The following is a 115,343-nucleotide window of genomic DNA, read 5'->3' on the forward strand; positions in this document are numbered from 1 at the left end:
GATAGGGTTTTTTGTTTTGTATTTATTTGTAAAATATATCTGATAAAAACACACACCTTAATTTGCTATATCCATAATAAAGGCATGGTATTTGATATTTCCTGTTAAAAAATTAAAAATCATTAACCATAAATTACTCATGAAAAAACGATTATTAGGCCTTACACTAATAACCTTGCTATGCTTAGGTATAGCTAATGCTCAGGAAACTAACGGATCAAAAGCCAGCGTGGAAGAATCAGTTACAGGAATTCAGGCCGGACCTTTTGGAGCATGGGTTAATCATGAATTTAAATTGACTAATCAATTGACTCTTAGAGCTGAAGCCGGAATTACAACGGAATATTGGTATAGTGGTAATTACAAAGGTAAGTCAAATATAGATGATGGTTGGTCATATAATCCGGTTATTACTGCAGAAACCCGTTGGTATTACAATTTAAACAGCAGAATAAGAAAGGGTAAAGGCATCAAGAAAAATAGCGGAAACTTTCTTTCACTACCTATTTCATATCACGCTGATTGGTTTTTTATTGATACTAATAAACAAACCAGTTATTCCTTAGACAGTAATATTTTATCAATTGTACCTACATGGGGCATACGCAGGACTATAGGTGAACACTTTGATTATGAAACAGCTATAGGTTTGGGTTATGGTTATGTTTTTAAAAAGAAGGAAGGTATCTATACGTGGGGGTCTGATCAAGGAACAGTACTTAATCTCCACTTTAGAATAGGATATCATTTTTAAACTTTAGGAATATTTTAATACAGCCTGTGGTTAGTTATTGTAACTTTAGACTGAATTTCAACTAAACAACTATACCATGAAAAAACTATTTTTGGCCTCAGCTTTGCTAATGGCTTCTCTTACAGCCTCTGCAGGAGTTGCTATAAAGAGTAGCACAGTTTGTATTTTAATACAGGAGCAGGACGTATATAAAAAAATTAAAGTAACCGAAATACCTAAAGAGGTTCTTGATAAAATTCATAAAAACTACGGTGATTATGAGATTAAAGAAGCTTATAAGTCTGATGAAGGTAATTATAAACTATTGCTTATGAAAGACGGTATAGGGTTAACGGCGTCGTTTACGAAAGCAGGCGACCTGATTAAAATTTATTCCTAATTTATCTATTATAAATGGAAAAGGGATTATCTGAATAAGATAGTCCCTTTTTTTATTTTGTATAATACTCTTTTGTTACTTTTTCTTTTCATTGTGATAGTATTCACAAACGTCTTTCATAACGCATTCACTGTGTTTTGGGTTACTGGGCCTACAGGTTTCACGACCCAGGTAAGATATCGCCATACCGGCATCAGCCCACATATCTTTCGGAATAACCTCCATCATCTGTTTTTCTATCTTAACAGCATCTTTCCCCTGAGCTATGCCTAAACGGGGAGCAACACGAATAACATGCAGATCGGCCATAATGCCTTCTACAGGTACACCGGCTTCACGCATTATCACATTTGCCGATTTACGCCCCAAACCTTTAAGAGCTGTAAGCTCTTTCATGGTCATAGGAATGTTCTTGTCTTCTTTAACGGTAGAAGCAATGTCCTGTAACCAGGCAATTTTGTTACCGTGAAAACGCACTTCGCTCAGTATTGCGGTAAGCTGTTCGGTATTGGCTTTTGCCAAAGCTTTCATGTTAGGGAACTCCTTAAAGAATTTAGGGGCTACCTTATTTATATGGGCATCGCTGTCCTGTGCCGAAAGTACAACCATTACCAGTAGTTGGTAAATGTTTTTATATTCTAACGGATGCTTTGCGCCTTTATATTTGGTTATAAGTGGTTTAAGCGCTTTACCCCAGTCGGTTTGTTCGTTAAATAAATCCATAGAATAAAGTTACTGTTTTATTTTAAATGATGGATTTTTAAATTTTGAATGAGTCTTACAGTTACTAGGTTAATAAATTTCTATTTTCATTTATGTTTAATATAAATTTAGCTCTTTCAAGTAATTCGTCAAATGTAATTATTTCTATATCATTTATACTTCGCCTATATAATTCGAACGAACTGAATTTCTCTTTGTTAATTCCTTTTTCAGCTGTAAACTCATTTAAATTGCCAATGAGAAGAAAGGATTTAGGACGATAAATAAATATTTCTTCTCCTGTGGGGTTGCCAGTCTCATCAGTCGGATTTATTTTGTTTAGTAAATTTTCTAATGAACTTTGAATGGTTTTATGAATTTGGGAAATACCTCCCGATAATTCATTTGATGGAGGGTAAACATTTGGTCTGTATGGATTTGTTGTTAGTAGCTTTGTTTTGTGGGTTTTGATTTCTGCAAAACATAAAGAACTTATTATTCCTTTAGACTTCATCATTGCATCAGCACGTTTACCTCTATTAATTACATCATATCCCTCAACCACCTGTTCTAGTTTTTTATTTTCAAGGGGTATATTAATTATATATTGTAATCCAAATCCAAAAATCCACGTATTCTTCTCAAAGAAAAACTGCCATAAAGCTTCATCGCTTGTAATATTTAATTTTTGTTTTTCATCATTAAAGAAATTTACATCATTCATAAGTTTATCGAAATATGAAAGTTGTTCTTTTCTATAAACTAAGTTTAAAACATCTTGTTGAGTTACATTTTCTTGTAATATTTCATTAAACAATTCAATATTATCTTTATAAATATTGTAAGCTTGATGTTTGTTTAAAATTATGCTTTTTAATTCTTCATCATTTATTTTAAAACCACTTTCGTCCTCAATCTCAAGCTCTTTTATATTTTTAATGAAATTAAAAAGTATCTTTATTTCTTCTCCGCGAAATGAAAAATATGTTTTATGAGGAGAGCCAGTTTCAGTTGTAAATTTCTGAATCTGTAAAATATAAATTCCACGATTTTCTTCTAAAAATTTAGCTGTTATTTCTTGTCTTCCTTCAGAGGTTACTCTGATTTTAATTTCTCCTTTCTCCTTTACAAATTGATATGTTTGTTCAGAATCAATAACTTTTGAAGCATATCGGATAGGGATTAATTTTTCTATAGTTTCCCCGTCAATATTATCTAATGCTTTTGAAATTATTCTTTTTGAAATGTATATTTTATTTGGTTGTTTACCTTTATAATAGTCATATTCATTATTGTCATTATTAATCATAATATCTGGTTTGAAGTATAAGTAAATTTAAATAAAATTAAATAATTGAATAATTCCCACATTAAAGTTATCTTTGCACTCAGCAATACAAACCCTATTTCATGAGTTCTGATAACAGCAAACGCTATAGCCTAAGGGGAGTTTCGGCTTCTAAAGAGGATGTTCACAATGCTATTAAAAACATAGATAAAGGCTTATTTCCAAAAGCTTTCTGTAAAATTGTACCCGACTATCTAACAAACGATGAGGAGTACTGCCTTATCATGCATGCCGATGGTGCAGGTACTAAGTCGTCACTGGCTTATATGTACTGGAAAGAAACGGGAGACATTTCTGTATGGAAAGGTATAGCTCAGGATGCCCTTATCATGAACATAGACGATCTTCTTTGTATAGGTGCTGTAGATAACATTATGCTGTCGTCTACCATAGGCCGTAATAAGAACCTTGTTCCGGGTGAGGTTATCTCGGCTATCATTAACGGTACCGAAGAACTTATTGAAGAGTTAGGGAAATTTGGTGTTACCATCCATTCTACCGGTGGTGAGACTGCCGATGTAGGTGACCTTGTTCGTACCATTATCGTAGACTCTACAGTAACTGCCCGTATGAAACGTAAGGATGTTATTGATAATGCTAATATTAAGGCCGGAGACGTTATCGTGGGGCTTGCTTCTTATGGAGAGGCTTCTTACGAAAAAGGATACAACGGTGGTATGGGAAGTAACGGACTTACTTCTGCACGTCATGATGTGTTTGATAATTACCTGGCTCAAAAATACCCTGAGAGCTATGATGCGGCTGTTCCGGCAGAACTTGTTTACTCAGGAAAAACCAAACTTACCGATGCTGTTGAAAACAGCCCTATAGATGCCGGTAAGCTTGTACTGTCGCCTACACGTACGTATGCGCCAATCATCAAAAAGATACTTGATAAATATACTCCAAATGATATTCACGGTATGGTACACTGCAGTGGTGGTGCACAAACTAAGGTGCTTCACTTTGTAGATAATGTACACGTAATAAAAGATAATCTTTTCCCTGTACCGCCATTATTTAAGCTTATACAGGAGCAGAGTGGTACCGACTGGAAAGAGATGTACCAGGTATTTAACTGCGGTCACCGTATGGAGCTTTATGTTCCGCAGGAAATTGCCGAAGACATTATTGCAATCTCAAAATCGTTTAATGTAGATGCAAAAATCGTAGGAAGGGTAGAGGCTTCTGATAAAAAAGAGCTTACCATTACCAGTGAATATGGTACATTTACTTACTAAAATATTTAATCCGCCCACTGAGGCGGATTTTTTTATTTCTTATATTGGAGTCTATTTAGATTGCTCCCCTACACTTCGTTTCGGTCGAAACGGAATTCCATTCCGAGTGAAGCGATAGCGAAATCGAGGAATCTCTATGTAATTGTGATTTAACCTTACCAAACCAATGAACAACACTTTTCTTAACGCCCAGTGGCGTAAGCTTGTAATGATGAATTATGCTGTGGATCCAAAGATTTTGGAGCCTTACGTGCCTTTTAATACCGAACTCGATTATTTTAATGATACCTGCTATATAAGTCTTGTGGGTTTTATGTTTGTTGATACTAAAGTATTGAATCTTAAAATCCCGTTTCATATTAATTTTGAAGAGATAAACCTTCGGTTTTATGTTAAGTACGGTAATACAGAAGATTATAAAAGGGGAGTAGTGTTTATTAAGGAAATAGTCCCGCGTCCCGCACTTACCTTTGTGGCTAATATGCTCTACAACGAAAACTATGAAACCTTGCCTACCCGCCATAGCTGGATAGAGCGTGACGATTCGTTAATGGTGGAATACGGCTGGAAGAAAGATGGCTGGAACAGTATTAGGGTTACGGCAGACAAAGAAGCTACGGATATAAAAGAGGGCAGCGAAGAAGAGTTTATTACCGAACATTTTTGGGGCTATACCAAAGTAAACGATAACGTAACTTCTGAATATGAAGTGGTACACCCGCGCTGGCAAGTTTACCCTGTAAAAGATTATGAGATTAATGTAGATTTTAAAAACGTCTACGGACCTCAGTTTGATTTTCTGAAAGCGTTAAAGCCAGTCTCGGTATTTTTGGCAGAAGGTTCAGATATAGTTGTGAGGAAAGGAAAGAAACTAAAAACAGCAACCGAATTGATATAAATAAAAAAGGGCAGTTTTAAACTGCCCTTTTTGCCAACCATTGAATTAAGATATATTACACCAATTACCTTCCAATAATAAGTTTGTGGGTTTCGGTAGCTGTATCGCTAACAATCTGCATTACATAAGTGCCTGAGGCAAATTGCTGCATTCCCACTTCGGCAGCCATTCCGTTTGTCTGCATTTCCATAACCAGTTTACCTGTTGCAAGGTCATATACGGCTATTTGTGCATTGCTGCCATGTTCCTGTGCCAATTCAAGATTAAACACTCCGTTAGCTGATGGATTAGGATATACAGTACTTCTGTTAGCCGATACTACAAAGTCTTCCGTGTCTAAAGAGCACGCTTCCTGCGATTCATAAGCACCAATATCCCTACGTCCGTTAAATACATCCTGACCTAACTGATCCTGAGAATTGTCGTTAGGGTCTCCCATATCTGCAGCTGCACTTGGGCATCCCAGTTTATGTGTAAAAGTACTTCCTCCGTTATCGCCAAGTGCTAAAAGCTCTATTTCTAATGGGGTGGTTATAGATCCTGATATATCGGTCTCTGCGCTAACATAAGCTTCCGCTTCGGCAATACCCACAAGATTGTATCCCATTGAGTTTACCATTTCTCCTTCGGCATATATATCGGCACCTGCTACAACCGACAGGTTTCCTGCTACAATAGTATTTGTTACAGTAGGAGCCATCATAGAGTTGTTAGATATACCACCACCACTTAGAGTAGCCGAGTTTAAGGTTATGGTATTGGCGTTTACCATCAGTTCGGCATTGTTATAAATACCACCTCCGTTTGTTAGTGAAGTATTGCCAGATATAGTGGTTTTAACCACATTAGCAGAACCTGCATTTATATGTATACCACCACCTTGTCCTAATAATCCGGTAGCACTGTTGTTTGATATTGTAGAACTATTTACATTTAACGTACCTCCGTTATTAAATATACCTCCGCCACCGTCATCGGCAGCTATACCTGCAGCCACATTACCATCTATGGTTACGTTGTTTACAGTCATTATACTTCCATTCTGATTCCAAAGTCCGCCCCCCTCACGTGCAGCAACATTCAGATTTACAGTACCTCCGTTAATTTCTACCATAGCGACACCGCTAATATGTAATGCACCACCATTACCCGGATTAGCGGCACCTGCGCTTCCGCTTACATTGTTCTCATTAAGTAATGATGCATTTATGGTAAGATCTCCGTCCACAATCTCAATACCACCCCCGGCACGGTTAGCACTGTTAAGTGTAATGGTAGTGTCGTCTATGGTTACCATACCATCTCCACTAAAAATACCGCCGCCGCTGCCGCTTGTTCCTGTAGCAAGGTTGCCCGAAATGGTACTGTCTGAAATTTGAACCATACCACTCACATTAAACACACCACCACCGCCATCGGTAGCTGCATTACCTTCTGCTTCATTGTTTTCAATCATTACATTGCTAATAATCATGGTTCCGCTACCGTTCCATAGACCACCGCCCTGTAGCGAAGCCGAGTTATTGCTAACCATACCGCCTGTAATAGTTGCACTACCAGATCCGGTAATGTGCAGGCCACCACCATTACCCGGAGGGCCTGAAACTGAATTTCCGGTAAGGTTTACATTGGTAAGTATAATTGTGCTTGTGCCTGAATTATCTTCTATACCGCCACCAGCTCTAACAGCCATATTTCCTGAAATTTCAGAATCGGTAATAGTAAGCTCCGATCCTACATCGTTAAGTATACCACCGCCACTGCCCAGTGTCCCGTCAGCAGTGTTATTACTAATGGTGGCATTAGCGATTACCAGAGTACCTGCATTAAGGTTGTAGATACCACCACCGCCCTGATCGGCTCCTGCACCGCTCGCAGTATTGTTTGTTATAAGTGTACCGTCTATGTTCATAGTTCCCGAACCATTCCATAAACCACCACCTTCGGCTCCTGCCTCGTTTCCGGAAACTTCACCACCATTTATGATAATATTGCCCATTCCCGTTACGTGAAGTCCGCCACCGTTACCCGGTGAATTGTTTGTTGTATTGTTTGAGATAGTAACATCATTTAATGTTACAGCACCTGCCATTCCTGAGTTATCTTCTATACCACCACCAGCACGGTTAGAAACATTGCCTATAATTTCTGCTTCGGTAATGGTAAGTGTACCGCCTACGTCGTTAAGTATACCACCTCCTGAACCTGAAGCACCATCGGCAGTATTATTACTTATAACAGTTTCGGCATTTATCATAAGCATACCGCTAAGGTTGTAAATACCACCACCACCTTGGTCGGCACCCGCACCGCTGGCAGTATTACCGCTTATTACAGTACCTTCTATGGTCATCATACCGCTTCCGTTCCAAAGTCCACCACCTTCGGCAGCTGCCATATTATTATTTACGGTACCGCCAGTAATTACAGTATTACCTGCTCCGGTAATATGTAGTCCGCCACCGTTACCTGGGCTTGATCCTGTCATGTTATTATCCAGAGTAACATCGGTAAGGGTAATGGTAGTACCTGCACCGGAATTACCTTCTATACCACCACCTGCTCGACCAGCAGCATTACCTGTAATTACACAATCGTTTACGGTAAGGTTACTTCCTGTACCTACTAATATTGCCCCCCCGCTTCCGGCGATACCGTCAGCTTCATTACCGGTAAAAGTTGATACATTAAGGGTAACATCACTCATTCCTGTAATGTAAATGGCACCCCCACCCATTCCGGCTGTAGCACCACTTGCCGTATTGTTAGTAAAGGAGCTGTTGTTTATAAGTACATCGGTATCTGTTATAGAAAGTGCCCCGCCATTATCTGATGCAGCACCGCCTGTAAAAGATATATTATTAATGGTTACCATCGATGCATCTGTAATAACAAAAATACTGTTACTGCTTCCGCCACTTATAATAGTGGCATCATCTCCATTACCGTTTATAATAAGTTCCTTATCAATAGTTATTGAGCTACTAAGTGTAATAGTGTTGTTATTGGTGGTTATTGCAAAGTTAATTGTACTTCCCGCCGTAGCATCCAGTACTGCCTGTCGCAGTGACCCCGCGCCACTGTTATTGGAATTTATTACAGTATATACCTGAGCATTGGCTGAAACTCCAAGGAAAAGGCATACTACTATAATAATTTTTAAAAGAGTAGATTTTTTGTCCATATCATAAAATATTTTTGGTTTGTATTATTTGTAGTTACGATATTAATTATTTAATGGTTTTATAATTAAATAGTTAAATAAAACTTAAAATGATATTTAAGGCTGTGTAAATAATTTGATATGAAGATTTTTTGAATGAAAACTATTACTACCTTTAATAAAAATTTAATTACACAGGACATGAAAGTAAACTTAAAGAGCGGAGTAGATAAGCTTTTGTTCGGGATGAAACAAAATGATGTAAAGGCTGTATATGGCGAGCCTGACAGAGAATATAAAGACGATGAGAATAATGTTATTTATGTATATAATGAAAGGAAAATGAGACTTACCTTTTATGAGGATGAGGATCTAAAACTTGGATACATTATCTCATCACATCCTGATCTGGAGCTTTTTTCGCACAAAGTAATAGGGAAGAAATGGACCGAAGTGGCATCACTAATGAAGGATAATAAGGTGAATTCTTTTGAAAAAGAACCTTATGATATTACCGACAACTATTTTAATGAAGATAACTGGATTATTTTTCAGGTAGAATTTGAAGAGGTTAATACTTTAGAGGTCGGTGCGGTATTTAACAGCAATGACGAGTTTGACTGGAAGTTTTAAACTTTAGATAAAGACAATAAAAAAAGGACATCAATATTGATGTCCTTTTTTATTATAGCTAGCGCCTGTTATTATTTCTTTTCAGGCATCTTGTCAAGCATTTTTATCTCAAACGTGATATTAGCATTTGGAGGGATAACACCGCTGGCACCTCTTTCACCATAAGCAAGGTGAGAAGGGATGTAAGCAATAAGTTTATCACCTATGTTCATTTGCTCAATAGCTTCAATAAATCCGGGAATCATACCTGTTTTTTTACCTGTTTGGAAAGGTATTGGAGTATAAGCGCCTGCAGCATCTTTTTGAGGGATGTAGTTACCAAACTTTTTAGCAGTCTCCACATCGCTAGAATCAAATAGGGTTCCGTTTTCAAGGAAACCGCTGTAATCTAAATATACTTCAGATCCCGGCAGAGGTTTTTGTCCTGAACCTTTCTCTAAAATTTTATAAACAAGCCCAGAGGCAGTTTTAGTTCCTGTAGCTTTAAGTTCGCTTATGTAAGCAGCCATATCTGTTTTGGCTTTTTCAAGTTCTTCAGCTTTCTTTTTCTGCTCTTCAGCAGCTTTTTCATAGTACTCCTTGAAAACTTTATCAGCCTTAAATCTCTTGGCTTCTTTACCAACGCGTATAATTTTTACGCTAATCATATCGTCTCCATTCTCAATTAGGTTTACCACATCCTGGCCTTCAATAACGTGACCAAAAACAGTATGTATACCATCTAAGTGAGGTGTAGCTTTATGTGTAATAAAGAACTGGCTTCCGTTTGTGTTAGCACCGGCGTTAGCCATAGACAGTATACCTTCTTTATCATGTTTAAGATCTGTAATCTCATCAGGAAATTTGTATCCCGGTCCGCCGGAACCGTTTCCGTTAGGATCTCCCGTCTGGATCATAAAGCTTTTAATAACACGGTGAAACTTTAAACCGTCATAAAAAGGTTTTCCTTTTCTGTCACCTACTACCATTTCGTTGGTTCCTTCTGTAAGAGAAACAAAGTTGGCTACTGTAAGCGGAGTTTTTTGATACTCAAGCTGTAAAAGAATTTTACCTTTATTGGTTGTGATTTCTGCATACAAACCGTCTCCCAGTTTAGGGTCTGTAGCGACAGCATCGGTATTTTTGCAAGAAAAAAATAAAGCAACAAGGCTTAAGAATAAACTTGTCATTGGTTTCATTTATAGATTTTGATTAATTTTTCTTTGTGTCGTCCGGCTTAATGTCGTTAAGGGTAACGGTACACATTAAAGGCTGGTTAGTGCCTATTTTGTCCAAGTCGCCCCTGTAGCCGTAGCCAAGGTTTGAAGGGAATAGAAAAGTTACTTTCTCACCTTTGTTCATAAGCTTTATACCATATCTAAGGCCTGCCATGATATCTTCCTTGTCTACATAGTAAACCTGAGGCTTTAATTCTTCTTCGGTATAAATAACATTACCTTTTATATCTTTTATATCATAAGTATAATAGGCAATATCACCACGTTTGGGTGTAATGGTATCTGTAGTGTTTTCTATATCATAGCGGTACCAGTAACCTTTGTCGGCTGCATGGTATTTATGCTCAGGACTCTTTTTAATAATAGAATCTATAGCCGACTCCTCATTAGCAATAAGTGCCTTGTTGCGTTCTATAGACTCCTGCATAAAAGTACCTGAACTGTGAGAAACAGGATATCTTGCCTGCTGTTGTGAACAGGCCGTTATAAGGATTGCAATAAAAGCTAAAGGCAATAAAAATGTCTTCTTCATTTTTGTCAGTCTATTTTAGTGTGTGCTAATGTAGCAATAAATTTTTGTATTGTAGCTTCCAGAGTATCGGTAGATTTACCTCCGGCAGCATTAATATGTCCGCCGCCGCTAAAATGCTCACGGGCATACTGGTTAACATCAAAACCATCTTTGGATCGGAAGGATATTTTTATTATTCCCTCATCCTTATTTTCTGTAAACATAGCTGTAAACATAATATCCTTCATGCTAAGTCCGTAATTTACAATACCCTCTGTATCACCTTTACTGTGCCCAAAACTGTTTAATTCGTCCTGAGTAAGGTAGGTATAAGATGTTTTGTAAAGTGGCAGTACTTTCATATTCTGCAAAGCCCTTGCCAAAATTTGTATACGGTTATGAGAATGATTGTCGTAGAGCAGGCTGTGAATTTCGCTGTTATTTATACCTTTATCAATAAACTCTGCTACTATACGGTGTGTAGTACCAGTAGTTGATGGATATCTGAAAGATCCTGAATCGGTAACAATACCTGTATAAAGGCAGGTTGCAAGGGTTTTATCTATAAGCTCTTTTTCATTAAGCATGTTTATAAAATGATATACCATTTCGCAGGTTGACCCATAACTGGTATCGCTAAACATATAGGCGGCATAGCTATCGGGTTTTTGATGATGGTCTATCATTATAAACGGAACGGTAAGTTCTTTTAGTGCCGCTTCCATTACATCTCCCGTACGGCTAAGTACGTTAAAGTCCAGTGTAAATACTATTTCGGCTTCCTGTAAAATACGGGTGCTTGTTTCAGTATCCTTTTCAAATACCTTTACAGTATCCGATTCCGGCAACCAAGTTAAAAAGTCAGGAAATTCATTTGGTGAAATAACCGTAGCATCATGCCCTTTTAGTTTCAGGAAGTGGCGTAATCCCAGTGTAGAACCCATAGCATCGCCATCTGGGTTACGGTGTGGTATTATGGCTATTTTTTTAGGAGAAGCCAGTAAACTCTTAATCTTTTCAATATCGTGTGAAGTCATCATGCTGCGAATTTACAGTTTTTTGCTTTATATGTGTGTTTTAGGGTAGAGGCTATTCAAAAAAAAAGCCTCATTAGGTATTGCCCTACTGAGGTTGTACTCTGGTTGAATATTTATTAGTTTTTACCGGTTTAGCTGGTACCGTTCAGTTGTATAGTGGTTATAGGTTTAATGTCGTTTTCGGCAAATCGTTTAAAATCGTTTAAATATTTAAGGGACTGTTTTTTAAAAGAGCCGGGCATTATAAAGGCTATTATTTTCATAAAGCCTTTAAATTCAAAATAGTTTTCAGAAACATATTTTGTTCTGTCTCCCGGTAAAGGTATAAATCTGTTTTTTACAACATTATAAACCCCGTTTGCCTCATAGGTTCCTGTATATTCTTCCGGGAGTTTCTTTACGGTTATGGTTTCCAGCATTTCAATATTACGGTTGCCCATCCTGAAAATCAGGCGGGATTTTGCCCCAGGTTGCCCGGATACACCGTTAAGAAGTTCAAAGCTTGCCAGCCCGTCCATCCAATACTTCATGTTGTGAGGGTTATCAAAAAGTTCGATAACCTTACTTACGGGTAGGTCGATTTCAATTTCAACTGTATAGTTCATCTTAGCTAAAATTTGAGAGAGTTAAGACATCTCGAAACTTCAAAGTATAGTCCTTCTATATTGTAAGAGTTCTCTTTTAGGGTCAAATAATCATAAAGCCCGTCAATAAGCTCTTGCTGTCCGCCATATTCAAACCCTAAAATGTTTATGAGTTCATATTCGTTTATAACATTAATTACGTAAAAACTGGACTCTTTAGATGTACCTTCGCCGGTGCTGAGTATGGCGTCAAGTATTATATTTGCCTTAACGGTTTCTTTTACAGCATCATCATATTGTCGCAACTCATTGTAAACAAATATCCTGTATTCCATCATTCGTATACTAAAGGGATATGTTTTTAATATTTTAGAAGAAAGGGTTAGTATATCCTGATAGTCTTGTTGGGTAATCTCTTCTTTCTGTAAAATTTCGTTTAGGTCCTGTTCAGCGTCCGAACGTTCGTAGGGGGCATATTCATCCTGAAAAGAATATCCAAAATAAAGATGCCTGCGTTCTTCAATAGTCATAGTGCTGTCTGCAACTATAAATCTGGCATAAAGCTTATCAAAATAATAAGGAGAGTTTTTGTCTTTTACATTTTTCTCAATAAGATCGAAGTCAGGCTTTTTTAATTCAAAATCCTGGGCAAAAAAAGACTGTGAAATAAATATTATTAGTAAGGAATATAGTAATTTCATGTTGGTAGTGGGTTGATAGTTTAAAGATACTAAAAATAGTCTAAATTTTTAACATAAAACATAGGAAATATTAATCTCCTCCACATCCTCCGCAACCACTACAGCCAGATCCGCAACCGCTGTCTCCGTGTGAACTGCATCCGCTATTACAACTATCCCCTGAACATGAGGAAGTAGTACAACCACTATCTGAGTCTCCTTTACCTCCTCTTTTTCTAAAGGCATTGATTAAAGCTATTATAATAACTATAATAATTATTACAGGTAAAGGTATGCCGTTGCCTGAAGCCTGAATACTTATAATTATTACAATGCTGACAACAGATAACTTTAAAAGCTTTTGTGCTAACAAAGATGGCTTTTTAATAAGCCAGTAATTATCTATGCTTATCCTTTGAAAATTGATTTGTGTAAAGCGGGTTTTGTTGTCCTGCCAAATATCCTGTGGCGGATTACAACCAAACATTTTGTTGTACATGGTGTGAAGTTCACAGTAGCTGTTGTTGAACTTTTTCCTTTCTGAGCTTCCTCCTTTTGTTGGGTTGTGGTGTATTTCCCTTTGCAGTGTGTTTCGGCAAAAGTCTATCCAGTAGGATTTTGTATAGGTTAGATGTAAGTGCCATGCCTGGTCTACAGGATCTGAAGGTGTTACAGAAGATTTAGATACACAACATAAAAAAGTGAACTTCCTGTACTCTTCTATAACCCTTTTAGTATATTCTGTTGTCCAGCCGTTTTCCCTTGCAAGGCGTGCCGAAAATGTAAAGGATGCATCGGGGTCATCTAACCTGAAGTTTGAGATCTTGTCCCATAGGTCTTTCTCGGATGTGGTCATTTGAAAGCTGAAATTTTGCTAAAAATATAAAAATGATATTAAATTATATGTTTTGATTTTTTTTCTTTTGTTGTTAAATTGTTATCTGCCGTTTTTCAATAGTTTTTGTTAGGTGTATGTTTGCATTTGAGACTTTTTAGATAAAACAATCCTGTAAAATAACTTTTTGTTTGATGAAAACTAAAGCCGTTTTTAGGTGTTAATGGTGCATATTTGTTGATAAACCTGCTAAAAAATAATCAAAATAAAAAACATAAAAACTCATTTTTCAGTTTCAAAATATTGGATTACTTTTGCGCATGCAACACAATGTACTTATTCTAGATTTCGGATCGCAATACACTCAGCTTATTGCGAGAAGGGTTCGCGAGTTAAATATCTTCTGCGAAATTTTCCCTTACAACAACCCTCCGGGTGATTTATCGTCTTATAAAGCTGTAATACTTTCAGGTAGCCCGTTTTCGGTAAGGGCAGAAGATGCACCGCATCCTGACCTTTCTGAGATTAGAGGAAAACTGCCTATGCTTGCAGTGTGTTACGGAGCACAATATCTTGCTCACTTCCACGGAGGTGAAGTAGCGCCAAGTAATATACGTGAGTATGGCCGTGCTAACCTTTCTTATGTTAAAGAAGATGAGCAGTTCCTTGAAGGTGTTTCTGCAGGTAGCCAGGTTTGGATGAGCCACAGTGATACAATCAAGCAATTACCTACTAATGGTGTAAGGCTTGCAAGTACTAAGGATGTGGAAAATGCAGCTTACAGAATTGAAGGTGAAACAACTTATGCAATACAGTTTCACCCAGAAGTTTACCACTCTACAGACGGTAAACAAATGCTGGAAAACTTTTTAGTGAAAATTGCAGAAGTGCCTCAAAACTTTACTCCAGATACATTTGTTGAAGATATTGTAGAGGAGCTTAAAGTTAAAATTCAAAATGATAAAGTGGTACTAGGACTTTCAGGAGGGGTAGACTCTACTGTCGCTGCGGTACTTTTAAATAAGGCAATTGGCAAAAACCTGTACTGTATTTTTGTAAACAACGGACTTCTTCGTAAAGATGAGTTTGAAAATGTATTACACCAATACAAGGATATGGGGCTTAACGTTAAAGGTGTAGATGCATCTGACAGGTTCCTTAGCGAACTGGCAGGTATTGAAGATCCTGAAACTAAAAGAAAAACTATAGGTCGTGTATTCATCGAAGTATTTGATGATGAGGCACATTTACTTACCGATGTTAAATGGTTAGCGCAGGGTACTATCTATCCGGATGTAATTGAGTCGGTTTCTGTAAAAGGACCTTCTGCTACCATTAAATCACATCACAACGTAGGTGGTTTACCGGATTTTATGAAACTTCAGGTGGTAGAGCCGCTAAGAATGCTGTTTAAAGATGAGGTAAGAAGAGTAGGTGCTACTTTAGGAATTGATCCGGAACTTTTAGGAAGACACCCATTCCCTGGGCCAGGCCTTTCTATCAGGATTTTAGGTGATATCACTCCGGAGAAAGTACGTATACTTCAGGAAGTAGACCATATATTTATCCAGGGTCTTAAAGATCACGGCCTGTATAATAAAGTATGGCAGGCAGGTGCAATATTATTACCTGTAAACAGTGTAGGTGTAATGGGAGACGAAAGAACTTATGAGAAAGTAGTTGCACTTAGGGCTGTAGAATCTACAGATGGTATGACTGCAGACTGGGTTCATCTTCCTTATGAGTTCCTGATGAAAGTTTCTAATGAAATTATCAATAAGGTTAAAGGTGTAAACAGGGTTGTTTATGATATCAGCTCTAAGCCGCCGGCCACTATTGAATGGGAATAAGAAATTAGATATTTAAGTTATATAGTAAATAAGCCTTCACTTTTAGTGAGGGCTTATTTTATTTATGGCAGGGTTTTGGTAAATAGTTAAGCAGATATTTATAAAATCGCGAAAAATCTTTTAATTTAGATTTCATAACTACTAAAAAAATATAAGCCATGAAAAAACTATTATTACTGGCTCTTTTTGCCTGTTTGCCTTATAATTCTCTTTTTGCACAGAATAATTACGGCAACGAAGAAAGTGACGACGAATATGATACCGAAGAGGTGTATACGGATGATGAAGAGGAAGAAGAAGATCCTGATGCATTTTTTATAGATCATAAAATATTGCCGGGTGAACGAATGATAATGATCTCTAAAAAATATATGGTAGACCCAAAGGATATTTATGAGTATAATGAATGGGCTGTAGGAGGATATGATTCAAAACAGGGAGGGGGAGTATTAAAGATTCCTTTGCATAAATCGCACAAGAAAGATCTTGATGCGTTTAAGGTAAAGCTGGAAAAGGAAAAAGGAGGCCCTATACAGGTACCTGCCCCGCCAAAAAAGAAAAAGAAAGACATAAAACCTGAGGATTTTAATAAAGGGTAAGTATTTGAGGTTCAGTATTTTTTGATAGGTTTAGTGTTTTAACTGAAATTTATCATATTTTAGGCCTTAACAGTTACAACAAAAGCTAAATTTGCATCCACCTAAATGTTATAAATAAACCAAACTTAGACATGAAGTACATTGTAATTTTATTTTTTTCACTAGCGTTATTTTCAGGCTCTGCTTATGCTCAGGGTAAATATAAAAAACACCAGGTAGCAAAGGGAGAGACAGTAACAGATATTGCAAAAAAATATAAAGTTACCCCATATGATATTTACAGGCTTAATCCTGATTCTCAAAACGGTATTAACGAAGGGGCAATATTGCTTGTTCCTACTGCTGGTGGAGTTCCGGTTAAGACTGATGTCACTGTAAATGAGAAATCCACTAAAATTGCAAACCCCATACATGAGGTGCAGCCTAAAGAAACACTTTATGGCCTTTCTAAACAGTACAATGTATCTGAAGAAGATATAAAAAAGGCAAATCCTGAGATTGTAACAAACGGTTTGCAGATAGGTCAAAAAATTATAATTCCAGTGAAGGGAAGCGGTGTTGAGGCACAGGCTGAGAGGGCAGAAAAGCAACAGGGAAAAAAGGATGCCCCTTCTTATATGTATCATACAGTAGAGGCTGGTGAAACAAAATATTCCATTGCAAAAGACTATGGCATGAGCCTTCAGTTACTGGAAGAGCTTAATCCTGAAGTTAAAGATGCTCCGCTGCCATTAGGCTATAAACTAAAACTGGATAAGAATTCTATAATAGCTAAAGAAATAGCTCCGGGAGCTCAGCTTAAAAAGCCGGATAACAAGTATATAGAATATACGGTTCAGCCTAAAGAAACCTTTTATAGTCTTACAAGAAGGGTAGGGATTACAGAACAGGAAATTATAGCCTTAAATCCGGATGCTAAAGAAGGCCTTAAGGAAGGTATGGTTTTAAAACTGCCTAATCCTAATCCCGATTCAGGTACTGTATTTGGGACTACCAAATCATATGCTCCGGGCATTACAAATCTTTCAACAACTTTAGACAAAGCACAAACAAAGCAACTTGCATTACTACTGCCTTTTAATATTAATAAAGGAGCTGATGAAGAAAGTGAGAAAGAAAGAGTTAGGACCAACAAATTTCTTAACATGACTCTTGATTTTTATGCAGGTGCATTAATCGCGATAGATTCTGCACAGGCTATGGGGATACCTGTAAAGGTAAAAATACTTGACTCGCAGGAATCCAGCACGAGCTCAGCTATAGATAATCTTCGTGGTGGTCTTGTAGGGGTAGATGCGGTTATAGGTCCGTTCTTCCAGAATAATGTAGAGAAAACAGCACAGGTGTTAGCCGGGATTCCTGTTATATCTCCATTATCTAAAGAGGCCGGCAAACCATTGCCAAACCTATACCAGTCGGTACCTACTCAGGATATGGTAAGAATGGCTATGCTGGATTACCTTAAGTTTAAAAACGGTAATTTTATAGCTGTTATAGATGAGAAAAAACTAAGCTCTAAGCAGTTTATAAGAAATAATTATGCGGGAGTTAAATTTGCAGACGGTACTATTACAGAGGATGTAATGAAACCACTTTTAGATCCTTCGAAAATGAATTATATAGTACTTGATACTGAAAGTGCCGGAAAGGTTTCTAACACGGTAAGAGTGCTTTCAAAACTAATGGCAGACTATCAGATTCAGCTTGCAGTAATGGAGAGGTCAGATATTCTTGATAACGAAGAAGTGCCTTTAAAGCTGCTTACCAGGTTAAGAATGCTATATCCGTCGGTAACAAACGATAGTGAAAACCCTATGGCTGCCGGATTTATAAAGAAGTTTAAAGCGAAAAATGGTGTAATGCCTAATCAGTTTGCCTCTAGAGGTTTTGATGTTACCCTTGATGTTATTTTACGTATGTATCAGCCGGAAGGTTTTGCAGAAACAATAGCGACAAAAGCATCTCAGCAAACAGAGAACAAATTTGTTTACAGGTCTTTAAACGGAGGGAATTATAATAACGGAGTTTATATCCTTAATTACGAAGAGGATTTAAGTATAAAACAGGCAAATTAATTATGACATCTAAGGTAACCTATTTGGGAGATTTAAGAACATCTTCCATTCACCTTCAGTCGGGTAGCGAGATCATATCTGATGCCCCTCTTGATAATAACGGAAAAGGCGAGGCATTTTCCCCTACAGATACTGTGGCAAATGCATTAGCTACGTGTATGTTTACCATTATGGGTATTAAAGCCCGTGATATGGAAATAAGTTTGGAAGGTTCTACAGCTGAGGTTACAAAAACCATGGAGGCCGACCCTAGACGTATTTCTAAGATTAAGGTTGTTTTTAATCTTAAATCAAATGCCGATGAAAAGTCCAGGGAGTTGCTGGAAAGAGTAGCGATGAGGTGTCCTGTACACTTTAGCCTTCACCCTGATATTGAAAGGGAAATAATATTTAACTGGTAATATTTGATTGTAATTATACTAAAATACCCATTGTTGGGTATTTTTTTTGTTTAATAATGAATCTAAATTCGACTTACGAAGTTTTTTTAGATTCTTTGGTTTATGTAAAGTGTTTCATTCGCGTGGCACTTTGGTCAGGAAAGAGCACCCTTTTTTGAGGGTGCTTTTTGTTTTTAAGTGAGTTTAGTTGTTAAATTTGCTTTTCAGTTTTATTTATGGACGAACAAAAACAATTGCTAATAAAATTAGCACACACTAAAATGCCTTTTGGTAAATATGAAGGACGGTATCTTATAGATTTACCCGAGCATTATGTGGTGTGGTACCACAATAAGGGATTTCCGGCAGGACAGTTGGGGCAGCAGCTTCAGTTGGTATACGAACTAAAGCTTAACGGGCTTGAAAACCTTATAAGGAATATTAAGAATCAATATCCGAAGCCGTAGAAAAATGAATTTTTGTTAAAGAAGTGTTTCCTAAACATGAATTTTTGATGCTTTTTTCTGCCTTTTGTGGCATGCATTTTCAAATTTTCAAATTACCTCATTTTCAAATTACTTATAATCGGATAAAATTGCTTATTTTTGCCACGTTTTTTACAACAGCAACAACACAACAACAGTACAATGAATCAAACGAAGTATATTTTTGTTACAGGAGGTGTAAGTTCTTCTTTAGGGAAAGGAATCATAGCTGCTTCCTTAGCGAAATTATTGCAGGCCAGAGGTTACAGAACCGCTATTCAGAAATTTGATCCGTATATCAATGTGGATCCGGGTACACTTAACCCATATGAGCATGGTGAATGTTATGTAACTGATGATGGTGCCGAAACAGATCTTGATCTTGGGCACTATGAGCGTTTTCTAAACGTTCCTACATCACAGGCTAATAACGTTACGACAGGAAGGGTATATCTTTCGGTTATTGAGAAAGAGAGAAGAGGAGAGTTTTTAGGGAAAACAGTACAGGTTGTTCCACACATTACCAATGAGATTAAGGAGCGCATGCAGCAGCTTGGTAAAACGGGCGATTATGATATTGTTATTACCGAAATAGGAGGTACTGTTGGTGACATCGAGTCACTACCGTATATCGAGTCTGTAAGGCAGTTAGTGTGGGAACTTGGTGAAAATAACGGTATTGTTATTCACTTAACGCTTGTACCATATCTTGCAGCTGCGGGTGAGCTTAAAACCAAGCCTACACAGCACTCTGTAAAAACATTAATGGAAAGCGGTATTAAGGCAGATATCCTTGTGTGCCGTACAGAGCATGAGCTTTCGTCTGATTTAAGACAAAAACTGGCATTATTCTGTAATGTTAAGAGAGAAGCGGTTATCCAGTCGATAGATGCTTCTACTATATATGATGTTCCTAACCTTATGCTTGAGGAAGGCCTTGACAGGGTAGCACTTAAAAAGCTTGACCTTGCCGAGAAGAACAAACCGGACTTAAAACAGTGGAATGATTTCCTTTACAAGCTTAAAAATCCTAAGCATACTGTAAACATTGGTTTAGTAGGTAAGTATGTAGAACTTCAGGATTCATACAAATCAATTCTTGAGGCGTTTATACATGCAGGTGCCGTAAACGAAACTAAAGTAAATGTAATCAGTATCCATTCAGAATATCTAGACGAAAATAATGCAGCTAAAAAGCTTGCCGGTTTAGATGGTATTCTTGTAGCTCCTGGTTTTGGAGGAAGAGGTATTGAAGGTAAAATAGAAACTGTTCGTTATGCAAGGGAAAATAAAATTCCGTTCTTTGGTATCTGTTTAGGTATGCAAATGGCAGTTATAGAATATGCCCGTAACGTAATGGGATGGGAAGGAGCTAACTCTACAGAGATGAACGAAAGCACTCCTTACCCGGTAATTAATATAATGGAAGAGCAAAAGAACATTACAGAGATGGGTGGTACTATGCGTTTAGGTGCATGGAAATGCCATATTGCAGAAGGTTCTCTTGCTAACAAGATATACGGAAGCACAGATATATTAGAGCGTCACCGTCACCGTTATGAGTTTAATGGAGCTTATCTTGACGAAATGCAGAATGCAGGCCTTATCGCTTCGGGTATTAATCCTGACACAGGTCTTGTAGAGGTGATTGAACTTAATAACCATCCGTTCTTTATAGGGGTACAATACCACCCAGAGTACAAGAGTACGGTAGCTAATCCGCATCCGTTATTTGTAAGCTTTGTTAAGGCTGCAGTTAAGAAAAAGTGCGAATAATATAAGATAACATATTCCCTTAAAAAGGAACCACACTTAGGTGTAATAACTTAAATAAATGGAAGAAAAGAAAATAGATTACAGATCGGCCATCGGCTTTGCCCTTATTGCGGTTATTCTTGGTTTTATGCTTTACAACAAAACCGAGGATACTAAACAGGAACTGGAAAAAGAGCAAGCACAGGAACAAGTTGAAAAAGAAAAACAGGGCACTGTTGCAGACGAAAAAACTGCAGTTTTAACAGAGCTGGATTCTACTTCGGCAGATTCTATTAAGACAGCAAACCTTAAGAGTTCTTTAGGGGCTTTTGCTTACGGGGCTTCTTTACCAACAGCGAAAGACGGTGAAACCGAACTTAAAAATGCTTTACTTTCACTTAAGATAGCGAATAAAGGTGGTTATATTGCAGAGGCTATTCCGCTTGGATATGAAAAGTTCCATAAGGATTCAGGACAACTGGTAGAGCTTATTAAAAATAATAATGCCGACTTTAATCTTCAATTTAAAACTAAAGACAACCGTATCCTTAACACAAGGGATATGTACTTTGAACCTGTTTTAAGCAAGAGTGGAGAAAACCAGGTGCTAACAATGCGCCTTAAGGCAGGAGCAGATGCTTACCTTGAGTATCGTTATGAGATGAAACCTAAAGATTATATGGTTGATTTCTCTATCCGTACACAGGGCTTATCTCAGGTTCTTGATACTTCTAAGCCACTGGATTTAGAATGGAGCATGAAGACCTATCGTAATGAAAAGAGTATTTCTTATGAAAACAGATATACTAAGGTTGTTTATGAATATGAAGATGGTAAGGATGATGATTTTGGTTTAAGTAAGAGCGACAGCGAAAAAGCGGCAGATGTAACTTATATCGCATTCAAGCAGCATTTGTTTACTTCTATCCTTTTAACGGATAAGGCATTTAAAACTGCCGATATGACTTCTGAGGATTTAGTTAAGGAAGAAACCATAGATACTGTATTTACTAAGCAGTTTACGGCAAAAATGCCTCTTGAATTTGAAGGAGGTGAGATTAGCTATAACATGGATTGGTATTATGGTCCTGCAGATTACCAGATTCTTAATGATTATGACAGAAACCTTGATGAGGTAATTCCTTTAGGATGGGGTATTTTCGGTTGGATTAACCGTTACATCTTTATCCCTGTATTTACCCTTTTAAGTTCGTTCTTACCTTACGGTATAGGAATTATAGTATTTACTATCCTTGTAAGGATTGTAATGTCTCCCGTAACTTATAAATCGTACCTTTCTCAGGCTAAGATGAAAGTTATTCGTCCTGAAATACAGGAAGTAAATGAGAAGTACAAAAAAGACCCGATGAAAAAGCAGCAGGAAACCATGAAGCTGTACAATAAAGCGGGCGTAAACCCAATGGCAGGATGTTTACCGGCACTAATGCAAATACCTGTATTCTATGCATTATTCCAGTTCTTCCCGTCGTTCTTTGACTTAAGGCAAAAAAGTTTCCTTTGGGCAGATGACTTATCATCATATGACTCGGTTTACCATTTACCATTCAACATCCCGTTCTATGGTGACCACGTGAGCTTGTTCCCTATACTTGCATCAATAGCTATTTTCTTCTATATGAGAATGACTACAGGTGATCAGAGTATGTCGGCACCACCACAGGAAGGTATGCCGGATATGAGCAAGATCATGAAAGTAATGATTTACATCTCTCCGGTTATGATGCTTATATTCTTTAATAACTATGCATCAGGACTGAGTTTGTACTACTTCATTTCTAACACTATTACCATAGGTATTATGTTTGTAATTAAAAATTACATCGTAAAAGAAGATAAGCTACATGCTCAAATCCAGGAAAACAAAACCAAGCCTAAAAAGCAAAGCCGTTTCCAACAGAAGATGCAGGAAATGATGGAGCAGGCGCAGGAGCAGCAAAAACAAAATAAAAGATAAACAGTAAAGCACTCTTCGGAGTGCTTTTTTTAATAAATTGGCTCACTGTTTGCACGTAATAAAAACAGCATATTTTAAGTTTAGATAAAAAAACAGATTTGTATTATGAGATACTTTGCAGTACTTATTGCATTTTTTATGACTATAGGGCTTAATGCCCAAAGTAAAACCGATATCAACAAGTTTGATGGTAAGGGTAAGCGCCACGGTGTTTGGAAAGGTACTTATGAAACCACCGGAAGGCTTCGTTATGAAGGTACTTTTGATCATGGTGTGGAAAAGGGTACATTTAAGTTTTATGATGATACCCAAAAAGGATCGCTAATCGCTACCCGCGATTTTTCTGCCGGTAATGGTGTTAGTTATACCACTTTTATAGACCAGAAGGGTAATAAGGTTAGTGAGGGTAAAGAGGTAAATAAAGTTCGTGAAGGCGAATGGAAAGTATACCACCCTGACGGGAAAACCATAATGTCTCTTGAAAACTATTCTAAAGGAAAGCTTAATGGCTTAACAAAGATATTTTTTGCTAATGGAGCTATTGCCGAAGAGAAAGGCTATAAAGATGGCGTGCAGGATGGTATCTATAAAAAGTACAATGAAAAGGGTACTGTACTGGAAGATTCTAACTATAAAAACGGTAAGCTTAACGGGCAGGCTGTTTTTTATGATAAGTTTGGTAATGTATCTTCTAAAGGAGAATTTGTAAAAGGATATAAATACGGATACTGGGAGTATTATGACAATAAGAAACTGGTAAAAAAGGAATTTATGATAATGCCGAAAGAGGTAACAAGGGACTAACAGAAATTTGTAGTACTTTTGCATAAATTTTTTCAGGAAAGGAATTAAAAATGAAACGAGTAGTAGTTGGGCTTTCGGGTGGTGTAGATTCGAGCGTTGCGGCATACCTGTTGCAGAAGCAGGGGTATGAAGTTATTGGCCTGTTTATGAAAAACTGGCATGATGACTCGGTTACCATCTCAAATGAATGTCCGTGGCTGGAAGACAGCAATGATGCTTTGCTTGTAGCCGAAAAACTGGGTATACCTTTTCAAACGGTAGATCTTAGTGAACAATACAGAGAACGTATAGTAGACTATATGTTTAACGAATATGAGCAGGGTAGGACTCCAAACCCTGACGTGCTTTGTAACCGCGAAATTAAGTTTGATGTGTTTATGAAGATTGCCCTTAGCTTGGGAGCAGACTATGTGGCAACAGGACACTATTGCCGTAAAGACACCATAGAAAAGGATGGTAAGGAAGTTTATCAGCTTTTATCAGGTGTAGACGGCAATAAGGATCAGTCTTACTTTTTATGTCAGCTTTCACAGGAGCAGTTAAGTAAGGCGCTATTCCCTATTGGAGAATTAACTAAGCCTCAGGTGCGTGAAATAGCAGCTAAGATGGATTTGGTTACCGCAGAGAAGAAAGACTCTCAGGGGCTTTGTTTTATAGGTAAAGTACGCCTGCCGGAGTTCCTGCAGCAACAGCTGCAGCCTAAGGAAGGTGTTATTTATGAAATATCGGCTGAGCAGGAAACTTATGCTCAACAAATACCTCAGTTTGCAAACGTACACGAACAGCTGGCTTTTGAGGCTAAAAATGTTGAGTATACGCCACAAATGGGTAAAGAGGTAGGAAAGCACCACGGCGCACATTATTACACCATAGGACAGCGTAAAGGACTTAATGTAGGCGGTACAAAAGAACCGTTGTTTATTATCGCTACCGATGTAAACAGTAACGCTATTTATACAGGGCAGGGACATAATCACCCGGGGCTGTTTAGAAAAGCACTGTTTATTAAAGGTAAAGAAGTACACTGGGTACGTGAAGACCTTACCCTTAAAGATGGTGAGACAATGCATGTAATGGTAAGGATACGTTACCGCCAGCCATTGCAAAAAGCAACACTGCATATGTTTGAAGACGGTATGTATATCGCATTCAGCGAACCGCAGTCGGCCATAACAGAAGGGCAGTTTGCAGCCTGGTATATAGACGACGAACTGATAGGTTCGGGAGTTATTTCAAAATAAAAATTATCAGATTTTATATATAAACCCAACGCATAATAGTGTTGGGTTTTATTTTATATTTTAGAGAGTTATAATATTATAAAAACTAATTACTATACAGATATATGATAAGAGCTTTTGTTTCTTTTTTAATACTAATAAATTTCTGTTCTGTTTTTGCTCAAAATCAAAATATAGTTTTTAATGATCTAAAGTTTAAAGAGGCTATATTAAAATCAAACAAACAGGTTGATATTAATCTTGATGGAGAAATATCTGTTAATGAGGCCATAACTGTAAAAATGCTTAATCTTTCAAAATCAGGTATTACCAATTTAGATGAAATAAACTTATTTAAAAATATAGAATTATTACACTGTCCCAATAATCAGATAAAAAAATTAAAACTGAAAGGGTTACATTCCTTAAAGAAATTAATTGTGAGTGATAATGGAATGGAAACATTGGAAATAACAGATTGTTCCAGTTTGTTTTCCATAATGTGTCAGGCTAATAATTTAGGTGCTCTTAATGTCCAAGGTTTGGTAAATCTGGAAATTTTATGGTGTCAGCAAAATAAACTATCAAGCTTGAATTTGTATGGTTGTTATTCACTTAGAAGTTTGTATTGTGATGAAAATAAATTAAAAGAAATAAATTTAACGGGGTTAATCCAATTGAAAGATTATAGATGTACAAATAATTTATTAAAAGAGATTGATATTAAGGACAGTCCTGCAATAGCGTTCCTTTATTGTGGAAATAATGAGAATTTAGAAATGTTGTTTTTACAAAATGGAAAACGAGAAGTATATCCTTTTTTTATAGATTTTTCAGATTGTCCAAATCTTAAGAAAATTTGTATTGATGATGAGAAATATGAAATTGATGAAATCAATAAAAAGATAAATTCATATAACAGGAAAGATATAAAAGTTTTTATAAATTGTAATTAATGCTATATAACCTGCACACCCATAACTACACCGCTAATGATAATATACTGGAAGTAGTAAACCGCTATCCGTATGAGGATATTGATGTACCTTATTTTTCTACAGGTATACATCCGTGGTATATTGATATTGATAAACTGGATGAGCATTTATCGGTAATTGATACCCGTTTGGCAATGGATAACTGCCTTGCCCTTGGGGAATGCGGACTGGACAAACGCATAGAAATGCCAATGGACGAACAGCAGAAAGTGTTTGAAAAGCAGTTAGTATTAGCGAAAAAACATCAAAAACCCGTAATTTTGCACTGTGTGGCGGCTTATCAGGAAGTGATAGAAACCAAAAAGAGATTAAATGTTGATGTCCCGATGGTTATTCACGGGTTTTCTAAAAATTCACAGGTAGTCAGGCAATTACTGGAGAATGGCTTTTACATTTCATTTGGCAAGTATCTGTTAAGAAATCCGGAGCTGTCTCAGGTATTTGTTAAGGTTTCTAACGATAAGTTCTTTATGGAAACAGATACCATAGAGGAAGGTTTAGAACAGGTATATGAAAAGGCAGCCGCCGCAAAAAATATTAATATAGAAGAATTAAAGAATATAGTAAGCAATAATTTTAAAACCGTTTTTAAGAATGGCTGAATGGACTGAGAGAGCAGAGCTCTTATTTAAAAAGGAAGGGCTTGATAGATTAAAGAATGCAAAAGTAATGGTTGTGGGACTTGGCGGAGTAGGATCGTTTGCTGCCGAATTTCTTGCAAGGGCAGGAGTGGGCAATATGACCATAGTAGATGGCGATGTTGTGGATATTACAAATATTAACCGTCAGCTTCCGGCACTGCACTCAACCGTTGGACAGCCAAAAGTAAAAATAGTGGGCGACAGGCTTATGGATATCAACCCTGAGCTTAACTTAACAAGGGTAGAGGAGTTTTTATCTCCGGAAAGGGCATTTGAGCTTGTAACACCTGAATTTGATTATGTACTGGACTGTATTGACAGCGTTACGCCTAAATTAAACCTTATTTTAGCAGCAAAACGTAAAAAGGTTAAGATTATAAGTAATATGGGCGCAGGAGGCAAATATCTGGCCTCTAAGGTTAAGGTAGCCGATATAAGCAAGACAGAATATTGCCCTTTGGCAAAAAATATAAGAAAGCGTCTTAAAAAAGAAGGTATTTCTAAAGGGGTTAAGGTAGTATTCTCTACCGAAGAACCGGATCAGAGCAGTCTTAAAATGACGGATGGTTCAAACTTTAAGAAATCATTCTTTGGTACTAACAGCTGGATGCCGGCCCTGTTTGGGCTTCATGCTGCTGAAACGGTAGTAAAGCACATTATAAAGCATTAAAAAATCCCCGTTAGGGGATTTTTTGTTTTTGGTGTTAGAGTTAGTATCCCTGTTGGGATATTATTGTTTTGCTAAGGTTTGGTTGTAGTGTATTCTACCGTTTTTTTCTTAGCAGTTGCTGTATCTTTTTTAGGTGTTTTTGGCAGAGTTGCTGTAGGCTGTGCTGCTGCGGGCTGTGCATTAATAGATGTAACCTCAGGCTTTTTCTTCACAGTGGCAGGTTTCCTTACAGTTGTAGTTGGTGCAACAGCAGTAACAGTAGCTGTAGAATCCTGTACTTCTATAACAACTTCTTCAGGTAGTGCCGGACCAATAGGTATGTAGATATCGGTAACCCATTGTGAAGGGTCTTTTGTATCTGTAGGGCCTGTGCTATATACTTCAAGGTAAGGCTGTTCAAAATTCTCTTCAAGCTTATTCTCTGCAATGTGTTTGAATGCTGCATCCCAAGCCTTTTTAAGATGTTTGTAGTTACCTTTTAAGGTTGTTTTAAGCGCATTAAAACGATTTATTTTACCAGCCTTAAATTCACTTCCGTCAGATATAAGCATTTCATCTTCCAGCGGTATGCATACAGTAAATGAAGTTAGACCTTTATCGGTATCAAAAGTATGGAAGTAAGTAAAAGGTTTGCCTTTTGTCGCAATATTGTTTGAAGATACGAACTCCTGTAGTTTAGGGAACATCTCCGCTATTTTTTGCGGCATTTCCGATATTTTACAGGTTGTGGAGTCGCCTATATAGTAAGCAGATTCCCTTATAACAATTTCATCAACCTTAATTTCAAAAAAGTTAATACGGTTTACCAGTATATAGTTAATTCGGTTAAGGCTATGGTTGAGTAGTTTTGAAGCTTTTTCATCGGCACCTCCTTTTAAAATGGCATTGGCCTTTTCCATAAAGGTTAGATGGCCTTTCATACGAAGGGTAACTTTGGTTGCCTCTTTTAAGGTGTCTTTAAAAAACCAGTACACTTCAGATTGTAGTCCGTTAAGCTCTGCGTTCTGGTAAATAGAATCATTTACGGCAGCATTTATGGTTTTTACGTTTCCGGTTTTATTGTCAAGTTCCCAGTTGGTATAAGTTCCTACTCCTGTGGTATTATTTGAAAAAGTATAAACGGCTGTAGTGTCTCTTGTAAGTATACCTGAGTTTTCCCAGTTTTTAAAATCGTTTACAAAGCTGTAAACTACATTTTTAGGTGCTTTAATAACAAGTTCCTGAGTAACGTCATATTTTCCGTTTTGGGTGGCTATGAATACTGCTCCCGCAACCGCAGCCAACAATAACAGGAGGAAAAGGTACTTGACAATTTTCATACAGGCGTAAAAACTTATTATTTAGTGTAAAAGTATAAATTTCCTGTAAGAAAGCAAATAACTGTTAAAATTATATACCAAAACGCAAAAAACTCCGTTGAACGGAGTTTTTATAACGTTTTTTGAAATTTATTCACACTCTATAAAGTTCTCAGGATAAGGCGTCATGCTTACTTTATCTACTAACAGGAAGATGTCTTCCTCTTTAGTGTAAATATCCATTTCATCACTTTGCTGTCTGGCGTTCAAAGCCTTGCGGTGTGTTGTGATGGTGTATTGCTGAAGCTTATCGGTAACATTATAGTTAAACGAAATAAGATTTTGGTAATCACTTTTAAACTGAATTTTCCAGTGATGCTGTTCGCCGTTATTTCCGTCATACTTTAATCGGAAAGATATTTTAGAATAGCAGCTTGTTTTTTGCCACGGCTGCCATCCGTTATCGGTTTGTGCCATTGCCAAATGTGAGGCAAAAGCAAATACAATCAGCAAAATAATTCTTTTCATACGCGTGGTTTTTTTATTGGAAGTCATCTTCATAAACTCCCTGGTTTACTAACAGTTCTGTAGTTACCATTTCAGATGTCACACCATTAGTTACAGTTATTGTTTTAAAAGGGAACATTATCCCGTTTACTTCCCTGTAATCGGTAAAGTATGATGTACTGCTTGTGTTGTCAATTTTAGCGTTACTGGCAATTATAAGGCCTGTTTTTGTGCAGTAATAATTGGTCATATCAGTACCATAGTTGGAATCTTTATAACTAACAGCATAGGCTTCCTGATTGTTGATGGAGGTAATACCTTGCAGCTTGGCATTTGGATCGCTTAACGGTACAGTATAGTTTTGATAAAAATTGCGTCCGTTTTTAACGCTGTTGTAAGTCTTTTTATCCAATTTTGTACGTGAGCCTCCCATTTCCATATACCCACCATTATCATTAACAACCATAGAGAAACTTTCTTTACCGTCGGTATAGCTTTTTACAGAGCAGTTGTTGGTTTTATCCATTTTGGTTACCATAGTAACAGTGGTAGTCTTACCTTCAAAACTGCTTACCGACGAAGTTTTCATCACCATGGTTTCAATACCTTTAATTTTATCTTCACCACCTGCAGCTTTTATGTAATTGTTTATTACAGTTGTTGTCGTTATACCATCTTTTACAGTGGTCAACGGTGTTGTTTCTGCAGGGATGCTTATAGAATTTTTTGCAGGTATATCAGCCGGTTTATCCGATTTTGCAGCTAGTAAAGATGACTTTGAATCACTTAACTGGGTATAAGTTTCTGCTACTGCCTGAGATGTTGCAGTTCCCGGTGGCGGTAATAGCTGAGTCCTGCCAAGATCAAAGTAGTTTACTATCTGTAATCCTTTTTTGTAAGGGATGTACAAAGTGTCGGTATCTATACCCTGAGGTCCCTGTTTTTTGATAAGGAACTTGTTTTCACCTTCCTGTAGGGGAACACGAATATAACTGATGGTTGCCGGAAGCGTTTGCCAGTTACGGGTATCTGCCTTTTCTGTAGCGGCCCCTGCAATATCACCACCTAATTTCATAAGATCTCCTGCGGTATCACCAAAAAGCTCTTTACCTAAAGCACCTAAGCCGGCACTGGCAGCTTTTTTAGTAGCAAACCTTGCAACAAGATCTATGGTTTCACGCAGCATCCTGTCTTTTAGGCACTGTTTTGCTATAGGATAAAAATCCTGAGCAAGCTCAAAAGTAAGATCTTCGTTACCAACCTCTACAGCTGCCCTTGTGTAATAGCTATACCTTTGGCGGTATTTAGGGATGGCAATAGCATTTACAGACCCAATATCGAAACCTACAGGAATAGGAATAATTATCTCTTCCTGAGTGGCTCCGTCATAATAGGTACCGTAAAAGAAACCATCTGTGCCGCTGGCGGTAATAACTATCTGGTCTTTAGCAGGGCCAAGTCCGTTTTCCCAAAAAACAATAGCTTCACCTGTTACAACAGGGGCTACCGGCTGTGCTACAGCTGCCGGCTCGGGAGCAGGTTTGCTTTTGCCTTTGCCTTTTTTAGTTGTTTTTGCAGGAGCAGCAGGTTTTGGATCTTCAGGGAAACCGAATTTTTTCCTGTAAGTCTCATAATCTTCCTGGAAGCCCATGGCCTTAGAGGTACGCATCAGGTCTTTTTTCAGCTGGAGTGGGGTAGGTACCCCAAAAAACTGGTCTCCGTTACGGGCATATATCTCTTCGGCATTTCTGTAAGCAATAAAAGCATTGTTTATATCGCCGGTAGATTCATATAATATACCCTGAAGAATTTGTGAAAAGGCATCTTCGCTATACTTGTTCTTATTCTCCTTATACTTTTCATTAAGCTCATACAGCTTTATGTTAATCCTTTTTGCCTCTACAAGTGCTTCGGCAGGTTGTCCTAACTGAAAATAGTTTAAGGCTTTGTAATAGTGAATGGTTACCTTTTCAAAATCTTCACCTTTATAAGGCTCGGCCATCGGGTTGGTAAACTTTGCCGATACGGCCTGGCCAACATTTGTTTTAGTCATCCTGTCTTCAATCATGATGTAAGCCTCTTCTAAAAGGGCGTTACTGTTTTCATAATTGCCGTTAAGATGTTCTACTTTTCCTTTTTCAAGCAGGTATAAAAGTCTGTTTCTGTCTTTGTTTAGAAATTTATTATTATCGATGCTCGCAATTGCGTTGCTAAAATCTCCGTTAAACAGGTCGCTTTCAATGTCTGCGGTTTTAGTGTTGTAGGTACTACAGGATTGAAAGCTAATCAATAACAGTAGCAATGCCAGTTTTGCCGGCATTAAAAGTATGTTTTTGGTTGCTTTCATGATTTGTTTGGGTTGGGATTACATTTTTTTGTTACCCAGATACTTTTTGATCTTTTTGTCACCAATCCAAACTTTATCGTTTGTTTGAATGTTAGTAAGCTCAAGGTCTATCTGGTAATAGATTGTTTTTTCTTTAGAGTACTGGTCTACAATAGAGTTGATTGTACCCTGAAGCATAAAGTCGGCACCGTTTTCAAGTCCGAATTTTTTCATGGTAGACTGCGAAGCATAGTTTTGCTGATCGGCTCTTTCTGCTCTTATCTCTTCACGCATAGAACCTGCCTGTACAAGTTTCATTCTTCCTGAATTGATAATTTCTTTTTCAATGTCTTTAGAGAACGTTTCTGTTGCAATGTGCTCGTGCGATTTGTTGGTAATCATACCTACAATAATAACAGGTTTTTTACCACTGTTTTCGGCAGCATAAGTGCTGTACCATGAGTGAGACATAAGCTCTGCAGTAATTTCTTCGGCAGTAAGGCGCGAATCTGTTTCGTTCCATCTTCCGCTAAGGTCAGTTACGCTGTCTTCGCTTACACGTTGAACATGTGGAGCACAGTTAGTTAGGGCGATTCCTAATACAAAGGCTAAAATAAATTTGTAAGAAGTTTTCATAAATTCTGCGAATTTGGTTAATAATTCAAAGTTACTAAAAAAGGTACTTGTTAATACTTGTTAAAAAGTATTAAATCCTCTTTTACAACATTGATGCCAATTTAGAAAGAAAAATACCCCAATGGGGTATTTTTCTCCCCTCAAATTAAACTAACCCAATGAACTATAAGTTTTTATATTTTTTTGAGTAGTATGTATTTTTGTAAAAATTAATCAAATACACTACAGTCATAATCTAACCAAAACTGAGTTTGCTCTGTATACAGGTAGCCATACCCGCAGTCTTCGGCAGCGCTAATAAGGTTAAGGGCGGCAGTTCTTACCGCACTACAGGTAGAAGGTGTTGCGTTGTTGCTGAATACCAGTGTTTTTTCGTAAAGAATGTCTGATAATGTTTCCAGCTGATCAAGGCAGGCATCGTTACTAACATCTGTTGTTTCTTCTTCTTCACATGATACAAAAGCTGCAGGTACACTTAACAGCATAAGTAGGAGTAAAAGTTTTCTCATTGTCTTCATAATAAATTGATTTGTAGGTTAATACTAAGATTATTTATTACAAAGTTGGGGTAATATGTAAAGCAAAAAAATACCCATTACTGGGTATTTTTACTACAAAAAAAATTAAAAAATGATGTTTTAATTCTACCAAAACTAAAAATCATACTTCCGTTCCATGGAGTATCGTAAGAGTTCGCTTTTTCCATGGAGGCTTAATTTTTTAAGTATGTTCTTTCTGTGAGTATCTACTGTGGTTTTGCCTATAAAAAGGAGGTCGGCAATTTCCTGAGAGGTTTTTCCCTGTCCTACAAGGGTAACAATCTCCTTTTCACGTTTACTAAGGGGCACGTCGCCCTCATCACTTTTGGGTTCGGCAGCTTTTATGGCATCGTCAAAAAAGGTTTCTCCGTTCATAACGGCCCTTATGGCAGCAAGCACTACCTTAAGAGAGGAGTTTTTCATTATATAGCCGTCTACACCGGCTTCGGTCATTTGAGAAACAGCCTCTTCCTGCTCAAACATGCTAAAGGCGATAACCTTACATTTTGGGAAATCCTTTTTTATTTCGCGGGTAGCCGTAATGCCGTCCATTTTAGGCATACGTATATCGGTAAGTACAATATCGGGTTTTTTGGCATGAACTATTTCCAATAGCTTTTCGCCGTCGTTAGCTTCGCCCACAACTTTAATATCATCCTCATATTCCAGGAATATCTTTATACCGTCTATAAGCGACTGATGATCTTCTGCAATAGCTAATCGTATCATATCGGCAAATCTATTATAATGGTAGTCCCTTTACCCGGAGTTGAGTCTATGGTAAAAGTACCGCCAAGCTGTTCAACTTTTTTCCTTATAGTATTTAGCCCCATACCATCGCTGGTATGTGTTTTGGCAGGGGGAAAGCCCACGCCGTTGTCTTCTATTATGATATTGATATTTTCGTCGTGGTTAGTAAGCTGTATGGAAGCCTCAGTAGCATGAGAATGCTTTATAATGTTGGTTGACAGCTCCTGAACCATCCGAAAGATAGCAATTTCTATTGTATTTTCCAACCTTTTATTAAAGCCAACTGCCATAACCTCAATGGATAACTTGCCGGGAATAGATATTTTTTCGGCCATTTTCCTAATAGTGGGTATAAGTCCTTCGTTAGCAAATACCCCTGCATTTTTGGCATGGGCAAGGCGTCGTACTTTTTGGTAGGCTTCTTCTATAAGCTCATCGGTACGGTCGTATAATTTGTTCTCTTCTTCCTGTAGTTCGTTTTTACGCAGGCGAAGGTGTTCAAAATTTATTTTGAGGGTGGCGAGCATACTGCCCAAGTTATCGTGCAGGTCATTTGCAATGCGCTGTCTTTCTTTTTCCTGGCCTTCCAGCATAAGGTCTATACTGCTAAGCTCATACTCTTTAAGTGCTTTTTCCAGCTTTTGCTGTTCAATAAGCTTTTCCTGTTTAGAGATGTGCTCACGGCGGCGTGCGTTTTTAACGATAAGGAAACCTATAATAAGGCTGGCAATAAGCAGCCCCACAACTATATATACCAAAGCTTTGTTTGTTTTTACTTTACCTTTTAATACTTCATTTTCAAGTTCTTTTTCGCGTGTTTGGTATTTGGTCTGTATATCGTTTATGGCAATGTTTTGTTCTATTACATTAGCGCTATCCGCAAATTTTTTAACCAGGAGTGCATATTTATATGCGTTTTTGTAATCTTTTAAAGAGTCGTAGTTAGTTTGAAAATTTTCATAGAGATATTGTTTTGATTTAACTACGTAATTATTGATTGGTAAGCTATCGGCTTTTTTTAAATATTCAATTGATGTTTTATATTCTTTTTTGTAATAATATGACGATGACTGATTAAGATAATTCATGTAATAATCATCAAGAGTGCCTCGATCTTTTACATATAATAAATCTTTTTTTAAGTAGTAAAGAGCAGAATCAGGTTGATGTAAATATTCATTATATAAGTTGGCAAGATTGTTATTTAATGCAGATTCAACATTTTTATTGTCTGTTTTTTTTACATAAAATAATGCTTCATGAAAGTAATCTTTACTTTCACTATATTTGCCTTCATCGATTTTTAGCATAGCTAGATTACCGTAACCTCTGGCTAATTTTAGATTGTTATTTGTATTTTTAGCATAATTTAAATACTCATTTATATATTTTGAGTAGTTATTTCCAGAGTTTTCCTGAGCATATAATAAAAAAGCAATATCAAGATTGATATCCATTGCTCTATCAATACTGTCTATGGCAATAAATTTTTTCTTGGAGAGAATAAAATTTTTGAATGCAAGATCTTCACTATTTCTAAAATCATAGCATTTTGCTTTTAAATATAGGTATAGGGCTTTGTTATATAAAGTAAATTTTGAAGTATCAAGGGTGTTGAGCCGTTTTAAAACTTCTTCATGATTACCAGATTCTATTTTAGACTCGAGAGATAATAATTGTTTTGAATATTGGCCATAAGCTGTGCTTATGCTTAAAAAAGCAATAAACACAGCTATATGTAATTTTTTAAGCATCTGAGCTTATACTTTTTTTAATCCTCCAAATCCTCTTCTTGCAGGGCTAGTATCCAGTCTTTTGTTATTCTTTTTATCAAGAGTATTGTAGTCAGAAAGATCATCATAACAATCCCTTGCATTATTTCCGTATGTAGAAGTGTTATCGTCATGATAGATATACACAAAGAAAGGTTTGTCGTAGTCAAAATCGTCTACTGAAACCCCTGATACTACTGGAACCGCAGACAGGTCTATAGTAAGAGTAACAAAATTAAGGCTTGAGTTTACTAAAGGGGTACCGGGATCTGTACCTGAAACCTTTAAGCTGATAACAAGTCCGTTTCTTCCGCCTTTAGAAATGTTGTAGTAGCTAAAGTCATAGCTGTTAGCCGGTAATGAAAGGTTAATAACTGCTGTTTTTGTTGAAGAATTAAATTCTCCGTAACCATCGTAAGTTCTCATAATTTTTTGTTTTTAGTGGTCGATTACATGCAAAATTGCGGAACATAAGTTAATAAAAAAATCCCCATTAGTGGGGATTTTCATTTTAATTTTTTAACAATTTTAATATGATTATTCCTTCACAAAATACTTTATAAAGAATAAAACACCTATAAATGCAAGAAAGGCAATTAATATCCAATAAGAGCCTTTGTAATATTTTTTATGCAGGCTAAGGTCTTTTCTGTAAACGTATATCATGGCTGCCACAAATACAACAATAAAAAATGCGGCAAAGTATAGTTGTCCTTTAGTAAACATGTTGAAATCTTTTTTGCAAAGCTACAATAAGCCTGTTTAATTTTCGATACTTTTAAAACTTAAAATACAATGAGCCATGAAAAAACAATTAGATGCCGTAAAGGAGTTTCATACTGCCTTTGGGCTTGGGGTAAGCGAAACGCCTAAAGCAAGCCTGGGAGAAGCCGTAAACATGCTTAGGTTTAACCTTATGAAAGAGGAAAATGAAGAATATCTTGATGCTGTGCAAAACAACGACCTTACCGAGATTGCCGATGCCCTTGGCGATATGCTATATATTTTGTGCGGTACTATTATAGAGCATGGACTTCAGTATAAAATAGAAGAGGTGTTTGATGAAATTCAGCGCAGTAATATGAGTAAGTTAGGGGAGGACGGAAAACCTATTTACCGTGAAGACGGTAAGGTTATGAAAGGGCCTAACTACTTTAAACCTAATTTTGAGGAGATACTTAAATAACATAAAAAAAGCCTTAGCAATCGCTAAGGCTTTTTTTATGTTTATTATTAAACTATACTTTAACTGTCCATCCAAAAGTATCTTCGGCCAGTTTGTATTGTATGTTGTTAAGCTTTTCCTTTAGCTGTAAAGCTATTGGGTTTTCGAGCTTAGGCAGTTCATAATATTTTTCTTTGTAGCTAAAGCCCACAATAGGGTTTACTACAGCGGCAGTACCTGCACCAAATATTTCTTTCAGGGAACCGTCTTCGGCAGCCTGTATAAGCTCGTCTACTAATACCGAACGAACCTCTACATTAATACCTTCACGCTTAGCCATATCTATAAGACTTTTACGGGTTACACCGTCTAATATCCTTTCGCTTGTAGGCGCTGTGTATAATGTATCGTTTATCCTGAAGAAAACATTCATTGTACCTGCTTCCTCAAGTTTGGTATGCGTGGCATCGTCTGTCCATATAATTTGCTGGTAACCCATTTCGTTAGCCAGTTTTGTCGGGTAAAACTGTGCTGAATAGTTACCGGCAGCCTTAGCAGCACCTATACCACCATTAGCGGCACGGCTGTAATGCTCGGCTATAATAACTTTTACCTCACCGGAGTAGTAGGACTTGGCAGGCGAAAGTATAATCATAAATCTATAGAAGTTTGCAGGAGCGGCAACTACGCCGGGGCCTGTAGCGATCATGAACGGGCGGATATAAAGGGAGTTTCCTTTACCTGTTTTAACCCACGCCTTTTCAATCTGTAACAGCTTTTTAAGTCCGTCCATAAACACGCTTTCAGGCACTTCAGGCATTGCAAGCCTTACTGCCGATTTATTAAAGCGTTCAAAGTTTTGATCAGGACGAAAAAGCCATACATCGTCATGTTCGTCTTTATAGGCTTTCATACCTTCAAAAATAGCCTGCCCGTAATGGAATACCTTAGCAGAAGGGTCTATTAAAAAAGGTTCATAAGGTTTAATAACAGGTTTTTCCCATACGCCTTGTTTGTAGTCACAAATTAACATATGGTCGGTAAACACAGTGCCAAAAATCAGGTTCTCAAAATCAACGGAGTCAATTTTAGAGGTAGAGGCGAGGTTTACTGTAATGTCGTTTTCGTTCATTTATATAGATTAGTTAAATAGTAGTGTTCTTGCAAATTTACTAAAAAAATGTCCAAATAGGCATTTGTGTTAAAAAATACGCAGCAAAACTACCGTAAAATATTGTAAGTAAGCAAAATAAATTAAAAGCTATAAATTGTGGCTATTACTATTTTCTGTATAAATTTGCATACACTAAACTTAATTAACTAAAAAAAATGAAGAAATCGCTTTTAGCTGCAGTAGCAATGCTTGCTTTTGTTGCCTGTAAAAACAAAGAAACTCATGTGGAATCTGAAGATACTGTTATAGAAACTCAAAACGGTGCCATGGAGGTAGATACCGACACTATTAATGAAGACGAGGATATTACTGTTGAGGTACAGGAAAACGGTAAGGTTTATGCATCTTTTGGCGATAAGATAAATACTAACAACGCCCTTACACAGGAGGAGATGTTTAAAAAATATAAGAGCCTTAAACCGGGCGATACCGTTGATGTAAAGTTTGCCGCTAAGATTAACGACGTTTGCCAAAAGAAAGGCTGCTGGATGTCGCTTAACCTGGCAGACGAAAAAGAGTCTTTTGTAAAGTTTAAGGACTATGCCTTTTTTGTTCCGTTAAATGCAGCAGGGCAGGAGGCAGTTGTAACCGGTAAGGCTTTTGTTAGCGAAATATCTGTAGAACAGTTAAAGCACTATGCTAAAGACGGTGGTAAATCGGAAACTGAAATAGCTAAGATCACTAAGCCGGAAGTTAAGTATGGCTTTATGGCCGATGGTGTTTTAATAAGCAAATAATGAAGAAGACCTTTCTAGTATTGTCTGCCGTTTTATTTCTTGCCGTTTCGTGTAAGGATAAGGAGGCCGATAAAGAAACTGTAAAAAAAGAGCAGGCTCCCGCAAAAGAGGAAAAGGAGTTTAAAATGTATGAGATGTCTCAAATGGCTGCTTTGATGGAGCAGATGTATGTTGACAATATGAGGCTAAGGCAGCGTATTATTGACGGTGACACCATAGGGGATTTCCCGAAGCATTTTTTAAAGATATATATGGCCCCAATGACGGATGAAACCGACAGGGACGACTCCTTTAAGGAGCATGCCGATAAATTTATTGAAGCACAGCAGCGCATTTATATTGATACCATTCATGCAAAAGAACGTTTTAATGAAGGGGTAACATCCTGCCTTGCCTGCCATGAGTCGAAATGCGGCGGACCTATTCCGAGGATTAAGAAACTTTATATTAAGTAATTGAAAAGAGAAATTATACAAACGCTTGACGGATCGGTAACCATACACCTTCCTGAGATGAAGGAGAGTTACCACTCTAAATTCGGAGCTATTCGTGAAGCTTATCATGTATTTATACAAAACGGGCTGGCCTTAACAAAAGGGCAGCCTGTTTCTATTTTAGAGATAGGTTTCGGTACAGGCCTCAATGCTTTTATAACCTATCTGGAATCGGTAAAGAACGGACAGGAAATAAACTATACAGGAGTAGAGGCATATCCGGTGAGTAACGATGAGGTAAAGCTCTTAAACTATGTGGAGCAGCTTAATGCCGAAAACAGGAAGCAGGTTTTTACCGCTATGCATGAGGCAGAATGGGAGATTCCCTCAAAAATTAATGATAAATTTACTTTACTAAAAAGGAAACAGTTCTTTAACGAGATAAACGACGTTGAAAAATATGATATTATTTATTTTGATGCTTTTGGGTTTCATGCACAACCTGAATTGTGGACAGCCGAAATTTTTTCAATTATGTATAAGGCATTAAAAACCAATAGCGTACTTGTAACCTATGCCTGCAGAACAACTATTAAAAAAGCTATGCAGGAAGCGGGTTTTACAACAGAAAAACTTCCCGGCCCACCCGGAAAACGCGAAATGCTAAGAGCATTCAAACATTAAAAAATTGTTAAAATGTTGAGTTAATGAGAATTTTAACGCAAACGTTTTAGTTAATTTCTATTGTAGGTTCGATTTTATTATTATCTTTACATGCGTTCTTATAAAAACACTAACATTAATAATTTTTAAACGTAATTATGCCCAGAAGTATGTTTGCTTATACAAAGACGGTTTTGGAAAGCGTAAGTTTTGACCCGAAATTGTTTTGTAAGGAAGTTGAAAAAGCAATCAAAACATTACTGCCTTACGAAGTTGAACAACTTATTGACTGGCTCTATAATTTTACGACTGAAAAGCCCGAATTAAAAGCTTGTCTAATATATGTTGAACAATAAAAAACGATAAAGGAGCCGTAAGGCTCCTTTTTTTATGCTTTATTTTTTATGAACCGGACTGGTTATCTCTACATTGTGAAAAGCAATGGCTCCTCTTATTACGCCGGAAATTGTAGTGCGTAATGCTTCTATAATATGTAATTTTAGTTCCTTTTTAGAATAGATAAGACTAACTTCCCTTGAAGGTCTCGGTTCAGGGAAATGGCGCAGCTTAGCCGTCGATTTTTCGCTCATATCTACCGTATGAAGATAAGGGAGTAGTGTCATACCAAGTCCTTCGTCCACAAGTTTTATCATGGTTTCAAAACTGCCGCTCTCTACCTGAAAATGATTTTCTGCCGGTGATGATGATGCTTTACAGATGTTAAGTACATTATTACGGAAGCAATGGCCGTCCTGTAACAGTAGAATGTTGCTAAGGTTTGCTTCCAGATCTTCTACACTAAATTCTTTCTTTTGGTAGGCAGGATTATTCTCCGGTACATAGGCTACAAAAGGTTCGTAGTAAAGTACCACTTCCTTAATGCTTTCCTCATTAAGGGGAGTAGCAGCTATGGCTGCATCCAGTTGTCCGCTTTTAAGCATTTTTATAATCTCTTCCGTTGGGCGCTCCTCTATAATAAGATTTACCTTCGGATACTTATTGGTAAAATTGGTAAGGAACATAGGTAAAAGGGTAGGCATAACCGTAGGGATGATACCAATTTTAAACTCTCCTCCTATATAGCCTTTCTGTTGGTCAACAATGTCTTTTATCCTTATCGACTCATTTACTATGTTCTTAGCCTGTGTAACTATCTGCTGGCCTACTTCAGTTAGCTGAATAGGTTTTTTGCTGCGGTCAAAAATTTGCACATCAAGCTCTTCTTCCAGTTTTTGTATCTGCATACTAAGGGTAGGCTGGGTTACAAAACTCTTTTCGGCTGCAAGGGTAAAATTTTTGTATTCGGCTACAGCGAGTACATAGTTGAGTTGTGTTATAGTCATTGTTTATAGTTATAGATGTGTTACGATAGATTTTTATGATAAAATTATAAAAATCATCGATATCGCTTATATTTTTTTAGGGTTATTTTTTTTAACTTTGAAGGAAAGCAAAATCAAAAAATAACTAAATAAACTTGATATGACAACGAAAAAGAAAAAAGCAGAAGCCACGAATATACTGGGATTACCGGTAAAAGAAACAGAAGTGATTGCAGCAGAGCTTAATATACTGCTTTCTAATTTTCAGGTATACTATCAAAACCTTAGAGGGATACACTGGAATATTCGCGGTAAGCGCTTTTTTGACCTACATGTAAAATTTGAAGAACTATATAATGATGCCCAGCTAAAAATAGATATGATAGCAGAAAGGGTACTTACACTTGGAGGAACACCTTTACATACTTTTGAGGATTATATTAAAAACAACAGGCTTGAAGTAGGTAAAAATGTTTCTAAAGATGTAGATGCTGTTCAGTTGATTATGACCTCATTAAGTGACCTGCTTAAAATAGAAAGGGTTATTCTTGATGAGACAGATAAGATAAATGATGAAGGTACTAACTCTATGATGAGTGACTTTATTACTGAGCAGGAAAAAACCATCTGGATGATGAAGGCTTGGAGTGAAGAAGAAATTTAACAACAAGCTTCTGTAATTATTTAGAACGATTAAAAATTTATCGTTACTTTAGCAGAGTGAAATTTCTTGTAAAAATAGTATTATTCTTATTTATCACTTTCCTTTCGGCTCCTACAATTATTAGCCTAATGGAAGATGATGATGCTGATATTTCTATGGTTTACAGTCTTAATGAGGAAGAAATTCACAAAGAGATAAAAGAGATAAAAGCCGGACCCCAAATGGAGTTTGAGCTTCCTCTTGTTATACTTGAAAAAAAATCTAAAGTTATAAACTCAAAAAATCTCCAAAGGCATACTAATGCCTTTGGAGATATTTTTTCACCTCCTCCCGAGAACGTATAATCCAATTATTGCTGCTATTGCCAGCCATCTCATTAAATGCTTGTGTTTACAGGTGTTTAATCATATTAATTGTATTATATCTTATCGGTCATGACAAAAAAGACAAATCTTTTTGCCAACCTTAAAGCTGATTTTCCATCAGGTCTTGTGGTTTTTTTAGTGGCTTTACCCCTATGTTTGGGTATTGCCTTAGCTTCGGGTGCTCCGCCTTTATCCGGAATTATTGCCGGTGTGGTAGGGGGTATTGTAATAGGCTCCCTTAGTAATTCTCATATAAGTGTATCGGGTCCGGCTGCCGGGCTTATAGCTATTGTATTAACTGCAATTGCTACCTTAGGTTCTTTTGAGGCCTTTTTGCTTGCAGTTTTCCTTTCGGGGGTATTGCAGGTTATTCTTGGGTTTTTAAAGGCAGGTAGTATTTCAAACTATATCCCGGCCAATGTAATTGAAGGGATGCTTGCAGGTATTGGTGTTATCATCATTATTAAGCAAATGGAACATGCTGTTGGATATGACAAGACTTACGACGGTAGCGACTCGCTTTTCAGGCTTGACGGGGGAAATCCGTTTTCTGATATTCCGGATATTCTGTTGCGTTTTGAAGGCGGAGCGGTTATCATTACAATTATATCGCTTCTTATTCTGGTTATTTGGGATAAGGTGCCGGCACTTAAAAAGCTTAAGATACTGCCGGGAGCACTTGTGGCTGTAATTGCCGGAATTGTAATTAATCAGATATTTATAAGTACCGGAAGCCATTTTGCACTAAGCAGTGAGCATCTTGTTACACTGCCTGTACCACAATCTTTTAGTGATATTGCCGGCTTTATAGTAACCCCTGATTTTTCTGCAATTACAAACAAAAATGTTTGGATTAGTGCCGGAACAATAACTGTTGTGGCTTCTGTTGAAACGCTTTTATGTATAGAGGCCTCCGACAGAATGGATGTACAGAAGCGTTATACGGATACCAACAGGGAGCTTAAGGCACAGGGTATTGGTAATATAATTAGCGGCTTCATTGGCGGATTACCTATTACATCTGTAGTAGTGCGTTCATCTGCAAATGCAAGCTCAGGAGCAAAAACAAAAATGTCTGCCGTTATTCACGGTTTCCTGTTACTTATATGTGTATTGACTATACCAATGGTTTTAAATAAAATCCCATTGGCAACATTAGCAGCAGTGCTTATCCTAATAGGTTATAAACTGGCTAACCCGGCTAAGCTTAAGCTTTTTTGGGCAAAAGGCAAATATCAGTTTATTCCTTTCTTAGCAACATTGGTTGCGGTTGTAGCTATAGATCTGCTTAAAGGTGTGGCACTGGGTATGGCAATAAGTATCATATTTATTCTTAAAGGTAACCTGCAAAGGGCTTATCATTTTAGGAAAGAGGAATATGAAGAAGGAGATATAATACATATAGACCTTGCACAGGAAGTTTCTTTCCTTAACAAGGCAGCGATAAAATCGACCCTTAACGATATACCGGAAAATTCTAAAGTAATTATAAATGCGTCTGACACGGTTTATATAGCCCATGACGTACAGGATCTTATAAAAGAATTTACCAACATTCGTGCAAAAGAGAATAATATTAGGGTTAAATTAGTAGGTTTTAAAGAGGCGTACGATTTGGATAATACCGAAGGACATGTTTTCTTTGAACACGGAAAGAAGAACAAAAAAGAAAAGGCAGAATAAAAATAGAAAACACAGAAAATAAATTACGAAGATATTATGAGCGAGTTTTATAAACAGTTATTAGAGAACAACAGGAATTGGGTACAAAGTAAAATAGATAATGATCCTGAGTATTTCTCAAGATTAGCAGACGGACAGTCTCCACCCTTATTATGGATAGGCTGTAGTGATAGCCGCGTACCTGCAAATGAAATTGTGGGAGCACAACCTGGAGAGGTTTTTGTACACCGTAATATTGCTAATATGGTTGTTCACTCGGATATGAACATGCTTAGCGTACTTGATTATGCAGTGAACGTACTTAAGGTAAAACACGTAATTGTTTGCGGTCATTACGGATGTGGTGGTGTAAAAGCGGCTATGGGTAATGCTTCTATCGGTTTGATTGATAACTGGATCAGACACATAAAAGATGTTTACCGTCACCACAAAACATACCTGGATTCTATAGTAAACGAAGATGAGCGTTTTAATACATTTGTAGAGATAAATGTAAAAGAGCAGGTGTTTGACCTTGCTAAAACATCAATCGTTCAGGGTGCATGGAAAAACGGACAGTCACTTCATCTTCACGGATGGGTATATGGTGTAGGTTCGGGTATTGTAAAAGATCTTGAAGTTAACGTGAGTGATAATCACGATTTAGATAAGGTTTATCGCTTAAGCCTATAATAACAAAAAGGGACGCTTTAAGCGTCCCTTTTTTATTTAAAAAGTTTATTTCTTATTGTTTATCAGCTAACTCGGTCTGATTTCTGAAAACCAGTTTGCCGTCAAAGCTGTCCAGTAGTATGATACTGTCTGTAGTAACTTTACCGCTAAGAATTTCCTTAGACAGTTCGTTCATAACTTCTTTTTGTATTACACGTTTTACCGGACGTGCACCAAAGTCTGGATCGTAACCTCGTTTAGACAGGTAATCAATGGCTTCCGGTGTGGCATCAAGCGTAATGTTTTGCTTAGCCAGAAGTTTGGTAACCGATTTAAGCTGAAGACTTACAATCTCTTTTATGTTATCAGCAGACAGCGGAGTAAACATTACTATATCATCTATACGGTTTATAAACTCCGGCCTTACGGTTTGCTTCAGTAATCCCAACACTTCGGTTTTGGCTGCTTCTGTAGCCGCTTCAATACTCCCTTTTAGGTTTTCAAATTTCTCCTGTATAATGCCGCTACCCATGTTAGAGGTCATTATAATGATAGTATTCTTAAAGTCGGCTAAGCGCCCTTTATTATCTGTTAAGCGCCCTTCATCAAGTACCTGTAACAGTATATTGAAGGTATCAGGATGGGCTTTCTCAATTTCGTCAAGCAATACCACACTGTACGGCTTTCTCCTTACGGCTTCGGTAAGCTGTCCGCCTTCATCATAACCCACATATCCCGGAGGCGCACCTACTAATCGGCTCACGCTGTGGCGCTCCTGATATTCGCTCATGTCAATACGTGTCATGGCATTTTCATCGTCAAACAGGTAAGAGGCAAGTGCTTTAGCAAGCTCTGTTTTACCAACACCTGTTGTACCCAGGAACAGGAACGAACCTATTGGTTTCTTTTGGTCCTGTAATCCGGCACGGCTACGCCTTACGGCATCACTCACAGCCTGTATGGCTTCTTCCTGACCTACAACACGTTTGTGAAGTTCATCTTCAAGATTAAGCAGTTTTTCACGCTCACTCTGCAGCATTTTGGTAACAGGTATACCAGTCCATTTGGCAACTACTTCGGCAATATCCTCATGGGTAACTTCCTCTTTTATAAGACTGTTTCCTTTTTGGCTTTCCTGTAGCTGTTTCTCCATTTCATCCAGCTTTTCCTGTGCCTCTTTAATTTTTCCGTAGCGAAGCTCGGCTACTTTACCGTAGTCACCTTCACGCTCGGCACGTTCGGCATCAAGCTTATAATTCTCAATGTCTGTTTTTGAAGCCTGAATGTTGTCTACAATATCTTTTTCGCTTTTCCAGCGGGCATATATCTCGTTGCGCTCTTCCTTAAGGTTAGCCAGTTCAAGTCCTAACGATTTTAGTTTAGTCTCGTCGTTTTCTCGCTTAATGGCTTCTATCTCAATTTCAAGCTGCATTATTTTACGGTCCAGTACATCCAGTTCCTCCGGTTTGGAATTGATTTCCATACGCAGCTTAGAAGCAGCCTCGTCCATAAGGTCAATAGCCTTATCCGGAAGGAAACGGTTGGTAATGTAGCGTTGTGAAAGTTCCACAGCAGCTATAATGGCGTCATCTTTAATACGTACCTGGTGGTGGGCTTCATATTTTTCCTTAATACCACGAAGTATCGAAATAGCACTTTCGGTATCCGGCTCATCTACCATTACCTTTTGGAAACGTCGTTCCAGTGCTTTGTCTTTCTCGAAGTATTTTTGATACTCGTCAAGAGTAGTTGCACCTATGGCTCTTAGCTCACCACGCGCCAGAGCAGGCTTAAGGATGTTTGCGGCATCCATAGCACCCTCACCGCCACCGGCACCTACAAGGGTGTGTATCTCGTCTATAAACAGTACGATATCACCCTCGGCAGAGGTTACTTCTTTTACAACCGATTTAAGCCTTTCCTCAAACTCACCTTTATATTTTGCACCTGCAATAAGCGCACCCATATCTAGTGAGTAAACTACCTTATTTTTTAGGTTTTCCGGTACATCACCCTGAATGATTCGGTGCGCCAAACCTTCGGCAATAGCGGTTTTACCCACACCCGGTTCACCCACAAGCATTGGGTTGTTCTTGGTACGCCTTGAAAGGATTTGAAGTACACGGCGTATTTCCTCATCACGGCCAATTACCGGATCCAGTTTACCATCATTAGCCAACTGGTTTAGGTTTTTTGCGTATTTGTTTAAGGCGTTATAGGTTTCCTCGGCACTGGCCGATGTTACCCTTTCTCCTTTACGCAGTTCCTCTATGGCTGCTTTAAGGCCTTTTTCGGTAACGCCCTGGTCTTTTAGTATTTGGGCTACTTTGCTTTTTGAATTAAAGATTGCCAATAGCAAATGTTCGATGGAAACGAACTCATCGTTCATTTTACGGGCAATGTTTGAGGCTTCTGTCAGGGCTGTTGATGCGTCACGGGATAATGACATTTCTCCACCCGATACTTTAGGGAAGCTTTGCAGCGTGCTGTCCAGTATTTGCTGAAACAACTGTACGTTTACATTAAGTTTTTTAAGTAAGAACGGAGTCACATTTTCATCTACTTCAAGAATAGCTTTTACAATGTGCTCGTTTTCAATTTGCTGATGGCCATAACTTTGGGCAATTTGCTGCGCCCTTTGTATGGCTTCCTGAGATTTTATGGTAAAATTATTAAAGTTCATATTCGAATTGTTTAAATTTGATATGCTTTATTCAATTTATATTCCAATAAGTAAAATCTGACGAAATGTCTGTTTTTTGCTGTAAAACTAATTTTAAAACAGACAAAGTGTCTGAAAACATGACGATTATGAGTTTTTTTGATAAGATATTCGGCGATTCTAACAGTAAAGTTAGCGGTTCTAATCCACAAATGTGGAATGATTTAACAGAAATAAAACAGTTAGACGAGATAGTGGAGGAGTCTAAGGAGACACCTGTTATTATTTTTAAACACAGTACCCGTTGTGCCATTAGTCGTATGGCTTTAAAGCAGTTTGAACAGGAGTATGCCATTGATACCGATAAGGCTAAACCTTACTTTTTAGACCTTTTATCTAACAGGGACATTTCTAACGAAATCGCTACACGATTTGATGTAATGCACCAGTCGCCTCAGTTAATTGTTATTAAAGAAGGTAAGGCTGTTTACGATACTTCACATGGTGCTATTGATGCAGGTGTTGTAAAGGGTATAGTGTAAAAAATGAAAAAAGTGGTTATTCAACCACTTTTTTCATTTTTTGTATAATCTCCTCTAAGCACAGGTTGTTTATACTCCCCTCATGAGTGTGTTTTGTGGCTTTAGACGAAATAAACGTGCCGTTCTCTACCTGTTCGCCCACAATTTTATAGGCATCCCTAAAAGGTATACCCTGAGCTACCAGTTCGTTAAGGGCATCTACTGTAAACAGGTAATCATATTTTTTATCGTTCAGTATATTGTTGTTAACCTTAATTTCCTTAATAGAATAATGTGCCATTTCCAGACACGATTTCAACGTTTGTAGAGCAGGGAAAAGCCCTTCTTTAAGCAACTGGAATTCCCTATGGTAACCGCTTGGTAAATTATTGGTTATAAGGGTAAGTTCATAAGGTAATGCCTGTATTTTGTTGCACTTACCACGTATAAGCTCAAAAATATCAGGGTTCTTTTTATGCGGCATAATGCTCGACCCAGTGGTTAAGTGCTGTGGCAGGCTTATAAAATTAAAATTCTGACTCAGGTACAGGCAAATGTCCATAGCCAGTTTAGATAATGTCCCTGCCACCGATGCCAGTGCAAAAGCAGTGGTCTTTTCGGTTTTACCACGGCTCATTTGTGCGGCCACCGAATTGTATTTTAATGTAGCAAAGCCCAGTTCGTTTGTGGTAAAAATCCTGTCTATAGGGAAAGAGCTGCCGTAGCCTGCCGCCGAACCTAATGGATTCTGGTCGGTTACTGTTAGGGCTGCATTCAGCATAACAACATCGTCAATAAGACTTTCGGCATAGGCAGAAAACCACATCCCGAATGATGATGGCATAGCCACCTGCAGGTGTGTATATCCCGGCAACAGTATGTTTTGGTACTGATTTGCCATAGCCATAAGCAGATCAAAAAGTTCCTTTACCTGTTGCTTTATCGTTGTAAGCTCCGCTTTTAGGTATAAGTGAACATCGGTTAAAACCTGATCGTTACGGGAACGTGCCGTGTGTATTTTTTTTCCGGCATCGCCTACCTTTTCAGTAAGCAGGTATTCCACCTTGCTGTGTACATCTTCAAAGCTGTCTTCAATAACAAAGTTTCCGGCCTTAATATCGGCAAGTATTTCCTGTAGGGCTGTAAGCAGTTCGTTTACTTCCTGGTCGTTTAATAATCCTGTTTTTCCAAGCATTTTGGCATGTGCCATAGACCCGATAACATCATATTCTGCCAGTACAAGATCCAGTTCGCGGTCATTGCCTACGGTAAATATGTCGGTTTTCTTATCTGTTGGTATGCCTTTTTCCCAAAGTTTCATTACTGTTGTTTTAATGTGGCTTCATCAGCCGTTTTGGTGGTATAATTAAGGAATTGGGAAAGTATCTTTATGTACAGTTCAATTCCTTCTTTAATTTCATTTATATAAATAAACTCATCTGCCGAGTGTGAGCGTAGCGATAGTCCCGGTCCCAGTTTTAACGACTGACAGCTTAGTACCGACTGATCTGAAAGGGTAGGGGAACCATATGTTGTTCTGCCCAATGTTACTCCTGCCTGTACAAGTGCATGCTCTTTTGCAATGGATGATGAATTTAGGTGCAGCGATCTTGGCTTTACCTTTACCTTATCCGATTCTATACCTGATTTTATGGTTTCCAAAACTTCCAGGTTGGTATAACAATCGTTTATCCTTACATCCACTACCAGATTGCACTCAGCCGGAACCACGTTATGTTGTTTTCCTGCATTGATTTGGGTAACCGTCATTTTAACCGGACCTAATACTTGCGATATGTTTTCGAACGTATATTCCCTAAACCATTCCATAACCTTAAAAGTATTGTAAATAGCCATATCGTTATTAGGATGTGCGGCATGCCCCGGAGTTCCCGTTACGGTTACATCCAGTACCAGTAATCCTTTTTCGGCTATGGCGAGCTGCATTTCGGTAGGTTCGCCCACTATAGCACAGTCCAGCTTCGGTAAATGTTTCAGTACACTGTTAAGGCCGTTTGATCCGCTGCTTTCTTCCTCTGCCGAGGCAACCATCACAATATTATAAGGAAGGTTTTCGGCTTCATAAAAGTACGTGAAGGCGGCCATTAGCGATACCAGGCAACCTCCCGCATCGTTACTGCCCAGTCCAAACAGTTTGCCTTCTTTTTCAATAGCCTCAAACGGATCTAAAGTATAAGCCTGATTTGGCTTTACGGTATCATGGTGTGAATTAAGCAGCAGGGTAGGCTTACCTTCGGCAAAATGCTTATTGAAAGCCCATATATTATTGTTTTCCCGCTTAAAAGGGATGTTATTATTGTCAAACCAGGCCTCAATCAGTTTTGCCGTATTCTCTTCTTCTGATGAAAAGGAAGGAATGGCAATAAGCGATTTTAGCAGGGAAATTGCTTCTTCGGTTAGGGTATGGATTGTTTTTAAACTCATAAATACTTTTTTTAGAGCGATACCTGTGTACAGGTTGTGTCACCCTGTTTTATCATTTCGGGACTGCCGATATATACTGTCGATACCCCTTTAGTAAGGGCATCATAACAGTTTTCCAGTTTAGGTAGCATACCCGAATGGATTACTTTTTCTTCTCGTAATTGAGTATATGTATCAAAAGTAAGTTTTTTTATAACCGAATTGTTATCATCGGCATTGCTAAGCACTCCTTTTTTCTCAAAGCAATACAGCAGGTTTACCTCAAAATCGTTACTACAGGCTACAGCCAAAGCACCGGCAATAGTATCAGCATTGGTGTTAAGCAGTTGCCCTTTGCCATCATGAGTAATAGCACAAAACACAGGAACCACATTTTGCAGTAACAATACCTTTACCAGTTCATGGTTAACCGAAACAATATCGCCTACCCAGCCAAAATCGACAGCCGCATTCTTCCTTTTTTCGGAAAGTATCATGTTACCGTCGGCTCCTGTAAAGCCCAAGGCGTTATTTTGTAATGCCTGTAACTGTGCGGTTATATCTTTATTGATAAGCCCTGCATAGGTCATCACCGCCACATCAAGCATAGGCTTATCGGTAATTCTCCTGCCTTCATGAAAAACAGGTGTAATGCCTAAGCCTTCGGCTATTTTGGTTGCTATTTTACCACCACCGTGTACCAGTATTTTGTAACCGCTTAGTGCTGCAAAATCCTTAAGGAATGCCTTAAGTTCCAGTTCACTGTCAATTACATTGCCACCTATTTTAACGATGGTAAGTTTTGGTTTATTCTCCATGATCCAAAATTTTGGTTAGTATTGCTTGTGCGGCATACGTCCTGTTATTGGCTTCGGCTATAACGATAGATGCTTCACTGTCCAATACCTCATCAGTAACAATCATATTTCTCCTTACCGGAAGACAGTGCATAAATTTTGCATCGTTGGTAAGTTTCATCTTATCGGCTGTTACGGTCCATGACGGATCTTTACAGGTTATTTGCCCATAATCCATATAGTTGCTCCAGTTTTTGGCATAAATAAAGTCGGCATCGGCAAAAGCCTCATCCTGATTGTGTATAATGGTAACCCCTTTGGTAAACTCAGGGTTAAGCTCATAACCTTCGGGATGCGTGATAACAAAATCAACATCGGCTTTTTTCATCACCTTAATGAAAGAATTAGGTACGGCATGCGGCAGTGCTTTAGGGTGAGGAGCCCATGTAAGTACCACTTTAGGCCTTTTTACGGTTTTGTATTCCTCTATGGTTAAGGCATCGGCTACAGTCTGTAAAGGGTGTTCTGTTGCGCCCTCGAGGCTTATTACCGGAACAGATGCATATTTTTTAAAGGCAGAAATTACCTGCTCTTCCTCATCTTTCTCCTTATCGGTAAGGGTAGGGAAGCTCCTTACGGCAATAATATCACAGTATTGCGATACAACCTGTGCGGCTTCTTTAATGTGTTCGGCTTTATTGCCGTCCATTACTACGCCATCTTCAAACTCCAGTGCCCAGCCTTCGGTATTAAGATTCATCACAATAGCATCCATGCCAAGATTAAGGGCTGCCTTTTGTGTACTGAGCCTGGTACGTAGGCTAGGGTTAAAAAACAATAGTCCCAGGATCTTGTTTTCCCCTATTTTTTTATTGGCAAATGGTGCCTGTTTTATGTTTTTAGCTAACGCAATCAGTTCGTTTAGATCCTGAATGTCGTCTACCGAAGTGAAGTGTTTCATTTTGTAATTAATTGAAAAATAATTTATAAATCCTTTAATGCATTTTTAAGACCGATAAAAAAGCGGTCTATATCCTCCTTATTTATAGACAGTGGCGGTAGTATGCGCAACAGATTTTTTTGAGATGCGCTACCGGTGAATATAAACTCGTTATAAATCAGTTTTTTCCGTAATTCGTTTATGTCAAAATCAAACTCAAGCCCTAGCATGAGTCCGCGTCCTTTTATGTTTTTAACCTGTGGTATAAGTGCAGACTGTTCCTTAAAATAGGAGCTCATTGCATTAACGTTATCCATAAGGTTTTCCTGCTCAATAACATCAAGTACAGCTGTTGCTGCTGCACACGCAAGATGGTTACCACCAAAAGTGGTTCCCAGTAAACCGAAGGATGCCTTAAACTTAGGGGAGATAAGGATACCGCCAATAGGGAATCCGTTGCCCATACCTTTTGCCATAGTAATAACATCCGGCTTTATGTCGTGATGTTGGTGTGCGAAGAATTTCCCCGAACGCCCATAACCACTCTGTATTTCATCCAGTATTAGTACCACAGCATTATTGTTGCAGGCTTTCTCTATAGCCTTAAAGAAAGAGGTAGTGCCCTCGTCCAGTCCGCCAACGCCTTGTATGCCTTCTATAATAACACAGCAAACATCACCCTTGGCCAGTTCTGTTTTTAAAGCTTCTTCATCATTAAGCGGAAGGAAAACCACTTCATGCCCTGCATTAATCGGAGCAACTATCGATGGGTTATCGGTAGCAGCTACTGAGGCAGAGGTACGTCCGTGAAAGGCTTTATTAAAAGCAACGATTTTCTTTTTACCATTATGAAAAGATGCCAGTTTGAGAGCATTCTCGTTAGCCTCTGCACCTGAGTTGCAAAGGAAAAGGCTATAGTTAGGATAGCCTGAAAAGTTTACCAGTTTTTTGCCCAGTTCTTCCTGTAACGGATTTTCTATTGAGTTGGAATAAAAGCCCAGTTTGGCTACCTGATCGCTCACTGCTTTTACATAAAGCGGGTGTGAATGCCCGGCAGAGATAACGCCATGCCCTCCGTAAAAATCAAGGTATTCCTGTCCTTTATCGTCCCAAACTTTTGCCCCCAGTGCTTTTACCGGAGTTATATTGTATATAGGGTATACATTGAATAAACTCATTGTATCTTACTTTTTTAGAATTAATTAAAAACCTGTTGCCTTAAGCTGTAGCCCGGTGGTTTCATCCAGCCCGAACATCAGGTTCATGTTTTGTATTGCCTGCCCCGAAGCTCCTTTTACAAGGTTGTCTATTACCGATGTGATTAAAAGGTAATCTCCTTTTTGCTCCAGGCTTATAAAGCATTTGTTGGTTTGTACTGCAAGTTTCAGGTGAATACTATCAGTAGTTACCTTAACAAAAGGTTCGTTGCTGTAATAGTATTTATACATTGCTGTAACCTCATCAAAGCTTTTGCTCACCTTGGTATAGAGTGTCGCAAATATTCCACGGGTAAAATCGCCACGGTTTGGTATGAATAATACTTCCTGATCAAAACCGTTTTGCAGCTGCCCAAGACTTTGTATTATTTCGCCCATATGCTGATGCTCAAAAGCCTTATAGTGTGACATGTTACCAATTCGCCAGGGGTGGTGTGAAGTAGCCGATGGCTGAACCCCCGCACCCGTACTACCAGTGGTAGCATTGACGTGTACCGAATTATTAAGTAAGCCGTTTGCCGCCAAAGGCAATAAAGCTAACTGTATTGCGGTTGCAAAACAACCGGGATTAGCGATATAATGTGCGGATTTAATATGCTCTTTATTCAGTTCCGGAAGGCCATAAACAAAGCTTTTATCATTAAAAACAGCATCTTTCTGCAAACGGAAATCATTCCCTAAGTCTATTATTCTTGTACTGTCTGAAAAGGTATTGGCTTCCAGAAAAGCGATAGATTTACCATGTCCTAAACAAAGGAAAACCACATCTATATTTGGGTTAACTGTATCGGTAAAATTAAGTTCAAGGTCGCCATACAGGTCCTGATGTACACTCGCTACCGAACTGCCCGCATTTGTAGTGCTGTAAACAAAATCAATATTTGCCTGCGGATGGTTTGTCAGCAGTCGTAGCAGTTCACCTGCCGTATATCCTGACCCGCCTATAATGCCAATGTTAATCATAGCTTTCTCCGTTTACCTGTGCATAAATATTTTGTGCGTTACCTAATATCTTGATAAAGCCTTTTGCATCATCCGATGTCCATGCATTGTTAACCTCCCCATACTGTCCGAATTTAGTATTCATTAAATCGTGTGCCGACTCAATTCCGTCAAGGGTAAAATGATAAGGCTTAAGGCTTACCGTTACTGTACCTGTAACCGTTTTTTGAGTGTCTTCTAAAAACACTTCTATGTTTCTCATTACAGGGTCAAGGTATTGCCCTTCATGGAAAAGCATTCCGTACCAGTTGCCCAGTTGCTCTTTCCAGTACATTTGCCATTTACCAAGAACATGTTTCTCTAAAAGGTGGTGCGCCTTGATAATGATAAGAGGTGCTGCGGCTTCAAAGCCCACACGCCCTTTAATGCCTATTATAGTATCGCCAATGTGTATATCCCTGCCTATTGCAAAGGCCGAAGCCAGTTCTTCAAGCTTTTGGATATTTACCGATGGCTTGTTAAATTCATTGTTTATACCTGTAAGTTCGCCTTTTTCAAAATGAAGCACAACTTTTTCAGGTTGTGTTTTTGTTAAAGGAGAAGGGTAGGCCCCTTCCGGTAACGGTTGCGATGAGGTTAGGGTTTCCTTACCGCCCACGCTTGTACCCCATATACCTTTGTTAATGGAGTACTGAGCTTTTTCCCAACTATATTCCACACCGTTTTGTTGCAGGTAAGCCACTTCTTCCTGACGTGTTAGTTTAAGGTCGCGAATAGGGGTAATGATGGTCATATCAGGCGCAATCGTCTGAAAAACCATATCAAAACGAATCTGGTCGTTACCGGCCCCGGTACTACCGTGAGCAATAGCTTCTGCGCCTACGTTTTTTGCATATTTAACCGTTTCCAGTGCCTGGAAAACCCTTTCTGCACTTACCGAAAGTGGGTAGGTATTGTTTTTAAGAACATTACCATACACAAGGTATTTAATGGCTTTTTCGTAAAATTTATCTATAATATCAAGGTTTACGTGGTGCGCACTGCCAAGTTCGTAAGCCCTTGTTTCGATACCGTTTAATTCTTCAGGGGTAAAACCTCCCGTATTGATAAGTATGGTATGTACTTCATACCCAAGTTCATTTTTTAGGTACTTAAGGCAGTATGAGGTATCAAGGCCGCCGCTGTATGCTAAAACTACTTTCTTCATTATACTTTTTCTTTTTTAAGGAAAAGTGCCAGCTTTATGTTTTTAAGCCTTAACAACACTTTTTTGTTAAACGTGTATTTTTCTTCTGTTTTCTTTTTTGCCGGGTCATACAGCATACCGGTACAAAGGCACATTTTATACTCTTTGCGTTCCAGTATATCAAAATTTGAGCAGCCACGGCATCCGTTCCAAAAACTAGGATCATCTGTAAGCTCGCTAAATGGTACAGGCTTATACCCTAAATCTGAGTTGATTTTCATTACGGCAAGGCCTGTGGTAATACCAAATATTTTTGCTCCCGGATATTTTTCCTGAGAGTATTTAAATACTCTTTCCTTTATCTTTTTTGCCAAGCCAAGCGCCCTGTAATCAGGATGCACAATAAGCCCTGAGTTGGCCACAAACTTTCCGTGTGACCAGCTTTCGATATAACAGAAACCTGCAAACTTACCGTCTACAGTGGCTACAACCGCATCACGGTTTTCTATTTTTTTCATAATATACTCAGGGGTTCTGCGGGCAATACCGGTACCTCTTTGTATCGCAGAAGCATTTATGGTTTCGCATATCTCTTCTGCAAACTTGTAATGCTCTTCATGAGCTATCACGATAGATATATTCATTTCAGTACTAATAGAAATAAATTAATATATAATCAATAAAATAAACCTTGGGAAAGAACCGGACGGACCGGAACATAGTAATATTGCAGACCTTACGGCCTGAAGCGTCGTCGATTCTGAAAAGAATTAAGATTGCTGATAAAAGAACGGCCCTTTGATTGAGACCTTAAAAAAACAGAGTTTGTTTTCAATTCAATTAAAAATAAAGTTAATACTAAATAAAGGGCACTCTAAGTGAGGCGGTATTATCATACCAGCCGTATTATCCGGTAATTTAGCCGGATAGGTGATTGACCCTTAGGGAGTTTAGTATTAAAAATATTTTTATTCATCGTTGCAAATGTATAATTAAATTTAAACGATGGCTGTTAATTTTTTTGTTAAACCTCTATTTTTAAGTAATAAATGATAAAAAGGTTTTTTGATTTAATATTTGAAATTTTTTTTAGGGTAAAATTTTTAAATATTAATTTTTTTGGCTTTAAAAAACAAGGGTATTTATAAAAAAGCCCCTCTATTGAGGGGCTTTAAGTATTATTTTTTACTGAAAGGAGGCAATAATTTGCTGCTTACCTCACCAAAACCTATTCTTATATTATCGTTTTGGCAGTAACCGCGCATAATTACGGTATCTCCGTCTTCAATAAATTTACGCTCTGTACCGTCGCTTAATTTAAGCGGGTTTTGTCCGCCCCATGTAAGTTCAAGCATAGACCCGAAGCTATCAGGAGTTGGGCCCGAAATTGTACCACTACCCATTAAGTCGCCCGAGTTAACACGGCAACCGTTTACTGTATGGTGAGCAAGTTGCTGTGCCATGCTCCAGTACATATATTTAAAGTTAGAGTTAGATATTACGGTTTCTTCACCATCTTCAGGAGCGATAGCTACCTGTAGTTTGATATCAAAAGCATGCTCTCCTTCCTGTTGTAAGTACTCTAACGGTTTAGGGTCGTTTTGCTCAGGACCTGAAGCACGGAAAGGCTCAAGGGCATCAAGCGTTACAATCCAAGGAGATACTGAAGAAGCAAAGTTCTTGGCAAGGAATGGTCCTAATGGTACATATTCCCATTTTTGGATATCACGTGCACTCCAGTCGTTAAACAGTACCATACCAAAAATGTGGTCTTCTGCCTCATCAACAGGAATAGGTTCTCCCATAATATTAGCATCTGTAGTGATGAAAGCCATTTCAAGCTCAAAGTCAACACGCTTAGAAGGACCAAATACCGGTTGTGTTTCTCCCGGAGGAAGTGTTTGTCCGTTTGGACGGTGAACCGGGATGCCTGAAGGTACAATAGTAGAACTTCTGCCGTGGTAGCCTACAGGAATGTGAAGCCAGTTTGGTAAAAGTGCATTATCCGGGTCACGGAACATTTTACCTACGTTAGTAGCGTGTTCGCGGCTAGAGTAGAAATCGGTATAATCTCCAATAAGTACCGGAAGCTGCATTTCCACATCTTCTATATTAAAGATAACGACTTCCTTATGTTTGTCGTTATCTCTTAGTTCAGGGTTATTGCTGTCAAAAATATCTGCAATACGATTTCTTACAAGGCGCCATGTCTTTTTTCCGTCAGAAATAAAGTCATTAAGCGTATCCTGCATAAACATGTCGTCTGTAAGTTCAATACCTTCAAAGTAGTTTAATTGCTGCAGTGCACCTAAGTCTATCGCATAATTACCTATCCTTGTTCCTATCGTTATTACATCATCTTTTGTTATGAAAACGCCAAACGGAATGTTTTGTATAGGGAAATCGCTGTCTTGTGGTACATTAAGCCACGATTTTCTGGATGGGTCGTTTGCTGTTAATGTCATATCTGTATGTTTGTGTATTATTTTGTTTTTCAAGTATCAAATATACTTTGCTATATCGTTTTGACAAACGATTTTTTGTATTTTTGACGGCAAATTAACGAAAAAATATAAAATGCAACGCGACGAACAAATTTTCGACCTGATTCTTGAAGAGCAGGACAGGCAGATAAACGGACTGGAACTTATTGCATCAGAAAACTTTGTGAGCGACCAGGTAATGGAAGCAGCAGGTTCTGTACTTACTAATAAATATGCTGAAGGGTATCCCGGAAGAAGATATTATGGCGGATGTGAAGTAGTGGATGTTATCGAGCAGATAGCTATAGACAGAGCGAAAACCTTGTTTGGTGCAGAGTATGCAAACGTGCAGCCGCACTCAGGATCTCAGGCAAATGCTTCTGTTTTCCATGCGTGCTTAAAACCCGGTGACAAAATTTTAGGTTTTGACCTTTCTCATGGTGGTCACCTAACTCACGGTTCTCCGGTAAACTTTTCAGGAAGGCTGTACAATCCTGTATTCTACGGAGTAGAGAAGGAGACAGGAAGACTTAATTATGATAAAATACAGGAAGTAGCTACTAAAGAGCAGCCTAAAATGATTATTGCAGGTGCTTCGGCTTATTCCCGTGATATGGACTTTAAACGTTTCAGGGAGATTGCAGACAGCGTAGGAGCTATACTTCTTGCTGATATTTCTCACCCTGCAGGGCTTATTGCAAAAGGACTTTTAAGCGACCCTATCCCTTATTGCCACATTGTGACTACTACAACTCACAAAACACTAAGAGGACCAAGAGGTGGTATGATACTTATGGGTAAAGATTTTGAAAATCCATGGGGTATTACAACTCCTAAAGGAGAGGTAAGAATGATGTCGTCTTTACTTGATGCTGCCGTATTTCCTGGTAACCAGGGTGGGCCGTTAGAGCACATTATCGCTGCTAAGGCTGTTGCCTTTGGTGAAGCTTTAAGCGATGAGTTCTTCCGTTACACACTACAGGTACAAAAAAATGCTAAGGCAATGGCTGAAGCTTTTGTTAAGAGAGGATATGATATTATTTCCGGAGGTACAGATAACCACATGATGCTTATCGACCTTAGAAACAAAAATATTACAGGTAAAGAAGCAGAGAACGCATTAGTGAAAGCTGAAATTACTGTAAACAAAAATATGGTTCCGTTTGATGATAAGTCTCCGTTTGTAACATCAGGTATCCGTGTGGGTACAGCTGCAATCACTACACGTGGTTTAGTTGAGGCTGATATGGAAACTGTAGTGGACCTTATCGACAGAGTAGTTATGAATCATACTAACGAAGAAGTTATTGAAGAGGTAGCTGATGAGGTAAATGCAATGATGGGCGAAAGACCAATTTTTGTATTCTAATTCAGAAACACAACAGATATTAAAAATCCCTCCCGAAACGGAGGGATTTTTTTATGTAAAAAAGTTGGGGTGTGCAGTTCGTCGGGTTTTATATTGATTTTACCATAATTAAATGATTTAGTGATATTTCACGTACTAAATATTTCTTAATTTTATTGTCAGGAAAACTGAATATCAATTAAAACCGGGGCGTTATGAGGAAGTATTACATCTTTTTAATACTATTATTTTCGCTAGCTGCCGCCAATGCACAAAGTTTCGGTAACTCGGAAATAAGGGTAGACGGCACTTACGATATTAATATGCTTATTTATGGCGTATGGCTGCGGCAGGGCACTACTGGAAATGTTACCATGCGATTTAACCAAACCCCCGAAGGTATAACCACTGCTGTAAACATGGTTAAAAAAATGCTTGCCGATAATGGTAAAAGCATGGAAAACCCTGATATTTTTAACAGCTTTGAAGGAAGTGACCTTAACCGAAGGGATTCCGGAAAAATGCATTACTCCATACAGGCAGGAAATTCACGAATAAATGAGGGATGGATTCTGGAAGACGGATCTGTTTTACAGTTGCTCTTTGGAGCCTGTAATTATGAGGTGAATATTATAAACGCCTATAAATAAAAAAGACCCGTGGGTGGAAGCCCCTGGGTCTTTAAATTGTTGGTCCATAACATGACCAGCAATGAGCGGCAAATGTATTGCTAATATTTGATTAACACTACAAAAATCTGCATTATTTTACTTTACTATTATCTCGTGTTTTGTGAGCAGTCCCTTAAGTCCTGATTGTGAAAATATTGCCCTTTTCAATTTATTCTTTTCAGGGTCTATTGTAAAGTTATAACTGCTGTAAAAATCGGTTTTATTGGCAATTGTATCCATAAAAACACTTTTATGAAGGTCACAATTGTCAAATATGGCTCCGGTTAAGTCGGCACTCATGAAATCGGCTGCTATAATACGGCAATCTGTAAACACGGTACTTTTCATTTTCAGGGTATAAAACTTGGCATAGTCAAGAATACAATCCTTAAACTCAAACTTAAACAGCAGTGAATCTACCATAGCAAAGTTTACTCCTGTAAAATTACATCCGGTAAACATCACATCCCTAAACGATACATAGTTTATCCTGGCTTCTGTAAAGTCACAGTTTACAAATTCGCAGTCAATAAAAGCCACGCCTAAGTAATTACATTCTGTAAAATTGCAATTGGTAAACGTACAGCGTTCAAAATCTTTGTACATAATGTCATCAGTGCCAAATATCTTGTCGGTAACCTGTAAGTCGAGTATGTAGTTTGAAGACATAATGTGGGTTTTAGGGAAGCAAGTTAGTGAATAGCGGTTTTTAAGAAGTCGTATTTTGTGATTTTATTAAAACAAAGACATTTTATAATGGCTAACTTAGTGATACTTAATTAGTAACTAAATAAAAAAAGAATTATGAAAAAAACAGTATTCACACTTTTATTTTTACTTAGTGTAGCATTTGTACAGGCACAATCTTTTGGAGCGTCAGGGCTTAGTGTAAGAGGGAATTTTTCTAATGCTAAAGATTACCAAAAGTGGTTTAGGATAGGCAATACAAACGATGCCACCATGAAGTTTGAACAAACCGAGAAAGGTATTGACGAAGCTGTAGCTACAATACAGCGTATGTTAGTTGAAAATAACCTTGATGTTGGCAGACCCGATGTTTATAAGAGTGTAAAGGTAGAAGGGACAGGTAGCGATACCGCAAGACTAAACAGATTAATAATGTCAGGTGATGCAAGGGTTAATCTTGCCTGGTTTGCGCCCGACGGATCTACATTACAACTTTTCTTAGATAAAAACAGTTATGAGGTTAATGTAATGAATGCCTTTAAGATGTAATAAATATGTACCTTAGGCTCTCTTAATAGGGAAGTATGGATTCATTACAAAAATTGCGTCAGGTTGTTTTTAGCCTTCATCCGTTGCCGGATAAGGAGTGGGAACAGTTTACCGAAATACTTCAATACAAATCATTCTCTAAAGGTGATTTCCTTGTAAATGAAGGGGAGCAGGAACATAATGTTTACTTTTTACTGAAAGGTACTACGCGTAATTACTTTAACAAGGACGGAAAAGAATTTACAGTTGCCTTTCATTTTGAAGGTGAGTTTGTTACTGCTTTCTATTCGTTAATAACTTCTAAGCCTAGTGTGGTTACTATTGAATTCCTTGAGGATGCAGATGTAGTAGCAATACCCTATAATAAACTACAGGAATTTTATACAAGCTCTTTTAACGGTGCTACAGTTGGTAGAAAAATGGCAGAAATGCAATATGCCAGGCGACTGGAAAAAGAAATGGAACTTTTGTCACTAACGGCAGAAGAGCGATATGCCCGATTATTGGAAAAGAATCCTAAAATAGTAGCTTCTGTTTCGGTAAAACATATTTCTTCCTATTTGGGTATACAACCGGAAAGTCTTAGCCGTATAAGGAAACAATATTTTCGAAACTAACATACATCATTTTTTATGTAGTACGGTAGCCTCAATTTTGCTTTAAAAAGTAAAATTATGGATGTTGTTATAGTACTATCAGTGTTTTTTGTTTTGAGTGCCCTGTATTTTAAGCTTGTAAAGAAAACTTATAAATGGAAGGTTAGTGGTAACATAGCCATGTGTGCCATGCTTATGTTTACGGCTATAGGCCATTTTTTGTTTACTAAAGGTATGGGTATGATGCTGCCTCCTATTATTCCGTATAAAGAGTTTGTGGTTTACCTAACGGGAGTTATGGAAATAGCATTTGGATTTCTGTTACTGTTTCCAAAGTACAGAAGGCAAACGGGACTAATGCTTATAATTTTCTTTATTCTTATTCTTCCGTCTAATATTTATGCAGCGCTGCATCATGTCAATTTAAAAGCTGCCGACTTTAGTGGTCATGGACCTATGTACTTATGGTTCAGGATTCCCCTGCAGCTGTTTTTAATAGGTTGGGTGTACCTGTTCTCGATAAAGAAATAAGAGTTTTATTGTTTTGAATAGTTAGTTTCAATTAGTATAATTTTTTGTTAAAACGATTTGGGTAGATGTTAAATATCTGATAATTAGGTGTATTTAAGTAACAATTAAATCACCCATTATGATAAGGAAATTATTACTCTTCGTTTTCTTTATCCCTTTTACTGTATTTTCTCAAAACGTTAAAGTGGATTCTGTAGCGGTGCTTGTTTTAGATAGAATGAGCGATGTTATAGGTGAATTAGGTTCATGTAGTTTTAACCTCACTACTTCGGTTGATCAGAAAGGCCTTTATGGCGTTGAAAAGAAATTCTCAAATTATGAAGTTTATTTTAAAGGGCCTTCTAAAATGCTTGTGCAGGCCCGTAGTGATGATTTTCATAAAGGATACTGGTATAATGGCGAGCACATGGTGTACTATTCCTATAAAGAGAATAATTACTCTGTAATAGATGCACCCGATTCTACACTGGTAATGATAGACAGGATTCATGAAGATTATGAGATAGAGTTCCCTGCTTCAGATTTTTTCTATCCTGCAATTACAGATGATATACTGGAAAACTTCCCTACGGTTGCTTTTTTAGGCAGTAAAAATATAAACGGAAAAAACTGTTTTCACATCCTTGCAGACAATGACAAGATGACTTTTCAGTTATGGATATCGGATGATGCCCTAACCTTGCCTTTAAAGTTTGCCATAACATATAAGGATAGGGAAGGAAGCCCGCAATATCTTGCCTCTTTTTCAGATTGGAAACTTAATCCAGATTTGCCGGATGTGTTATTTGAGTTTATCCCGCCGCCTGGCTCCCATCAAATAACCATATTATCTAAAATGAACAGTAACTAAAAGCTTTATCCCATGGAAACACTATCAAACAAAACGTTAAGGTATGTAGCAGCCATGATTATGGCTTTAGTACTATTTTTTCCATTTGAGATGGAAGCCCAGAGAATACCACACAGATCCGGAGGCGGTGGTGGAGGAATGGCTCACAGGAGCGCACCGTCGAGAAGTGCCCCTTCAAGACAGGCTCCATCCAGAAAAGCACCTACAAGGCAAGCTCCCTCAAGAACTACACAACAGGCACACTCACAGCCTAACCGAACCATTAACGGGGGCAGCAAAAAATCGCCCGACAGGAAGTCGACAGCCAATCATAATATTTCTTCAAATAACAGAGGAGGCGGTAATAAGATAATAGGTAACAATAACGACAGGAATTCCGGTAATAGAGTAAACAACTCCGGTAACAGGGGAAACAATAATAATGTGAACATTAATATTGATAATAGCAAACACTATAATCATATTAATAACAGAAATACTGTAGTTCGCTCTAACAGGGCAGCATATGTAAGGCCGCCTTATCGTTATGGTGGTTTTGGTTTTTATGCTTACAGACCATATTATTATCATCCTTTCCGTCCGTTTTATTGGGGACCTGTATGGCATCCATGGGGGTATTTTGTAGCGTCACTGGCCACAACTGCAATTATTATTTCCATAGAAAATCAAAAGTACCATTACGATCAAGGGGTGTATTATGTAGAAAGTGACGGAGGGTATACCGTAGTTCAGGCTCCTGTTGGAGCAACCATAAAAGTTCTCCCCGAGGGATCGGAAACCGTCACGGTAAACGAAACCACAAACAACTATTATTACGGTGGTACATATTATGAAAAATCAGGAGATGGTTATACTGTTGTGCCTCCCACAGCAGGTACTATTGTAGAGCACCTTCCTGAAGGCGGAGAAGAGGTAAGGATGGGCGACCAAACCTATGTTAAATATGGTGAAACTTATTATCAGCCTGTTCAGATTGATGGTAAAAATATGTATGAGGTAGTAGATGCTAAAGAGGAAAAGTAAGATGTAAGCATTGTTTCTATATATTTTTTATTGTAATTTTTTTCTTTCATTACACAGTAATTAATTTTTTGTTAAAGTAGTATTTTATTTGTTAAATAATAAATTTTAATACTTACATTTAATATGTAGATTAATATTACATACTGTTTAAAAACGGTAATGTAAAGGTGTTATAAGACTAGGAAAATAGAAGAAAGTTTTACCCCACAAAACAAGCTGATGACCCACACAAAAAATTGGCTTAACAGTATTTCCCTACATTTTCGTATAGCCCTTATAGGGATTGTATGGCTATGTAGTTATGGAACCGGTTATGCACAGAACGATACTATAATCCTTAAAAATAAGGACAGACTTATTGGTGAAATAAAGGAAATGGACAGAGGTGTCCTTATTATTGAAACTGATTATAGTGACAGTGATTTTAAATTAAAATGGATAGATATTAAAAAGCTTTCCAGCGATCAAACCTTTTTAATTACACTCAAGGAAGGTAACAGGATTAACAGTAAGCTGCAAATGGACTCTATTAATGGAGGCAGGGTAGTTTTACATGACATTATTACTAAAGACTATATCTATACAACCATAGATGATATAGTGTATGTAAAGTCTGTTAAACAGGGCTTTATATCCCGTTTAGATGCATCATTATCTATAGGGTTAAACCTTACACAAAGTAACAACTTTAAGCAGTTAAGTGTAAGGAGTACGTTAGGGTATACAGCAAATTACTGGAGCATTGCAGGAAGCTATAATGCTATAAAAACACGGCAGGACGAAAGCGAAGATATTAACCGTACAGATGCCAGTCTTGGGATTAAATATTTTTTTAACCATGATTATTTTATAAATGTTTCTTCGGAAATATTATCTAATAATGAGCAACAGTTAAAGTTAAGGGTTACTACCAAAGCAGGTGTTGGTAAATATTTTGTACATACAAACAGGGTTTACTTTGGAAGTGCAGTAGGTTTGGCATGGAACAATGAAAGGTATGAAGAGGCTTTAGGCACTAACCGAAACAGTGCAGAGGCTTTTGTGGGAATGGAACTTAATATGTTTGATTTTAAAGATTTTAGCCTGCTTACCAATGCTGTTGTTTATCCGAGTTTAACCGAGTCTCGCAGGGTGAGGAGCGATATTAAACTGGATGTGAAATATGATTTGCCTCTTGATTTTTTTATAAAAATGGGAGCAACATATAACTATGATAAAAGGCCGCCGGAAGGGGCCAATAAAGAAGATTATGTTTTCCAGGCTACTTTTGGCTGGGAATTATAATAATTTGTGTTAGTTTTTATAAGGCACCCCGATATGAAAATGTCGGGGTCTTCTTTTTTGTAATCCTTTTTAAATCAGAGTTGTAAGAATGCTTAAAAAGATTAAATATCTTATTCAGTTTTTTAGGCGGGCCTAAAATTGTATATTTGCTGATATTCAATGGTTTTAAAGAATTGCATATCGCATTCTTCAGCCCTTCAGTCCTTATCTATATTACCATAAATACATTTTCTGTTTGGTAATAGGGACTTATTGCAAAAGGGGCTATTAGCATAAAAAGCAGTAAAATAAAGGGGAGTATTTATACATCCTCAGGATTAACACATATAACACTTACATAATGGAAATTCACATTATTGATCTAGTAATATTTATAGTTTATCTGGTTGCCATGCTAGGGGTAGGATTCTACTTTATGGGGCGCAATAAGTCTAAAGACGACTACTATGTGGGGGGCAGGAACATGTCGGCCGGACATATAGGCCTTTCAGTAGTAGCTACTGATGTTGGCGGAGGTTTCTCGATAGGGTTAGGCGGACTAGGTTTTATGATGGGGCTTTCAGGAAGCTGGATGCTGTTTACCGGCCTTTTAGGGGCTTGGTTAAGTGCAGTACTGTTAATACCTAAGGTTTACCCCATAGCAAAGGAAAATAAGTTTTTAACCTTTCCGCAGTCACTGGCGCATCATTATAATACTAGGGTAGCTCTTATAGCAGGATTTATTTCTCTTATTGGGTACGTAGGTTTTACCAGTTCGCAAATACTTGCCGGAGCAAAGTTGGTAGAGGCTACTTTTCCTTCGGTATCCATAAATATGGCTGTACTTATAATGGGGGTTATTGCAGTTGTTTATACGGCTGTAGGAGGAATCAAAGCGGTTATTTATACCGATACCATCCAGTGGATAATATTAATGGGCGGACTTATATTTATAGGGATTCCAATGGGATATGTATACATAGGTGGTTGGGAAGCTATTAGTAAAACGGTACCTTCCGGTTTTATGTCGTTAACCAATGTGTCTTTTGTACAGTTGTTTAACTGGTTTATTACCATAGTACCTATATGGTTTGTGGGGATGACACTCTATCAGCGAATATTTGCTTCCAGAGATGTAAAAACAGCTAAAAAGGCATGGTTTGTGGCCGGACTGTTTGAATGGCCTATAATGGCGTTTATGGGCATCGCTTTAGGCTTGTTTGCCAGGGTAGGTTATGAACAGGGATTGTTTGAAGCTATAGGTTATGCTCCCGGAACTCACATTGATCCCGAGCTTGGACTTCCGTTATTTTTAAGGACGATATTGCCTGTAGGGTTAATGGGACTGATGCTCTCGGCTTACTTCTCGGCTATTATGTCAACTGCTGATAGTTGCTTAATGGCTGCATCGGGTAATTTTACTACCGATATACTGGAATACTTTAAGGGAACCCGAAAGTTCGGGCATATAAAATACTCGCAAATAATAACTCTTGTAATTGGTGCACTGGCTATAATTCTGGCAACCAATATGCGAAATGTACTGGAGCTGATGCTTTACTCTTATGCGTTTATGGTTTCGGGGTTATTAGTGCCCGTATTAGGTACTTTACTGCTCAAAAAACCATCGGCAAAGGCGGCAGTAGCAGCCATGATTGTGGGTGGACTAACAACGCTTACTTTAATAATAACACAGGTGAAACTGCCATTTGGCCTTGATGCTAACTTTTTTGGTATAGCTGCTTCGTTTGTTTCGTTTATGTTGGTGCAGTATACCAGCAAGCCAAAAGGTGTTATAGCTTAAAAAACGATTCTAAATTTAAACTGATTAAATCCCGCATTATAGGCGGGATTTTTTTGTAAGTAAAAAATGTTAAAATGTTTTATTGAAAAATGTTATATTGCAGTTAATAAACCAATTACAATCATTATGAGGAAAATTCACCTTACACTGCTTTTTTTATTCTTAACTTCTTTTATTTATGCTCAGGAACCTTTTATTACTACATGGGAAGTATTTGATTTTGATTTAGAAATCGAAGTCCCTATAGTTAATGAAGCAGGTACTAGTTATACCATAGATTTTGGAGACGGTACAATTCTAACTGACCAGTCTGGATTAGTGTCTCATACTTATACTACTCCCGGAGTATATACTGTTAGTATGTCGGGTGACTTTTCAAGGTTAGATTTTTCGCTATTACCTGAGGAGTTTTCGTCTGATCAATTATTGACTGTTGAGCAATGGGGAGATATTGAGTGGTCTTCAATGAATAAAGCTTTTTATAAAACTTCAAATTTAGTGATTAATGCAACTGATACGCCTGACTTAAGCCAGGTAACTGATTTAAGCTATATGTTTTATATGAGTGGTATTAACCAGTCTATAAATAACTGGGATGTTTCTACTATTACAAATATGTCACATATTTTTTTTAATGCATACTATTTTGATCAGCCTTTAAATAACTGGGATGTTTCTAATGTAACCAATATGTCATATATGTTTAGGGGGGCAATCGCTTTTAATCAGCCGCTCGATAATTGGGATACTTCTAGTGTTACTACTATGGCATATATGTTTAATCAGGCAAGCACTTTTGATCAGCCTATAGAAAGTTGGGATGTTAGTAATGTAACCGATATGTCTTATATGTTTAAAGAAATATACGCTTTTAATCAGTCACTTGATAATTGGGATACTTCCAGTGTTACTACTATGGCATATATGTTTAATCAGTCAGTTAATTTTAATCAGCCCATAGGTAATTGGGATGTATCTAATGTAACCGATATGTCTTATATGTTTTTCAATGCATCAAATTTTGATCAGCCCATCGGGAACTGGGACGTATCTAACGTGACTACGATGAGTAGAATGTTTTTAAGTGCTTTAAACTTTAATCAATTTGTAGGTAATTGGGATGTATCTAATGTGACTGATATGATAATGATGTTTCATGGCGCTAACTCTTTTAACCAACCTTTAAACGACTGGGATGTCTCTAATGTGACAGAAATGGGAATGATGTTTAGACAGAATGATGCTTTTAACCAACCACTTGATAATTGGAATATCGCTAATGTTGTTAACTTGAATGGGATGTTTGAAAGCGCCTCAAGTTTTAATCAGGATATATCAGGTTGGGAATATAATCCTGAACTTCTTTTTAATACTTTTATTCATTTGAGTGGAATGGATTCTTCTAATTTTGATGCTTTGTTATTACGATTTGCACAATTAGGTATTGAAGATAAATATTTGAATTCTTTTGGCGTTCCTTATTGTGATGCTGCTGTTAGGGACTATTTAATAAATGAGTTGGGTTGGGAAATTGAAGGAAATTGGCAGGGATCCGACTGTGAAGTTAATACAATAACAGGTAGTGTTACTTTCGATCAAAATAATAATGGTTGTGACGATACAGACAGTGTTATTAATAATGTTATGATAACTGCAGATAATGGAGAATTTGTTTATTCAACATCATCAGGTTTGAGCGGAGAATATACATTAAATCTTCTTTCAGGAAGTTATGAGGTAACATTATCGGGTTTTCCGGAATATTATAATTTTATTCCGGAAATGACCACGATTGTTTTTGAGGAAGGTGTTAATCAGGAAAATTTAAACTTTTGTATTACAGCTAACCAGTCTATTGAAGATTTAAATGTAACTATCCTGCCTGTAACTGATGCCCGTCCTGGGTTTGAGGCAGAGTATCAATTGATTGTTGAAAATGTGGGTACTCAAACTGTTGCTAATGCAATAGTAAGTTTTATTTATAACGATGCCATGCAGTCTTTTGTAAGTGCTGTTCCGGCTGCAGCATCAAATTCAGAAAATGTACTGACTTTTACATTGGCCGATTTTCAGCCTTTTGAAAGTAGGACTATTGATATTACTATGCAAACGTTTACCCCACCTACAGTAAATGGTGATGATGTTTTAAACTTTACAACTACTGTAACCCCTAACCAAAATGATTATACTCCTGAAGATAATACTTTTGAATTTGAGCAAATTGTGGTAAACTCTTATGATCCTAATGATAAGCGAGTGGTACAGGGAGGTGAGATATATCCTGAACAGACAGATGAATATCTTGACTATATTATAAGATTCCAAAATACAGGAACTGCAAGCGCCATAAATATAAGGGTTAAGGATGTACTTAGTGAAGAGGTAGACTGGAATACGTTTAGACCGATAAGTTCAAGTCATGAATATAGATTAGAAATTACTGATGGTAACCAGGTAGAGTTTATTTTTGAAAACATCAACCTTCCGTTTGAAGGTGAGGATGAAGCAGGTAGTAATGGTTTTATAGCCTATAAAATAAAACCTGTTGCCGGACTTGAGGTTGGTGATATTATTCATGGTAACGAGGTGAATATCTATTTTGATTACAACCTGCCTATTATAACAAACAGCGTTACAACAGAGATAGTTAGTTTGATGGGAGTAAACGATTATGCTTTAACCGGCAGTATTGTATTATATCCTAACCCTGCTAATGATGTTCTACATTTAAAAAGTGAGAATAACGTAGCTCCGGAAATGGTTGCTATATATAATCTACAGGGACGCGAACTAATGTCTTTTAACCAGAATATGGAGAATATGAATATTAGTGGCTTAAGTGCAGGTGTATACCTTATAACGGTAAAAACCAGTCAGGCGTCGGCACAATACAAACTGATAAAAGAATAATCAGAGATATTTAAAAAAAGCCTCTGATAATACGGGGGCTTTTTTATTTATAAGACATAAGTTTTTTGTAAATCAGAACAACAAAAAAACGAGCAATCCGTTTAACTTAGCATAAAATGAAGATTTAAAACCAACAATCACACCATGCTAAAAAACCTATTTACCTGCCTGACTATTCTGTTAGGTATTCAAATCGCATTATCTCAAAACATTACCGCTAAAATTATTGATTCAGAGACAGGGGAGAGCCTTTCTTATGCCAATATTCAAATTGACGGTGAAGATAGTGTAGTAAGTAACTCTGAAGGATACTTTAGCATACCTCCAAAAAATAATGATGAGAAGACTATACTAACAGTTTCTTTTTTAGGGTATTATACCGAGAACTTAACTGTAGGGGAATTAAAGAATATCAATTTCCTTATAAAAATGCGTCCCGGAACTTTTGAGTTAGAAACAGTATATATATCCAATACAGAAATTGATGCCGATAGTATAATGGCTTCTGTAAGGAAGAATCTTAAAGCTAATTATACAGATTCAGGCAAACCAACAAAAAATACTGTTTTTTTTCGTGAGTCAACAGTAATAAGGCCTAAACAGGTTAAGCTTGAAATGACACAGGCTACGGGATACAGCAAGCAGCAAATTAAGGATGCTAATAAGGAACTGGATGAGTTTGCCTCACAGATGATAAACTATCCTCCTAAGCAGTTTACAGATAGGTTATATAACTATTATACTTCTACAAAAATACATAAGGAAAAACCGGTGCCGGTTCAAAAACTTGAGGTTGTAAAAGCAGTAAAATTTAAGGATGCTAACCGATCGGTAACTTTGGATGATATGGAAAAGTTAGGTGCACAGGTTTTATTTAAGCACTTAGATGCCACAAAACATTACAGGATTAAAAGCGGACTTATAGGGGTGAGGGATACCATTGTTTCGCATAATAGTTTTGTTAGCGATAGTGAGTATGAAGCTGAGATGAAAAAAAGTAACCAGAAAGCAGCAAGATCATATAACTGGACTTTTCTATATCGCACAAATATTTTAATTAATGGCAGGTTTGATTTTATTAATAGTAGTGAGTTAAGCGAACTGTATGAATACAGCTATGCGGGAGTTGCAGAGAGTGATGATAAGAACAACCGTATTTTTATAATTAAATTCAGGCCTAACAAGAGAAGGGCTAAGTATACAGGGACATTGTATGTTTCCGAGAAAGATTATGCTATTGTAAGGGCAGATTATACTTTAGTGGAAGGGAAGAAACTTAGCGGCATAAACCTAAAACTTATTTTAGGTATTAAGCAGCTCGAGAATTTTGATAAGGGTACGCTGGTGTATAAAAAAAGGGAATCGGGTGAATATTACCTGCAATATGCCTCACAGGAAAACGGACAGTACATATATGTAAATAGGCCGCTGAAGTTTATAGAGATAACAGAGGGCGATAAAGACAAGGTGGGTTTTGAGTTTAAAGCCGAAATGGACGAGTTTGAGAAAGAAGAGTATTTTGTTATGTCGGAATCAGCTATAACAGAAGGCGATTTTGAAGCTGCTCAGGAACCCGAATTTGATTATATGCAGTTAGGAAGTTATGATCCTTCGGTATGGAAGGAGTATACCACGATAGAGCCTTTAAAAGAAATGAAGCAGTTTAAATCGGTTGAATAAAAAAACAAAAGCCCATACAATGTATGGGCTTTTTATTTATCGAGCGTTATATGTGATTATTACTTCAACATGTATGTAACAGCACCACCATCAACAGTAATGTCTGCACCACTTATAAAGCTTGCTTGACTGGAAGATAAAAAGACTACTGTATTTGCAATTTCATCAGCAGTACCAAGGCGTTGTAGTGCGGTTGATGCTGCTAAATTTTCTTTGGCTTCAACATTTGCTACACTGTCCAGTCCCGGTGTTTGTATTGGACCCGGGCTAATAAGGTTTACACGTATTTTTCTTTCAGCCAGTTCGTTTGCTGCAATCTGGGCAATCTTGTTTATGGCTCCTTTTGTAGCAGAATATACACTTGTTCCTATACCGGCAGCTGTTGCCACTATAGATGAGGTAAATATAACAGATGAACCATTTGCCAGGTGAGGCATTAATTTTTGTAATGTAAAATAATGACCTTTCACATTGGTATTAAACTGAGCATCAAAATCGGCTTCGGTTGTTTGCGCTATTGGCCCGAATGTGGCGATTGCGGCATTAAGGAAAAGCACATCCAGTTTCCAGTTGTTTTCTGTAACAAATTTTTCCAAAACTGCAATACCATCAAGGTTTGAGGTATCAGACACTAAAGTCTTTAAATTCGGATTATTGATTTCATTCGAAGCCTTTTGCAGGTTTTCGGCACTTCTGCTTGTAATTACTACGTTTGCCCCTGCCTTAATAAATGCTTTTGCAGTTGCTAGACCTATTCCGGTACTTCCGCCCGTTATTACTACGTTCTTGTTTACTAAACTCATTTTTTGATTTTTAATTATTAACAGTACAAAAGTAAATTACATTAATTTATTATTGTAACTTTGTAACTAAAAGTAACAGTAACTTTAGAGTAACCAGGTAACTTATGACAGAAAACATTTGCCACAAGAAAGAAATCATGGCTATCCACGACACAATGGACGTATTGGGGGGAAAATGGAAAATATCCATTATATCTACCATGTGCTATTATAATAAAAGACGCTTTTCTGATATACTAAATGATCTTAATGGTATATCTAACAAACAATTAAGTAAGGAGTTGAAGGAGTTGGAACTTAATAAGCTTATTAAGCGTACCGTTTTAGATACCCAGCCGATATCGGTACAATACAACCTTACGGATTATGGACAGTCCCTGCAAAACCTCATTCATGATCTTGCAGCATGGGGCATAAAACACAGACAGGTAATAATAGGAGAAAGTAATGTTGTTTAATTAAACTCACTAAATGAATCTAAACAATATTAATATGAATAGTTGCGGAAACGCATAATAAATTATGGAAACAACAAAGAAGAAAATAGCCTACTCGATACTTGAGCTTGCCATTGTATCGCGTGGAGTTACTATAGAACAAACATTTAAAAACAGTGTTGCTTTAGCACAAAAGGCTGAAGAAATGGGGTACAAGAGGCTATGGCTTGCAGAACACCATAATATGGTGCATGTAGCCAGTGTTGCCACTTCTATACTTATAGGGCACATAGCAGGAAATACAAAAACCATCCGTGTGGGATCGGGCGGTATTATGCTGCCAAATCATTCACCGCTAATAGTGGCTGAGCAGTTTGGTACGCTTGGCAGGCTGTATCCTGATCGAATTGATTTAGGATTAGGAAGGGCTCCGGGAACCGACCAGTTAACTGCGCACGCTATTAGAAGTGACAGAATGCAGTCGGTAAACAGTTTTCCTGCTGAGATTGAGAAAATACAACAGTATTTCTCAACAGAAAGCGAGTGGGAGCAGGTACGTGCTGTTGTAGCCGAGGGGGTTGATGTACCGTTATATATTTTAGGATCGAGTTTAGACAGTGCTCACCTTGCGGCAAAAATGGGGCTCCCGTATGCTTTTGCCAGTCATTTTGCGACCGGACTGCTGGAAGAAGCCCTACATATTTACAGAAAAGAATTCCAGCCTTCTGAGTACCTTGATAAACCATATACCATTGCAGGGATTAATGTAATTGCAGCCGACACAGATGACGAAGCCGAGAGAAATTATACATCACTGATAAGGATGTTCCTGGGAATACTTACTGGGAAAAGAGAACCTTTACAGCCACCAATGGAAATGACGGATGAACTGATGATGATTCAGCATAACCCTGCAGTGCGTGAAATGCTTAAGTACTCTTTTGTAGGAAGGAAAGAAGCTGTTGCGAAGCAAGTGGATAAATTTTTAAATGAAACTGGTGTGGATGAATTGATGGTAGTGTCAAACTTTTATGATTATAATGACAGGGTTAAATCCTATCAGATTTTATCGGAGATAGTAGACGAACGAAATAAAGTAATAGTATAAAATAAAAAAGCCCATACAATGTATGGGCTTTTTTATTTAAGTGAATTTATAGGATTAAAATCATTTTAACAGGAGCAGTTTATATCATATAAATATTTCGATTTCCTAAATTGGAAAATTGCAGAATCTGAAATAAAGGAAATCAATGTGATAAAAATTCGTCAATTTAATTGACCTTATGCAGCTATTTAGGAAAAATATACTAAACCTATAAAAATTTATAAGAAGAGAAGAATAAATGTCTAATTTTAAGCCCATTATTTTTATAATGCATCTAATTTATGAGAAAAACAATACTTTTTTTATTTCTTATTTTAAGCCTTGTCCAAATCTACGGACAGGAACGAAGCCAGCAAAACGACTCCAGGGTATATTTGCCTCTTATTGAAAAGCAATATGTTGAAGATAAAATTGCAACAGATGCCAAAACCCCCTTATATGAGTTTGCTATCCTGACCGATGTTGATTATACCACAACTAATAGTGGTACCTGGACAGAACTGCCTAACGGCGACCGTGTTTGGAAATTAAGATTTACATCTGATAATGCTAAAAATATTCATTTTTGGATTAGGAATTTTTTTATTCCTAAAGGGGCACTTTTATATGCTTACCCAGAAGGGCATAGGCAAGAGGCTGATATATATGATTCACTTCAAAACAATAATCCGTCTTATTTCGGTATTTGGCCTATAAGCGGGGGTGATGTATGGCTGGAATATTATGAGCCGGGAAATATAAAGGGACTCGGTCGTTTTGAATTATTTAAAGCAGGACTTGGCTATCAAAATGTAGCTACCAAAAGTACTAATGATATATTATCGCTATCCTGTAATTTTGATGTAGAGTGTTTTATGGATGGTATAGAAAATATAAAAAATCATTGTAAAAAATCAGTTACAATGATATTAGGAGGTACAGATGAAGGTGCTTTTTTAGCTAGCGGAGCGCTTATAAATAATACCCTTAATGACGGTACACCTTATATATTATCGGCAAATCATGCCTGGGTAGATACAGCTATGTACACCTTTAGGTTTAACTGGATAAACCCAAACCCCGACTGTCCGTCATCAGGTTGGGGAGATCAGTCCATCAACGAAAACCAAACTGTAAGCGGGGCAACATTACGGGCACGACGTGCACAAACAGACTTTTTGCTAATGGAGATAAATACAGACCTTCCGGAAGAATGGAACCTGGTATGGTCTGGATGGGACAGGAGCGGAATTCCTTCCTTATTTACTTTCGGAATTCATCATCCTGCAGGGGATATTATGAAAATATGCAGGGATTTTGATAGCCCTGAAATATTAGATGAGGATAATGGAGATATAAAGTGGCTTATCAATAATTGGGAAATTGGCACAACCGAAGGGGGTTCATCCGGTTCTCCGCTTTACACTGATCAGGGTGAAATTATAGGGCAATTATGGGCTGGCGCTTCAGCCTGTAACGGAAGTAATCCTAATGGGGCATTAGATGTTTATGGAAGGTTTGATGTATCCTGGAATGCCGGGATTACACCTGACACCAGACTTAAAGAGTGGCTTGATCCTGCTGATACAGGACAGTTGAGTGTTGGTTTTTACCCTCCTTTACCAACCTATTCGCTTGATGGCGAGATTAGATTTATTGATCAGGGAACTTCAATATGCGGAGATGGAATAGAATCGGTAATAAGGATAGTCAATAATGGAAGCTCTGTAATCTCTCAAGCTGTAATTCAGTACAGTATAAATGATAATACACCGCAAAATATATATTGGGAAGGTAATCTAAGTGAGAATGAAGCAGAAGTTCTTTATTTGCCTAATATTCTTGGAGATAATGGCAATAATAGTTTTGTTGTAAACCTTTTAAGTATTAATGGTGTAAGTGATGAAAATCAGGAAAATGATATACTTGAGGCTAACTTTGTTAAAAGGATTGTACCAGACAATCAAATAGTTTTGGAAATACTTACAGATAATTTTGGAGAAGATATAAGTTGGCAGCTTACCAATGAAAATGGCGCCGTACTCTATAGTGGAGACTCTTATGATGATAATCAGTTGTATACACAGGATATGACTCTCCCTAACGGTTGTTATTTGTTTTCAATTAGTGATAGTTATGGAGACGGACTATGTTGTACCCAGGGCAATGGTTATTATAGCCTCACTTATAATGGCATTCTGCTGCAAGGCGGAGGCGATATGGGAAGTGGAGAATCAATAAATTTTAAAGTAGAAGGTGAGCTGAGTATAGATAAAAATAGTATAGAAAACGTAAAGATATATCCCAACCCTTCAAAAGGTATTTATAATATACAACTTATAGATGAGGGTAAGGAATATATTCTGTATAATCAGTTGGGCCAGACATTGAAAGTCGGTAGCTTAAATTCAAAAGAGAATATATTAGATATTAGTTTTTTACCCACAGGTATTTATAAATTATGGGTTGGAGACATCTCAGGAGATTATACCAAATTTACTTTACTTAAAGAATAATTACTCATATAGGTTTGGTACCATGTGCCATTCGATTAGGATAATAAAACAAAAAATCCCGAAATATAATATGATTTCGGGATTTTTATTTGTGACCTTGACAGATTGAAGGAATTTTATTACTGTAATCTTATAATCTATAGACACAGCGTTGGGTGTATATAAGTTTACTCAGGAATTGCAGCGTTAAACTGAATGTTATATAACCTGCCAATTTCAAATTTTAAAACGTTCTATCCTGCTAAAAAAATCATTTCTGTAAGTATCTCCCAAAGGCAGGCACTTACCGCTAATCCACACTTCGTTATTATCGGTTTTTTCTATTTTGCCAATAGCTGCAATAAATGACCTGTGTATTTTTATAAATAGATTGTCAGGCAAATTTTCTTCAAAGTATTTTAGGGTATTATAGGTTACCACCTGCTCGCTTGAGGTATGTAGCACTACGTAGTTTTTTATGCTTTCTATATAGTTAATGTCTTTTATTTGCATACGCTGGTAGCGGTTTTTGCCATCGGTTTTTACAAAAAAATATTCATCGGCAGTTGTATCGGCAGGTAGTCTTATTGCTGTAGGTTCTGTATTTTGTTTACGTATTTTTTCTACTGCCGCTATAAAACGGTTAAATGGTATGGGTTTTAGCAGGTAATCTATCGCATTCATTTCAAAGCCTTCTATGGCAAATTGCGGATAGGCCGTAGTAAACACAACTTTTACCTTGTCTTTAATAATTGCCGAAAGCTGAATGCCGGTTAGTTCGGGCATTTGTATATCCAAAAATACAACATCGGGCTTATGCTGCTCAATAAGGGCAAGGGCTTCTACGGCCCGTGTGCAGGTGGCTAAACACTCTATACCCTGCAATTGCTCAGTATATTTTTGTAGCAGGCGTATTGCAGGTGGTTCGTCATCTACTATTATACAAGTTATATTGTTGCTCATTAGCTTAGCGGTATGTTAAGTGTTACGTTATAATATTGAGCATCCTGCTCTAGAACAAGACTATGGTTTTCGGGGTACATAATGCTTAACCTCTGGCTTATATTTTTATTGCCTATGCCGTGCTCATCATAACTTTGGGTAACACGGTATTTGTTGGTTGTGGTAAAGATAAGCCTTCCGGCCTCTGTTTTGATACTTATAGTAACAGGACTGTCAAAATCATCGGTAATACCGTGCTTAAAGGCATTTTCTAGAAAATGGATTAATAGTAAAGACGGTATTTTGTACATGCCTGTATCATGAGGGTGTGTAAAGGTTACGGCCACACCGCCGTCAAAACGCCTTTTAAACAGGTCGATATAATTTTGCAGGAATACCACCTCGTCTTTCAACAGTACCATATCGTTCTCACTTTCGTAGGTAACATATCGCAGCATTTCAGAAAGTTTCATGATATCGTCAGCTACTTTGGGGTTTGTATCATACAAATCAGAGTAAAAACCATTGAGCGAATTAAACAAAAAGTGTGGGCTCAGCTGGTTTTTAAGAGCCAGTAATTCGGCCTGTTTTTTTTCTAAGGTCAGCTGGTTAACCTGTGCGCTGGTATTCCACAGGTATTTCATAAAATACCCTACAAGGCTAAACAGCATGATCCTTATGGAATAATAGGAGTTATCATATATATAATATACGGAGGTGAGATCGCGCATATCATAATTATGATAGCCGATTATTTTAAAAAGTATTATCTCCTCATAGAAAAAGCGTATGGCGGGAAATAGTATTAGAAGTCCAAATTGTGCTACTATTAATAAGCGCCATTTTTTATTGGGAATTGTCTTTGGGCAGATAAACAGGTAGTTAATGTAAAAAATAAGTAGCTCAAGAGACACAAAACCTAAATTCTGTAAAATACTCCATGTTGTATTCAGATTCTTATCAATCGTTATACTCCTTAAAAGCTGTTCAAGCCCTACAAAAAGGAGCCAGAATATAACGTGATACAGTATTTCTTTTTTCTTGCTCATAGGGCTAAAGTACTGCTTGTGTTAAATATATACAGTGATATTTGTTTAAACAGGTAAAAATACAGGACAAATACCGTTTTTAGGACAACGAACCCAAAAATAACATGTCTTAACTGTTTTGTTTTACAGACAAGCGGATTGATACCAAATGGGATTTGCCTTTAAACGGGCAATGTAATATTGCTGTATAAAATTAATACAACAATGAAAAAATTACTACTTATTACGATTATCCTTTTTACTTCATTACCGGCACTGGCACAGTATACCATTAAAGGTGTGGTAAAAGAACAGAATGGTGACGTTGTTTCTTTTGCTTCGGTATATATTATTATAACAGATACCATTATAGCCTACACTGAAACCGACGACAACGGCAGCTATACACTAAGTATACCAGCCAATTTTACAAGCGGAACCTTTACAGTTAACTACTTTGGCTATGCTACCTATACACAGGAAATCAGTAATACTAACCTGCCAGGAGAAATAAATGTTACCCTGGAATCCCAGCAGAAACAGCTTGATGAGGTAGTAATAAATGTACGCCAAAAGGCCATGACCATGAAGGGCGATAAAACCATACTTAACGTTGAGGCAGCCGGTATAGGTAACGGCAATAATGGCCTTGAAACCATACGCCTGGTGCCGGATATGCGCCTTGATAAAGACGAAAACCTGGTGTACAGAGGCAGTACGGACCTACAAATAATGATTAACGGTAAAAAAAGCCTGCTAACCGGCGATGCCCTGCGTGAATACATAAGGTCTTTAAAAGGGAGTGATATTGAGTCGATTGAAATTATAGCGCAGCCTTCTGCACGATATGAAGCTGCGGGAACGGCAGGAATAATAAACATTGTGTTAAAGAAAAGTCGTAAGGCAGGGCTTTCGGGCAGTATAAACACAGCGACATATTATGGCGAATATTTTAAAAGCCAACAGGGGGGAAGGCTGTTTTATAACGATTCGCTGTGGACGGTTACGGCAAATGGCTCTTATTACAATGGAGAATCCGTTAATCACAGGCACATAAAGCAAACCATAGCGGATGAGGCGAGTGAAAGGATAATTGACCAGTACAACACCTGGCTGCCGGTTACAAAATCGGGCGGTTTTAATGTGGCTGTAGAACGAAAGCTTGATCAGAACCAGGTTATCAGTACCGAATGGCAATATTATAATGAAAATAATATAGAAACCACTAACGGCTATACTGATGAATTCCTGAATGACATACTTCAAGACAGGGTAAACCTAAGCCAACGCTTTAACGCGCCCAAGAGCCGTGTTGCCGGTAACCTTTTTTACAATTTTACATCAGACAGCCTTACTACCAGACTAGATCTTCAGGCTAATTTTGCACGATACAGTTCAGAGCGAAATGGTTTTCAGCGCAATGATTATGATGGTGGAGACTATCTGAATCTTGATGGCGAGAATAAAACGGCATATACAATTGCTAATGTCCAGACTGATTTTAACCACAAGCTTACCAGCAACATAAATCTTGAGGCCGGTGCCAAGTATGCCTATGTAAAAATGGACTATTACAACCGATATGAAGCTAACGATACAGCACTGTTGTTTATACCTGATAGCCTATTAGTTAATGATTTTAAGTATGATGAAAAACTTGCCTCGGCTTATGCTCAGGCTTCGGCAGCATTTGGACGTTGGAATGTGCAGGCAGGGCTCAGGGCAGAATATTACAGGTTTACGGCAGCTTCAACGCTAAATGCACAGGTAAATAAAGGCGAATACACCAACCTGTTCCCGTCATTTTCATTAGGTTACAAACATGAAAACAACCAATACCAGTTTAGTTATAGCAGGCGCATAGGCAGGCCTGATTATTTATCGCTAAATCCTTACTATCAGTATATAGATGCTTACACACTGCAAACCGGTAACCCAGCCCTTAGACCACAGTATTACCACAGCTTTCAGTTGAATTACATCTACAAAAGTATGCTTAACCTGGGCCTTTACGGTTATTTGTACAAAGATGGCTTTACGCAGGTTATAGATTATCAGCGTGACCAAAACTACAACATTACCTATAGTGCTAATGCAGCAAACGGCAGCAGGTTTGGTTTTTCGGCTTCTATACCTTACCAGCCTGTTAAGTGGTGGACGGTGCAGCTGAGTTTAGATGCATTTTTAAGCAGCGAAAAATCAGAAATTGAAAACTTTGTCTACAATGGCACCGGCTTTGGCTATGATATTAACGTATATCAGGGAGTTGAGTTAAAAGGCGAATGGAAAATAACCGTGAACGGTTTTTACAACGGGTGCTCTACCACACCAAATGGTTTCTCAAAGGCTACCTATGATGTAAGCCTTTCGGGTAAAAAAAGCCTACTGGATAAAAAACTTGTAATTGCTGCGGGATGCTCTAACATATTAAGGAAAAGCCTGTACAACCATACCACACAAGTAAATAATGTATCTACAGACTGGACGAACCGTTGGGAAACCCGCCGCTTTTTTGTTCAGGTTACCTATTATTTTGGTTCTGGTAAGAACAAGGAAGTTAAATCTACATCTTTGGATGAAGAAACTAGTAGGATGTAAAGGATTAAATATAAAACAACGCCCCTGTCCTGTTTTCCAGGGACGTTGTTTTTCTTGTCAGGGATATAGATTGGTGTCATTATATCTTGCCGACATAGGTTTTTCTTCAAGCGTTTTTGCATGGATAGGGCAGTCATTTGAATGGCTTTGCAATAACTCATGATTTAAGCTATTAATACAAGAGAGTTTCTGGTTTTCAGGAACTCTCTTTGTTTTTTATTATTCTGTTACTTTTAAATATCGGATTAGTCCGTCAACAATTTTAAAATGAAATTTTAATGCAATAGGGCTTCCGGGAAATATGCCTGAACACTCTGCTGATAAGATACTTGCCGTACCATTTTCGGTATATTCAAGGGGTTTCATCACGGTCATGTATTTTTTGTTCGCCTTGTCAATCCACTGCTGGATTTCCGGTTTCCCATTGTGGGTCTTACCTTCATCAAATACCACGGCGGTTTCAGAAAAACAATCCGCGTAGGCAATGCTGTCAAAACTGTTTTGCGCATTAATCAGGTTTGTTATTACTTTCGGTAAAGTCATGTTATTATTTTTAAAGATTATTAAATTGTTGGGACTGTACCGCCATCAATTAAATATTCAGTCCCTGTAAGATAGCTAGCTCTTGGTGACACAAGGAAACCTACTAATTCGGCTACTTCTTCCGGTTGTGCAGGCCTGCCATAAGGTATACCACCCAATGCATCCATTACACTTTGTTGAGCTTCTTCTACGGTACTGTTTGCATTTCGCGCAATCTCGCCCAGCCAGGCTACCGATGCGGATGTGTTTATCCATCCCGGCGAAACTGCCAGTACGCGGACACCTTTTGGTGTAACTTCATTGGATAGGCTTTTGCTGTAATTTCTTAATGCTGCTTTTGCTGCGGCATAAGGCAGGGTAGAATCATACAGAGGCAATATTCCCTGAATAGAGGCTATATGGATAATAACACCACTTTTCTTATCTATCATTTGTGGCAAAAATGCCCTGTCAAGTCTAACTGGTGCTAACAAATTAGCTTGCAGGGTTGATACCCAATCTTCATCTGTTAGTGCGCTAAAGCCGCCGGCAGGTGTTGTTGAAGAACCCAGATTGTTCACCAGAATATCCAGTCGCCCATATGTGGAGAGTACTTCGTTGACCAGCTTTTGTGCATCTTCCGCTTTGCTTAGATCGGAAGGGATGAAATGCAGCTTGCTGTTTTCGTCTTCCGGAAAGTTTCGGGCGGTAATAATTACCGTAGCACCAGCCTGAAGCAGCCTTTCTGCAATTGCTTTTCCGGTTCCTTTTGTGCCTCCTGTCACTAAAGCAATCTTGCCTGATAATTCGTTTTGATAATCCATTTTTTTATATTTAAATTTCTTTGTACAAATCTCGGGAGTACGTTAGTTCCTCACAAGTACGGAGTTACGAATCATATAGGGATAAATTATTCCCCTATTGCACAAATTGGTATATACAGTTAATTTTGTAATATGTATGAGAGAAAAACAATACCAAATCTGAATTGTGGCCTTGATCTGATAGGTGAAGTACTTTATGGCAAATGGAAAATACGTTTGCTTTGGTTTATCGAGCAGGGACATAAGCGCCCAAGCGAACTGCAGCGAAAAATACCTGATGCTTCGCGCAGGGTTTTAAATATTCAGCTGAAGGAATTAGAAGAACATGAACTTGTGACAAAAGTTATTTACCCTGTCGTGCCTCCGAAAGTAGAGTACAGCCTGACCGATTTTGGAAAAACGCTGATTCCGGTAATTTCAGCTATCGGGAATTGGGGAGATGAACATGAAGAACGTTTACGATCGCTCATTTTAAAACGTTTTGATTAAAATCTAAAACTCTCAGCACTGCTGATTTTCTTGTTTTTATATAAATCAACTATTGGATTAATCCCAAAAGGTTTAATCCTGTTAGGGTAATTTACTCAAGACAGTCAAACCAGCAGTACATACCTACAGGATTTATTATCGCTACAATAATTTGTAAGATTATACGAATAAAAAAATCCCGAAATCACTATGATTTCGGGATTTGTATCTGTGGCCCAAATAGGACAAATTTTAAACCATTTTATACAGGATTTAAAGAAATTAGCCTACTTTATGGAGGATAAGTTTTCGCTTTAGTGGTTTTGATGTCCTGTTGGAGATCTGATCCTGTTTATACTTATAATTCTAGCAATTTATTACAGTTTATTTAGTAATATTTAATTATAGGAATTATCAACTGCTTTATTGGTTCTGACTATCTTCCCCGTCACTTTATTTTTGCGCTGGTCTTTTAAACAAAGCAAATTAAGCCTTTTAAACAAAGTTGTCGGGAAGAAGTGCATCTACCTTTGCATCAATAACATTAAAACTTATTAAGATGCATCGGAATAATTATCAGGGGGCATTACAGCAACCAATCGGCTCGGGGTTTAATGCTTCTTCCACAGCAGCAGACGTAATTGAAGGTATTGATCTAACGGGAAAAATTGCAATTGTAACCGGAGGTAACACAGGTATTGGGCTGGAGACTACCAGAACCCTTGCAAAGGCAGGGGCAACCGTTATTGTTCCCGCAAGAGATGTAGAAAAAGCTAAACGTAACTTAGAAGAAGTTCCGCGTATCGAAATAGAACCAATGGATTTGATGAATCAAAAATCTATTGATTCTTTTGCAGAAAAATTCCTTGCATCGGGCAGGCCACTTCATTTGCTTGTCAACAATGCGGGTATTATGTGGGTTCCGCTTCGCCGGGACAGTCGCGGTATCGAATCACAGCTGTCAACCAATTATCTGGCACTGTTTCAACTGACGGCAAGGCTTTGGAATGCTCTTAAAAAGGCACAAGGGGCAAGAGTGGTAAATGTATCTTCGGGAGGGCACCAGTTTTCTGATTTTAATTTTGACGACTATAATTTTGAAAACAGGGATTATGACACATTAGTGGGCTATGGACAATCAAAGACAGCTGTGAATCTATTTTCACTTGAGTTAGATAACAGGGCACAGTCCTTTGGCATCCGTGCTTACTCGTTGTGTCCCGGTGCTGTAGGGGAAACCGAACTAGGTAGGGAAGCGCCAATAGACTTGCTACAAAAACTAGGTTACACCGATGCCGAGGGCAATATATTGCCCGAAGTAGCGGCATCACTCAAAACAATACCACAAGGTGCAGCAACAACCGTATGGTGCGCAACGAACCCCATGCTGAAACATACCGGGGGGGTGTACTGTGAAAATGTTGATGTAGCAGCGATGGTTACAGATGTTGCAATTATTGGAGGTATTAAGCCTTATTCTCTTGATGAAACCAATGCAAAACGTTTGTGGAAGTTAACTGAAGAATTAACAGGAATAGAATTTAAAACGAATTGATATTCGTAATTTTGAAAATTTACAAGTCCAATGGATTACGAGGTAAATTATATCAATTCTGAGATTAAGCTTTCCTGTTATTCAGGAAAGCTGTTTAAGACAGAAGCAGCCTTTAATGACCATCTCCTTGTATGGTTGATTTCAGGAGAAACAAAAATGATTTTAGCGGATAGTGCAATGGTTTTCGGGGCAGGATGTGTTTTTCTAATCCCAAGAAATCAAGTAGCCACTATTATAAATACACCAAAAGATGGATTGCCTCACAAAGCTGTAGCCATGCACCTGTCCACGGCAAGGCTCAGGAAATTTTATCTTGATAAAGAGGTGCAGAAAAAGACAGTGGTTGATAAGATCATTAGCTTTGATCAGCATCCTTTTCTGCAAAGTTACCTGGCATCTCTGATTCCGTATTTTGATCTGCAGGATCAATTTCCTGAAGATATTGCATGGTTAAAGATTACTGAAGCCATTAGCATACTCAGGACGATTGACAAAAGAACAGACAGTATTCTGGACAATTTTGAAGAGCCACATAAGCTAGAACTTGTATCATTTATGGAAAAGAACTTTATGTTTAACCTGCCTTTGGCAAAGTTCAGTTACCTTACTGGTAGAAGCCTCACCACTTTTAAACGTGATTTCAGCAAAGCTTTTAATACAACGCCACAGCGATGGTTGACCAGGAAAAGGCTCGAACTGGCATATTATCAGCTCACGGAAAAGCAAAAGCGCCCAGTTGAAATCTGCTACGAAACCGGTTTTGAGAACCTCTCCCATTTTTCTTATGCTTTTAAAAAGCAATATGGCTGTGCACCTACAGAATTGATTAGCCGTAATAATACAATTGGGTAATAAAAAGTTTGGTCATGGCATTTTGCCTTAAAGGTCACCGCAGGCATCTTTATCGGCACCGGTACTGTCGCCATGTAGCAGGGCCGGCCGACACCCTTGCTCGGACTATGGGAACGCATCTGCATCTTCGCCTTTGTTTTGGGTAGGCGTTTTTTTGTAGTGCTTTTGCAAAGAAGGGAGACGGAGTATAGCTAATATTAATATTCTTAAAATAAAAAACCCGAAATCGATATGATTTCGGGTTTTTTATTTGTGACCCCAACAGGACAAATTTCAAACCATTTCATGCAGGATTTGAAGAAATTAGCCTACTTTATGTAAGGTAAGTTTTCGTTTTAGCGGTTTAGATGTCCTGTTGGGGTTATCTAAAAATATGTAATGTAATTATAAACTCACTCCCTTCCCCCAATTCACTTTGTACATCAATTCTGCCTCCCATAGCTTCTATAAATTCTTTGCTTATAGCGAGACCCAATCCCGTACCTTCTTTCTCAGTTCCGGGAACCCTAAAATACTTGTCAAAAATTTTGGGAAGGTATTTCGGATCGATTCCTATACCGCTGTCTTTTACCTTTATGATTACTTTATTATCTGTTTCAAATGCTTTTATATCAATTGTAGTATTATCATAAGAATAACGGATAGCATTTGAAACCAGGTTGGAAACTATCCAGGTTGCCTTTTCCTTATCTGCTGAAACCAGGGGTAAATTTTCTAAAGGTTCAAAGTTGATAATAATGGATTTTTGTTCCGCGAGTTTACGATTGTTTTCAACAGCATCATTAATAACATTATTTATATCGACAGCTTCTATTTTAAGCTTAGTATTCCCTGTTTCAACCTGCGATATATTAAGCAGTTCTCCTGTAGTCCTTAATAGCCTGTCAGTATCTTCTTTAATGCTTTCAACTAGGCTTTTCTGCTCATTATTAAGTTTTCCTGTATGCTGATTATCCTGGAACACAGATTTCGAATACAGCATTGGCAGCAGATATATCCTGACAAAATACTGGTCACTGTCAGCCCATTATGATAGAGATATGGGATTAGGAGGAGGAATAGCGCTTACATACTAATTTATATCCTACTCTGTCACTCACCCTTGTTCTCAAAGATCATTGTTTGTGATAACAGTAAAAGCGACAAGTAAGATCAGAATCAGAACGATTTTTCTCATGTCATCAAATTTAAGTTAGTTAAAGAATTATAATAAAAAAAGCCTTTCATAGTTGAAAGGCTTATATCGCTAGAATCATATTGATTTATCTTTAGCCACTTCATATAATAAGTGTATTGCAGCACATCATGCAGCAAACGATTCTCATTATATTATCGTATTCATTATTCAAATTTAGAATATATTTTAAAGAACAATGTTAATCTTTCTTTACTAATGGGGGTTGTTTCCATGAACCATTCAATGCTTTTTCTTTTGGCCAATACAATCTCATAATCATAGAAAATGGCCCTTTTGGAGCTGGTAACCAATTAGACTCTTTCTCTTTTCCCGGTGATTGATTTTGGATAATCAAAGTTAGTCCACCATCCGGATCTTTTTTAAATTGAGACATCATGGTTGAATTAAGCAGGTAACGGTTTAAGGAATTTTCTACTAATAAACTAGAAGGCTGTTCATACATCGTAAGTGACCAAAAAGAATTTACAGGAGGCAGCTCATGTGGACTAAACCTAATTGTATATCTGTATTTACCGTCAAGTTTATCGCCTTTACTGTCAATATAATAAGCCGGATACATAGCCTCTTCTTTTGTATTTCCATAAATTCCTAGCGCAGCAGCCATCATTCTAAATAAATAATTGTTCTTTAAGAATGCTCGCGTTCCATAACCATCACTTGGGGATACTTCTCCCTTTTCCAGTTTTATCTGTAGTTGTTTGAAATCTGCCCAAGCATCCCTTATGCCGTCATGCATCGCTTTTTTTATTTCAGGGCTGAGAGATAATGTGTCTATTGTGTTTCCGGCGGCGACACCGATTTTTGCAAAACGCTTCATAAGATTTATTTCGCTTGGGTGAGTGGGGCAAAATTGTAGTGCAAAATTTAAGTTATTAAAGACCTGCAGCGATTTATTCTCCTGATCACGAGTTAATGGTTTTATATAAGTTATATCTTTTATTTTAGAATGTTCTGGCTTTCCTAAAAAAGCAGAAAGAGGTTTTGCAATGTACTGATTTTGTATTTTAATTACATTTTTAAGATCGGCTACGTTGTATAATTGGGTTCGGAATTGAGCCGAAGCAATTTCTGTTTCACAATAGATTACTTTGGTAATGTTTTTAGGGGTTTTGCCTTTCCATCTTGGTCCTGCAATCATGAAATTACCGCCACCATTTCCAGTTGTGCGACTGCCAAGGTAGTCAAAATTATGAGTGTATAAATCAATTAACTGAAGACTCCAATATCTATTTTTCTCAATTACTGGTATTGTAAAAACGATGGGTTCTGCTCTTAAATCCAACCCTATCCATGAGTATGGCGTATCCGAGTTAGGTGTTTGAATAGTTTTGTCCTTTGGCGTAAATACCCTTGGAATATTGCAAATAGTATTCCATGGTGCCTTATAATCTGAATCCAGTTTGTTAACAAAAAAAGCATATTGCACTCTGGAATTGTCTACAATAGGAAAGCCATAAATATATGCTTCTTTGGCTATGGCACGTACTTCTTCAAGGCTTAATCCCTGTGCTTTTCCTGTTGCCGCAGAATCAATAGTTTCTTTTTTCTTTGAGTTGTCTTTGGTACAGCTTAACAGAGTTAGCAGAAATAAGGGAAATACCCATAATGATAGTTTTTTACTTGCCATAATTTAAAATTTATTGTTTAATTGTGAACTTAACATCAAATTTGTGGCTATTTTATCCTCTCTACACTCGGAGGTATCCATGTATTATTCATGGCTATTTCTTTGGGCCCATATATGCGAATCATTAAGTAAAAATCTTCTGCCGGCGCGGGTAGCCAATTTGATATTTTTGTATTGTCGGGTTTTTGATTCTGAATGTAAATTGTTAATCCACCGTTTTTGTCATATTGTAATCCTTCAGTTGTTGAATTGATAAGAAATCTATCAATTGGGTTTTTGACTAAATAACCTCCTACGCCATCTGCACTCTTATCATACATTGTTAGAGACCAGAAATACTTAGCTGGGGGAATCTGTTCTTTTGAAAAATGAATTCGATATTTATTAGCTTTTCCATTCAAAATATTGTTGTCTGCGTCGACATAAGTAATTGGATAAAAAGCTTCTGCCTTATCATTTCCGTAAATTCCTACCATAACTGCAGCTGCCCGTAGTAATCTGTTCCCTTTATAAAAGGCTCTATTTCCAAAAGGGTCCATCATGTTCCACCCATTTTTTTGATCGCCAATTTTTCCAGCTTTTTCTTTTATAGCGGCAATACCTTCAGCAATACCTTCATTGATAGCGGTAATAATGGTATCACTATATTGTTTTGAATCAAACTTAGCACCTGGCATAATGCCAATTTGTTCAAATTTTTTAAGTGATTTTAAATCCTCCTTGTTAAAGGGTTGTACTAAATTTAAATACAGATTAAAATATTTAATAAAATTGGCGTTATTAAAATCATTTTGGTCTGCAATAGGCAGCCAAGACAATGGGGCCGCTGTTTTAGGTTTAGTGGTTCCTATGAACTCGCTCATTGGAGTAAGCTTGTATTTATTCTGTATCATTATAACATTTTCCAAATCATTTGATCCGAATAATTGTGTTCTTCCAATTCCAGTGGCGAGTTGGCTTTCTACATGAAAAATTTTCTTAAACCTATCTTTTGGAATATCACCTTTCCAACCAGGACCGACAAATAAATAATCTCCAGCTTCATTACCTGTCACTCTTGTTCCTATATACGCAAAATTATGTGTAAAGAGATCTATGAACTGGAATACATAGTATCTATCGTTAATCTCAGGTACGGAAAAAACCATGGGTTCAGTTCTCAAATCCATTGCAAATACTGAGTAAGGGGTATCTGCATTCATAGAAACTACGTCTTTACGTGTATCATCAGCCGGTTTACTGTCGTTACTTATAATATTTAATTCGCTTCGGTATCCGGGGCTATTTTTATCTATAGAAGTGTAGTATAAAGACTTGTACCCCATCAACATTGGATAGGCATATATATAAGCTTCCTTAGCGATAGTTTTTGCCTCACTTGGAGTTAATGGCTGCTTAGCTTGATTTTTTTTACAATTATTGAATAGTAAAATGCATAGAAAGAGTAAAATAATCTTTTTCATAAGAATTTATATTATTGGGTTATTCCTATAACCTTTGTAAACATATGAGTAGTATAAAAACATTGTGTTTAACTAATTTTTAGTCCTTACTATCTTTTAAATTGATGTAAAATTGAGAGCCTTTTGATGGATTTAAATTTTTTTGAACCCTAAAGTGATCTTGAATTGCATTCATCAAAAATATTTACGTTTAATGGTCACTTTTTTTCAATATTGTTAAACTTATAGAGATCAATAATATGGCAATTGGTATAATAAGGGAATTGTAACTCAAGGGGATTTGTTTAAACTTATGTTCTGCAAGTCTCGCGAGATAGGATATGACAAGAGTCGTTAGCACTGCCTCCCAAAGTATTATTTTTAATTCCATAAAGTTTTTTACGTTTAGCCACTTTGGTAGAATTGATTGTTTAGTAGCTAGATCGTTTTCATTATTATTAAATAGAACAAGAAGACCTAAAGAAAATATAAAAGAGACAATTGCTATTAAAAACATATCAATTGTCTGTAGAAACTGTACTGCGGTAGCTTCCGCAAAATGTATTTTATTAATGGAGAATGTGTGGCAGAATTCGTAAATTCCCAGAAATACAAAGGAGATTCCCGTCAAAAACACAAGTCCCGCAATAATTTTTATCAAATAATAAATTGCTAAATACTGATATTTCATGACTACTCTTTTGAATTATCATAAATTTATGATAAGTATTTTTTTTTAATGTTAAAAAAACACTAAATAGTTGTAATTTTAAATGAAATTCGATTCAAAATATTTTTATATTAACTGAAATTAGATATACAAGTTAAATTAAAAGACGGCCTTATTTAAGGCAACTGTCTTTTTAAGCATATGAATCACAAACTAGCAATGTTCTATTATTGTCAAATTATTTAAATAACTATGCCTTCCTTGGGTATTGTAATAATCTATATAATCACTGATTGATAATTCTGCATTTTTTAAGTTTTGATATCTTTTATGCGGATTAACTCTGCTTTCAAAGTTTTAAAGAAGCTCTCTGAAACAGCATTATCCCAACAATTTCCCTTCCTGGACATACTTTTGATAACTGATTCATGCTTACTTAATTCATAGATAAATTCCTTACATGCGTATTGGATCCCCCTATCGGAGTGAAAAATCAATCGGGAATTGTTTAATATCTGCCTATCAAAAGTTGCTTTCTCCGATGCCTTAACACTCGTACTTCTTGCAGTTAGGCTGGTAGATAGCGACCAATCAATACTTTTCTATCAAAAAGATCTATGATCACTGTTAGGCAGAGCCATCGGAAATGAAGCTTTAATATAGGTGATATCCGATACCCAAACCTCATTTGTGTTGCTTACGTTAAATTCCCTGTCGAGTATGTTTTCTGCAACAGGATATGTGTGGGAGGAATTGGTAGTGATCTTATACTTTCGTTTGAAAACACTTTCTAATGACGCACTCTTCATCAGTTTTCGGATTAACTTTTCAGAAGCATGAAAACCTGATGCCTCAAGTTCTTTTGCAATTCTTGGACTGCCATATCTTTTTTTGTTTCTATAGTGTATTTTCTTTATTTCCTCAAGTAATACAAGATTATGTTGGTCTCTTTTGGATAGCGTCTTGTTTCTTCATTTATAATAGCCGCTGGTACTTACATTAAGAATCCTGCACATATCTTTTACCGGAAAACAGGATAAATGCTGGTCGATGAATTCAAATTTTACCTGTGTGAGAGCCTGAAGGCAGCCGGCGCATTTTTCTAATATGTTCCTTTCAAGTTTGGCATTGGCTAATTCTTTTTTCAAGCTCTTTAGCTCTGACTGTATTTTATTTTTCTTATTGACTTTTACTTTCGGCTTTTGCATTCTAAATTTTTAACGCACCAAAGCTCTGTCATTTTGTGTCCACTTTTTGGTATGAAGACCAGAAATAAGTTTGTTAATTTAGTGGTTGTTTAAATCGGAGATTGATTTCCGTATGCAGTAAATACTACGAATGTGTTATTACATGAATGAGCTCAGGAAACATATAGAGGAATTAATTTCATTGTCCGATGCGGAGTTTGTATCGGTTTCGTCTTATTTTACGATGAAACAGTACAAAAAAGATGAGTTTCTAATTCGACAGCAGGAAAAGGTACCTTACACCTATTTTGTGGTTTCCGGACTGTTGAAGCTAACCTATACCGATGCATCCGGGAAAGAACATATTTTATCTTTTGCAATGGAAGACTGGTGGGAAACCGATTATCTGGCATTTAATAGCGGAACGATGGCAACAATGTCGCTTATATGCCTCGAAAATACCAAAGTCCTGTGCTTAACCTTAAAGGATTACAAGGCACTATGTGCCGCATTTCCTAAAATGGAACATTTTTTTCTTCAGAAAGCGGTTAATGGGCATATCGCATCACAGCAGCGCATCCTCTCCCTGTTAAGTTCCAACGCTGCGGACAGGTATGCAAAGCTGCTGAAGCGCTACCCATCCTTGCTGCAACGGGTTTCCAAAAGCCAGCTCGCCGCCTACCTTGGGGTATCCCGGGAAACTTTAAGCCGTTTATATCAATAGGACATATCTCGTTATTAGATCGCTATACGATAGTTGTGATATACCTCACAGGTAAGACCTCTCATCTATCGGTAATTTTGTACTTGTAAGTAAAACCACATAGTGCAAATGAAAAAGATAGCAGTAGTAACAATTTTTTTAATTTATTCGGTAACGGCGATGTATTCGCAAGACAAAAATCAGGAAAAAATGGAGAAACGTGTAATTAACCCCTGGACATGGCAGGATGCCCGTAGCTATGTTCAGGCAGTAGAGGTAAGAAACAGTGCGGGTACACTTTATGTTTCGGGTCAGACGGCTATTGATGATGAGGGGCGATCCAGCACAGCCGATATGAAAACACAACTGGAGCAGGCCATCAAAAATCTGGAAAAAGTGATTAATCAGGCAGACTATGATTGTAAAAATATTGTTCGCCTAACGATTTACACCACTTCTACCGAAGAGCTATGGCCCCATTTTAAGATCCTTCAGGACTGGGTGGAAAAGCACGGGATGCAGCAGGCCCTGACCATGTTGGAGGTGACAGGCTTGTTTGAAACCCTTAAAGTGGAGCTTGAAGCCACGGTAGTGAAATAACCGTGAAATGTAAATAATAGCAAAAAGGGAAGTCTTCAAACAAGACTTCCCTTTTTTCTTATCCGTTTAATAATTTATTGGGATATTGGCTGCTCATTACTGCCTTGACCTATTATATTCGTAGTTTTGAATCATCCCGTTATAGTTGGTTATGGTGGTAGTTACCGTGGCTTTTTCCGATTATAGGACATAAGCCAAACCTTCATCGTTATAGTTTTATAATAATAAATAGATGTTTAGAACCTGAGTTGTGCCGTAAAAGCACCGTAATAATAATCTTTACCTGTTCCGGCTTCTTTAATAAAAGGCCCTGAATTAAACCAGGCACCTTCTACTGTTAGGGATAAAAAAGCATTTACATCAAAGTTGATATCAGCCGCAAGCTGAGTACCGATGAATTTTTCACTTAATCCCTGACCATCATATAGCAATTGTACATTAGGAGCATATATACCATCGTTAGTACTCCATCGCCAAAACAGATCATAATCCATACCCGCAGTTATTCTTTCACTGACGGTTATTTTTACTGATGGATGAACATCAAATAAATTAGAAGGGCCTATCAATGCCACCAAACCAAAGTAGGCCCCTCTGGGGTATAGCGGGTTAAACGTTTCAAGTTTATTGTCATCGGCATGCCTGTCGCCGGATATTATTTCTGTTTTCAGCCCTGCCACCGGACTGAATTTTATATTTGAAAACCGATAGCTGGTATTGGAAGACAAAGTCCAGGCACTAATGGTTTTGTCTTCCATTTTACCAAACTGAGCCACTGCTTCGAAGTCATATTGCCATGAACCTTTGTTTTTCCAGATGCGGATGCCTGTGGAATGGCGTACTTCTTTACCTGAAGCATCGTTAAAAGCGGCCTGTTTTTTATATAGTCCCAAATAATACAAATCGATGTTTTGTAAAAAGGAAACATTCTTTAAAACCAAATAGTTACCCCACAGCTTTGCATCAGTGTTAAAACGATCATCAAAAACCTCGGGTCTGTTAGCAACGGGATGAACATAAAGCAGCTGATTATTGCTGTTTTCAGCATTATAAATCATCAATCCGCCATCAAAAGCGATCCTGCTGTTAGGTCCTTCCCGCACACTTACAAGCCTTTGGGAACCAAACAATATTTCCTGCCGTCCAAACCTAAAAAACAGCTCGGAGTCCTGTTGTTTCATAAATACCACATCAGCAAATAACTGATGAATGTCCAATGGATTTTCATCAACAGGGCTCACATCGATCTTACTGTATGCAAAGCTGCTTTGTAACTGAAAAAATAATCTTATATATTTAGTACGTAAATGAAGGTGTGCCAGGTATCTAGCCATAACGTAACCATCGCTTCCGTTTGAATCGTCGCCCCACTTTTCATTAATGGTATTGATGTACTGATACCGTATTTCACCACCTGTTGACAGATAGTTTTCCCTGTTTTGAGTTACCGGAATGTATTTCATCTTATAGTAGAAACTTTCATGCTTTTCGGTTGCCAGATAACTAAAGTCATCATTATACCTCAGCAAACTGAAACGGGGTAGGGTTTGCGAGTGCATATCGGTCAGTATTGCCAGTAATAATATGATTAGATAGTTTCTCATTGATGAAAAGCTTAGACTTAATTTTTTTTGAATAGTATTGAGTCTACCGAGTATTTTCCCGCACCGGCAATCAGTAACAACAGGAATGATATACTGTACATAAACGGGATATCCCTTTGGGGCAGCGGATCGCTGCCATGTACTACAAAGTAGCCTGTAAGGGTAACAGCAAGTATAGGCAGTACTGCCAGCCTTGTTGCTATTCCGAAAATGACAAATAGCGGAAGAATAACATTTGCTGTAGTAGCAAATATCTGATTAAGGGCTTCGGGCAGGTGTAGCGGGTTCGGCACTACCTCGGCAGTACTGACCCCAACTCCCATTTTTTTAAGCCCGTGAACCAGGATAAGTTCGACAGACACTGCTACCCTGAAAAACAATAGTCCGAGGCTTATTGTATCCCAATTATGATTATTATTTTGCCAAGAGGTTCTCATGATTACTGGTTTTGATACCCTCCGTAATAATTAACAGGACTCCACTGTGGGATAGCTTTTAATTTTTCTGGTGCATACTGCTCAAATTCATTATTGCCATATACTACCTTACCATTAACCACCGTTAAAACCGATTGTATGTTAAGTATCCTGTCTTCGGGTACAGTAAAGTAATCGTCTGAAAGCAGTATGAAATCTGCCAGATAATTTTCTTTAAGCATGCCTCTGTCTGCATCCAGTCGTAGAAGGGCGGCACTTCCCTGAGTGAATAGTTTTATTGCAGCCGTTCTGTCCTGTATGTTTTCTTCAGCCATATATTTAAGCCCGCCAAGGGTTTTTCCTGTAGTAAGCCAGTACAGTCCAACCCAGGGATTAAAGCTGGCCACACGTGTACCGTCTGTGCCCATACCGACTTTAATCCCCATATCCTTCATTTTTTTGAGAGGTACTGTTTTTGCCGCTGCAGCCTTGCCATACCTTTTTATGAAATTCTCTCCCTGATAGGCCATCCTGTGCTGTATGGCAATGCCGCCTCCCAATGCTTTTACCCTTTGCAGGTTTTCATCGGATATGGTTTCGGCATGATCAAAGAACCAAAGCAGACCGTCTAAAGGTGTTTCTTTGTCTATCTCTTCAATAACGTTTAAAAAACGGGTAATACTTTCGTTGTAGGTAGCATGCAGCCTGAAAGGCCATCTGTTTTTTATAAGTAGGGAAAGTACAGCTTTAAGCTGCTGTTCCATAGCAGGGTTTAAATCAGGCCTTGGCTTATCAAAGTTTTCAAAATCTCCTGCGCTCATTACCAGGTTTTCTCCACCTCCCTGAACATGATATTCCATCTTGGGCATCTTACCAAATCGTTTAACCCCATCATCAGACACATCGCAACCCTGTCCTATTTCCACCGAACTGATCCAGCGGGTATAATCAGAAAGTTCGCTACCTGCCTTTTGCGCAAACAGGTAGTAGGGCATCCTTATGGTTAGCTCATTACTTTCACAGAGTTTTGTGGTAATGGCATAATCATCAGGATAGTTTTGAAACCCTCCTCCGGCATCCATAATGGCTGTAACCCCCAAACGATTCATTTCTGTCATAAAGAGCTTGGTAGAGTTTGTTTTTTCTTCTTCGGTAAGCTCAGGTAATTTAGAAAGTGTGGAATAAAGAATAAAAGCATTCGGTTCTGCCACCAGTAGTCCCGTAGGGTTTCCGTGAATATCTCTCTCTATCAGTCCTCCGGACGGATTTGGGGTGTCCGGGTTAATATTCAGGGCTTTTAGTCCGGCCTTGTTGAGATAGGCATGTCCGTAAAGGTGTAATACAAAGGTGGGTACATCGTCTGTAGCCTCGTTGATTTCCTGCAGGGTAGGAAGCCTTCTTTCCTCAAACTGCCAGGCATTCCATCCGCCCACTACACGAACCCACTGGCCTTTAGGGGTACGTTGTGCCTGTTCCTTCAGCATGGTGAGTGCTGTTTGAAGAGAACGAACACCATCCCAACGCAGTTCGGTATTAAAGAAACGTCCGCCCCTGATTATGTGCATGTGGGAGTCAAAAAGTCCCGGTACCATGGTTTTACCATATGCATTTATGACAGTTGTACTTTTACCTTTAAGTTTAAGTATCTGTTTATCATTTCCGGTTTTTATGATTTTTCCGTTAGCAACGGCTATGGCCTGGCTAATGGTATTATTGTTATCCAGCGTATGTATTTTGGCATTATACACTATCAGTTCGGGCGACTGCGCCATAACCGATACTGCAAAAAACAATAATGCAAAAAGGGTAATACGTTGTTTCATTTTTAGTTTTTTTAGATGAATTGATTGTTGAAAGGAGAAAAAGGCTGTGTATTAAATAGTGGAAGTTGAATAAGGGTATACACAGCCTTTTTGCAGAAATAAAAAGCAGCTATTAATGTTTTAGCATATCATGAGCATACTGAACGCCAATACCATAAGCGCCACCGTATTTTTTAACCAAATCGGTAACGTCCTTATAGGTTTCCTGACGGGCCCAGTCACGTTGCAGTTCTAATAAGTACTGTAAAGAGGTCATTGGTTTGGCACCGGCCTGTACCATTCTTGTAACAGCCATATCATGCGCTTCTTTAGATACATCTCCACAGGCATCGGTAATTACATATACCTCATATCCGTCGTTAATTGCAGAAAGAGCCGGTCCTACAATGCATACGCTTGTCCATAGTCCGGCAAGCACAAGTCTTTTCTTACCTTTTCCGGTAATGGCTTTGTAGGCATTTGTATCTTCCCATGTGTTCATGGTAGTACGATCGATATAGTTTGAGGTAGCCTGTGGATAGAATTCTTCAATTTCGGCAAAAACAGGTCCGCTAAACGATTTTTCGGCCACTGTCGTAACCACTGTGGGTACACTGAAAATTTTTGAGGCTCCTGCTACTAAGCCTGTATTGTTGCGTAGCTGGTCTATAGCGATACTCTGCGTTGCAAAAGCCATTTGGCTCTCGTGGTCTATCAGTACTAAGGTGTGGTTGGTTGGGTTTAACAGCGCCGGGCTTGGTTTTTGGGCAAAAGCTGTCAGTGATGCAAACAGTACAACTGCGGTTACAACTAGGTTTTTCATAATTACTGTGTTTTAAATTTTAATGATTTAATTTATGATCCACATGCAAAGTCTGGTCCTTGTTTGTAGTTGTTTGATTTTCAGTCAGTTGTTTTTTTTGTAAGATTGAGTTATTACGATATATAGTAATTTATGGAAGAGGTTTTACGAGAGTAAGTAAATGCGAAGCTAAAAAAGGGTTCTTTTGAACACCTTAGCCGGAAGAGGAATAAAGTTTTTACTTTTCTGATATGCTTAAATATGTGAGGAATACCGGAATTATAAAAATAGTCATTTGCAGTAGAACGCTATTTCATCCGTGGTTTCCGGGAACTATCCCTACCGACACCCCGGGTGAATCCCTGTGAAGAACAAAGTCATATAAACCGACTTCAGACTGCTGTAGGGGGTATATAGGAGTGGTGATCGCTTTTAAAAAAGATATATGCAGTTAAGACAGGTAATGCCTTTTTTTGATGCCCAGCCTGTCCATTCTTGATTTTAAGGTAGTGGAAGGAAGGTCCAGAAGGGCAGCAGCACCGTTATCGCCTGATATACGCCCCTTACAAAACTTAAGCACGCTCAGGAGATAGTCTCTTTCAAACTCACGCCATGATTTTATGACTGTATTATTGTCAGTCGTATGTACTGCATCAGTATAGGAGGATACTTCTATTTCCGTAATTGTTTTTTCGGGGGACAACAGTACGGCACGCTCTATGGCATGCTCCAGTTCGCGAACATTACCCGGCCAGTTATGCATTTCAAGTCTTCTCATTGCCTTTGCCGAAATTGTTTTTACATTCTGTTTGTTTTTGGTACAGAAACGTTGTACAAAAAACTGTGCCAGGCTTTTCAGGTCTTCTTTCCGTTCTTTCAGTGGGGGGATATAAATTGGGAAAACGTTAAGCCTGTAGTAAAGGTCCTTTCTGAAATTTCCTTTGGCGATCTCCTGTTGTAAATCCCTGTTAGTGGCGGCTACTATACGAACGTTTACGGCTATGGTCTTATGTCCTCCTATCCGTTCAATTTCCTTTTCCTGTAATGCCCTTAATAGTTTTACCTGGAGATCCATTGGCAATTCTCCAATCTCGTCAAGGAAAAGTGTACCGTTATGGGCTATTTCAAACTTTCCTTTCTTTTGGGAAACGGCACCTGTAAAACTGCCTTTTTCATGGCCGAACAACTCACTTTCCAATAAGTTTTCGGGTATGGCAGCACAGTTTATTTTCACAAGGTTTTTGTTTTTCCTGTCTGAGTTTTCGTGTATGGCCCTTGCTACAAGCTCTTTACCGGTGCCGCTTTCACCGAGTATGAGGACTCCGGTGTCACTAGGGCTAACCAAACTGATCAGGGTACGTACCTTTTGCATAGGGGCACTGTTCCCTTCAATAGCCATGTGCTGGCCTTTAAAGGGCGTTTTTTCATCTTGTGCCAATTGATTTTTAGGATCATTGACGGAGATATGCCTCTCCAGTAAAAGTATATTGGTCAGGGTTATGGTAAGCTGGCTGCAGAGTTGTGTTATAAGTCGCAGGTCTTCCCGTTCGGGCTTTCCGTCTTTACTGTAACCAAGGCACAAAACAAGCTTGAATTTTTTTGAGGGAATAGTGTAAAACAAAGCTTTTCTGATGGTGTTTTTATAACCTTCGCCCACAATAGGCTGTAGACCCGTTTTGATTATTTCCGGTGTTGGGAGTAGCACAGGATCGGGAGAATCAGAAACCCTGTCAAAAAAATCGGTTTTAATCACCTGGTCTTTAAACCGAAGGAATTTAGGGTTCTCACTGCTGTAAAAAAGAGCATGGCCTTCTTTAGACTGGTGTTGGAGAAAAAGGGAGAAATGTTCAAACCCCAGTTTTGATTTCAGTTCCTGGGTTACCACCTGATTCAGATCAGCCCTATTCTCGGCCATGGCAAGGCTTTCGCATAGCGAGAGCAGTAGCAGCTGCTCCTGCTCTCGCTGCATGATTCTTTTTAGTATCTCGTTATTTTCCGCACTGTGGGTCATGTGGTACAATTTGTACAGTAAAAATAATAATTACCGGATTAGCTTGCTTTACTTATTTTCCTTAAACCAGATATCTTGGTAGGTGTCCGGGTGCCTTTTGAACTGCGCGTGTACGTAAGGGCACAGTGGGATGACCGTAAGGTTGTTTTCCCTAACATATTTTACCATCTCTGCCAGGAGTAATCCGGCGAACCCCTTACCGGCAGCTGCCAGGTCCACCTCGGTATGGTATACCGTTAATTTGTTATCACGTATGCTTACCACCATTTCGCCCATTTTTTTACCCTCTTCATGAAGGTAAAAGGCCCCGTGTTTTTTATCGTCCAGCTCCAGTTTAATATCGGTCATGATCCGTTTCTTTTGAAATTAGTAATGTTCCTGCTGTATGCCAAGTTTTTTCATTTTTGAATACAGGGTAGTAGCGGGGATCTTCAGCATTTCGGCAGCACCTCCCGGCCCGAATACCTTTCCGCCACAGGCCTGTAAGGCCTGCATGATATGTTTACGTTCCATATCCTCCAGGGAGGATAGTTCACCCGAAGTAGTTTCCCCCGGGCTTTCGGAGTCCGTGGGCAGTTCAATACTATCGATCTCATGGCCTGTGGATAAAAGCCAACTACGCTCAATAAGGTGTTCCAGTTCACGTATATTGCCGGGCCAGCTGTATTGTAAGAGCTGTTGTTGTGCTTTATCGCTAAACCCTGTAATGCCCTTACCGTTTGCCTTGTTGAATTTTGAAAGGAAATGATTGGCCAGTAACAGGATGTCGTCTTTCCGGTTTTTCAGTGGAGGAAGCTCGATAGGAAAAACATTAAGCCTGTAATATAAATCGAGCCTGAACCGACCTTCTGCAACCTCTTTTTCCAGATTACGGTTTGTCGCGGCTATAATACGCACGTCCACTTTAAAGGTATGGTTTCCGCCAATGCGTTGAATCTCCTTTTCCTGAAGCACACGCAATAGTTTTACCTGCGCATCAAGGGGAAGCTCGCCAATTTCATCCAGGAACACCGTTCCGCCATGGGCCTGTTCAAACTTACCCGTACGTAGGCTGTTGGCTCCTGTGAAAGCCCCTTTTTCGTGCCCGAACAGTTCTGATTCTGCCAGCGACAGTGGTAAGGCGGCGCAATTGACCACAACTAACGGTTTGTTTTTTCTGGCTGAGTTCTTATGTATGGCGTGGGCAATGCGTTCTTTTCCCGTGCCGCTTTCCCCGGTAATCAGTACAGAAGTATCCGTGGAGGCAACGAGACTTACTTTATGGAGTACCTTTTTAATGTTCGGGCTTTGTCCGATAATCTCACCAAAGTCAGGGACTGCCTGCTCTTTCTCTCCCGTTTTTAATTCCTGCTGGTTTTCGATCTTGTGTCTGTAACGGGCTATATCGAGCATCACCAACAGGTCTTTTTCCCTAAAGGGTTTTACCATAAAGCCGTAAGGTCCTGTTTTTTTTACAGCCTCCAGTATACTTTGATTAGTATTGGCCGATATGAATAGGAACGGTATTTTTACCGTAGCCAGTTCCCTGGCGAGGTCTATTCCCGTCTCGTTTCCTTTAAGTATGATATCCAGCAGGACCCAGTCGGGCCTTTTGGCCGCAATCATGGTTCTTGCCTGCGTTGCAGAAGAGGCTATCCCCACCACATTGTAGTTGCCTTTTTTCAGTATCATTTTCAGGTCGTTGGCAACTATAAACTCATCTTCAACAATCAGTATTTTTTCATTCATATTCATCTGTCATTTTGCTTAAATATCAGTACCTCTTTTCGTAAATGGTATCGTTATGGTTACACCGTTGCCGGTGGTAATGTCAAATGCTCCGTCAAGCTGTTCGGCCAGCCCTCTCATAAGGTTCATACCCAGGGAATCCAGTTCCGTGAGTTCAAACCCTTCGGGGAGGCCGACACCGTTATCGGTAATCTGTAACAGGAATGTGTTTTCCTGGGTCTCCTTAAAGGTTATGGTGATAATGCCTTTCTGGTTTGGGAAGGCATATTTTATAGCGTTGCTTATGGCTTCATTAAGGATCAGCCCGAGCGGTACGGCCTGAGCCACGTCCAATTCTGCCGACTGTGTGTGGAGTTCAAACCGTATTTTGTTGTCATTATCAAAACTGTCTTTTAGATAGTTTGTCAATTCCTGTATGTACCAGGAAATATTGATACTGGCAAGATTATCGGTCTGATACAGCTTCTGATGGATCAGCGACATGGCATGCATCCTGTGCTGGCTGTTTTGAATGGCCTGCAGGGCATCCTCATTGTCAAGATAGGCCGACTGCGTGTTTAAAAGGCTGATCACGATTTGCAGGTTGTTTTTAACCCTGTGGTGAATCTCTTTCAGGAGCCACTCTTTTTCCTCAACAAGATTTTGAAGTTTTTTGTTTTTGCGGTTTATTTCTTCCTGTTTGGCCTCCAAGACAGCATTCGTTTTTCTTTTGATGCAATACCTGCTGTAGACCAGTGCAAGGATTATGAAGGAAATAACCAAACTCCCGATAAAAATATAGCGTATTACTATTTCCTTTTCCAGTTTTGTTTGCTGCAGCTCGCTTTGCTGTGTCAGGAGCTTGATGTTCTTGTCTTTTTTCTCGGTCTCGTATTGTAACTGTAGGTCTGAAAACTGTTTGGAGCTGTTGATATTAAAAAGAGAATCATTAAAAGTTTTATAATTCTTCAGATGCTGTATGGCACCTAAATAATTTCCTGTAGCCGAATCGGACTGAAATTGTGTATGTTCCAGCTGCGACAGGTTATATAGGTCGTTATGTACTTTAGCCAGTTCTTTTAATTTGCCGATGTAAGGGTAGGTTTTGTCGGCCTGTCCGGTCTGTGTCAGGTAGCTTATTATGGCATAATAGATTTTTTCCTGCTCTATATGGGTCCTTCCATCAAGATTGCTGCTGCATTGCAGCAGTTGCTCATAGTAGCGTCCGGCTTTACGGTACTGCTTGAGTTTACAGTGTATCAGCATGTATAATGACTGGTATTCCACATCACATCCATCGCTGTGGTAAAACTGAAAACCGCTATCGAGCACTTCCAGTGCTTCTGTAATCTTTCCCCTATGATACAGGCTTCGGGCGGTGTTTATGGTTATTGCGGTCACTCCCTCAGTATCATTGTTCTCTTTTGATACCGCTATGGCTTTCTTATAGTATTCAACGGATTTGTCAAAGAAGTTCAGTTCAGAGTATATGGTTCCCAAAAGATCGTACAAAAGACTTACCCATAAGCCGCCAACCCTGACGCTGTCCATCGTCTTTTCGGCTTTAAGGGCATAGGATAGCGCTAGCTCATAATCCCCCTGAACCCTGTAATCCATAGCAAGTATTGTGTATTCCTGGAAAAGGTTCTGATCCTCCAGCTTTTTCTTGATTTCAACAGCCTGTAAGGCATATTTTATGGATGTGGCAGGCTTATCCATACTATTAAACATAATGGATAGTTTAGAATACATTAGGGCTTCTTTGTCAACCTCACCCGCCTGTTTGTACAATGATGCCGCATTGATGAAATATTTAATAGTGTCCGGGTCACCGTTGTTTGAGGCAAAATAACCCAGAGAGGCGTAAATATTGGCAGCTTCTTTATTGAGATTGTATTTTTTTGCATAAGTAAGTGCCTTGTGTTTTAATCGGTTTCCTGTAGTGGTATCACCATTGGTAATTGCTATTTCGGCATCAAGCAACATGCTATGGGCAATATTATTTTTAAGGTCGAGTTTTCTGCTGATCTGCATTGCCTTGCGGTTCAGTACAACAACGCGGTCCATATCTTCTTTGGAATGTTTTTCCTTCTCCAGATAATAATGTACCGCTTCCAGCAGCTTCTCTGCCTTCTCCTGGTTATTTTCACCGTGCTGCAGTTTCTCGACCAGGGCATGCATTTTCTCATCATCGGTTTGCTGACCGATGGATTTGATCGGAAACAATAAAGCAAGTATAAGTACTATTCGATACACCATTTTTTTAAGTTAAAATTATTCAATATTCCTTCTTTCGCCGAGGTAACACAGCAGCATTGGCAGGGCAGCTGCAAGTATCGCTTTCAGCCCGAATTCCGCTGCGCACAGCGCACCCGATACGCACCCTGTGAGAAACCCCGTTATTGTAATGGCCTGTTTTTTAATACTGATAAGGGCAACCGGGGCAACAGTTCTGTTTATCAGTAGCTCGCGTATGTCCAGTGACGCCTGAGCGACATTGCCTGTCATAACCGTTGTGGGGCCATAGGTGTCTTTGGGGAACAGTTTGCCAAATGCATTTTGCAGCCCCAGGGCAAAAACAACAATCATTACGTAAAGGTACTTTAATCCTTTGTTATTACTTTCGGGATAAACATAAGCCAGGACACCAGCCAAAAGTAAAAGCAACGCTTCGGCTAACAGGAGCCGGCGTTTTTCATCAGATTTCTCAGATAGCCGGCCCCCGCACATTACCGCTATAATAAAAACAGGAAAGGTAATTAATTTTATCCATGCCTGTATATCCCCGCCTTTGATGATCTGATAGGCAAAAACAATAAAGTTACCGGTTACATGGGCTGAGAAAATAGTGTCACCGGCGACAAAGGTTACCGTGTCGCAATAACCCGCAACAGCCGACAGTAGGAGAGTCGTGTAATGTATACCGTGAAACCTCATTGGTTTTATTTCAGATGAGCTCTTAGCATCCAGGCCATTTTTTCATGGCTTTCCATCAGTGATGTAATGAAATCACTGGTGCCATAATCCTTTAGTTCAGCAGCAAAAAGGTCAATTCTTCCACGAAGGAACATGATAATGCTCTCATGGTCCATTAAGAGGTCCTTGATAAATCCGGGACTGTTGTTCTCCGACCTTGATACTTCGGTCAACTGCGTTAACTCTAAAAAGTCTTTTAAGGTAGCAGGGGCATAGTGTCCCAAAGTTCGTATTCTTTCGGCTACACTGTCCATAATTTCATCGAGTTGGTTGTACTGGGATTCAAAGAAGAGATGTTTGTTGTAAAAGTCGTTTCCCTCTACATTCCAATGGGCGTTACGGGTTTTGGTGTACAGCACAAACTCATCTGCAAGCAGTTTGCTGAGCGAGTCGGTGATCTGTAGGATGTTTTCTTTTCTGATGCCAATAAATGATTCCATAATTTTTTATTTGATGTTAACAGCCTTGCCAAGCTAAGCCGAGTGAAATGTTTAAACCCTTACCCTATAAGCGAATTTGTTGCCATTTATTTCAATGATCTGTATTTCAGTTGTTTGGTTTTTTGCAGGTATTATTATTTTACGATATATCGTTAAATTATGAATAGTGTGTTAAGGGAGTGTTATTTCGATTCATAACTACACATAAAGAAATGTTCTTTCAGCTGCAAGAATCGGTATTTTGAGAAACAGGGATAACCTTGTGGACCGGCACCTGTCGGGACGCATTGGTGGGGGCAGAAAAGGTAGGTTAATAATAAGACAGCTTGCGGAGCGCCGGTTCCACGAAATATTTTGTATCTGCCCCGGGATTAGGGTCGTATAGGCTAGGGTGTTCTGCAGGTGGCAGGGAAAGGTTCCCACCAGGAGAGCAGGGGAAGATATATTTTTGTAAGGAAATAAGAGGCCACACTGCAGCTAGGGACAGCTGTTTGTCATGTAACGTTTTTATAGTGGCAATTGGTGGCCATCATGCAAGGCTGCTGCAGGAAGTCCCCGCATCGTCGTAATATTTCCTGATCACTTTGGTCATGTGGCTGGCATCGGTGAACCCGAGTTCATAGGCTATCTCCTTGAGGCTCTGTCCTGAGTATTCAATCCGGCTCTGCGCCACATTTACCCTGGCCTTTAGGATGTATTCCTTAAGGCTTTCCCCGGTCTTCTTTTTAAAATATTCACCGACATAATTGGGTGATAGCTTAAACGCATCAGCGATCGCATCGGTTTTCAGCTTACTGTTATCAAAGAGGTTGTACTGGATGTACTGTAGCAGATCACGCGTCTGAAGGTCTTTGTCCTGATGCTTTTCAAGAAAGCTGTTCTCAAAATTACGCAACAGTAGGTTAAGCAGGGCCACCATATTGGTCCGCAGTACGGACTCCGACGCGCTGTTTTGCTCTTTTTCACTTTGGATGCTTCGAATAAGGCTGATCATCACGGCCCTGTCGGAATCGGAATGGATGATATCACCGGGTATTCGATTGTAGCTGCTTAAGATATAATGCAGGTTAGCGAACCATTGGCTGTAATCCATCATAGCACGTTTGTCCTGTTTAAAGAAAAGGGCATTAAAACGGATAAATACAAATGTAGTTTCCGATTCAATTTCAAAGGAATGGCAATCGTAGGGCGGCAAAAGGAAAATACTTTCACCCTGATAGGGCACAAGCGTATCGTTTATGCATTGTTTGCCTGTTCCCTGCTCAATGAAGACAAGCTCAAAGAAATTGTGCCTGTGGGGCCTGCGGCTCCATCGGGTCAGTGTTTCTTTCTCAATGTCAAAGGGCATTAAAGAGTTTTCGATGTGCATAACCTGTTTTTTGTAAGGCATTGGGTAAAAGCAAATATAATAGTTTTTACCCATTTAGGAACCGGCGTGTTGCCTCTTTTCCTCGGATGCAGGATGATGCCGGAGGATGGGGGGTAGGATTGCATCAGGCGCCGTCCACTGTTTTTTATAGTTGAGGTAAGGTCCGGCGCCTGCCGCAATTATTAAAGGGTTACAACGATTTTGCCGACTGTCCTGCCAGTCTCAATATGTTGGTGTGCCTTGGCCATTTCGCTAAAACCGAACTCTTCGGAAACATGCGACCTGATATGTCCTTTGGCCAGCCACTGCGCAATAACCCTCATGTCCTCCCCGCTGGATGAGACCAGAAAGAAATACCCGTTTACGCCTTTGGCCGCCGCTTTTTCCGTTACGGCCTCACTAAGTCCGGTCGGGATGCTTATCACGGTACCCCCGGCCTTGGCAGCAGTGATGGAATTGTCAATATTGTCCCCGCCTACGGTATCGAAAACAAAATCAAATGCTGAAGGGTGGTTTTTCCAGTCATAGCCGTGATAATCGATATGTTCCTGAGCACCAAGCCCCAGTACAAATTCCCGGTTCGCTGCCGAGGAGGTTCCGGTTACCACAGCGCCAAGATGTCGCGCCATCTGGACCGCAAAGTGCCCTACGCCTCCCGAGGCGGCATGGATCAGGACTTTATCTCCAGGCTTTACCTGTGCCTTGTGTACCAGTGCCTGGTAAGCGGTCAGTGCCGCAAGGGTAGCGGCAGCCGCTTCGCTATGGGAAATGGCATCAGGCTTAAGTGCCAGCTGGCTCCCCGGTGCTGTAACGTACTCGGCATAGGCTCTGCCGTGTCCCGGGAAGTTTACCATACCGAATACCTCATCGCCTTTTTTGAAGCCGGAATCAGTTCCCGCCTCCACTACAGTACCGCTGATATCCCAGCCTAAGATAAGGGGCAGCTCATCCTTAAGCCTGCCGTATACGCCTTTACCGGCACGGCTTTTTACATCGACCGGGTTAATGCTGATTGCTTTCACCTGGACCAGTACCTTATCAGCGTTTATTTCCGGAACCGGTATTTCGCCGTATGTGAGTTTATCGGTGGTTCCTACTTCGTTTATAAGTATTGCTTTCATGTTTTGATCTGTTTTGATTACTATTTTTATTATATGCCGGTTTCTCCGGGATCGGCGAAACGGTTTCTTTAATATTAATTATGGCCTGTAATCCGGTATTGTATCAGATTTTTAGACGCACGATCCTATAGGGTTTTTCTTTTTTGTCGACATTATTGTTGAACCATGGCATGAGCTGTATCTGTGACAGTGAAATGTAGAGGTATCCGTCTTGCGAAATACTGTAGCTGTCAGGCCATATCAGGTTTTCAGGATCGGTTATCAGTGTGTGCATTTCCAGATCGGGTGCGATCCTCACAATACTGCTTCGCTCCAGGTCCCCGAAATAGAGGTTACCGGCCTTATCGAATACCATTCCGTCGGTTGTCACGAAATGTCCCAGATCCTGGACCTTATCGGCAATGGTTCTCAGGGGTGTGGCAAAATCCCTGAGAAGTTTCGTCTCCACCCTGTAGAGTTTGTCATCGGTCAGCGGCTTGTAATACAACCAGGCCTTATCCGGTGAAAGGGCAATACCGTCAGAGTGGATCTTAGGGATACTTCCGTCGGCCATGGAGAATTCCTTACCCTTAAAGGTAAAATGGTAGGAGGGATCGGATTTTACGCTGGAATCGTCTTGAAGCACCAGGCGGGATTCCCCTGAAACAATATTGAGTACCACTATTCCGCCGTTGGAAGAGCTGGTCATATAGGCATAACCGTTACTGTTGTCAACCCTGATGTCATTAAGATAGCTGTCTGCCCCGGCTACCTGTTCAGGAAACCTGTAGATACGCTCGATGCTGTTATCGGAAAGTCTGACCTTCACGACCTTATTGGCATTTTTGTATACGGGTCCGAGTCCGATACCGGCCGCATCGACGATCCAGAGGTATCCTTTTTCATCGGCCACTACAGCCTGTACGCAAACAAATGTGGTGGAGCCCGGGTCACCTTTCTTAAAACTGTTCCACTTGGTATCCGGATAGGGCAGGGGCTTTCCGTCCCTGATCTCGACTACGGAGTTGGCATGACGCTCCAGCCAATACGGATAATTGGTAAACACACGGCCCTCCGGTGATACGGCTACCCCTGTCAGTTGGTAGGTGCTGTCACTGAAAACCTCTTCCAGAACCGGAGATTTTGTAGTGTCACCTGAAGCATCGGCCGTTGTGAGGGAAGGGGCTGCTCCCTGATCAGGTCTTTTATTGCATCCTGCCACCAGTAGCGACAGTAGGACTGTTAGTAGCAATAGTTTGTATTTCATGAGCTTACGATTTAGGTTTAATCAAAATTAGTAAAGATGAAGGAATGCGTATAGGTACATATTTAGGTTTTACCGGTATAAAATGAGGTGGCCGTATCTTTCATTACCTGTTCACAGTGTTTTCAGGGGTTTAGAGCGATTTTTTCATAAATACCCTGATCTTCTCCATAATTTCCGCTGCATTTTCCTCCAGTGCGAAATGCCCCGTATCGTAGATGTTGTAATCTATGTTGCTGACATCTTTTTTAAATGCGGCGGCACCGCTTTCGGGAAAGTATTCATCATTTTTTCCCCATACCACCAGAACGGGAGGCTGATGAGTCCTGAGATACTCCTGCCATTTCGGGTAAAGTTTCAGGTTGTTCTGATAGTCGTACCACAGGTCAAGATTGACCCGGTGTGCATTGGGGCGGGACATTCTCAGGTAGTCAAGATGCCAGGTGTCAGGATTCACGTTTTCAGGATTTCTTGTGCCATGGGTGTATTGCCACTTCAGGCCTTCCATAGTAAAGGCCGGCAGCAGGGCGTTCTCGGTTTGCTCATTTCTGTCAGCCCAAAAATCCCTGATGCCTTTCCATGCCTGCCCCAGACCTTCCTCATAGGCGTTTCCGTTTTGAGTGATGATGGCTGTAACGCTTTCCGGATTTGCAGTAGCTATCCTGAAACCTATCGGAGCACCGTAATCCTGCATCATGATAGCATAGGAGGTAAGTTTTTTCTTTTCCAGGAACGCATTGATGGTTTTTGCCATATTGTCAAAGGTATACTCGTATTGGTCAGGGGAGGGAAAGTCACTGTTTCCGAATCCGGGATAGTCGGGTGCGATCAGATGGAAATCATCTGATAATCCCTCGAGTACCTTCCTGTACTGATGTGAGGATGCAGGATAGCCGTGCAGCAGGACAATTGTTGGATTGTCCGGATTTCCGGCCTCACGGTAGGCTATGTTGACCCCGTCGATTTCAAGTGTCCTGAACTTTGTGGTTTGCCCGTCTGATTCATTTTGTGTTGTTACACTTTCATTTTGCGGTGTGTTTTCCGATTGCCCGCAGCTAAGCAGGATCAGGATCAGGCTTATTGAAATTAGTTTTCTCATCGTTTTTTACTGTTAAGATTAAAATTAATTACCGAACGTTTGGTAAAATAGGTGAATAAATTTTTTTATTGTTTTAAGTACTTTATGTAGATGTCCTTCAGAGTGTTCTCGAAAATAACCGTATCGCTTAGTCCCTTACTCAGTATAAGGCTGCCCTGAATAGCTATAAGTGAGCTTAATGCCATATCCTTTGCTTTGGCAGGAGGGAAACCGGCCGATTGACCAAATGCCGTGAAACCATCCAGCCAGTCTTTCAGGCCGCTGTTAATGAGGGTCTGAAACAGGTCTGACCCTTCCTGCATCGAGAAAGCTTTAAAGATACAGTTGTCCTGCCCGTTGTTGTAGAGTGTCCTGATGTATGAGAGTGCTTCGGTCAGACGGATTTCAGCGGGGGTGTCCGGTTGCTGCAGTGCCTGCAATACGTGTTGTGCTACCCAGGCTTCCAAGTGTTTTAAAACGGATTCGGCCATTTCCTGTTTCCCTTTCGGGAACCTATGGTACAGGCTCGCTTTCTTTAGTCCCGTAGCTTCGGAAAGATCCTTCAGACTTGCCCCCTCATAGCCCTTTAGGCGGAATGTGTGGGTTAAAGCCTTTAGTAATTCCTGATCGTCTATCTTTTGTGGTCTCATAGGGCAAAGATACTAAATAAATTTTAATTACCGAACGATTGGTATAATTTAAAGGTAAGCCTAAGATACGCTTTACTAAAAGATAGCTAAAAAGCTGTACCGCATGCCGGTTACTGTTGCTTCAGGGCCGAAAGGCAGACCGTTACAATGTCGTCAAACATTTTTTTATCCGCATCAAATTTTACGGTAACGCGCAGTCCGTTCAGCGAGTTAAAAACAAACCGGGCTAGGGAACGGGCGGGCGATTTTGAGGTGAAGACACCGGTATCCTGTCCTTTTTTTATGGCTTTGTATAAAGCCTCTTCGGTATCGTGCATAATGGCATTGGCAATGGCTGCGATTTCGGAATCAACAGGGGCCAGTTCCACTACCGAATTGATCACAAAACATCCCTTGGAGGCCGTACTGTCCAATGCTTCAGCCTGAACGGCTTCAAAAAAGAACCTGATGTAGGACTCCACATCCTCGGGGGTATCGGTAGTGACCACGGGATCGATCTTTTCTTTGCGGTATTGCTTTAAGGCTTTCACAAATAGGGAATGCTTATCCCCGAAGGTATCATAGAGGCTCGAGCGGCTTATGCCGAGGTAGTCTACCAGGTCCTGGGCAGAGGTGGCGTTATAGCCTTTCTGCCAGAACAGGTTCATAGCCCTGTCCAATACGTCGTGTTCGTTAAATACTTTTGTCCTTGCCATAAGAAATCTTTGCAGTGTAGTAGGATTACACTGCAAAGATAATAAATTCAGGAACGAATGTTCCGTTTTTAGGCAAAAAAATTACAGGCGTACGGCGTTGACCGAGGCCCCGCTGTCGATGGTAAATTCAGATCCGGAAATAAAGGAAGCCGCATCAGAGGCTAAATAGGTAATAAGACCGGCGATTTCTTCGGGTCTGGCAAAGCGCTTGAACGGCATCAGTTTCTCTTTAAGGAAGTTATGCACTTCTTCGGTTCCAAACTCTCCCCTGTAGATCATGTCTGTTTCGGTCATGGAAGGGGCTACGGTATTCACCCTTATCTTTCTCCCGGCCAGTTCCACGGCTGCCGACTTGCTGTAGGCGGTCAGGGCTGCTTTGCTTGCAGAATAGATACTGGTCCCGGTAGCAAAGGTATAGGCAGAAACAGAGGTAATGTGTACCACTGAGGCCCCATCGTTAAGAATGGGTATAAACTTTTCGGTTGTAAATACGGCGCCCTTAAAATTGATATCGGTAAGGGTGTCGAAAGTGGCCTCGGTAAGCTGTCCTACCGGTTGCTGAAAGGATACCCCGGCATTGACCACCAGAATATCTACAGTACCGTAACGGGCCTGTACCGCTGCCGCTAAATGTTCCGTATCGGAAAGGTTGGCGGCATCGGCGCGGATTCCCAGGGCATTGGAGCCCAGCGTCGCTACAGCCTGATCCAGAGCCTGCTGATTGCGGCCCGTGATCACCACTTTGGCCCCTTGGGCAATAAATTCCTTGGCGGTAGCAAAACCTATACCTGCGCTTGCGCCGGTTATTACGGCAATCTTGTCTTTTAATGTACTCATTCTTTTAACTGTTTAAAATTAATAACGGAATAATCGTTCCGCAAAAGTAAATTAAACGGAACAAACATTCCAAATATTTTTTTAAAAACATTTTACAATGTGCGGATCCGATCCCGTAAGTGAATCAGCAGTGGGGAAGTTTTTACCTATACCCATTGCCTTGCGCGGGAATTTAGCGCTTTCGGGGCAAGTAAGGAGGCCGGTATTTCAGCCCTAAGAAAAGCAGGTATTTACCCCAAAAAAAAGGCATCGTGGAATGAAAACTCAAAAAATCATTAAATTTGCAGTTATAAAATACTATTTTTATGAAGTCCCTGCACGCATACCTTAACCGATATGTTTCCGCTCTTATCTCAGAGAAAGACTTTGAAATGATAGCCGGTCATTTTACTCCGATGGAACTGAAAAAGAAACAGTATCTGCTCAAAGAGGGACAGGTAATTGATTTCTTTGCCTTTATCGTGAAGGGTGCCATGCGTAAATATTATATTGATGATAAGGGAAAAGAACATGTAATAAACCTCTATATTGAGAACTGGTGGGCAGGTGACCGTGAAAGTTTTGCCTTGCTGACACCGAGCCGATATTACATAGAGACCTGTGAGCCTTGCGAGATACTGGTGATTACAAGAGAAAATAAGGAGAAGCTATGTAGGGAATGCCCTGTTTTTAATGAGTTTATACTTAAACTTGATGAAAAATACAGTGTCGCCTCCCAGAAAAGGATAGCCTCCTCGATCAGTTCATCCGCCAGGGAACGTTATGATGATTTTGCGGCCCGTTACCCTGAATTTTTACAACGTTTCCCCCAGCATCTTATCGCTTCCTATCTTGGGATTACCAAGGATACCTTAAGCCGTGTACTCAAACAATAGCTGTCAGTCTATGATGACCGGGGCCTTATTTTTTGATGCTGTAGTCCTTTAGCAATCCCTCATTATCGTCATTTGTCTACGTTTTTTCTTTCCGTATGGCCTAGCTTTGCTTTAATCACAATAAGTTCTGTATTACGATTGCTGTAACCCTGCTACCCTTCCCTGTCCAAGGTAGGTTATATGGGCTACAGCGGTACGTGCTGCCTGCAGCACTAAAATGGACTACAGGGTGGGACTTATCTGAAAAAGTTAATCATGGATATTTATAGTGACGAACTGCATATTGCCGGAATGTTGATGGATAATCTGCCCTATGAGGTGGTATGGCTGGATGCCGAGGGTTTTATTGTCTTCGCCAATACGAAATTCTGTACCGAGTCGGGTTACAGCAGAAAGGAGATCAGCCGGCTTTGGATTGCAGATATTAATATTACCGTAACCCCCGAAAGCTGGAAGGAGCATTGGCAGGAGGTACGACAAAAGGGGAGCGTTAACTTTATTGCGACCCATAAGACAAAGGATGGCCGGTTTTATACCGGAGAGGTGTTTGTGCAGCAGTTCTCCTTTAAGGAAAAGCAATTCATATGTGCGATTTTCAGGGAGATAACTGAGACCAGTTTTTATAAGAATCTGATAGAGAATACCCGGGCGATCGGAAGCGTGGGGGGCTGGGAACTCAATCTTCAGGACGGCTCCCTTAGGACTACCGCCTGCGCCCTGAATATCTTTAATACTGAAGACCCTGAAGACCTGCTGCCTTCACGGATTATTCATCAGTTTGCCGACAGCGGCCGCTTCAGGACTCTGCTGGGGCAGGTGATGCGGAAAGGGACCGCGTTTGATGAGGTCCTTGAGCTCAAGGGTACGCCCCCCAGGTATATCAGGGCGATCGCCAAGCCTATACTGAAAGCCGATAAGATTTATAAGGTATCGGGTGTGTATCAGGATGTCACCGAGATCAAGCAGAAGGAAAACGACCTCACACTCTATAAGACCATTATCGATAATGCGCAGGATCTTATCTATGTCTATAATGATAAGGCGGAGTTACTGCACTACAGTGAATCACTGATCGAGAAACTGGGATTCAGCAAGAAGCAGTTGGACGGGCTAACGATGTTTGACCTTGACCCTTCCGTTACGCCGGAATTCTGGGAATCGCATTTCCGGGAACTCAGGGAAAAGGGATCGCACCGATTCGAATGGCTGGTTTCCAGAAAGGACGGTACGAAGTTCCCGGTGGACATTACCGCAAGCCAGCTGAAGTATTACGGTGATGATTACAGCTGTGCCGTGGTACGCGATATTACCACAAAGAAGCTACGGGATCTCGAGCTTTATGAGGCACTGCAGGAGATCAAGTCCTTGAAGGAGCGCCTTGAGAATGAGAATGAGTACCTGCAGGAGGAGATCAGCAGCAAGATCAACTTCAAAAACATTATCTGTGACAGTGAGCCCTACAAAAAGGTACTGATGCAGGTTGATCAGGTGGCCCCCACCGAAACTACGGTACTGATTACCGGTGAATCGGGTACGGGTAAGGAATTACTGGCCAGTGCCATCCACAGCAACAGCCGAAGAAAAAACCGTCCCCTTATCAAGGTCAACTGTGCCACCCTGCCCAAAGAGCTTATCGAGAGTGAACTGTTCGGCCATAAAAAGGGCGCCTTTACCGGTGCGGTAGCCAATAAGATGGGGAAGTTTACCCTTGCCGACGGAGGCACCATCTTTCTGGATGAGATCGGAGAGTTGCCCCTGGAGCTTCAGCCCAAGCTTTTAAGGGTATTGCAGGAAGGGGAATTCGATGAGCTGGGCGGAACCAAGACCATTAAGGTGGATGTCCGTATCATAGCGGCCACCAACAGGGACCTGAAGGAAATGCTTCGCGAAGGGCTTTTCCGAGAGGACCTGTACTACCGCCTGCATGTCTTTCCCATTTACAATCTGCCCTTACGTGACCGCAGGGACGATATTCCTGTTTTGGCGCAGTTTTTCCTGGAGAAATATGCTGCAAAGGCAGGCAAGGCTTTCCGTCGTTTATCGGCCCAAACCATCGACTGTCTGATGAATTATGACTTCCCCGGTAATATCAGGGAATTAGAAAACCTGATTGAACGTGCCGTAATAGTGGAAAACGGTACAACGCTAAGACCGGGCAGTTGGATACCCGAAAAGGATGTTTTGGTCCGTCCCTGTGGTTTTGTTTCCTTTGAGACCAAACAGCGGGATTATATCATTGAGGTGCTTGACCATACCAACTGGCGCATCAGCGGGCCTAACGGTGCCGCGGCAATCCTAAAGATGAAAGACAAGACCTTATTTGCCAAAATGAAGCGGCTGGGCATTGAAAAGCAGGTCGGGCTCAAGGTAAAGGCATAACCGAAAAAATTCCCGAATCCGGTTGCACAGTAACCACCATATACTATCCACCCCTTCATTACGGGCTATGGGGTGTAACCTGCTATCCGATTATTTCGGTTTTCCCGCATTATATTGATCCGCCCGGGCAACTGCCGCTTGGGAGTCAACTCAACTTCCCGCTGCGATAAGTTATGCTGTCCCGTGCCCAATACCTGTATTATCGTGGTTTTTATATCCGCCTGGCGGTAAATAAAAGATCAATAATTTCTTAAATATGAGAAATTTACGAGAAATCAGAAAAAGAGTAATCGCCTGTTTGTTTGTAATGTATTGTTAATGAGTATTTTATCTGTATGGCACGGAATTAGGTTCTATTTATACAGGTAGCGGTTCCAATGGGAATTCCTACCGGATCTATTAGAAAACTTAAAAACAGTGCCATGAAAACATCTCCAATCCGAATCGGCTATAGCCTCTCCCTTACAGGACCGGTATCTGAAAATGCAAAAGCTGCCAGGCTGACCCATCAGATATGGGAACGGGATATCAACAGCAGGGGCGGCCTTTTGGGCCGCAGTGTAATACTAACCTGTATCGATGACAGGGGTGATGCAGCACGCGCCGCCGCCATTTACAGGGATCTGCTGGATAATGACCGGGTAGATCTTGTTTTGGGTGGCTACGGAACCAATACGCTTGCCGCCTCGATGCCTGTTGTCATGGAATATAAAAAATTCCTGATCGGCCTGATGGGGTTGGGAGTAAATAGCGCATTAGGGTATCCGAACTATTTTGCGATGATACCCACCGGGATGCGTCCGAATACGGCCCTTACCGAGGGTTTTTTTGAGCTTGCGGCCTCGCAAAGCCCCACCCCCAAAACTGTGGCATTGCTTTCCGCCGAAGCAGAATTTTCAATAAACCCTGTGGTCGGCGCCAGGGCTAATGCGGCAAACTACGGACTGGAAGTGATTAAGGAGCTCCGTTATCCCCTGTCAACGGTTGATTTTACCCCGGTTATCGAAGAATTGGGCAGGGTTAATGCCGATATCTTATTTATCTGTTCCTACCTGAGTGATTCGGTAGGGCTTATCAAGGCGATCCGCAGCGGTTC

At 39.1% G+C, this 115,343-nt stretch carries 108 protein-coding genes and 2 pseudogenes (1 of these 110 running past the window's edge); 51 read left to right on the forward strand and 59 right to left on the reverse strand.

Translation table 11 applies throughout. The annotated features are described in order from the left end of the window. Positions 1-139: 139 nt before the first annotated feature. Together NU09_RS08910 and NU09_RS08915 are read left to right on the forward strand one after the other, a co-directional pair. Positions 140-754: a hypothetical protein gene (locus NU09_RS08910; RefSeq protein ID WP_129750938.1), complete on the forward strand. Its 615-nt coding sequence runs from the start codon at positions 140-142 to the stop codon at positions 752-754. A gap of 76 nt (positions 755-830) precedes the next feature. Then, complete coding sequence (locus NU09_RS08915; RefSeq protein ID WP_129750939.1) at positions 831-1,133, forward strand: hypothetical protein; 303 nt, start codon at positions 831-833, stop codon at positions 1,131-1,133. Positions 1,134-1,208: 75 nt separating this feature from the next. Here NU09_RS08915 and NU09_RS08920 read toward each other — a convergent pair whose 3' ends face one another. Then, on the reverse strand, positions 1,209-1,856 hold the full coding sequence (locus tag NU09_RS08920; protein WP_129750940.1) for an endonuclease III domain-containing protein: 648 nt from the start codon (positions 1,854-1,856) through the stop codon (positions 1,209-1,211). A gap of 64 nt (positions 1,857-1,920) precedes the next feature. Then, positions 1,921-3,144: a Shedu immune nuclease family protein gene (locus tag NU09_RS08925; RefSeq protein ID WP_129750941.1), complete on the reverse strand. Its 1,224-nt coding sequence runs from the start codon at positions 3,142-3,144 to the stop codon at positions 1,921-1,923. A gap of 101 nt (positions 3,145-3,245) precedes the next feature. Here NU09_RS08925 and NU09_RS08930 point away from each other — a divergent pair, with 101 nt between their 5' ends. Then, positions 3,246-4,424: an AIR synthase related protein gene (locus NU09_RS08930; protein ID WP_129750942.1), complete on the forward strand. Its 1,179-nt coding sequence runs from the start codon at positions 3,246-3,248 to the stop codon at positions 4,422-4,424. A gap of 166 nt (positions 4,425-4,590) precedes the next feature. Continuing rightward, positions 4,591-5,322 carry a YqjF family protein gene (locus NU09_RS08935; protein ID WP_129750943.1) on the forward strand — a complete coding sequence of 244 codons (732 nt, stop codon included), beginning with the start codon at positions 4,591-4,593 and terminating at the stop codon, positions 5,320-5,322. A 64-nt stretch (positions 5,323-5,386) separates the two neighbouring features. Here NU09_RS08935 and NU09_RS08940 read toward each other — a convergent pair whose 3' ends face one another. Further along, positions 5,387-8,506: a right-handed parallel beta-helix repeat-containing protein gene (locus NU09_RS08940; protein ID WP_129750944.1), complete on the reverse strand. Its 3,120-nt coding sequence runs from the start codon at positions 8,504-8,506 to the stop codon at positions 5,387-5,389. Positions 8,507-8,686: 180 nt separating this feature from the next. Here NU09_RS08940 and NU09_RS08945 point away from each other — a divergent pair, with 180 nt between their 5' ends. Further along, complete coding sequence (locus NU09_RS08945) at positions 8,687-9,118, forward strand: hypothetical protein (protein WP_129750945.1); 432 nt, start codon at positions 8,687-8,689, stop codon at positions 9,116-9,118. Positions 9,119-9,189: 71 nt separating this feature from the next. Here the strand turns inward: NU09_RS08945 and NU09_RS08950 are convergent, their stop codons facing one another. The 6 genes from NU09_RS08950 to NU09_RS17155 form a co-directional block, all read right to left on the reverse strand. Beyond that, positions 9,190-10,296: a peptidylprolyl isomerase gene (locus tag NU09_RS08950; protein WP_165357680.1), complete on the reverse strand. Its 1,107-nt coding sequence runs from the start codon at positions 10,294-10,296 to the stop codon at positions 9,190-9,192. 13 nt (positions 10,297-10,309) lie between these two features. Next, on the reverse strand, positions 10,310-10,867 hold the full coding sequence (gene gldI / locus NU09_RS08955) for a gliding motility-associated peptidyl-prolyl isomerase GldI (protein ID WP_129750946.1): 558 nt from the start codon (positions 10,865-10,867) through the stop codon (positions 10,310-10,312). 5 nt (positions 10,868-10,872) lie between these two features. Continuing rightward, entirely contained in the window at positions 10,873-11,886 is a 1,014-nt protein-coding gene (locus NU09_RS08960) for a DHH family phosphoesterase (RefSeq protein WP_129750947.1), read from the reverse strand. A gap of 128 nt (positions 11,887-12,014) precedes the next feature. After that, complete coding sequence (locus NU09_RS08965; protein ID WP_129750948.1) at positions 12,015-12,488, reverse strand: SRPBCC family protein; 474 nt, start codon at positions 12,486-12,488, stop codon at positions 12,015-12,017. Between the two features lie 5 nt (positions 12,489-12,493). Continuing rightward, a complete protein-coding gene (locus tag NU09_RS08970) occupies positions 12,494-13,168 on the reverse strand; it encodes a DUF4919 domain-containing protein (protein ID WP_129750949.1) in 675 nt (224 codons plus the stop codon). Between the two features lie 70 nt (positions 13,169-13,238). After that, positions 13,239-14,003 (reverse strand): glycine-rich domain-containing protein, encoded by a 765-nt coding sequence (locus tag NU09_RS17155; protein ID WP_207209768.1) that lies wholly within the window; start codon positions 14,001-14,003, stop codon positions 13,239-13,241. A gap of 299 nt (positions 14,004-14,302) precedes the next feature. On the opposite strand from NU09_RS17155, the gene guaA reads away from it, so the two are divergent. The 12 genes from guaA (at position 14,303) to NU09_RS09035 (ending at position 27,434) form a co-directional block, all read left to right on the forward strand. After that, the gene (guaA, locus tag NU09_RS08980) at positions 14,303-15,832 is read left to right on the forward strand and encodes a glutamine-hydrolyzing GMP synthase (RefSeq protein ID WP_129750950.1); all 1,530 of its coding nucleotides are present in this window, start codon (positions 14,303-14,305) and stop codon (positions 15,830-15,832) included. A gap of 158 nt (positions 15,833-15,990) precedes the next feature. Beyond that, the gene (locus NU09_RS08985; protein WP_129750951.1) at positions 15,991-16,431 is read left to right on the forward strand and encodes a hypothetical protein; all 441 of its coding nucleotides are present in this window, start codon (positions 15,991-15,993) and stop codon (positions 16,429-16,431) included. A 131-nt stretch (positions 16,432-16,562) separates the two neighbouring features. Then, complete coding sequence (locus tag NU09_RS08990; RefSeq protein ID WP_129750952.1) at positions 16,563-18,506, forward strand: LysM peptidoglycan-binding domain-containing protein; 1,944 nt, start codon at positions 16,563-16,565, stop codon at positions 18,504-18,506. 2 nt (positions 18,507-18,508) lie between these two features. Next, positions 18,509-18,907, forward strand: coding sequence for an OsmC family protein (locus tag NU09_RS08995; protein WP_129750953.1), 399 nt, complete (start codon positions 18,509-18,511; stop codon positions 18,905-18,907). A gap of 215 nt (positions 18,908-19,122) precedes the next feature. Then, positions 19,123-19,353: a DUF3820 family protein gene (locus NU09_RS09000; protein ID WP_129750954.1), complete on the forward strand. Its 231-nt coding sequence runs from the start codon at positions 19,123-19,125 to the stop codon at positions 19,351-19,353. Between the two features lie 180 nt (positions 19,354-19,533). Then, positions 19,534-21,147, forward strand: a complete 1,614-nt coding sequence (locus tag NU09_RS09005) for a CTP synthase (RefSeq protein ID WP_129750955.1) — start codon at positions 19,534-19,536, stop codon at positions 21,145-21,147. Positions 21,148-21,205: 58 nt separating this feature from the next. Continuing rightward, positions 21,206-23,101: a membrane protein insertase YidC gene (gene yidC / locus NU09_RS09010; protein ID WP_129750956.1), complete on the forward strand. Its 1,896-nt coding sequence runs from the start codon at positions 21,206-21,208 to the stop codon at positions 23,099-23,101. A 105-nt stretch (positions 23,102-23,206) separates the two neighbouring features. Further along, positions 23,207-23,905 (forward strand): toxin-antitoxin system YwqK family antitoxin, encoded by a 699-nt coding sequence (locus tag NU09_RS09015; RefSeq protein ID WP_129750957.1) that lies wholly within the window; start codon positions 23,207-23,209, stop codon positions 23,903-23,905. A gap of 50 nt (positions 23,906-23,955) precedes the next feature. Next, positions 23,956-25,146 carry a tRNA 2-thiouridine(34) synthase MnmA gene (mnmA, locus tag NU09_RS09020; RefSeq protein WP_129750958.1) on the forward strand — a complete coding sequence of 397 codons (1,191 nt, stop codon included), beginning with the start codon at positions 23,956-23,958 and terminating at the stop codon, positions 25,144-25,146. A gap of 104 nt (positions 25,147-25,250) precedes the next feature. Beyond that, positions 25,251-26,081, forward strand: coding sequence for a leucine-rich repeat domain-containing protein (locus NU09_RS09025; protein ID WP_129750959.1), 831 nt, complete (start codon positions 25,251-25,253; stop codon positions 26,079-26,081). Continuing rightward, positions 26,081-26,725, forward strand: a complete 645-nt coding sequence (locus NU09_RS09030) for a TatD family hydrolase (RefSeq protein WP_129750960.1) — start codon at positions 26,081-26,083, stop codon at positions 26,723-26,725. The genes NU09_RS09025 and NU09_RS09030 overlap by 1 nt, the downstream gene beginning before the upstream one ends. Further along, positions 26,718-27,434 carry a ThiF family adenylyltransferase gene (locus tag NU09_RS09035; RefSeq protein WP_129750961.1) on the forward strand — a complete coding sequence of 239 codons (717 nt, stop codon included), beginning with the start codon at positions 26,718-26,720 and terminating at the stop codon, positions 27,432-27,434. Before NU09_RS09030 ends, NU09_RS09035 begins: the two co-directional genes overlap by 8 nt. Before the next feature lie 71 nt (positions 27,435-27,505). Here the strand turns inward: NU09_RS09035 and NU09_RS09040 are convergent, their stop codons facing one another. The 9 genes from NU09_RS09040 to NU09_RS09080 all read right to left on the reverse strand — a co-directional run bounded on the left by NU09_RS09040 (position 27,506) and on the right by NU09_RS09080 (position 35,988). Further along, a complete protein-coding gene (locus NU09_RS09040; protein ID WP_129750962.1) occupies positions 27,506-28,753 on the reverse strand; it encodes a GyrI-like domain-containing protein in 1,248 nt (415 codons plus the stop codon). 129 nt (positions 28,754-28,882) lie between these two features. Next, a complete protein-coding gene (locus NU09_RS09045; RefSeq protein WP_129750963.1) occupies positions 28,883-29,260 on the reverse strand; it encodes a hypothetical protein in 378 nt (125 codons plus the stop codon). A gap of 13 nt (positions 29,261-29,273) precedes the next feature. Continuing rightward, the gene (locus tag NU09_RS09050; protein ID WP_129750964.1) at positions 29,274-31,586 is read right to left on the reverse strand and encodes a COG3014 family protein; all 2,313 of its coding nucleotides are present in this window, start codon (positions 31,584-31,586) and stop codon (positions 29,274-29,276) included. 18 nt (positions 31,587-31,604) lie between these two features. Continuing rightward, positions 31,605-32,201: a penicillin-binding protein activator LpoB gene (locus NU09_RS09055; RefSeq protein ID WP_129750965.1), complete on the reverse strand. Its 597-nt coding sequence runs from the start codon at positions 32,199-32,201 to the stop codon at positions 31,605-31,607. 209 nt (positions 32,202-32,410) lie between these two features. After that, entirely contained in the window at positions 32,411-32,719 is a 309-nt protein-coding gene (locus NU09_RS09060; protein WP_129750966.1) for a hypothetical protein, read from the reverse strand. Between the two features lie 135 nt (positions 32,720-32,854). Then, entirely contained in the window at positions 32,855-33,469 is a 615-nt protein-coding gene (locus tag NU09_RS09065; RefSeq protein WP_129750967.1) for a response regulator, read from the reverse strand. Next, positions 33,466-35,244, reverse strand: coding sequence for a sensor histidine kinase (locus tag NU09_RS09070; RefSeq protein WP_129750968.1), 1,779 nt, complete (start codon positions 35,242-35,244; stop codon positions 33,466-33,468). Before NU09_RS09070 ends, NU09_RS09065 begins: the two co-directional genes overlap by 4 nt. Positions 35,245-35,250: 6 nt before the next feature. Beyond that, a complete protein-coding gene (locus NU09_RS09075; RefSeq protein WP_129750969.1) occupies positions 35,251-35,688 on the reverse strand; it encodes a hypothetical protein in 438 nt (145 codons plus the stop codon). A gap of 111 nt (positions 35,689-35,799) precedes the next feature. After that, the gene (locus tag NU09_RS09080; RefSeq protein WP_129750970.1) at positions 35,800-35,988 is read right to left on the reverse strand and encodes a hypothetical protein; all 189 of its coding nucleotides are present in this window, start codon (positions 35,986-35,988) and stop codon (positions 35,800-35,802) included. A 76-nt stretch (positions 35,989-36,064) separates the two neighbouring features. On the opposite strand from NU09_RS09080, the gene NU09_RS09085 reads away from it, so the two are divergent. Further along, positions 36,065-36,448 carry a MazG nucleotide pyrophosphohydrolase domain-containing protein gene (locus tag NU09_RS09085; protein WP_129750971.1) on the forward strand — a complete coding sequence of 128 codons (384 nt, stop codon included), beginning with the start codon at positions 36,065-36,067 and terminating at the stop codon, positions 36,446-36,448. Between the two features lie 52 nt (positions 36,449-36,500). Here the strand turns inward: NU09_RS09085 and NU09_RS09090 are convergent, their stop codons facing one another. Beyond that, positions 36,501-37,559 (reverse strand): branched-chain amino acid aminotransferase, encoded by a 1,059-nt coding sequence (locus NU09_RS09090; RefSeq protein WP_129750972.1) that lies wholly within the window; start codon positions 37,557-37,559, stop codon positions 36,501-36,503. A 197-nt stretch (positions 37,560-37,756) separates the two neighbouring features. On the opposite strand from NU09_RS09090, the gene NU09_RS09095 reads away from it, so the two are divergent. The 4 genes from NU09_RS09095 to NU09_RS17190 all read left to right on the forward strand — a co-directional run bounded on the left by NU09_RS09095 (position 37,757) and on the right by NU09_RS17190 (position 39,791). Further along, positions 37,757-38,338: a DUF4920 domain-containing protein gene (locus NU09_RS09095; RefSeq protein ID WP_242501846.1), complete on the forward strand. Its 582-nt coding sequence runs from the start codon at positions 37,757-37,759 to the stop codon at positions 38,336-38,338. Then, positions 38,338-38,793, forward strand: a complete 456-nt coding sequence (locus NU09_RS09100) for a hypothetical protein (RefSeq protein WP_129750973.1) — start codon at positions 38,338-38,340, stop codon at positions 38,791-38,793. The genes NU09_RS09095 and NU09_RS09100 overlap by 1 nt, the downstream gene beginning before the upstream one ends. Further along, positions 38,794-39,456, forward strand: a complete 663-nt coding sequence (gene mnmD, locus NU09_RS09105; RefSeq protein WP_129750974.1) for a tRNA (5-methylaminomethyl-2-thiouridine)(34)-methyltransferase MnmD — start codon at positions 38,794-38,796, stop codon at positions 39,454-39,456. Positions 39,457-39,593: 137 nt separating this feature from the next. Further along, on the forward strand, positions 39,594-39,791 hold the full coding sequence (locus NU09_RS17190; protein ID WP_129750975.1) for a hypothetical protein: 198 nt from the start codon (positions 39,594-39,596) through the stop codon (positions 39,789-39,791). Between the two features lie 39 nt (positions 39,792-39,830). Here NU09_RS17190 and NU09_RS09115 read toward each other — a convergent pair whose 3' ends face one another. Continuing rightward, on the reverse strand, positions 39,831-40,778 hold the full coding sequence (locus NU09_RS09115) for a LysR substrate-binding domain-containing protein (protein ID WP_129750976.1): 948 nt from the start codon (positions 40,776-40,778) through the stop codon (positions 39,831-39,833). Between the two features lie 139 nt (positions 40,779-40,917). Here NU09_RS09115 and NU09_RS09120 point away from each other — a divergent pair, with 139 nt between their 5' ends. From NU09_RS09120 to can, 4 genes are all read left to right on the forward strand, one after another. Beyond that, positions 40,918-41,421 (forward strand): Dps family protein, encoded by a 504-nt coding sequence (locus NU09_RS09120; RefSeq protein ID WP_129750977.1) that lies wholly within the window; start codon positions 40,918-40,920, stop codon positions 41,419-41,421. A 56-nt stretch (positions 41,422-41,477) separates the two neighbouring features. Then, on the forward strand, positions 41,478-41,765 hold the full coding sequence (locus NU09_RS09125; protein ID WP_129750978.1) for a hypothetical protein: 288 nt from the start codon (positions 41,478-41,480) through the stop codon (positions 41,763-41,765). Positions 41,766-41,855: 90 nt separating this feature from the next. Then, positions 41,856-43,469, forward strand: a complete 1,614-nt coding sequence (locus NU09_RS09130; RefSeq protein WP_129750979.1) for a SulP family inorganic anion transporter — start codon at positions 41,856-41,858, stop codon at positions 43,467-43,469. A gap of 36 nt (positions 43,470-43,505) precedes the next feature. Further along, positions 43,506-44,141 (forward strand): carbonate dehydratase, encoded by a 636-nt coding sequence (gene can, locus NU09_RS09135; RefSeq protein WP_129750980.1) that lies wholly within the window; start codon positions 43,506-43,508, stop codon positions 44,139-44,141. Positions 44,142-44,193: 52 nt separating this feature from the next. On the opposite strand, the gene clpB is transcribed toward can, so the two are convergent. Further along, positions 44,194-46,803, reverse strand: a complete 2,610-nt coding sequence (gene clpB / locus NU09_RS09140; protein ID WP_129750981.1) for an ATP-dependent chaperone ClpB — start codon at positions 46,801-46,803, stop codon at positions 44,194-44,196. 128 nt (positions 46,804-46,931) lie between these two features. On the opposite strand from clpB, the gene ytxJ reads away from it, so the two are divergent. Then, positions 46,932-47,324, forward strand: coding sequence for a bacillithiol system redox-active protein YtxJ (ytxJ, locus tag NU09_RS09145; protein WP_129750982.1), 393 nt, complete (start codon positions 46,932-46,934; stop codon positions 47,322-47,324). Between the two features lie 16 nt (positions 47,325-47,340). On the opposite strand, the gene argH is transcribed toward ytxJ, so the two are convergent. From argH to fahA, 9 genes are all read right to left on the reverse strand, one after another. Beyond that, positions 47,341-48,624 (reverse strand): argininosuccinate lyase, encoded by a 1,284-nt coding sequence (argH, locus tag NU09_RS09150; RefSeq protein ID WP_129750983.1) that lies wholly within the window; start codon positions 48,622-48,624, stop codon positions 47,341-47,343. Next, entirely contained in the window at positions 48,624-49,748 is a 1,125-nt protein-coding gene (locus tag NU09_RS09155; RefSeq protein WP_129750984.1) for a M20 family metallo-hydrolase, read from the reverse strand. The genes argH and NU09_RS09155 overlap by 1 nt, the downstream gene beginning before the upstream one ends. A gap of 11 nt (positions 49,749-49,759) precedes the next feature. After that, a complete protein-coding gene (gene argB, locus NU09_RS09160) occupies positions 49,760-50,545 on the reverse strand; it encodes an acetylglutamate kinase (protein WP_129750985.1) in 786 nt (261 codons plus the stop codon). Continuing rightward, positions 50,535-51,485, reverse strand: a complete 951-nt coding sequence (locus NU09_RS09165; RefSeq protein WP_129750986.1) for an N-acetylornithine carbamoyltransferase — start codon at positions 51,483-51,485, stop codon at positions 50,535-50,537. Before NU09_RS09165 ends, argB begins: the two co-directional genes overlap by 11 nt. Positions 51,486-51,508: 23 nt before the next feature. Then, a complete protein-coding gene (locus tag NU09_RS09170) occupies positions 51,509-52,642 on the reverse strand; it encodes an aspartate aminotransferase family protein (protein ID WP_129750987.1) in 1,134 nt (377 codons plus the stop codon). A gap of 24 nt (positions 52,643-52,666) precedes the next feature. After that, positions 52,667-53,644, reverse strand: coding sequence for an N-acetyl-gamma-glutamyl-phosphate reductase (gene argC, locus NU09_RS09175; RefSeq protein WP_129750988.1), 978 nt, complete (start codon positions 53,642-53,644; stop codon positions 52,667-52,669). Further along, complete coding sequence (locus NU09_RS09180) at positions 53,637-54,830, reverse strand: argininosuccinate synthase (RefSeq protein WP_129750989.1); 1,194 nt, start codon at positions 54,828-54,830, stop codon at positions 53,637-53,639. The genes argC and NU09_RS09180 overlap by 8 nt, the downstream gene beginning before the upstream one ends. Next, the gene (locus NU09_RS09185; RefSeq protein WP_129750990.1) at positions 54,830-55,453 is read right to left on the reverse strand and encodes a GNAT family N-acetyltransferase; all 624 of its coding nucleotides are present in this window, start codon (positions 55,451-55,453) and stop codon (positions 54,830-54,832) included. Before NU09_RS09185 ends, NU09_RS09180 begins: the two co-directional genes overlap by 1 nt. A gap of 534 nt (positions 55,454-55,987) precedes the next feature. Continuing rightward, positions 55,988-57,274 (reverse strand): fumarylacetoacetase, encoded by a 1,287-nt coding sequence (fahA, locus tag NU09_RS09190; RefSeq protein WP_129750991.1) that lies wholly within the window; start codon positions 57,272-57,274, stop codon positions 55,988-55,990. A 112-nt stretch (positions 57,275-57,386) separates the two neighbouring features. Here fahA and glyA point away from each other — a divergent pair, with 112 nt between their 5' ends. Both glyA and NU09_RS09200 read left to right on the forward strand, forming a co-directional pair. Then, positions 57,387-58,661 carry a serine hydroxymethyltransferase gene (gene glyA / locus NU09_RS09195; protein ID WP_129750992.1) on the forward strand — a complete coding sequence of 425 codons (1,275 nt, stop codon included), beginning with the start codon at positions 57,387-57,389 and terminating at the stop codon, positions 58,659-58,661. 194 nt (positions 58,662-58,855) lie between these two features. Beyond that, the gene (locus NU09_RS09200; RefSeq protein ID WP_129750993.1) at positions 58,856-59,290 is read left to right on the forward strand and encodes a hypothetical protein; all 435 of its coding nucleotides are present in this window, start codon (positions 58,856-58,858) and stop codon (positions 59,288-59,290) included. A 117-nt stretch (positions 59,291-59,407) separates the two neighbouring features. Here the strand turns inward: NU09_RS09200 and NU09_RS09205 are convergent, their stop codons facing one another. Continuing rightward, positions 59,408-59,980, reverse strand: a complete 573-nt coding sequence (locus NU09_RS09205; protein ID WP_129750994.1) for a pentapeptide repeat-containing protein — start codon at positions 59,978-59,980, stop codon at positions 59,408-59,410. A gap of 135 nt (positions 59,981-60,115) precedes the next feature. Between NU09_RS09205 and NU09_RS09210 the strand changes: the two genes are divergently transcribed. The 9 genes from NU09_RS09210 (at position 60,116) to NU09_RS09250 (ending at position 71,204) form a co-directional block, all read left to right on the forward strand. Then, positions 60,116-60,547 carry a hypothetical protein gene (locus NU09_RS09210; RefSeq protein ID WP_129750995.1) on the forward strand — a complete coding sequence of 144 codons (432 nt, stop codon included), beginning with the start codon at positions 60,116-60,118 and terminating at the stop codon, positions 60,545-60,547. A 35-nt stretch (positions 60,548-60,582) separates the two neighbouring features. Beyond that, positions 60,583-61,164 carry a Crp/Fnr family transcriptional regulator gene (locus tag NU09_RS09215; RefSeq protein ID WP_129750996.1) on the forward strand — a complete coding sequence of 194 codons (582 nt, stop codon included), beginning with the start codon at positions 60,583-60,585 and terminating at the stop codon, positions 61,162-61,164. A 57-nt stretch (positions 61,165-61,221) separates the two neighbouring features. Next, positions 61,222-61,674, forward strand: a complete 453-nt coding sequence (locus tag NU09_RS09220) for a hypothetical protein (RefSeq protein ID WP_129750997.1) — start codon at positions 61,222-61,224, stop codon at positions 61,672-61,674. Between the two features lie 118 nt (positions 61,675-61,792). Continuing rightward, on the forward strand, positions 61,793-62,524 hold the full coding sequence (locus tag NU09_RS09225) for a DUF2092 domain-containing protein (RefSeq protein WP_207209769.1): 732 nt from the start codon (positions 61,793-61,795) through the stop codon (positions 62,522-62,524). A 12-nt stretch (positions 62,525-62,536) separates the two neighbouring features. Further along, complete coding sequence (locus NU09_RS09230; RefSeq protein WP_129750998.1) at positions 62,537-63,547, forward strand: DUF6515 family protein; 1,011 nt, start codon at positions 62,537-62,539, stop codon at positions 63,545-63,547. A gap of 219 nt (positions 63,548-63,766) precedes the next feature. After that, positions 63,767-64,831 (forward strand): DUF481 domain-containing protein, encoded by a 1,065-nt coding sequence (locus tag NU09_RS09235; protein ID WP_129750999.1) that lies wholly within the window; start codon positions 63,767-63,769, stop codon positions 64,829-64,831. 340 nt (positions 64,832-65,171) lie between these two features. After that, complete coding sequence (locus NU09_RS09240) at positions 65,172-66,614, forward strand: sodium:solute symporter (protein WP_242501847.1); 1,443 nt, start codon at positions 65,172-65,174, stop codon at positions 66,612-66,614. Between the two features lie 126 nt (positions 66,615-66,740). Continuing rightward, a complete protein-coding gene (locus NU09_RS09245) occupies positions 66,741-69,524 on the forward strand; it encodes a BspA family leucine-rich repeat surface protein (RefSeq protein ID WP_165357681.1) in 2,784 nt (927 codons plus the stop codon). Between the two features lie 144 nt (positions 69,525-69,668). Next, positions 69,669-71,204 (forward strand): carboxypeptidase-like regulatory domain-containing protein, encoded by a 1,536-nt coding sequence (locus NU09_RS09250; RefSeq protein ID WP_129751001.1) that lies wholly within the window; start codon positions 69,669-69,671, stop codon positions 71,202-71,204. 59 nt (positions 71,205-71,263) lie between these two features. On the opposite strand, the gene NU09_RS09255 is transcribed toward NU09_RS09250, so the two are convergent. Continuing rightward, complete coding sequence (locus NU09_RS09255) at positions 71,264-72,007, reverse strand: SDR family NAD(P)-dependent oxidoreductase (RefSeq protein WP_129751002.1); 744 nt, start codon at positions 72,005-72,007, stop codon at positions 71,264-71,266. A gap of 104 nt (positions 72,008-72,111) precedes the next feature. On the opposite strand from NU09_RS09255, the gene NU09_RS09260 reads away from it, so the two are divergent. The 3 genes from NU09_RS09260 (at position 72,112) to NU09_RS09270 (ending at position 76,047) form a co-directional block, all read left to right on the forward strand. Further along, entirely contained in the window at positions 72,112-72,465 is a 354-nt protein-coding gene (locus NU09_RS09260; protein ID WP_129751003.1) for a winged helix-turn-helix transcriptional regulator, read from the forward strand. Between the two features lie 64 nt (positions 72,466-72,529). After that, complete coding sequence (locus NU09_RS09265; protein ID WP_129751004.1) at positions 72,530-73,552, forward strand: LLM class flavin-dependent oxidoreductase; 1,023 nt, start codon at positions 72,530-72,532, stop codon at positions 73,550-73,552. A 281-nt stretch (positions 73,553-73,833) separates the two neighbouring features. Further along, positions 73,834-76,047, forward strand: a complete 2,214-nt coding sequence (locus NU09_RS09270) for a T9SS type A sorting domain-containing protein (protein ID WP_129751005.1) — start codon at positions 73,834-73,836, stop codon at positions 76,045-76,047. A gap of 216 nt (positions 76,048-76,263) precedes the next feature. Here the strand turns inward: NU09_RS09270 and NU09_RS09275 are convergent, their stop codons facing one another. Both NU09_RS09275 and NU09_RS09280 read right to left on the reverse strand, forming a co-directional pair. Further along, positions 76,264-76,989 (reverse strand): LytR/AlgR family response regulator transcription factor, encoded by a 726-nt coding sequence (locus tag NU09_RS09275; RefSeq protein WP_129751006.1) that lies wholly within the window; start codon positions 76,987-76,989, stop codon positions 76,264-76,266. Then, the gene (locus tag NU09_RS09280; protein WP_129751007.1) at positions 76,989-78,017 is read right to left on the reverse strand and encodes a sensor histidine kinase; all 1,029 of its coding nucleotides are present in this window, start codon (positions 78,015-78,017) and stop codon (positions 76,989-76,991) included. The genes NU09_RS09275 and NU09_RS09280 overlap by 1 nt, the downstream gene beginning before the upstream one ends. Positions 78,018-78,221: 204 nt before the next feature. Here NU09_RS09280 and NU09_RS09285 point away from each other — a divergent pair, with 204 nt between their 5' ends. Both NU09_RS09285 and NU09_RS09290 read left to right on the forward strand, forming a co-directional pair. Further along, positions 78,222-80,594 carry an outer membrane beta-barrel family protein gene (locus tag NU09_RS09285; RefSeq protein ID WP_129751008.1) on the forward strand — a complete coding sequence of 791 codons (2,373 nt, stop codon included), beginning with the start codon at positions 78,222-78,224 and terminating at the stop codon, positions 80,592-80,594. After that, positions 80,572-80,757 (forward strand): hypothetical protein, encoded by a 186-nt coding sequence (locus NU09_RS09290; protein ID WP_129751009.1) that lies wholly within the window; start codon positions 80,572-80,574, stop codon positions 80,755-80,757. Before NU09_RS09285 ends, NU09_RS09290 begins: the two co-directional genes overlap by 23 nt. Before the next feature lie 56 nt (positions 80,758-80,813). Here the strand turns inward: NU09_RS09290 and NU09_RS09295 are convergent, their stop codons facing one another. Continuing rightward, positions 80,814-81,137, reverse strand: coding sequence for a nuclear transport factor 2 family protein (locus NU09_RS09295; RefSeq protein ID WP_129751010.1), 324 nt, complete (start codon positions 81,135-81,137; stop codon positions 80,814-80,816). Positions 81,138-81,157: 20 nt separating this feature from the next. After that, a complete protein-coding gene (locus NU09_RS09300; protein ID WP_129751011.1) occupies positions 81,158-81,940 on the reverse strand; it encodes an SDR family oxidoreductase in 783 nt (260 codons plus the stop codon). 132 nt (positions 81,941-82,072) lie between these two features. On the opposite strand from NU09_RS09300, the gene NU09_RS09305 reads away from it, so the two are divergent. The 3 genes from NU09_RS09305 (at position 82,073) to NU09_RS09315 (ending at position 84,815) form a co-directional block, all read left to right on the forward strand. Then, entirely contained in the window at positions 82,073-82,429 is a 357-nt protein-coding gene (locus tag NU09_RS09305) for a winged helix-turn-helix transcriptional regulator (protein WP_129751012.1), read from the forward strand. Between the two features lie 538 nt (positions 82,430-82,967). Continuing rightward, entirely contained in the window at positions 82,968-83,963 is a 996-nt protein-coding gene (locus tag NU09_RS09310; protein WP_129751013.1) for an SDR family NAD(P)-dependent oxidoreductase, read from the forward strand. Between the two features lie 30 nt (positions 83,964-83,993). Continuing rightward, positions 83,994-84,815, forward strand: coding sequence for a helix-turn-helix domain-containing protein (locus NU09_RS09315; RefSeq protein ID WP_129751014.1), 822 nt, complete (start codon positions 83,994-83,996; stop codon positions 84,813-84,815). A gap of 361 nt (positions 84,816-85,176) precedes the next feature. On the opposite strand, the gene NU09_RS09320 is transcribed toward NU09_RS09315, so the two are convergent. The 6 genes and pseudogenes from NU09_RS09320 to NU09_RS09350 all read right to left on the reverse strand — a co-directional run. After that, positions 85,177-85,797 (reverse strand): sensor histidine kinase, encoded by a 621-nt coding sequence (locus tag NU09_RS09320; RefSeq protein ID WP_129751015.1) that lies wholly within the window; start codon positions 85,795-85,797, stop codon positions 85,177-85,179. 394 nt (positions 85,798-86,191) lie between these two features. Continuing rightward, positions 86,192-87,640, reverse strand: a complete 1,449-nt coding sequence (locus NU09_RS09325; protein WP_129751016.1) for a DUF1254 domain-containing protein — start codon at positions 87,638-87,640, stop codon at positions 86,192-86,194. Positions 87,641-87,687: 47 nt separating this feature from the next. Next, the gene (locus NU09_RS09330) at positions 87,688-89,103 is read right to left on the reverse strand and encodes a DUF1254 domain-containing protein (RefSeq protein ID WP_129751017.1); all 1,416 of its coding nucleotides are present in this window, start codon (positions 89,101-89,103) and stop codon (positions 87,688-87,690) included. Between the two features lie 190 nt (positions 89,104-89,293). Beyond that, positions 89,294-89,773, reverse strand: coding sequence for a YqhA family protein (locus NU09_RS09335; protein WP_129751018.1), 480 nt, complete (start codon positions 89,771-89,773; stop codon positions 89,294-89,296). Positions 89,774-89,965: 192 nt separating this feature from the next. Next, positions 89,966-90,070 (reverse strand): annotated as a pseudogene (locus NU09_RS17285) (IS3 family transposase); the annotation flags it as partial. A gap of 287 nt (positions 90,071-90,357) precedes the next feature. After that, a pseudogene (locus tag NU09_RS09350) lies at positions 90,358-90,672 on the reverse strand (IS3 family transposase); the annotation flags it as partial. Positions 90,673-91,102: 430 nt separating this feature from the next. On the opposite strand from NU09_RS09350, the gene NU09_RS09355 reads away from it, so the two are divergent. Then, entirely contained in the window at positions 91,103-91,663 is a 561-nt protein-coding gene (locus NU09_RS09355; RefSeq protein WP_129751020.1) for a Crp/Fnr family transcriptional regulator, read from the forward strand. A 189-nt stretch (positions 91,664-91,852) separates the two neighbouring features. After that, a complete protein-coding gene (locus tag NU09_RS09360; RefSeq protein ID WP_129751213.1) occupies positions 91,853-92,242 on the forward strand; it encodes a RidA family protein in 390 nt (129 codons plus the stop codon). 236 nt (positions 92,243-92,478) lie between these two features. Here the strand turns inward: NU09_RS09360 and NU09_RS09365 are convergent, their stop codons facing one another. From NU09_RS09365 to NU09_RS09445, 17 genes are all read right to left on the reverse strand, one after another. After that, entirely contained in the window at positions 92,479-93,846 is a 1,368-nt protein-coding gene (locus NU09_RS09365) for an alginate export family protein (RefSeq protein WP_129751021.1), read from the reverse strand. A 17-nt stretch (positions 93,847-93,863) separates the two neighbouring features. Beyond that, positions 93,864-94,283 (reverse strand): DoxX family protein, encoded by a 420-nt coding sequence (locus tag NU09_RS09370; RefSeq protein ID WP_129751022.1) that lies wholly within the window; start codon positions 94,281-94,283, stop codon positions 93,864-93,866. Positions 94,284-94,285: 2 nt separating this feature from the next. Beyond that, complete coding sequence (locus NU09_RS09375) at positions 94,286-96,085, reverse strand: amidohydrolase (protein WP_129751023.1); 1,800 nt, start codon at positions 96,083-96,085, stop codon at positions 94,286-94,288. 112 nt (positions 96,086-96,197) lie between these two features. Then, positions 96,198-96,887: a hydrolase gene (locus tag NU09_RS09380; RefSeq protein WP_129751024.1), complete on the reverse strand. Its 690-nt coding sequence runs from the start codon at positions 96,885-96,887 to the stop codon at positions 96,198-96,200. A gap of 430 nt (positions 96,888-97,317) precedes the next feature. Beyond that, entirely contained in the window at positions 97,318-98,877 is a 1,560-nt protein-coding gene (locus tag NU09_RS09385; RefSeq protein ID WP_129751025.1) for a sigma-54 interaction domain-containing protein, read from the reverse strand. A 48-nt stretch (positions 98,878-98,925) separates the two neighbouring features. Then, positions 98,926-99,225: a GNAT family N-acetyltransferase gene (locus NU09_RS09390; RefSeq protein ID WP_129751026.1), complete on the reverse strand. Its 300-nt coding sequence runs from the start codon at positions 99,223-99,225 to the stop codon at positions 98,926-98,928. A gap of 18 nt (positions 99,226-99,243) precedes the next feature. Beyond that, complete coding sequence (locus NU09_RS09395) at positions 99,244-100,605, reverse strand: sigma-54-dependent transcriptional regulator (protein WP_129751027.1); 1,362 nt, start codon at positions 100,603-100,605, stop codon at positions 99,244-99,246. A gap of 18 nt (positions 100,606-100,623) precedes the next feature. Next, positions 100,624-102,843 carry a histidine kinase dimerization/phosphoacceptor domain -containing protein gene (locus NU09_RS09400; protein ID WP_129751028.1) on the reverse strand — a complete coding sequence of 740 codons (2,220 nt, stop codon included), beginning with the start codon at positions 102,841-102,843 and terminating at the stop codon, positions 100,624-100,626. A 15-nt stretch (positions 102,844-102,858) separates the two neighbouring features. Beyond that, positions 102,859-103,521, reverse strand: a complete 663-nt coding sequence (locus NU09_RS09405; RefSeq protein ID WP_129751029.1) for a YoaK family protein — start codon at positions 103,519-103,521, stop codon at positions 102,859-102,861. Positions 103,522-103,526: 5 nt separating this feature from the next. Next, a complete protein-coding gene (locus tag NU09_RS09410) occupies positions 103,527-104,000 on the reverse strand; it encodes a Dps family protein (protein ID WP_129751030.1) in 474 nt (157 codons plus the stop codon). Between the two features lie 529 nt (positions 104,001-104,529). Next, complete coding sequence (locus NU09_RS09415) at positions 104,530-105,423, reverse strand: AraC family transcriptional regulator (protein ID WP_207209770.1); 894 nt, start codon at positions 105,421-105,423, stop codon at positions 104,530-104,532. Between the two features lie 128 nt (positions 105,424-105,551). After that, positions 105,552-106,490: an NADP-dependent oxidoreductase gene (locus NU09_RS09420; protein ID WP_129751031.1), complete on the reverse strand. Its 939-nt coding sequence runs from the start codon at positions 106,488-106,490 to the stop codon at positions 105,552-105,554. Between the two features lie 103 nt (positions 106,491-106,593). Next, positions 106,594-107,736 (reverse strand): L-dopachrome tautomerase-related protein, encoded by a 1,143-nt coding sequence (locus NU09_RS09425; protein ID WP_129751032.1) that lies wholly within the window; start codon positions 107,734-107,736, stop codon positions 106,594-106,596. A 130-nt stretch (positions 107,737-107,866) separates the two neighbouring features. After that, on the reverse strand, positions 107,867-108,832 hold the full coding sequence (locus NU09_RS09430) for an alpha/beta fold hydrolase (protein WP_129751033.1): 966 nt from the start codon (positions 108,830-108,832) through the stop codon (positions 107,867-107,869). A 65-nt stretch (positions 108,833-108,897) separates the two neighbouring features. Beyond that, positions 108,898-109,461 (reverse strand): TetR/AcrR family transcriptional regulator, encoded by a 564-nt coding sequence (locus tag NU09_RS09435; RefSeq protein WP_129751034.1) that lies wholly within the window; start codon positions 109,459-109,461, stop codon positions 108,898-108,900. A 110-nt stretch (positions 109,462-109,571) separates the two neighbouring features. Then, positions 109,572-110,156 carry a TetR/AcrR family transcriptional regulator gene (locus NU09_RS09440; RefSeq protein ID WP_129751035.1) on the reverse strand — a complete coding sequence of 195 codons (585 nt, stop codon included), beginning with the start codon at positions 110,154-110,156 and terminating at the stop codon, positions 109,572-109,574. A gap of 81 nt (positions 110,157-110,237) precedes the next feature. Further along, positions 110,238-110,993 (reverse strand): SDR family NAD(P)-dependent oxidoreductase, encoded by a 756-nt coding sequence (locus NU09_RS09445; RefSeq protein WP_129751036.1) that lies wholly within the window; start codon positions 110,991-110,993, stop codon positions 110,238-110,240. 305 nt (positions 110,994-111,298) lie between these two features. On the opposite strand from NU09_RS09445, the gene NU09_RS09450 reads away from it, so the two are divergent. The 3 genes from NU09_RS09450 to NU09_RS09460 form a co-directional block, all read left to right on the forward strand. Further along, complete coding sequence (locus NU09_RS09450) at positions 111,299-111,868, forward strand: Crp/Fnr family transcriptional regulator (RefSeq protein WP_129751037.1); 570 nt, start codon at positions 111,299-111,301, stop codon at positions 111,866-111,868. A 255-nt stretch (positions 111,869-112,123) separates the two neighbouring features. Further along, the gene (locus NU09_RS09455) at positions 112,124-114,247 is read left to right on the forward strand and encodes a sigma 54-interacting transcriptional regulator (RefSeq protein ID WP_129751038.1); all 2,124 of its coding nucleotides are present in this window, start codon (positions 112,124-112,126) and stop codon (positions 114,245-114,247) included. A gap of 422 nt (positions 114,248-114,669) precedes the next feature. Next, positions 114,670-115,343 carry the 5' portion of an amino acid ABC transporter substrate-binding protein gene (locus NU09_RS09460; RefSeq protein ID WP_129751039.1) on the forward strand. It continues 505 nt past the right edge of the window, so only the first 674 of its 1,179 coding nucleotides appear in the window; its start codon is at positions 114,670-114,672; its stop codon lies off the right edge, out of view.

Origin of the sequence: Flavobacterium beibuense (assembly GCF_004151245.1) — a bacterium.
GTDB lineage: Bacteria > Bacteroidota > Bacteroidia > Flavobacteriales > Flavobacteriaceae > Flavobacterium > Flavobacterium beibuense_A.

What these genes read in the sequence shown, in the direction of transcription:
- NU09_RS09075 (WP_129750969.1), bottom strand. Translation starts at nt 35,688, where the DNA reads ATGAGAACTTACGATGGTTACGGAGAATTTAATTCTTCAACAAAAACA.
- NU09_RS09315 (WP_129751014.1), top strand. Translation starts at nt 83,994, where the DNA reads ATGGATTACGAGGTAAATTATATCAATTCTGAGATTAAGCTTTCCTGT.
- NU09_RS08915 (WP_129750939.1), top strand. Translation starts at nt 831, where the DNA reads ATGAAAAAACTATTTTTGGCCTCAGCTTTGCTAATGGCTTCTCTTACA.
- NU09_RS09200 (WP_129750993.1), top strand. Translation starts at nt 58,856, where the DNA reads ATGAGGAAGTATTACATCTTTTTAATACTATTATTTTCGCTAGCTGCC.
- NU09_RS09055 (WP_129750965.1), bottom strand. Translation starts at nt 32,201, where the DNA reads ATGAAAACTTCTTACAAATTTATTTTAGCCTTTGTATTAGGAATCGCC.
- NU09_RS09370 (WP_129751022.1), bottom strand. Translation starts at nt 94,283, where the DNA reads ATGAGAACCTCTTGGCAAAATAATAATCATAATTGGGATACAATAAGC.
- NU09_RS09405 (WP_129751029.1), bottom strand. Translation starts at nt 103,521, where the DNA reads ATGAGGTTTCACGGTATACATTACACGACTCTCCTACTGTCGGCTGTT.
- NU09_RS09300 (WP_129751011.1), bottom strand. Translation starts at nt 81,940, where the DNA reads ATGGATTATCAAAACGAATTATCAGGCAAGATTGCTTTAGTGACAGGA.
- NU09_RS09045 (WP_129750963.1), bottom strand. Translation starts at nt 29,260, where the DNA reads ATGAAAAGAATTATTTTGCTGATTGTATTTGCTTTTGCCTCACATTTG.
- NU09_RS08970 (WP_129750949.1), bottom strand. Translation starts at nt 13,168, where the DNA reads ATGAAATTACTATATTCCTTACTAATAATATTTATTTCACAGTCTTTT.
- NU09_RS17155 (WP_207209768.1), bottom strand. Translation starts at nt 14,003, where the DNA reads ATGACCACATCCGAGAAAGACCTATGGGACAAGATCTCAAACTTCAGG.
- NU09_RS09120 (WP_129750977.1), top strand. Translation starts at nt 40,918, where the DNA reads ATGACAACGAAAAAGAAAAAAGCAGAAGCCACGAATATACTGGGATTA.
- NU09_RS09040 (WP_129750962.1), bottom strand. Translation starts at nt 28,753, where the DNA reads ATGAAAATTGTCAAGTACCTTTTCCTCCTGTTATTGTTGGCTGCGGTT.
- NU09_RS09435 (WP_129751034.1), bottom strand. Translation starts at nt 109,461, where the DNA reads ATGAGACCACAAAAGATAGACGATCAGGAATTACTAAAGGCTTTAACC.
- NU09_RS09375 (WP_129751023.1), bottom strand. Translation starts at nt 96,085, where the DNA reads ATGAAACAACGTATTACCCTTTTTGCATTATTGTTTTTTGCAGTATCG.
- NU09_RS09060 (WP_129750966.1), bottom strand. Translation starts at nt 32,719, where the DNA reads ATGAAGACAATGAGAAAACTTTTACTCCTACTTATGCTGTTAAGTGTA.
- guaA (WP_129750950.1), top strand. Translation starts at nt 14,303, where the DNA reads ATGCAACACAATGTACTTATTCTAGATTTCGGATCGCAATACACTCAG.
- NU09_RS09335 (WP_129751018.1), bottom strand. Translation starts at nt 89,773, where the DNA reads ATGAAATATCAGTATTTAGCAATTTATTATTTGATAAAAATTATTGCG.
- NU09_RS09425 (WP_129751032.1), bottom strand. Translation starts at nt 107,736, where the DNA reads ATGAAATACAAACTATTGCTACTAACAGTCCTACTGTCGCTACTGGTG.
- NU09_RS09410 (WP_129751030.1), bottom strand. Translation starts at nt 104,000, where the DNA reads ATGGAATCATTTATTGGCATCAGAAAAGAAAACATCCTACAGATCACC.
- NU09_RS09085 (WP_129750971.1), top strand. Translation starts at nt 36,065, where the DNA reads ATGAAAAAACAATTAGATGCCGTAAAGGAGTTTCATACTGCCTTTGGG.
- NU09_RS09430 (WP_129751033.1), bottom strand. Translation starts at nt 108,832, where the DNA reads ATGAGAAAACTAATTTCAATAAGCCTGATCCTGATCCTGCTTAGCTGC.
- NU09_RS09390 (WP_129751026.1), bottom strand. Translation starts at nt 99,225, where the DNA reads ATGACCGATATTAAACTGGAGCTGGACGATAAAAAACACGGGGCCTTT.
- NU09_RS09050 (WP_129750964.1), bottom strand. Translation starts at nt 31,586, where the DNA reads ATGAAAGCAACCAAAAACATACTTTTAATGCCGGCAAAACTGGCATTG.
- NU09_RS09245 (WP_165357681.1), top strand. Translation starts at nt 66,741, where the DNA reads ATGAGGAAAATTCACCTTACACTGCTTTTTTTATTCTTAACTTCTTTT.
- NU09_RS09310 (WP_129751013.1), top strand. Translation starts at nt 82,968, where the DNA reads ATGCATCGGAATAATTATCAGGGGGCATTACAGCAACCAATCGGCTCG.
- NU09_RS09165 (WP_129750986.1), bottom strand. Translation starts at nt 51,485, where the DNA reads ATGAAACACTTCACTTCGGTAGACGACATTCAGGATCTAAACGAACTG.
- NU09_RS09265 (WP_129751004.1), top strand. Translation starts at nt 72,530, where the DNA reads ATGGAAACAACAAAGAAGAAAATAGCCTACTCGATACTTGAGCTTGCC.
- NU09_RS09215 (WP_129750996.1), top strand. Translation starts at nt 60,583, where the DNA reads ATGGATTCATTACAAAAATTGCGTCAGGTTGTTTTTAGCCTTCATCCG.
- NU09_RS09320 (WP_129751015.1), bottom strand. Translation starts at nt 85,797, where the DNA reads ATGCTGTATTCGAAATCTGTGTTCCAGGATAATCAGCATACAGGAAAA.
- NU09_RS09035 (WP_129750961.1), top strand. Translation starts at nt 26,718, where the DNA reads ATGGCTGAATGGACTGAGAGAGCAGAGCTCTTATTTAAAAAGGAAGGG.
- NU09_RS08940 (WP_129750944.1), bottom strand. Translation starts at nt 8,506, where the DNA reads ATGGACAAAAAATCTACTCTTTTAAAAATTATTATAGTAGTATGCCTT.
- NU09_RS09005 (WP_129750955.1), top strand. Translation starts at nt 19,534, where the DNA reads ATGAATCAAACGAAGTATATTTTTGTTACAGGAGGTGTAAGTTCTTCT.
- NU09_RS08950 (WP_165357680.1), bottom strand. Translation starts at nt 10,296, where the DNA reads ATGAAACCAATGACAAGTTTATTCTTAAGCCTTGTTGCTTTATTTTTT.
- NU09_RS09115 (WP_129750976.1), bottom strand. Translation starts at nt 40,778, where the DNA reads ATGACTATAACACAACTCAACTATGTACTCGCTGTAGCCGAATACAAA.
- NU09_RS09285 (WP_129751008.1), top strand. Translation starts at nt 78,222, where the DNA reads ATGAAAAAATTACTACTTATTACGATTATCCTTTTTACTTCATTACCG.
- NU09_RS08960 (WP_129750947.1), bottom strand. Translation starts at nt 11,886, where the DNA reads ATGATGACTTCACACGATATTGAAAAGATTAAGAGTTTACTGGCTTCT.
- can (WP_129750980.1), top strand. Translation starts at nt 43,506, where the DNA reads ATGAGCGAGTTTTATAAACAGTTATTAGAGAACAACAGGAATTGGGTA.
- NU09_RS09275 (WP_129751006.1), bottom strand. Translation starts at nt 76,989, where the DNA reads ATGAGCAACAATATAACTTGTATAATAGTAGATGACGAACCACCTGCA.
- NU09_RS09330 (WP_129751017.1), bottom strand. Translation starts at nt 89,103, where the DNA reads ATGAAAAAGATTATTTTACTCTTTCTATGCATTTTACTATTCAATAAT.
- NU09_RS09025 (WP_129750959.1), top strand. Translation starts at nt 25,251, where the DNA reads ATGATAAGAGCTTTTGTTTCTTTTTTAATACTAATAAATTTCTGTTCT.
- NU09_RS09225 (WP_207209769.1), top strand. Translation starts at nt 61,793, where the DNA reads ATGATAAGGAAATTATTACTCTTCGTTTTCTTTATCCCTTTTACTGTA.
- NU09_RS09210 (WP_129750995.1), top strand. Translation starts at nt 60,116, where the DNA reads ATGAAAAAAACAGTATTCACACTTTTATTTTTACTTAGTGTAGCATTT.
- NU09_RS09355 (WP_129751020.1), top strand. Translation starts at nt 91,103, where the DNA reads ATGAATGAGCTCAGGAAACATATAGAGGAATTAATTTCATTGTCCGAT.
- NU09_RS09400 (WP_129751028.1), bottom strand. Translation starts at nt 102,843, where the DNA reads ATGGTGTATCGAATAGTACTTATACTTGCTTTATTGTTTCCGATCAAA.
- NU09_RS09450 (WP_129751037.1), top strand. Translation starts at nt 111,299, where the DNA reads ATGAAGTCCCTGCACGCATACCTTAACCGATATGTTTCCGCTCTTATC.
- NU09_RS09220 (WP_129750997.1), top strand. Translation starts at nt 61,222, where the DNA reads ATGGATGTTGTTATAGTACTATCAGTGTTTTTTGTTTTGAGTGCCCTG.
- NU09_RS09305 (WP_129751012.1), top strand. Translation starts at nt 82,073, where the DNA reads ATGTATGAGAGAAAAACAATACCAAATCTGAATTGTGGCCTTGATCTG.
- NU09_RS09415 (WP_207209770.1), bottom strand. Translation starts at nt 105,423, where the DNA reads ATGGGTAAAAACTATTATATTTGCTTTTACCCAATGCCTTACAAAAAA.
- NU09_RS09280 (WP_129751007.1), bottom strand. Translation starts at nt 78,017, where the DNA reads ATGAGCAAGAAAAAAGAAATACTGTATCACGTTATATTCTGGCTCCTT.
- NU09_RS08935 (WP_129750943.1), top strand. Translation starts at nt 4,591, where the DNA reads ATGAACAACACTTTTCTTAACGCCCAGTGGCGTAAGCTTGTAATGATG.
- NU09_RS09235 (WP_129750999.1), top strand. Translation starts at nt 63,767, where the DNA reads ATGACCCACACAAAAAATTGGCTTAACAGTATTTCCCTACATTTTCGT.
- NU09_RS09240 (WP_242501847.1), top strand. Translation starts at nt 65,172, where the DNA reads ATGGAAATTCACATTATTGATCTAGTAATATTTATAGTTTATCTGGTT.
- NU09_RS09325 (WP_129751016.1), bottom strand. Translation starts at nt 87,640, where the DNA reads ATGGCAAGTAAAAAACTATCATTATGGGTATTTCCCTTATTTCTGCTA.
- NU09_RS09070 (WP_129750968.1), bottom strand. Translation starts at nt 35,244, where the DNA reads ATGCTTAAAAAATTACATATAGCTGTGTTTATTGCTTTTTTAAGCATA.
- NU09_RS09205 (WP_129750994.1), bottom strand. Translation starts at nt 59,980, where the DNA reads ATGTCTTCAAACTACATACTCGACTTACAGGTTACCGACAAGATATTT.
- NU09_RS09155 (WP_129750984.1), bottom strand. Translation starts at nt 49,748, where the DNA reads ATGAGTTTAAAAACAATCCATACCCTAACCGAAGAAGCAATTTCCCTG.
- NU09_RS09385 (WP_129751025.1), bottom strand. Translation starts at nt 98,877, where the DNA reads ATGACCCACAGTGCGGAAAATAACGAGATACTAAAAAGAATCATGCAG.
- NU09_RS09360 (WP_129751213.1), top strand. Translation starts at nt 91,853, where the DNA reads ATGGAGAAACGTGTAATTAACCCCTGGACATGGCAGGATGCCCGTAGC.
- argC (WP_129750988.1), bottom strand. Translation starts at nt 53,644, where the DNA reads ATGATTAACATTGGCATTATAGGCGGGTCAGGATATACGGCAGGTGAA.
- fahA (WP_129750991.1), bottom strand. Translation starts at nt 57,274, where the DNA reads ATGACATTAACAGCAAACGACCCATCCAGAAAATCGTGGCTTAATGTA.
- NU09_RS09445 (WP_129751036.1), bottom strand. Translation starts at nt 110,993, where the DNA reads ATGAGTACATTAAAAGACAAGATTGCCGTAATAACCGGCGCAAGCGCA.
- NU09_RS09440 (WP_129751035.1), bottom strand. Translation starts at nt 110,156, where the DNA reads ATGGCAAGGACAAAAGTATTTAACGAACACGACGTATTGGACAGGGCT.
- NU09_RS09185 (WP_129750990.1), bottom strand. Translation starts at nt 55,453, where the DNA reads ATGAATATATCTATCGTGATAGCTCATGAAGAGCATTACAAGTTTGCA.
- gldI (WP_129750946.1), bottom strand. Translation starts at nt 10,867, where the DNA reads ATGAAGAAGACATTTTTATTGCCTTTAGCTTTTATTGCAATCCTTATA.
- NU09_RS17190 (WP_129750975.1), top strand. Translation starts at nt 39,594, where the DNA reads ATGCCCAGAAGTATGTTTGCTTATACAAAGACGGTTTTGGAAAGCGTA.
- NU09_RS09290 (WP_129751009.1), top strand. Translation starts at nt 80,572, where the DNA reads ATGAAGAAACTAGTAGGATGTAAAGGATTAAATATAAAACAACGCCCC.
- NU09_RS08930 (WP_129750942.1), top strand. Translation starts at nt 3,246, where the DNA reads ATGAGTTCTGATAACAGCAAACGCTATAGCCTAAGGGGAGTTTCGGCT.
- NU09_RS09065 (WP_129750967.1), bottom strand. Translation starts at nt 33,469, where the DNA reads ATGATACGATTAGCTATTGCAGAAGATCATCAGTCGCTTATAGACGGT.
- NU09_RS09260 (WP_129751003.1), top strand. Translation starts at nt 72,112, where the DNA reads ATGACAGAAAACATTTGCCACAAGAAAGAAATCATGGCTATCCACGAC.
- yidC (WP_129750956.1), top strand. Translation starts at nt 21,206, where the DNA reads ATGGAAGAAAAGAAAATAGATTACAGATCGGCCATCGGCTTTGCCCTT.
- glyA (WP_129750992.1), top strand. Translation starts at nt 57,387, where the DNA reads ATGCAACGCGACGAACAAATTTTCGACCTGATTCTTGAAGAGCAGGAC.
- NU09_RS09095 (WP_242501846.1), top strand. Translation starts at nt 37,757, where the DNA reads ATGAAGAAATCGCTTTTAGCTGCAGTAGCAATGCTTGCTTTTGTTGCC.
- ytxJ (WP_129750982.1), top strand. Translation starts at nt 46,932, where the DNA reads ATGAGTTTTTTTGATAAGATATTCGGCGATTCTAACAGTAAAGTTAGC.
- NU09_RS08920 (WP_129750940.1), bottom strand. Translation starts at nt 1,856, where the DNA reads ATGGATTTATTTAACGAACAAACCGACTGGGGTAAAGCGCTTAAACCA.
- NU09_RS09270 (WP_129751005.1), top strand. Translation starts at nt 73,834, where the DNA reads ATGAGAAAAACAATACTTTTTTTATTTCTTATTTTAAGCCTTGTCCAA.
- NU09_RS08995 (WP_129750953.1), top strand. Translation starts at nt 18,509, where the DNA reads ATGACATCTAAGGTAACCTATTTGGGAGATTTAAGAACATCTTCCATT.
- NU09_RS08910 (WP_129750938.1), top strand. Translation starts at nt 140, where the DNA reads ATGAAAAAACGATTATTAGGCCTTACACTAATAACCTTGCTATGCTTA.
- NU09_RS09455 (WP_129751038.1), top strand. Translation starts at nt 112,124, where the DNA reads ATGGATATTTATAGTGACGAACTGCATATTGCCGGAATGTTGATGGAT.
- NU09_RS09250 (WP_129751001.1), top strand. Translation starts at nt 69,669, where the DNA reads ATGCTAAAAAACCTATTTACCTGCCTGACTATTCTGTTAGGTATTCAA.
- NU09_RS08925 (WP_129750941.1), bottom strand. Translation starts at nt 3,144, where the DNA reads ATGATTAATAATGACAATAATGAATATGACTATTATAAAGGTAAACAA.
- NU09_RS09295 (WP_129751010.1), bottom strand. Translation starts at nt 81,137, where the DNA reads ATGACTTTACCGAAAGTAATAACAAACCTGATTAATGCGCAAAACAGT.
- NU09_RS09000 (WP_129750954.1), top strand. Translation starts at nt 19,123, where the DNA reads ATGGACGAACAAAAACAATTGCTAATAAAATTAGCACACACTAAAATG.
- NU09_RS09090 (WP_129750972.1), bottom strand. Translation starts at nt 37,559, where the DNA reads ATGAACGAAAACGACATTACAGTAAACCTCGCCTCTACCTCTAAAATT.
- NU09_RS09255 (WP_129751002.1), bottom strand. Translation starts at nt 72,007, where the DNA reads ATGAGTTTAGTAAACAAGAACGTAGTAATAACGGGCGGAAGTACCGGA.
- NU09_RS09030 (WP_129750960.1), top strand. Translation starts at nt 26,081, where the DNA reads ATGCTATATAACCTGCACACCCATAACTACACCGCTAATGATAATATA.
- NU09_RS09100 (WP_129750973.1), top strand. Translation starts at nt 38,338, where the DNA reads ATGAAGAAGACCTTTCTAGTATTGTCTGCCGTTTTATTTCTTGCCGTT.
- mnmA (WP_129750958.1), top strand. Translation starts at nt 23,956, where the DNA reads ATGAAACGAGTAGTAGTTGGGCTTTCGGGTGGTGTAGATTCGAGCGTT.
- NU09_RS08990 (WP_129750952.1), top strand. Translation starts at nt 16,563, where the DNA reads ATGAAGTACATTGTAATTTTATTTTTTTCACTAGCGTTATTTTCAGGC.
- NU09_RS09365 (WP_129751021.1), bottom strand. Translation starts at nt 93,846, where the DNA reads ATGAGAAACTATCTAATCATATTATTACTGGCAATACTGACCGATATG.
- NU09_RS08985 (WP_129750951.1), top strand. Translation starts at nt 15,991, where the DNA reads ATGAAAAAACTATTATTACTGGCTCTTTTTGCCTGTTTGCCTTATAAT.
- NU09_RS09015 (WP_129750957.1), top strand. Translation starts at nt 23,207, where the DNA reads ATGAGATACTTTGCAGTACTTATTGCATTTTTTATGACTATAGGGCTT.
- NU09_RS09380 (WP_129751024.1), bottom strand. Translation starts at nt 96,887, where the DNA reads ATGAAAAACCTAGTTGTAACCGCAGTTGTACTGTTTGCATCACTGACA.
- NU09_RS08965 (WP_129750948.1), bottom strand. Translation starts at nt 12,488, where the DNA reads ATGAACTATACAGTTGAAATTGAAATCGACCTACCCGTAAGTAAGGTT.
- NU09_RS09420 (WP_129751031.1), bottom strand. Translation starts at nt 106,490, where the DNA reads ATGAAAGCAATACTTATAAACGAAGTAGGAACCACCGATAAACTCACA.
- NU09_RS09230 (WP_129750998.1), top strand. Translation starts at nt 62,537, where the DNA reads ATGGAAACACTATCAAACAAAACGTTAAGGTATGTAGCAGCCATGATT.
- NU09_RS09180 (WP_129750989.1), bottom strand. Translation starts at nt 54,830, where the DNA reads ATGAAGAAAGTAGTTTTAGCATACAGCGGCGGCCTTGATACCTCATAC.
- NU09_RS09170 (WP_129750987.1), bottom strand. Translation starts at nt 52,642, where the DNA reads ATGAGTTTATTCAATGTATACCCTATATACAATATAACTCCGGTAAAA.
- NU09_RS09395 (WP_129751027.1), bottom strand. Translation starts at nt 100,605, where the DNA reads ATGAATGAAAAAATACTGATTGTTGAAGATGAGTTTATAGTTGCCAAC.
- clpB (WP_129750981.1), bottom strand. Translation starts at nt 46,803, where the DNA reads ATGAACTTTAATAATTTTACCATAAAATCTCAGGAAGCCATACAAAGG.
- argB (WP_129750985.1), bottom strand. Translation starts at nt 50,545, where the DNA reads ATGGAGAATAAACCAAAACTTACCATCGTTAAAATAGGTGGCAATGTA.
- NU09_RS09130 (WP_129750979.1), top strand. Translation starts at nt 41,856, where the DNA reads ATGACAAAAAAGACAAATCTTTTTGCCAACCTTAAAGCTGATTTTCCA.
- NU09_RS09080 (WP_129750970.1), bottom strand. Translation starts at nt 35,988, where the DNA reads ATGTTTACTAAAGGACAACTATACTTTGCCGCATTTTTTATTGTTGTA.
- argH (WP_129750983.1), bottom strand. Translation starts at nt 48,624, where the DNA reads ATGAAACTTTGGGAAAAAGGCATACCAACAGATAAGAAAACCGACATA.
- NU09_RS08945 (WP_129750945.1), top strand. Translation starts at nt 8,687, where the DNA reads ATGAAAGTAAACTTAAAGAGCGGAGTAGATAAGCTTTTGTTCGGGATG.